General features: G+C 37.3%; 81 protein-coding genes and 1 tRNA gene (2 of these 82 cut by a window edge). 57 read left to right on the plus strand and 25 right to left on the minus strand.

The features are described from left to right. A protein-coding gene (locus AAGF08_RS03150; protein ID WP_343509500.1) for a PQQ-dependent sugar dehydrogenase crosses the window boundary here: on the plus strand, positions 1–319 show its final stretch. 2,333 nt of this gene lie to the left of the window's left edge; only the last 319 of its 2,652 coding nucleotides appear in the window; the start codon falls outside the window, past its left edge; the stop codon is at positions 317–319. A 29-nt stretch (positions 320–348) separates the two neighbouring features. Here the strand turns inward: AAGF08_RS03150 and AAGF08_RS03155 are convergent, their stop codons facing one another. Next, positions 349–870: a hypothetical protein gene (locus tag AAGF08_RS03155; RefSeq protein ID WP_343509501.1), complete on the minus strand. Its 522-nt coding sequence runs from the start codon at positions 868–870 to the stop codon at positions 349–351. Positions 871–1,041: 171 nt separating this feature from the next. Between AAGF08_RS03155 and AAGF08_RS03160 the strand changes: the two genes are divergently transcribed. Next, on the plus strand, positions 1,042–1,584 hold the full coding sequence (locus tag AAGF08_RS03160) for a hypothetical protein (protein ID WP_343509502.1): 543 nt from the start codon (positions 1,042–1,044) through the stop codon (positions 1,582–1,584). Here the strand turns inward: AAGF08_RS03160 and AAGF08_RS03165 are convergent, their stop codons facing one another. Next, positions 1,585–2,937 (minus strand): ATP-binding protein, encoded by a 1,353-nt coding sequence (locus AAGF08_RS03165; protein ID WP_343509503.1) that lies wholly within the window; start codon positions 2,935–2,937, stop codon positions 1,585–1,587. Continuing rightward, positions 2,927–4,315, minus strand: a complete 1,389-nt coding sequence (locus AAGF08_RS03170) for a sigma-54 dependent transcriptional regulator (protein ID WP_343509505.1) — start codon at positions 4,313–4,315, stop codon at positions 2,927–2,929. The genes AAGF08_RS03165 and AAGF08_RS03170 overlap by 11 nt, the downstream gene beginning before the upstream one ends. Before the next feature lie 341 nt (positions 4,316–4,656). On the opposite strand from AAGF08_RS03170, the gene AAGF08_RS03175 reads away from it, so the two are divergent. The 4 genes from AAGF08_RS03175 to AAGF08_RS03190 all read left to right on the plus strand — a co-directional run bounded on the left by AAGF08_RS03175 (position 4,657) and on the right by AAGF08_RS03190 (position 12,197). After that, positions 4,657–5,904, plus strand: coding sequence for an efflux RND transporter periplasmic adaptor subunit (locus AAGF08_RS03175; protein ID WP_343509506.1), 1,248 nt, complete (start codon positions 4,657–4,659; stop codon positions 5,902–5,904). Positions 5,905–6,116: 212 nt separating this feature from the next. Next, complete coding sequence (locus tag AAGF08_RS03180; RefSeq protein WP_343509508.1) at positions 6,117–6,815, plus strand: ABC transporter ATP-binding protein; 699 nt, start codon at positions 6,117–6,119, stop codon at positions 6,813–6,815. A gap of 159 nt (positions 6,816–6,974) precedes the next feature. Then, complete coding sequence (locus AAGF08_RS03185; RefSeq protein ID WP_343509509.1) at positions 6,975–9,335, plus strand: ABC transporter permease; 2,361 nt, start codon at positions 6,975–6,977, stop codon at positions 9,333–9,335. Positions 9,336–9,743: 408 nt separating this feature from the next. Then, positions 9,744–12,197 carry an ABC transporter permease gene (locus AAGF08_RS03190; protein ID WP_343509511.1) on the plus strand — a complete coding sequence of 818 codons (2,454 nt, stop codon included), beginning with the start codon at positions 9,744–9,746 and terminating at the stop codon, positions 12,195–12,197. A gap of 271 nt (positions 12,198–12,468) precedes the next feature. On the opposite strand, the gene AAGF08_RS03195 is transcribed toward AAGF08_RS03190, so the two are convergent. The 9 genes from AAGF08_RS03195 to AAGF08_RS03235 all read right to left on the minus strand — a co-directional run bounded on the left by AAGF08_RS03195 (position 12,469) and on the right by AAGF08_RS03235 (position 19,747). After that, positions 12,469–13,008, minus strand: coding sequence for a dihydrofolate reductase family protein (locus AAGF08_RS03195; RefSeq protein ID WP_343509512.1), 540 nt, complete (start codon positions 13,006–13,008; stop codon positions 12,469–12,471). Positions 13,009–13,312: 304 nt separating this feature from the next. Further along, a complete protein-coding gene (locus AAGF08_RS03200) occupies positions 13,313–14,044 on the minus strand; it encodes a hypothetical protein (RefSeq protein ID WP_343509513.1) in 732 nt (243 codons plus the stop codon). An 890-nt stretch (positions 14,045–14,934) separates the two neighbouring features. Then, entirely contained in the window at positions 14,935–16,107 is a 1,173-nt protein-coding gene (locus AAGF08_RS03205; protein WP_343509514.1) for an FG-GAP-like repeat-containing protein, read from the minus strand. Positions 16,108–16,948: 841 nt separating this feature from the next. Further along, positions 16,949–17,107 carry a hypothetical protein gene (locus AAGF08_RS03210; protein ID WP_343509515.1) on the minus strand — a complete coding sequence of 53 codons (159 nt, stop codon included), beginning with the start codon at positions 17,105–17,107 and terminating at the stop codon, positions 16,949–16,951. A 302-nt stretch (positions 17,108–17,409) separates the two neighbouring features. Next, positions 17,410–17,724 (minus strand): PHB depolymerase family esterase, encoded by a 315-nt coding sequence (locus AAGF08_RS03215; protein WP_343509516.1) that lies wholly within the window; start codon positions 17,722–17,724, stop codon positions 17,410–17,412. An 84-nt stretch (positions 17,725–17,808) separates the two neighbouring features. Next, entirely contained in the window at positions 17,809–18,057 is a 249-nt protein-coding gene (locus AAGF08_RS03220; protein WP_343509517.1) for a hypothetical protein, read from the minus strand. A gap of 39 nt (positions 18,058–18,096) precedes the next feature. Then, positions 18,097–18,723: a DUF2306 domain-containing protein gene (locus AAGF08_RS03225; protein WP_343509518.1), complete on the minus strand. Its 627-nt coding sequence runs from the start codon at positions 18,721–18,723 to the stop codon at positions 18,097–18,099. Between the two features lie 95 nt (positions 18,724–18,818). Beyond that, positions 18,819–19,208 (minus strand): ketosteroid isomerase, encoded by a 390-nt coding sequence (locus tag AAGF08_RS03230; RefSeq protein WP_343509519.1) that lies wholly within the window; start codon positions 19,206–19,208, stop codon positions 18,819–18,821. Between the two features lie 11 nt (positions 19,209–19,219). After that, positions 19,220–19,747 (minus strand): RidA family protein, encoded by a 528-nt coding sequence (locus AAGF08_RS03235; protein WP_343509522.1) that lies wholly within the window; start codon positions 19,745–19,747, stop codon positions 19,220–19,222. Between the two features lie 525 nt (positions 19,748–20,272). Here AAGF08_RS03235 and AAGF08_RS03240 point away from each other — a divergent pair. The 5 genes from AAGF08_RS03240 to AAGF08_RS03260 all read left to right on the plus strand — a co-directional run bounded on the left by AAGF08_RS03240 (position 20,273) and on the right by AAGF08_RS03260 (position 31,771). Beyond that, positions 20,273–22,636 carry an FtsX-like permease family protein gene (locus AAGF08_RS03240; protein ID WP_343509524.1) on the plus strand — a complete coding sequence of 788 codons (2,364 nt, stop codon included), beginning with the start codon at positions 20,273–20,275 and terminating at the stop codon, positions 22,634–22,636. 235 nt (positions 22,637–22,871) lie between these two features. Beyond that, a complete protein-coding gene (locus AAGF08_RS03245; RefSeq protein ID WP_343509526.1) occupies positions 22,872–24,086 on the plus strand; it encodes a DUF1343 domain-containing protein in 1,215 nt (404 codons plus the stop codon). Positions 24,087–24,283: 197 nt separating this feature from the next. After that, entirely contained in the window at positions 24,284–26,689 is a 2,406-nt protein-coding gene (locus AAGF08_RS03250) for an ABC transporter permease (protein ID WP_343509527.1), read from the plus strand. 99 nt (positions 26,690–26,788) lie between these two features. Beyond that, positions 26,789–29,215, plus strand: coding sequence for an ABC transporter permease (locus tag AAGF08_RS03255; protein WP_343509528.1), 2,427 nt, complete (start codon positions 26,789–26,791; stop codon positions 29,213–29,215). A 138-nt stretch (positions 29,216–29,353) separates the two neighbouring features. After that, complete coding sequence (locus tag AAGF08_RS03260; protein WP_343509529.1) at positions 29,354–31,771, plus strand: ABC transporter permease; 2,418 nt, start codon at positions 29,354–29,356, stop codon at positions 31,769–31,771. 57 nt (positions 31,772–31,828) lie between these two features. Here AAGF08_RS03260 and AAGF08_RS03265 read toward each other — a convergent pair whose 3' ends face one another. From AAGF08_RS03265 to AAGF08_RS03275, 3 genes are all read right to left on the minus strand, one after another. Beyond that, the gene (locus tag AAGF08_RS03265) at positions 31,829–31,939 is read right to left on the minus strand and encodes an FG-GAP-like repeat-containing protein (RefSeq protein WP_343509531.1); all 111 of its coding nucleotides are present in this window, start codon (positions 31,937–31,939) and stop codon (positions 31,829–31,831) included. 124 nt (positions 31,940–32,063) lie between these two features. After that, positions 32,064–32,723, minus strand: coding sequence for a hypothetical protein (locus AAGF08_RS03270; RefSeq protein ID WP_343509534.1), 660 nt, complete (start codon positions 32,721–32,723; stop codon positions 32,064–32,066). A 108-nt stretch (positions 32,724–32,831) separates the two neighbouring features. Further along, on the minus strand, positions 32,832–32,993 hold the full coding sequence (locus AAGF08_RS03275; protein WP_343509769.1) for an FG-GAP repeat protein: 162 nt from the start codon (positions 32,991–32,993) through the stop codon (positions 32,832–32,834). A 268-nt stretch (positions 32,994–33,261) separates the two neighbouring features. Between AAGF08_RS03275 and AAGF08_RS03280 the strand changes: the two genes are divergently transcribed. From AAGF08_RS03280 to AAGF08_RS03310, 7 genes are all read left to right on the plus strand, one after another. Beyond that, positions 33,262–33,951: a head GIN domain-containing protein gene (locus tag AAGF08_RS03280; RefSeq protein ID WP_343509537.1), complete on the plus strand. Its 690-nt coding sequence runs from the start codon at positions 33,262–33,264 to the stop codon at positions 33,949–33,951. A gap of 93 nt (positions 33,952–34,044) precedes the next feature. Further along, positions 34,045–36,477, plus strand: a complete 2,433-nt coding sequence (locus AAGF08_RS03285; protein ID WP_343509539.1) for an FtsX-like permease family protein — start codon at positions 34,045–34,047, stop codon at positions 36,475–36,477. A 208-nt stretch (positions 36,478–36,685) separates the two neighbouring features. Next, positions 36,686–37,450: an ABC transporter permease gene (locus AAGF08_RS03290; protein ID WP_343509541.1), complete on the plus strand. Its 765-nt coding sequence runs from the start codon at positions 36,686–36,688 to the stop codon at positions 37,448–37,450. Between the two features lie 3 nt (positions 37,451–37,453). Next, positions 37,454–38,194 carry an ATP-binding cassette domain-containing protein gene (locus AAGF08_RS03295; RefSeq protein ID WP_343509543.1) on the plus strand — a complete coding sequence of 247 codons (741 nt, stop codon included), beginning with the start codon at positions 37,454–37,456 and terminating at the stop codon, positions 38,192–38,194. Position 38,195: 1 nt separating this feature from the next. Then, complete coding sequence (locus AAGF08_RS03300; protein ID WP_343509545.1) at positions 38,196–39,182, plus strand: MlaD family protein; 987 nt, start codon at positions 38,196–38,198, stop codon at positions 39,180–39,182. Positions 39,183–39,616: 434 nt separating this feature from the next. After that, positions 39,617–40,312 carry a head GIN domain-containing protein gene (locus AAGF08_RS03305; protein ID WP_343509547.1) on the plus strand — a complete coding sequence of 232 codons (696 nt, stop codon included), beginning with the start codon at positions 39,617–39,619 and terminating at the stop codon, positions 40,310–40,312. A gap of 200 nt (positions 40,313–40,512) precedes the next feature. Then, a complete protein-coding gene (locus AAGF08_RS03310; protein ID WP_343509550.1) occupies positions 40,513–40,836 on the plus strand; it encodes a hypothetical protein in 324 nt (107 codons plus the stop codon). An 89-nt stretch (positions 40,837–40,925) separates the two neighbouring features. Here AAGF08_RS03310 and AAGF08_RS03315 read toward each other — a convergent pair whose 3' ends face one another. Beyond that, complete coding sequence (locus AAGF08_RS03315) at positions 40,926–41,912, minus strand: bestrophin family ion channel (protein ID WP_343509552.1); 987 nt, start codon at positions 41,910–41,912, stop codon at positions 40,926–40,928. Positions 41,913–42,183: 271 nt separating this feature from the next. Here AAGF08_RS03315 and AAGF08_RS03320 point away from each other — a divergent pair, with 271 nt between their 5' ends. Both AAGF08_RS03320 and AAGF08_RS03325 read left to right on the plus strand, forming a co-directional pair. Continuing rightward, positions 42,184–43,530 carry a cytochrome ubiquinol oxidase subunit I gene (locus AAGF08_RS03320; RefSeq protein WP_343509554.1) on the plus strand — a complete coding sequence of 449 codons (1,347 nt, stop codon included), beginning with the start codon at positions 42,184–42,186 and terminating at the stop codon, positions 43,528–43,530. A 5-nt stretch (positions 43,531–43,535) separates the two neighbouring features. Further along, complete coding sequence (locus AAGF08_RS03325) at positions 43,536–44,549, plus strand: cytochrome d ubiquinol oxidase subunit II (RefSeq protein ID WP_343509556.1); 1,014 nt, start codon at positions 43,536–43,538, stop codon at positions 44,547–44,549. On the opposite strand, the gene AAGF08_RS03330 is transcribed toward AAGF08_RS03325, so the two are convergent. Then, positions 44,507–44,878 (minus strand): hypothetical protein, encoded by a 372-nt coding sequence (locus tag AAGF08_RS03330; RefSeq protein WP_343509558.1) that lies wholly within the window; start codon positions 44,876–44,878, stop codon positions 44,507–44,509. The two genes, AAGF08_RS03325 and AAGF08_RS03330, sit on opposite strands and share 43 nt — an antisense overlap. 35 nt (positions 44,879–44,913) lie before the next feature. On the opposite strand from AAGF08_RS03330, the gene AAGF08_RS03335 reads away from it, so the two are divergent. From AAGF08_RS03335 to AAGF08_RS03435, 21 genes are all read left to right on the plus strand, one after another. Then, a complete protein-coding gene (locus AAGF08_RS03335) occupies positions 44,914–47,337 on the plus strand; it encodes an ABC transporter permease (RefSeq protein WP_343509560.1) in 2,424 nt (807 codons plus the stop codon). Between the two features lie 182 nt (positions 47,338–47,519). Beyond that, a complete protein-coding gene (locus AAGF08_RS03340; protein ID WP_343509562.1) occupies positions 47,520–49,946 on the plus strand; it encodes an ABC transporter permease in 2,427 nt (808 codons plus the stop codon). Positions 49,947–50,126: 180 nt separating this feature from the next. Further along, a complete protein-coding gene (locus AAGF08_RS03345) occupies positions 50,127–52,550 on the plus strand; it encodes an ABC transporter permease (RefSeq protein ID WP_343509564.1) in 2,424 nt (807 codons plus the stop codon). Positions 52,551–52,829: 279 nt separating this feature from the next. Further along, the gene (locus AAGF08_RS03350; RefSeq protein WP_343509566.1) at positions 52,830–53,351 is read left to right on the plus strand and encodes a hypothetical protein; all 522 of its coding nucleotides are present in this window, start codon (positions 52,830–52,832) and stop codon (positions 53,349–53,351) included. After that, positions 53,351–54,184: a hypothetical protein gene (locus AAGF08_RS03355; protein ID WP_343509568.1), complete on the plus strand. Its 834-nt coding sequence runs from the start codon at positions 53,351–53,353 to the stop codon at positions 54,182–54,184. Before AAGF08_RS03350 ends, AAGF08_RS03355 begins: the two co-directional genes overlap by 1 nt. Before the next feature lie 374 nt (positions 54,185–54,558). Next, positions 54,559–54,840: a hypothetical protein gene (locus AAGF08_RS03360; protein WP_343509571.1), complete on the plus strand. Its 282-nt coding sequence runs from the start codon at positions 54,559–54,561 to the stop codon at positions 54,838–54,840. Positions 54,841–54,922: 82 nt separating this feature from the next. After that, a complete protein-coding gene (locus AAGF08_RS03365) occupies positions 54,923–55,498 on the plus strand; it encodes a hypothetical protein (protein WP_343509573.1) in 576 nt (191 codons plus the stop codon). A 235-nt stretch (positions 55,499–55,733) separates the two neighbouring features. Then, the gene (locus AAGF08_RS03370; protein WP_343509575.1) at positions 55,734–58,148 is read left to right on the plus strand and encodes an ABC transporter permease; all 2,415 of its coding nucleotides are present in this window, start codon (positions 55,734–55,736) and stop codon (positions 58,146–58,148) included. Positions 58,149–58,266: 118 nt separating this feature from the next. Beyond that, positions 58,267–60,630, plus strand: a complete 2,364-nt coding sequence (locus tag AAGF08_RS03375) for an ABC transporter permease (RefSeq protein WP_343509577.1) — start codon at positions 58,267–58,269, stop codon at positions 60,628–60,630. A 288-nt stretch (positions 60,631–60,918) separates the two neighbouring features. Beyond that, positions 60,919–63,297, plus strand: a complete 2,379-nt coding sequence (locus AAGF08_RS03380; protein ID WP_343509579.1) for an ABC transporter permease — start codon at positions 60,919–60,921, stop codon at positions 63,295–63,297. Positions 63,298–63,536: 239 nt separating this feature from the next. Beyond that, positions 63,537–64,469, plus strand: coding sequence for a DUF4097 family beta strand repeat-containing protein (locus tag AAGF08_RS03385; RefSeq protein WP_343509581.1), 933 nt, complete (start codon positions 63,537–63,539; stop codon positions 64,467–64,469). Between the two features lie 200 nt (positions 64,470–64,669). Next, positions 64,670–67,141: an ABC transporter permease gene (locus AAGF08_RS03390; protein WP_343509584.1), complete on the plus strand. Its 2,472-nt coding sequence runs from the start codon at positions 64,670–64,672 to the stop codon at positions 67,139–67,141. Positions 67,142–67,186: 45 nt separating this feature from the next. After that, the gene (locus tag AAGF08_RS03395) at positions 67,187–69,631 is read left to right on the plus strand and encodes an ABC transporter permease (RefSeq protein ID WP_343509586.1); all 2,445 of its coding nucleotides are present in this window, start codon (positions 67,187–67,189) and stop codon (positions 69,629–69,631) included. A gap of 56 nt (positions 69,632–69,687) precedes the next feature. Then, positions 69,688–72,099, plus strand: coding sequence for an ABC transporter permease (locus AAGF08_RS03400; RefSeq protein ID WP_343509588.1), 2,412 nt, complete (start codon positions 69,688–69,690; stop codon positions 72,097–72,099). Positions 72,100–72,187: 88 nt separating this feature from the next. Beyond that, positions 72,188–74,599, plus strand: coding sequence for an FtsX-like permease family protein (locus tag AAGF08_RS03405; protein ID WP_343509590.1), 2,412 nt, complete (start codon positions 72,188–72,190; stop codon positions 74,597–74,599). Between the two features lie 146 nt (positions 74,600–74,745). Continuing rightward, a complete protein-coding gene (locus AAGF08_RS03410) occupies positions 74,746–77,163 on the plus strand; it encodes an ABC transporter permease (protein WP_343509593.1) in 2,418 nt (805 codons plus the stop codon). Positions 77,164–77,414: 251 nt separating this feature from the next. After that, a complete protein-coding gene (locus tag AAGF08_RS03415) occupies positions 77,415–78,074 on the plus strand; it encodes a DUF1080 domain-containing protein (RefSeq protein ID WP_343509596.1) in 660 nt (219 codons plus the stop codon). A gap of 26 nt (positions 78,075–78,100) precedes the next feature. Then, complete coding sequence (locus AAGF08_RS03420) at positions 78,101–79,450, plus strand: Gfo/Idh/MocA family oxidoreductase (protein ID WP_343509598.1); 1,350 nt, start codon at positions 78,101–78,103, stop codon at positions 79,448–79,450. A 256-nt stretch (positions 79,451–79,706) separates the two neighbouring features. Next, positions 79,707–82,109: an ABC transporter permease gene (locus tag AAGF08_RS03425; protein WP_343509600.1), complete on the plus strand. Its 2,403-nt coding sequence runs from the start codon at positions 79,707–79,709 to the stop codon at positions 82,107–82,109. Positions 82,110–82,141: 32 nt separating this feature from the next. After that, positions 82,142–82,825: an ABC transporter ATP-binding protein gene (locus AAGF08_RS03430; protein WP_343509603.1), complete on the plus strand. Its 684-nt coding sequence runs from the start codon at positions 82,142–82,144 to the stop codon at positions 82,823–82,825. After that, a complete protein-coding gene (locus AAGF08_RS03435) occupies positions 82,803–84,152 on the plus strand; it encodes a TolC family protein (RefSeq protein WP_343509605.1) in 1,350 nt (449 codons plus the stop codon). The genes AAGF08_RS03430 and AAGF08_RS03435 overlap by 23 nt, the downstream gene beginning before the upstream one ends. 73 nt (positions 84,153–84,225) lie before the next feature. Here the strand turns inward: AAGF08_RS03435 and AAGF08_RS03440 are convergent, their stop codons facing one another. The 4 genes from AAGF08_RS03440 to AAGF08_RS03455 all read right to left on the minus strand — a co-directional run bounded on the left by AAGF08_RS03440 (position 84,226) and on the right by AAGF08_RS03455 (position 88,149). Next, positions 84,226–85,074, minus strand: a complete 849-nt coding sequence (locus tag AAGF08_RS03440; RefSeq protein ID WP_343509608.1) for an OmpA family protein — start codon at positions 85,072–85,074, stop codon at positions 84,226–84,228. A 243-nt stretch (positions 85,075–85,317) separates the two neighbouring features. After that, positions 85,318–85,902: a DUF4136 domain-containing protein gene (locus AAGF08_RS03445; RefSeq protein ID WP_343509610.1), complete on the minus strand. Its 585-nt coding sequence runs from the start codon at positions 85,900–85,902 to the stop codon at positions 85,318–85,320. A 310-nt stretch (positions 85,903–86,212) separates the two neighbouring features. Then, a complete protein-coding gene (locus tag AAGF08_RS03450) occupies positions 86,213–87,112 on the minus strand; it encodes a cation diffusion facilitator family transporter (RefSeq protein WP_343509613.1) in 900 nt (299 codons plus the stop codon). Positions 87,113–87,234: 122 nt separating this feature from the next. Beyond that, positions 87,235–88,149 (minus strand): NAD-dependent epimerase/dehydratase family protein, encoded by a 915-nt coding sequence (locus AAGF08_RS03455; protein WP_343509615.1) that lies wholly within the window; start codon positions 88,147–88,149, stop codon positions 87,235–87,237. Between the two features lie 376 nt (positions 88,150–88,525). Between AAGF08_RS03455 and AAGF08_RS03460 the strand changes: the two genes are divergently transcribed. The 12 genes from AAGF08_RS03460 to AAGF08_RS03515 all read left to right on the plus strand — a co-directional run bounded on the left by AAGF08_RS03460 (position 88,526) and on the right by AAGF08_RS03515 (position 101,855). Beyond that, entirely contained in the window at positions 88,526–90,169 is a 1,644-nt protein-coding gene (locus AAGF08_RS03460) for a TldD/PmbA family protein (RefSeq protein ID WP_343509617.1), read from the plus strand. Between the two features lie 17 nt (positions 90,170–90,186). Next, complete coding sequence (locus AAGF08_RS03465; RefSeq protein ID WP_343509619.1) at positions 90,187–91,503, plus strand: TldD/PmbA family protein; 1,317 nt, start codon at positions 90,187–90,189, stop codon at positions 91,501–91,503. A 127-nt stretch (positions 91,504–91,630) separates the two neighbouring features. Next, entirely contained in the window at positions 91,631–92,245 is a 615-nt protein-coding gene (locus tag AAGF08_RS03470) for a DUF4159 domain-containing protein (RefSeq protein WP_343509621.1), read from the plus strand. A 6-nt stretch (positions 92,246–92,251) separates the two neighbouring features. Beyond that, positions 92,252–93,247, plus strand: a complete 996-nt coding sequence (locus AAGF08_RS03475) for a MoxR family ATPase (protein WP_343509623.1) — start codon at positions 92,252–92,254, stop codon at positions 93,245–93,247. After that, positions 93,237–94,106 carry a DUF58 domain-containing protein gene (locus AAGF08_RS03480; RefSeq protein WP_343509624.1) on the plus strand — a complete coding sequence of 290 codons (870 nt, stop codon included), beginning with the start codon at positions 93,237–93,239 and terminating at the stop codon, positions 94,104–94,106. The genes AAGF08_RS03475 and AAGF08_RS03480 overlap by 11 nt, the downstream gene beginning before the upstream one ends. Beyond that, the gene (locus tag AAGF08_RS03485; RefSeq protein ID WP_343509626.1) at positions 94,106–95,269 is read left to right on the plus strand and encodes a BatA domain-containing protein; all 1,164 of its coding nucleotides are present in this window, start codon (positions 94,106–94,108) and stop codon (positions 95,267–95,269) included. Before AAGF08_RS03480 ends, AAGF08_RS03485 begins: the two co-directional genes overlap by 1 nt. Then, positions 95,266–97,452, plus strand: coding sequence for a hypothetical protein (locus AAGF08_RS03490; RefSeq protein ID WP_343509627.1), 2,187 nt, complete (start codon positions 95,266–95,268; stop codon positions 97,450–97,452). Before AAGF08_RS03485 ends, AAGF08_RS03490 begins: the two co-directional genes overlap by 4 nt. Continuing rightward, a complete protein-coding gene (locus AAGF08_RS03495) occupies positions 97,449–99,074 on the plus strand; it encodes a hypothetical protein (RefSeq protein WP_343509628.1) in 1,626 nt (541 codons plus the stop codon). Before AAGF08_RS03490 ends, AAGF08_RS03495 begins: the two co-directional genes overlap by 4 nt. A gap of 59 nt (positions 99,075–99,133) precedes the next feature. Further along, positions 99,134–99,400 carry a hypothetical protein gene (locus AAGF08_RS03500; RefSeq protein ID WP_343509629.1) on the plus strand — a complete coding sequence of 89 codons (267 nt, stop codon included), beginning with the start codon at positions 99,134–99,136 and terminating at the stop codon, positions 99,398–99,400. A gap of 1 nt (position 99,401) precedes the next feature. After that, positions 99,402–99,950, plus strand: coding sequence for an RNA polymerase sigma factor (locus AAGF08_RS03505; protein WP_343509630.1), 549 nt, complete (start codon positions 99,402–99,404; stop codon positions 99,948–99,950). Then, entirely contained in the window at positions 99,937–101,331 is a 1,395-nt protein-coding gene (locus AAGF08_RS03510) for a hypothetical protein (RefSeq protein WP_343509631.1), read from the plus strand. Before AAGF08_RS03505 ends, AAGF08_RS03510 begins: the two co-directional genes overlap by 14 nt. A 146-nt stretch (positions 101,332–101,477) precedes the next feature. Next, positions 101,478–101,855 (plus strand): VOC family protein, encoded by a 378-nt coding sequence (locus AAGF08_RS03515; protein ID WP_343509632.1) that lies wholly within the window; start codon positions 101,478–101,480, stop codon positions 101,853–101,855. A gap of 59 nt (positions 101,856–101,914) precedes the next feature. Here AAGF08_RS03515 and AAGF08_RS03520 read toward each other — a convergent pair whose 3' ends face one another. Then, on the minus strand, positions 101,915–102,643 hold the full coding sequence (locus tag AAGF08_RS03520; protein WP_343509633.1) for a DUF4397 domain-containing protein: 729 nt from the start codon (positions 102,641–102,643) through the stop codon (positions 101,915–101,917). 218 nt (positions 102,644–102,861) lie between these two features. Here AAGF08_RS03520 and AAGF08_RS03525 point away from each other — a divergent pair, with 218 nt between their 5' ends. From AAGF08_RS03525 to AAGF08_RS03535, 3 genes are all read left to right on the plus strand, one after another. Next, positions 102,862–104,505 (plus strand): sulfatase, encoded by a 1,644-nt coding sequence (locus tag AAGF08_RS03525; RefSeq protein WP_343509634.1) that lies wholly within the window; start codon positions 102,862–102,864, stop codon positions 104,503–104,505. 137 nt (positions 104,506–104,642) lie between these two features. Beyond that, complete coding sequence (locus tag AAGF08_RS03530; protein ID WP_343509635.1) at positions 104,643–106,031, plus strand: MATE family efflux transporter; 1,389 nt, start codon at positions 104,643–104,645, stop codon at positions 106,029–106,031. A 251-nt stretch (positions 106,032–106,282) separates the two neighbouring features. Beyond that, positions 106,283–111,634, plus strand: coding sequence for a CHAT domain-containing protein (locus AAGF08_RS03535; protein ID WP_343509636.1), 5,352 nt, complete (start codon positions 106,283–106,285; stop codon positions 111,632–111,634). 68 nt (positions 111,635–111,702) lie between these two features. On the opposite strand, the gene AAGF08_RS03540 is transcribed toward AAGF08_RS03535, so the two are convergent. Further along, a tRNA-Ser gene (locus tag AAGF08_RS03540) sits at positions 111,703–111,791 on the minus strand. A gap of 850 nt (positions 111,792–112,641) precedes the next feature. Here AAGF08_RS03540 and AAGF08_RS03545 point away from each other — a divergent pair. Then, entirely contained in the window at positions 112,642–113,259 is a 618-nt protein-coding gene (locus AAGF08_RS03545; RefSeq protein WP_343509637.1) for a hypothetical protein, read from the plus strand. On the opposite strand, the gene AAGF08_RS03550 is transcribed toward AAGF08_RS03545, so the two are convergent. Further along, a complete protein-coding gene (locus AAGF08_RS03550; protein WP_343509638.1) occupies positions 113,256–114,782 on the minus strand; it encodes a hypothetical protein in 1,527 nt (508 codons plus the stop codon). The genes AAGF08_RS03545 and AAGF08_RS03550 overlap by 4 nt on opposite strands. A 57-nt stretch (positions 114,783–114,839) precedes the next feature. Beyond that, a protein-coding gene (locus tag AAGF08_RS03555) for an S-adenosylmethionine:tRNA ribosyltransferase-isomerase (protein ID WP_343509639.1) crosses the window boundary here: on the minus strand, positions 114,840–115,343 show its end. It continues 705 nt past the right edge of the window; the window shows 504 of its 1,209 coding nt (coding positions 706–1,209); the start codon falls outside the window, past its right edge; it ends in the stop codon at positions 114,840–114,842.

Here is a 115,343-nt window from a genome sequence, read left to right on the forward strand (position 1 = left end):
CAAATTCACTGAAAAAGAATCCTACTTCAGCTTTAAAAATCTAGATTTATCTGGAATTGAATCGATAGACCTAGAAGTAAATCCTGGGAATATTTCAGGTAAAATTGAAATTAGATCAGGAGGAGTAGATGGTGTTTTAATAGGAGAAAGCAAATTGCTGGATTCTAAACAAATGAAGAAAGGGGAAGATTGGTTTGTAGTTTCAATTCCTATTCAAAAAATAGCGAATCCGTCTGACGTTTATTTTATTCTAAAAACGGAATCCGGAATTTCGATCTGGTCCACCTTTAATATAAATTCAATGGAATTCAATCAATAAAAAAAGGCAGTTTCATTGCTGCCTTTTCTTTATTCTATTTTTAAAAATTCCTTAAAGTATTTTACTAGGTATTGATATTCTTCATGTCCGATTTTTCCTGCATCCATCACCTTCTTTACTACTTGAGTAATTTCATCGAAAGGATATTGATCCTTCAAATGGGAATTATCATCAAGCCATTTTTGAAGAAGATTAAGTTCATATTTGTTTATATCTCCATCTGCCATTATTCCGTAACAGATGCCCTGTAAGTAATGTAGATCAGCTTTTACCTTATCTTTTTCTTTAAATTTTGGAGCATATCGATTTAAAATATCCTTGATCTCATGAATTTCTTCGGATCCCAAAACTCCGGTATTGATTATTTCTATTATTTCATGATGCAAAGATGCAAAAGGCTCCTCATGGCTCAAACTATCATGGGTTTGGCACCATGATTTAATCGCATCAAACTCACTTTTAGTAATTCTTCCATCCATGGAAATCCCATTGATGAGACCATCTAAGTTGTGGAAAGCTATTTGGGTTTGTATGGTGATATTTTCTTCCATAAAATCTTTTTTATATAAGGTACAAAGTCTTTGATTACAATAAAACACCCAAAGCGAAGTATTAGCAAATAGAATTAAAAAAAGATGGATTGGATAATTTGGTTAATGGGGATGAGAAAGTAAACATTAGATTTTTAGTAGCGTAAAAAGAGTATTTAAATGGCCATAATTATGAAAAATTCAATTCTAGGGATCTCATTATTTATTTTGATAATCGGTTCAGGTTTTGCTCAAACTTCTACTTGGGAAACTCCCACATTTGCAGTGCCTTTGGTCTCAGAAGATCAATCATTGGCAAATTTAGAAATTGATAAAAGCCTTGAATATGCAGATTTGATTTTAGGTTCAAAATCATATCGAATTTTGTTGAATAACAGTAATAAAAAATGCAAGATTATAGATTTGGAATCTGATCAGCTTTTTGCAGAAGGAAATAGTTTGAATAGCTTCCAGTCTGGAAATTTAGCTTTCATGGATGGCGAAATATTCAATTTTGAAAAGAGAAAGAAGAAGGAAGGATATGAAATAATTGGTCCCTCAGGTCTTTTATTCAATGTCGAAAATAGGGGCTTGGCTCCATTGAAGGTAAACAGCGAAAAAGAATTGATTGCCCAGTCCGTATTTGTATTTAAAAGAATAAAAGATCTCAACCGCCAACTTCCTGACGTTTATAATTTCTACACGGATTATTATTCTTCTTTGTATAACCGCTAATTACCGAAATGACAAAGTGAAAACAGTTTTTTCATTAGGAATTGAAGTAACCTGAAGCGTTCCTCTATGCAAGTTCATAATCTGTCTGGAGATAGCTAATCCAATTCCTGACCCTGTTTTTTTGGTTGTATAAAAAGGTACAAATATCCTTTCCAATGCTTCAGGAATAATTCCAGGGCCATGATCTTCAACTCGTATCAATGTACCGGCATCTCCCTGACTCAATGCTGATACCCAGATAGTACGATCGGCTTGTTGCTGAAGAGATTCACTCGCATTTTTTATCAGATTGATCAGAATCATGTTTATTTGATCAGGATCACAGTGGATTTCCAAGTCCCCTGGAATAATTTCTGTTTCAATTTTTACCTCGGATAACTTTAAATCCTCCTTCATTAAAATCAAAACGTTCTCAAAAAGAGATTTAACAGGTATAAATTTCTTTTTTGGCAAAGGAATATTGGTGTAATCTCTGTAGGCGTTCACAAAATTAACAAGACCTTTACTTCTATTGGCTATTGTCTCTAGCCCTTCCTGGATATCCTGATAGCCATCTTTCTTGATCAAAAAACCTTCTTTCTGAACGTAAGAATCTTCCTCTAAAATTGTACTCAATGAATCCACCAAACTAGAAATTGGTGTAATGGAATTCATGATTTCATGTCTAAGTACTTTTGTAAGATTCTGCCAAGCTTCCAATTCGTTAGATTGAAGTTCAGCGTTGATATTTTGTAGCGAGAGTAAGGTCCAGCTTTGGCCACCCATTTTCAAAGAAGTAGATTGAATGATCAAATGGAGGTTGGGATTTACTTTATAAGAAATCCTGTGACCGGGTTTCATTTCTAAAACCTGCTCCAAAAGAGAAATAGATAATTTCCCTAAATCAGAGATATCACGAAATTGAGGGATTTGTAATAATTGTTTTGCTGCATTGTTGATGACACCGATTTTACCATCAGCATTGAATGAAATAATCCCTGAATTTATGTGCTGAATAATGACTTGAAGGAAAAGCATTTGTTCTTCCTTCTCGGCTCTGGTCTGCTTAAAAACATTCATGACCTCATTAAAAGCCACATTGACTTCACGGAAGGAACCACCCATTTGGCTGTCTGAAGTGAAAGAACTCGAAAAATCAGTGTATCGAATTGAGTCAAGAAACCTGGCAAGTTTATGGTTGACTGAATTCACATAGTAAATCAATTCACCAATTTGGATCAGTGCAATGATACCCAAAATACCTGGGGCTAACCATAAATCTTGACTGTAAAAAAGCCATAGTCCCAAGTACAAACAAAGGATTATCAGCAAGATCCTCAGGCCTACGCCCATTGAAAACCGCTTATAAACCATATTTTTCTAATCTGCGATATAAAGATGATCTGGTCAGCCCCAACTCCTCTGCGGCTCTGGTAATATGTCCATTGTGTTTTTGTAAAGCTTTCCGGATTAGAATTCTTTCCACATCTTCAATATTCAAGTGTTCTAAACTTACAGATTCATCTTTTTGCTCAGGCTGCTGCATTTTTTGCAAAAACAAATCTTCTGGTTGAAGTACATTATGATTGCTCATAATTACTGCTCTTTCTATACTATGTTGTAATTCCCTAATATTTCCTGGCCAATGGTACTTCATCATTCGCTTGATGAGTGGTTCGGAAGCCTTTCTGATATCTTTATTGTATTTCTTAGAATAGAATTGAATAAAGTGATTTGCCAAGAGCATCACATCATCCTCTCTTTCCCTTAGTGGAGGAAGTTGGATTTCGATGGTATTGATTCGATATAAAAGATCTTGTCTGAAACTATTGTCATACACCATATTGTGAATCGGCATATTGGTAGCTGAAATCAATCTGATATTTACATCTACAGATCTATTCGCCCCAACTCGGGTTACTTGTCTGTTTTGTAAAACAGCCAATAGCTTGGCTTGAAGAGGCAAAGGAAGGTTACCTATTTCATCTAAAAATAATGTTCCCTTATGAGCTTGCTCAAAACGTCCTGCTCGGTCCTCTTTAGCATCAGTAAATGACCCTTTTTTATGTCCAAAGAGCTCTGATTCAAAAAGAGACTGTGTGATTGAACCAAGGTCTACTCCTACAAAAGCTTCTTTATTTCTTCTGCTATGTCTATGGATAGCTCGGGCTACTAATTCCTTTCCTGTTCCGTTTTCTCCAAGTATTAAAACATTGGCGTCCGTTGATGCAACTCTTTCTATTGTTTCATAAACTTTTTGCATGGCAGGACTTTGACCAATTATTTCCGAAAACTTCCGGTCTATATCCTGCTGAAGGGTGTGCTTTTGATCTTTGAGTAGATCCACCTCCAATTTTTTCTGGCGGAGCTGAAGGGCAGAGTTTAAAGTGCCCAACAAACGCTCATTTTCCCAGGGCTTAAGAACAAAATCAGTAGCTCCTTCCTTTATTGCCCTTACAGCAAGGTTAACATCCCCATAAGCTGTTATTAGCACTACTACGGCAGATGGGTCTAATTCAAGAATTCGGTCAAGCCAATAAAAACCTTCTTGCCCTGAACTTACATCTTTTGTAAAATTCATATCGAGCATAATGACATCATATTGCTCATTATGGGTGAGAATGGGTAGTAAATCCGGGTTGGTTTCTGTATCTACTTGGGCAAAATGTCTTTTAAGAAAAATTTTGGCAGCTTTGAGTAGATCTTCATTGTCATCAATAATGAGAATTTTTCCAATTTTTTGCTCACTCATTTATAGATTGGTTAATTAAAGAGTAGAATTTTTTCTTTTTACCATATTTAAATAGGTATCAGTATGTATTCCAAAAGCATACCGAATTAGAAATTCTTAAGAAATTCAAAAGAAATACTCTCCTATTTCAATTAAAAGCCATTTTCAATAATCAGATGATTGTTTCTGGCGATCCATAATTTAAAGAAAGTTGAGCGGGTTTTGTTCGCATGCGAACAAAAATGTTCGGGAGCCTTGCTGGTAAATACCCTCAAACCTTTAAAATAAGCCATAGAAGGCTGTTTTTTTGGTGGCATACCATTTGGCATATCAGTGTCAGCCGAAAATGGCAGATACACACAATGGATAGAAAAATACAAAAGAAGACCTGGACGCCCAGGAGGATTGCATGGATTGTCGGAGGAGCAGTTTTGCTCTTCGGAATTATTTATCAAATCGGGTTTGCTGATCATCGATCTACAATGAATGTTGAAAAGGATCGTCTGAGCATCGCCACTGTTTCTACCGGAGAATTTACTGATTACATATTAGTCTCTGGTCAAATTGAACCGGCACAGACTTTTTTCCTCGATGCGGTTGAAGGTGGGATGGTTGCTGAGATCGTTAGGGAGTCCGGTGCTTTGGTGGATGTAGGTGATACTATTTTGATCATGGCCAACTCTAATTTGCAGCTCGATGTGATGCAGAGGGAAACCATGCTATATGAGCAAATAAATAATTTACGTCAAACACGACTTTTTTTAGATCAAAACGATTTGAGTCAGCAAGGTCAATTGGCAGAAATAGATTATCAGATCAGTCTCCTTGAACCACAATATAAAAGGTTCAAAGAGCTCCATGAGAAAAAATTGGTTTCTGACAGAGAATTTGAAGAGGTCGCTGAGCAGTATGAATATAATTTAAAGCGTAAAGAATTAACCTATGCTTCTTATAGAAGTGATTCTATAGCAAGGGCTTATCAACTTGCCCAGCTTCGGCAGTCAGAAAATAGAATGAATGCTTCCTTGAACGGAGTAGGACAGATTTTGAATAATCTGATAATTAAAGCACCTATTTCAGGTCAACTTGCCATGGAACAAATCGAAGTCGGTCAAGCTATCAATTCAGGCGAGCGATATGGACAAATAGATGTATTGGATGAATTTAAAGTAAGAGTACCTATTGACGAACTGTATTTACCAAGAATCGGTCAAGGACTTCGAGGCAAGTTCACGCTCAGTGGTGTAGATCATGAGTTGGAGATAATGAAAATTTACCCAACGATCACTAATGGTCGGTTTGAAGTAGATATGAAATTTACAGGAGAGAGTCCAAGTGGCATCCGTAGAGGCCAAAGTGTAAGAATCAGGTTGGAGTTGGGAGACAGCGAGCAAAGTCTCTTGTTGCCAACTGGAGGCTTCTTTAAGGATACCGGAGGGAATTGGGTATTTGTTCTGAATGCTGCTGGAAATGCCGAGAAGCGGAATATCAGATTGGGTAGAAAGAATCCTGAATACTACGAAGTGTTAGAAGGTCTAGTTGAAGGAGAAAAAGTCATTGTCTCAGGTTATGAGAACTTCGGGGATAATGAAGTTTTGGAACTGAATTAAAGAAAGAGAAATTCTTATTTGATATCTAAAAAAAGACGATCTCAAAAAAAGAATTTACCAAGATGAAAGAGGTTTATGCAACTATTTTGTGAACCTGATCATCTAATAATAAGAAAGAAATCAATTAAGTCGAAAATAAAATAAATACAAAACCGCTGGATGAACCGGATCTGACCTTTGATACCGGATTTCTGGAAATAAAAAAAACACCTATGACCAACGTAATTAAAACTGTCAATCTAAGAAAAATGTATGCGACCGAAGAGGTAGAAACTACTGCATTGGACAGCATCCAGATAGAAATTAAAAAAGGCGAATTTGTCGCCATCATGGGTCCCTCAGGATGTGGAAAATCTACCTTGCTTAATATCCTGGGCTTATTGGATAATCCCGATGATGGGGAATATTATTTCTTGGATCAGGAAGTAGCAAAGTTCTCAGAAAGACAGCGTTCTTCTTTGAGAAAAGGAAACATTGGATTCGTTTTCCAGAGCTTTAATCTTATCGATGAACTGACTGTGTTTGAGAACGTAGAGCTTCCGCTTTTGTATCTAAAAATTCCTGCCGATGAGCGAAAGACCCGTGTGGAAGAAGTCCTAACTCGTATGAATATCATGCATAGGAGAAACCATTTTCCTCAGCAACTTTCCGGTGGTCAGCAGCAGCGTGTGGCAATTGCCAGAGCGATTGTAGCAAAACCTTCAGTGATTCTTGCCGATGAACCTACAGGTAACTTGGATTCTACGAATGGCGAAGAAGTAATGAGACTTCTGGAAGAACTAAATAACGAAGGAACGACCATTGTGATGGTTACTCACTCTCCTCACGATGCCAACTATGCCCACAGAACGATCAACTTATTTGATGGTAAAGTGGTGACAGAGAATATCAGAGAGCAGTTTCACGTATAAAAAGTTAGAAGCTTGTTCAGTCACTTCAAGGAGTAACGATGAAGCAGTCCCGTTTTAATGAATTGATTTTCCTGATAACCAAGGGAAGATCAAATAAAACGAGATTGCTTCGCTCTACTTGCAATGACGTTTAAAAACCATCACTAAACCAACACCTCCATGTTACGTCATCAGATCTTATTGGCCTTCAGAAGTTTCATGAAGTCCAAGCATATTTTTGCAATTAATCTTTTCGGATTAACAATTGGATTGACCACGGTTATTCTAATCATGCTCTGGGTCAAAGATGAAGTTAGCATCAACCGCTACCACAGCAAGATAGATCAGATTTATCAGGTGATGACCAATCACGATAACTCTACCGGAATTGTTACTATTCCTTATACTCCCGCAGAAATGGCAGAGGCAATGAGTGCTGAGCTTTCGCAAGTGGAGGCTGCCACAGCCATTTCCCCTTTTATTGAAGGGGTTGCTTTTGAGCAGGGAAACACAAAAATGGAAGGCGATGGATACTTCGTCGACCAGGAATATTTCCAGATTTTCGATGTGGATTTCTTGGCAGGAAATCCAGAAAAAGTATTGACTGATATCAATGGAATTACTATTTCTGAAACTTTGGCCAACAAGCTATTCGGAAGTCCTCAACTGGCATTGGGCAAATCTCTGAAATGGCAAGTATTTGATTTTAAAAATGAGGTAGAAGTGACCGGTGTTTATAAAGACTTTGGAAAGCTAGACTTAATCAAGCCAGACTTTTTACTCGCATTTCCCTTTTTCAAAAATATGTTAGGGGATGGAGCACATTGGGATAATTTCAATGCTACCGCAACAGTCTTATTGAAAGAAGGAACAGATATAGCCTCATTCGATGAGCAGATTGCAGATTTTATTAAAAATAAAGAAGCTGAATCCAACGTCTCTGTTTTTGTACAGCCATTTGGAGAAACTTACTTATACGGTACTTATGAAGATGGAAAAGTAGCAGGTGGAAGAATCAGCTATGTAAAAATCTTCTCTATGATTGCAATTTTTATTCTGGTTATCGCCTGCATTAATTTCATGAATTTAACCACAGCCAGATCCATGAGCAGGTTGAAGGAAATTGGAGTTAAAAAATCTATGGGCGCTAGCCGGGGAGGATTGTTTTCCCAATTTATTACCGAATCCTTGGTTCTGACGTTGTTTGCTGTGGTGATTGCTGTTTTTGTAGCCTATGCCCTGCAGCCATTTTTCAATCAGGTCACTTCCAAAACACTTATGCTTTCTTTCCAACCAGATGTCATTTTGATCTTGTTGGGAGTTTGGTTACTTACAGGACTACTGGCAGGTATTTACCCTGCTATTTACCTTTCTAAGTTCAAACCTGTAGAGGTAATGAAGTCTAATGTCAATGGGAGCTTTGGTGAGCTTCTGGCAAGAAAAGGATTGGTTATATTTCAGTTTTCCATTTCCCTTTTATTGATTATCGGGATCTCGGTTTTGAGCAAGCAGATGAACTTCATTCAAAACCAAAATCTAGGATACAATCAAGCTCAATTATTGGAGTTGAATGCTTCTGGAATCGCCCCAAATCAACTAGCCACTTATCTCGAGGAAACTAAAAAAGTACCTGGTGTAAGTAGTGCTTCCAGTCTATCTCATCCTTTAGTGGGATTGGCGAGTTCTACAATCGGATTGACATGGGAGGGGAAAAATGAAGAAGAGCAGGTGAAGTTTGAAAATATTACGGTCAACATGGGATTGATCGAAACTATGGGCTTTGAAATGGCAGCTGGACGTGCTTTCTCCCCTGAATTTGGAGAAGAAGACAAAAAGATCATTTTAAATGAAGCTGCTGTGAAAACCATCGGTTTTCAGGATCCTGTAGGTAAGATTGTCAACCTCTGGGGTGAGGACAAAGAAGTGATCGGAGTGGTAAAAGACTTTCATTTTGAGTCCCTCAAAGAAACTGTAAAGCCTGCATTTCTAAAATACGATCCAACTTTTGCTCAAAAAGTTATGGTGAGAATTGAATCGAATGATCAACAGGCAAGCATTGCTGGAATTTCTGAAGTTTATGAAAAGTTTACTGGTCAACCTTTGAACTATTCATTTATGGATGAGGATTATCAGTCTCTTTATGCTTCCGAACAAAGGGCTTCTGACCTAGCTAAATATTTTGGAACGACAGCGATCTTTCTTTCTTGTTTGGGGCTTTTTGGATTGGCAGCTTTTACTGCCGAGAAGCGAAAGAAGGAGATAGGAGTAAGAAAAGTGATGGGGGCCTCTTTGGTCAGCATCCTGAGTTTAGTTTCAAAAGATTTTATTGTTTTGATTTTGGTGTCAATCATCATTGCAGTTCCAATTGCCTGGTATTTCGCAAATAATTGGCTTCAAACCTATGCCTATCAGACAGATTTGAGTTGGTGGATCTTTGCAGGTTCTGGTATGCTATTAATTCTTATTTCACTGTCCACAGTTGGTTATCAAGCTTTCAAAGCTGCCTCTGCTAACCCTGTTAATTCTCTAAGAAGTGAGTGATAGGTTTTGGGATGTAAGATTTATGAGGTGGATGTTGTAGATAGGTTTACAGATAGGATGGAGCAATCCTTAATTCAATTCGTCATTATGGGCGAATCGAGGTAATATCGATTTAAGTAGGAATTCTTCTTTTGATATGAGAACCTAGATATTCTTCAAACAGAAAGGAATTTCTTCAGGATACTTCTCGGTACCATTTGAGGCAATGATTTATCTTGGAAAAGAAATAATGAGAAGTTATTAAAGTCTTGATTAGAAATGTTTTAAGGGCTAATAATTAATCTTATCAAATAAATAAATCTCTTTAAAAATGAAAATCTGGTGCAACCTTAAGCTACAAGGATGCATCTAATCGATAAAGGGAGCTTGAGTTCCTGAATTTTGGAAACCAACCTAAACCAGCACATCATGTTTGAGAACTACTTCAAAATCGCAATTCGAAACTTAAAAAAGCATAAGTTCTATACCTTTATAAATATACTGGGATTATCTGTTGGAGTAGCAGTTTGTATGATTATCTCACTTTTTGTCATCAACGAGCTCTCCTATGATAAGCATTTTAAGGATGCAGACAATATTTATAGAATACATGCTGAGATCATTTTTGGAGGGAACCATTGGAATATGATCCAAGCTCCGGCTCCTATGGCTGAGGCTCTGCCAGCAGAATTTCCAGAAGTGGAATACGCTGTAAATTTTAGACAGAGAGGCTCTTATCTTGTTAAAAAAACGGATCAAAACATCAAAGAAAATAATGTGATCTGGGCCAGTAAAGACTTTTTTAATGTATTTGGAACCTCACTTTTAGAAGGAAGTCCAGATGGGGTTTTGGCAGAGCCAAATACTATGGCCATTAGCAAAAGTGCCGCTGAAAAATATTTTCCCGGAGAAAGTGCCTTAGGAAAATCATTGATTTTAGATAATGATGAGGATTTTAGAATAACGGGGGTGTTTGAGGATATTCCAAAAAATAGCCATTTTCATTTTGATTTTTTGCTTTCAATGGAGGGTTTAGAAGAGGCGAAATCCACCTCTTGGTTAAGTAATAATTTTCCAACCTACCTGAAATTGAGGGAAGGTTCAGACATAGACGCATTCAATGAAAAGCTGAAATCTCTGGTCAAGAAAAATGTAGAACCCGAATTAAGCAAGGTCTTTGGTGAGGGAGCTTCTTTGGATGCAATGTTAGCAGATGGAGGCAAAATGGAATATGAAGTTCAACCACTTTTGGATATACATCTGAAAAGTGACCTGATGGGGGAGTTTGAGCCTAATTTTAATATCACTTACGTTTACCTTTTTGTGGCAATTGCCTTGTTTATTCTGGTCATTGCCTGTATAAACTTCATGAATCTTTCCACGGCAAGATCTTCAAATCGAGCCAAAGAAGTCGGCATTAGAAAAGTAATGGGATCTTTTAGATCACACCTGATCCGACAGTTTTTGATGGAGTCTATTTTATTAAGTGTGATTTCATTCTTGATTGCGATTCCTATCGTGGCTTTGCTGCTTCCTGTCTTCAATGACTTGGCAGGTAGATCCCTTTCGATTCCATTTTCGCAGGTTACTTTTTATACGATTTTGATTCTTGGTGCCATTGGAACAGGCCTTTTGGCAGGAACATACCCCTCTTTTTTTCTATCTGGATTTAAGCCGGTGAGTATTTTAAAAGGAAAAGTTTCCTCTGGAATGAAAAGTGGTATTATCCGAAGCTCTTTAGTCGTATTTCAATTTTCTATTTCCATCATTTTGATCATTGCAACAGTTGCCGTTTTCAACCAACTGAATTATATCCAAAATAAGAAGATTGGCTTTAATAAGGATCAGATCATTACCGTAGATGATATATATGCACTTGGCGATCAGGCGGAATCATTTAAGCGGGAGATTCTCTCAAATAGTATGATGGAGTCGGGTACGATCACTGGTTTTTTACCGGTGGCAGGAACTTGGCGAAGTGATACTCCTTGGTGGGCAGAGGGAAAGGATCCCAAACAAACTGAAAATATGGTCAGTCTTCAGAACTGGAGTGTGGATTACGATTATGTCAAGACCATGGGAATGGAGATTGCTGAAGGGCGGGATTTTTCTATAGATTTCCCTTCAGATTCCAGTGCTGTCATCCTAAACGAAACTGCCGCAGCTCAATTCAATTTTGAGGGAGATCCCATCGGACAGAAAATCTACACCTTAGCCGGTGACAATGAGACCATGAACTTAGATGAGCTGCAAAGTAAGACCGTTGTAGGGATCGTAAAAAACTTCCATTTTGAGTCTCTGAAAGAGAATATAGGGTCAGTGATGATTTTCTTAAGCGAAAGACCACAGGGAATAGCGTCATTCCGATTTAATGCTGCCAATACCGATCAAGTAATCGAATTTGTAGAAGCTACCTGGAATAAATTCGCGCCCGGTCAGCCTTTTACTTATTCCTTTTTGGATGATCGATTTGGGAATATGTATGCAGCAGAAACACGTTTGGGTAAAGTCTTCGGGATCTTTGCGGGATTTGCCATTGTGATAGCTTGTTTGGGATTATTTGCCCTGACAGCATTTACTGCAGAGCAGCGAACCAAAGAAATCGGTATCCGAAAAGTTTTAGGATCGAGCATCGGAAGTATTATTGTATTGCTTTCAAAGGAGTTTGCCAAGCTAGTATTGATTGCATTTTTAATTGCTTCTCCGATAGCTTGGTGGGCCATGAGAAAATGGCTGGAAGACTATCAGTTCAAGCAGGATTTAGGTTGGCAGGTATTCTTGGGAGCCGGCCTGTTTGCCATTGCGATTGCCCTGCTTACAACAAGCTATCAATCCATCAAAGCTGCTACAGCCAATCCGGTCAATTCACTGAAAAGCGAATGAGGGGATAATTGAAAAATGATTTAGGATGTATGATGTCAGATTTTAATCCACAAAAACTAAACTAATACGTCCAAGAGAAAAGTTCTCACGCAAAAAACCTTTGAGTTTTTTAAAAACTCAAAGGTTTTTTATAATCTAATTTACTTTTAGAAATTAGGAACTGGTTTCTCTAATAAAATTTGATTTAAGGCTTGGAAATCAACTATAAAAAAAAGAAGCGTTTAGGTACCTGAGCGTGTATTAAAGTTTGTTTTCACAGTCCATTTAAAGATTAGGTTCCTTTTCCAATATCGTATGTGAGGATTTTTAATCCATCATCAAAATTTTCGGTGTCTTTCAAACTCCATTTAGCTTTTGTTGTTGAGTTACCAAATAGCCGAATTCCTTCCCCAAGAATAATTGGATTTAATTTCAATTTGAGTTGGTCAATAAGCCCATTGTCCAAAAGCCATCCTGAGAATGTCCCACCACCACATAAGTAAATATCACCTTTTGCTGATTCTTTTATTTCCTTAACTCTTTCGATTGATTTCTTCTCGATATGGACTGTTTCAGCCAATTTCTTTATTCTCAATGAATCGGAAAAAATGAAATGTTCCATATGAGGATAAGCAGGCTGTCCTGGTTCAAGTCCATATTTATATCCAAATTCATAAGTTCTTCTTCCCATGATTACAGTTTTAAAATTTTGTAGGTCGGATAAATACTTTTCAACCCCCGCTCCATCAGGTAAAAAGTCATTGATGTCATCATTTGCTCCTGCAATGAAACCATCAATGGAACTAGCTACGTAATAAATAATTTTTGCCATAATAATATATGTTTTTGTAATAGGGACAACCAATTAATTTTAAATCAATCTTTCTATTTCCATCTAAATTAGTTTAGCTACTATCCTTATTTAACCTATTATTTATAATAACATTACCAACTCTTATTTCTGGAAAGCTTTTAATGATACTTTACCATTTTTGGGTTGCAAGTTTTGTTTGAAATAAACAAAAGCTTTGAATCAGAAAACCAGAACAAATATGGATGTCAAAGAAAGTAGGTTTGAAGTAAGAATTCTAAAATAAGGCTATTATGAATCTTTTAAGTTAAGCCTTAATCTGGGCTTAGGGCCTATATAAAATCATAGATTTTAGTAGAGACTGAACCGCTTCACTTGAACCAATGGACCTATGTAAAAGGGTAGTCAAGTTAATGGCTATGCCAATCCATGTCGCTTGGTGATTTAGTTTTTTGTATTTCCATGCAAATAGTAACAGCATGGAAATTATTACAGCAGTTGCAATATTGTTCGGGACATACAAAGGCACTTCGAATAACCCACCTTTCAATACCGCTATCACGAAAAAGAATCCTCTTCCTACTGCAGGCATCATAATATAAAACAAACCTGCAATAAGCCACCAGGCATGTTCCTCTAAATTTTTACGCTTGACGATGGCCTGAACGATTGAATAAATAAATGCAGTTATGAGTATCAATTCAATCACCACCACTCCATAGAGAAATTCAGGTGTAAGATTGCTGCTTTCGGGATTGTTTTCAATCATGCCTGCATTGTGCATATCACCCATCAACATCACTATTGCAGAAAAAATCACTCCTCCAGCGATAAAGAAACCTATAATTCCATTTGTTCGATGCTTTTCCAATTTTCCATGGGTAGCCAAATAAGGCTGGCTAATTAAGAAAAAGTACCAGGTGGAAGCAAGCCAATAATGAACATGAACGCCCCAATATTCTTGAGAAAAAGTAGGCCAATAAAAAGGGAATATTCCAGCTTGCATGATAATAAAAGGGAAAAGCATCCAAAGATGGAGGTTCTTATATTTGTTCATGATCATTATTTAAGGTGATGGTCGAAACAGGAACATTCTAGATAGTTGCGAATGGACTTTATCTACTTTAATTCCTTGAAAATATTGACTTATATCTCTAGAAAGCTTCTTAAAATACTTCTATCATTTTGGCTTTGCAAGGCTAGTTTGGAAAAACAAAAGCATTAAATGAGAAACCGAAGAGTAACCAGTAATCTAAAAAGTTTGTAATAAGTATGAAAACTAAAATAGGTCTGGAATGAATCTATTAAGTTTTACATTGATATTTAAAGGGTGAGAGAAGGATCTTTAAAGGGTTTCAGGATTATGTTTTTAACCCTTATAAATGAGTTAGAATTATTGATTGGAATTACGTCCGACAGCTATACGGGGCCGACTCAGACTGAAGCACTGATTTGACTAAGGCGAATAGCAATTTCTATTTGGAAGGTTTTTCTTTATTTAACCGCAAAGATCAAAAAGGCTCCCGCGAAGCCACAAAGGCCGAAAAGTACTGTAAATTTCGAATTACAAATTCTAAAAAATAAAAATGTCTTGTTTTTAACTACTCCTATACCCGATATCGAAAAGCAGTTTTTTATTTGAATAGACTCATCATACTCTAAAAATGAACTTCCAAACTATAATAATAAAGATTCATTTTATTTACTTGAAAAATGGCTGAAGCCATTTACGCTAGGTGTTGAATTTAAAATGTAGCCCAGGGTTTAAATCGTGGGCTAGGAAATATTACCTGCTCCGGTAAACCATTTTAATGGTTTTGCTACCTTCACCTCGGCCTGTGTCTTGTAGAGTAAATAAAATGATGAAAGTCCGAGAGACATTGATGAGATTGCCGCCTACCGGTAGGCAAGCCTTTCTACAGGAGAATAGGAAATGATGTACCTGCCTTACTTCCTTTGATTCCAGTAAATTTTTAGGTTGTTGGTGGACCGGCCAGAGGCGATCAGATCGAGTTTTCCGTCCCCGTTGAGATCGGCTACAGTAAGACTCTCAGTTGCCATACCGTTTTGATCGATCCAGTGGGATTTGAATTCGGTGTAGTCCTCGTTTCCTGGCTCATATAGTTTGACTCCTATATCTCCTGCTTCATTTGGCATGCGCCATCCAGCCACGATTTGGATGGTCCCGTTTCCCAAAAAATCCCCTGTCACAATCCCATGTCCTTCTTTAAGACTTTCATCTAATACCAATCGCTTTGGTTCGAGGCTTTGTGATTTAAGAGAAGGGGCAAGATAAACTGTCACCTGATTTCCATGCATGGATTCTATTCCAGCGAGCAGCATGCCTTCATTTGGGATTTCTGCCAAACTCAATTCTCCAAAGGATTGATGCCCTGGAGGGGATTCTTGAGTAGGCCCGGCAAACCAGTTACCGTCCTGAAAAGAAAAGCTTTTTATTCCTTCTTTTCCCCCAATAAAAATCGTCTCGCCTTCACCTACGCCAATGTCTTTGGAAATCATATTATGTGTAAGATGCATGGATTCATCGATAAGGTTGGTTTTCCAAGGATTATTGGGGTCTTCAGCTTTTTCATAGCCAATCACTTTCACTCCTGCTCCTTCGCCTACTTTGTTTCCCCGACCGTGAAGTGGAAGCACGATGAGCTGATAGGTATCGTTCCCTGTTTTCACCCAATACATGCGATGCACCGTTGGCTCGTGCGGAAGTTGCACTGCTGTCCAAAGTTGAGTAGGATCGGCTGGCCTGATTAAGTAATGTACCGAACCGGATTCAGCTTCATTACTAGTTTCTCCCGGATTCCATTGCGCACCTACGGCTATCTCTACCTTTCCATCTCCATCTATATCCCGCGCTGCAATGCAGACATTATCCCGCTCGGTCAAGTTTTCTGCCAATACAAAGCGCTTCCAATCCCCGTTTCGGTACCATACAAATTGTTTCTTATCTGCTAAAATCAAATCCGGTTTTCCGTCTCCATCCACATCACCTACGACCACGCCATAGCCTATGGAAACATTGGAGTCTATAAGTTGGGATTCGAAGGTTGGGCTGTCTTGGGGAAATAAAAGTACGAGCCATGGTAAAATCAGCAGGGTCATAGATCAAAAATTTTGGTGTATTCTAAAGTTAGAAAAATTGAGGGGAATTTTCCTCCGCAAGTTAAAACCCGCCACGCCGTCTCCTTGACTGTACACCTCGGTCTTTGTCCCATAGACCGAAGCAAAATAGACTTAAAGCCGAAAGATTCAACGAAATTCTGAAGCAGGAGTTTGGTTTGGAAAAGCCTATTGACTCCGAGGAAAGAGCCGGATAGGCCAATCCAGTAATACCGAGCAGCCTGTCTAGTTTTTTTAGGATTTGCCATCCCAGTGACAATGAAAAACAGGATTATTTTTAATTAGTTGACAAGCTGATTAACGACTACAAAAAAAGAAGTAAAGTAATTGGAGGATTAATGTAAAAAAGGACAAGAAAATTTAGAATTAGTAAATTAAAAGACAACCGAAAGCAGGATTAGACCCTTTCCTGTCTACTTAAATCAGGATTATAGAAATCTCTGTAAATCACAATCAGGCTTTCTACTGTAAAGCCAATTCAGTTTTATTACAATAACTATCACCTATTTTCAGGACGGGTCAAAGAATCAACGAATAGGTAAAAAGAGTCTCCGTTGATTCAAAAAGGGTCTCTCGATATTCAAAGAGTATCTCCGTTGATACAAAAAGAGTCTCGCTTGATACAAAAAGAGTCTCGCGATATATAAAGAGAATCTCCGTTGATTCTTTTAACCCCCTGGGGGGGATATCCTAGGGGGAGGGGGGTACCTCCGAGGTGGGAGGGGGTACTTCGGAAGTGGGTAGTCAGTTAAAGGATCTGATGTATTTATTTCCGGAACCAATCTAGGTTTTATACACTTGAGACCAATTTTAGTTTATTATTTTAAGCTTCCTCTTCGGACTGTCCGTTGTTGAGCTGTTTTGCAGCTTGTTCCTGGATTTTTTGAACGAGGGTATAAATCTTGTCAAAGGGCATTTGGCCCAATGATTCTAACACCATGTTAGCTTCATCGATAGTGAGTTTAATTGTAATTTCTTTCATCCTATGGGTTATTTCAGGTTAAAATAAAAAAGAATTTGTGGTTGATTCATTGGGTTGAGAGGATTGCAACAATCGGTAAATTGTTTGAGTAGTGGCAGATTAGGTGGTAGGTTTCTGTTAAGATACTCAATTGTTAAGTAGCTTAAATAGAACTAGTTGAAAAAATCTGGATTTTCATTCTCGTTTTTTATGGAGAAGACAACGATAGAACAGATTGGATGAATAAAACTGTTCCGCCGCACCTCCATGTTCATCGCTAGCAAAGGTGGTGAAAATAGAGTTGGAGCTGATCCTACTCTGATCTAAATCCAATTTCGATTTTTTGATAAATGGTCTTTCCAATTCAGCTCCAAATACGTTACAGCAGTTTGCGGGTATTCATAGTCTACTACAGGATCGCAGTCGTTGTGGAAAATCCACATTGGTAAATCAGCCATACCTTCACAGTTGGATTTGCAAGATAAAGCGCCTGCGATCGGTACAATGGCAGAAAATTTTTCGGGATATTTTTTAGCCAACCCCGAGGTGCCATGTCCACCTCTACTCACACCCGTCAGATAGACTCTGTCAGAATCTACCTGATGGTTGCGAATCGTTTGGTTGATGATATGAATCAAACCACTGCCTCTGTTCCATTCGGCCCGTTCTCATATGAGGGTTTACGATGACAAATGAGTCTGGAAGGGTTTCTTGCTGCTTTGTTAGGAAATAAAAAGGCCCCCATTTTTGATTGTGTTCGGGCTTGGGCTAGTTGCTGCATTGCCTCCTTGAAGGTAGATGATCAGCTGCCATTTCTTTTGCACGTCATAGGCTTTGGGAAGACACAACCAGTAGGCATCCAACACTTGGTTGCTAAACCCTTCTTTGATCAGCACTTGCTTGCCGGGTGCAGGTTTTTCTGTGCAACTAAGAAGCAAGACAAAGAACATCAGGAAGCATGAGAGGATCACATGGGAACTCATGTGATTTCATTTTTAAAGAATAGACTTTCAGCTCAATTTTTTATAGCTCAAAATCATCTCCGTAATTAGGAGAGGGATTACCCAAGATACCCAAATCAGAGTTTCTCCATTAATCTCAAGATCCTGAAGGATTTGTAAATCACTCATGAATCGAAAAGAGACAAATGCAAAAGTGACAACATAGCTTTTGATCATCCATTCCCGATGGAGATCAATGTTCTTCCGGAGGATTGATAGATAGGCAAATGCTATTGTCACAAACCAAGCAAGAGCAAGTCCTTGGAGTGCTAAAGCCCAGTTGATATTGATTTTTATCGCTGTATTCCAAGCTAGATAAGTAGAGGAAACTGTTCCCAATAGAATAGCCCCAAGGTAGATTTTGCCTAAAATTCTATGGATTTTATAATTGGATTTTCGGAAGGATTCCCAAAATTGAATTGGTCCAATGAGCAGGGCAATCAAGCCTCCTGATATGTGTCCAATCAAAGAGAACTGAAAATCCTTCCATCTTCCAAAGACTTCAGGGTCAAAACTATAATAGGGTAAAGCATCATGTAGAATGAATTTTCCTGCCAGCAACGTCAAAATCGCTATAGCTATTAGCATAAAAATAAATCTAGGTTGTACCCATGGGGATTGCTGTGTTACTTTCATAGATTTTTTAATTTGTTTTTCTAACATTATGGTTGAATCTCGACTGACAACTGTCTATCGGAACTACATTCGATTCACTGCCCACTGCTTACTGCCTATTGTTTACCTAGCCCTATGTATTGCTGAAAGGCTTTGACTTTTCCATCGCCAATAGTCCACTCATGAACTACATGGGTGATATAGGCTTCCCCAGTGCTTTTTAATTTCCCACTGTAATTAAGTTTAGCTAATACTTTGTCTGAACCCAAAGTAGTCAGTTGGATATTTTCCAAAAGAAAGTACTCATTGTCCCCCATGATTCTGCCAAAAACCCCATTTAAAACAGCCTCTGGGCTAGTATATGGATTGCCATCTGAATAGGTGCTGCTGCTTGCCTCGTTCCAAATAATATTTGGATCCATCATGGCAAGTACTTCAGGAACTTCACCTTTGCCAAAATGAGTGTATAATGTGTCGATAAGTGCTGTGTTTGAAGAGGTGCTCATAGTTTTATTGGTTATTTGTTTAGGTGTACTTCTAGTTCTATTTCAATCATCAATTCTGGCAAGGCTAAATCTTTCACTCCCAGCCAGGAGCCGGTAGGAAATTGCTTGGTATAAATGCTGTTTCTGTAAACTGATGCCTCTAAAAATGTTGGCATATCAGTGGTGAAAACATTCTCTACGATCACGTCGTCAAAGGTGGCCCCGAAGTGTTTTAGGATTTTCCCCAGATCTGCATAGCAGTTTTTCATTTGTTCTTCCATATTGCCAATGGCTGTAGGATTGCCCTCATCGTCCATGCTGACTGCGCCGGAGATTTTGATATCATTCCCGATTTTTACTGCGTGGGTGTATCCATAAGCTTTTTCTACTTCAGGCCTCAAATAAAAATATTCAGGCTTTTCCGCAGCTTCTTTTATTGCTATTTCTGAAGTTTGAGAGGCTTCTTGTACTTTAGGTTGGCAATTCTGGAAGATCACTGCCAAAATGAATAAGGGTAAAATCAAGACGGTTTGATTGCCTGATTTTAAAGGATTTTTCATAGCGATGTTTTTGGTTGAAATAAGCGAATTAGATAAAAATATGATTTAAAAAGTTCCTTATTTTAACATTGAATTTTTCTAATATAAATAAGATTTTTTCTAGATGGACAGTAATCTTTATAAAATTTAAAAACTGGAGAGATTCAATTTTTTAAAGTTGATTGTCAATTTATTGCAATTTATCCCTCCCCTGAGCAAATAGAGTCTCATTTGAGTTCATCTGTACTGATAAGAATTGAATTCACATTTTTTTAATCCAGATAAGGGGATCAGAATCAATGTTTTAAATTTTTCGTCCGAGAGCGCGCAAAATCGATTGAAGTCGGACAAACAGCACCTTGAAAAAATAGCTTTTAGGAAGCGTATGGGGCTTTTTTGCTTCGTTGGCACTTTCTATGCAACTGTTTGGGATCAACATGCATCTTTTAATAGTATCAAGTATCAAGGAAAAAATGGATGAGCTGATTTATCAATCTTCCAATTCGCTGAAACAGACCAACTATTCCACATCCCAACTATAAAGCCATGATCAAAAACTATTTTAAAATTGCTTTGAGAGGTTTTGCAAAGCATAAACTCACATTTTTTATCAATCTCTTTGGTTTGTCCCTAGGCTTATGGGCAGCGATCCTGATCGGACTTTGGGTGAATTCTGAGATGAATGTCAATAAGGAATTACCGGAGGTGGCAAGAGTCTATCAAATGATGGAGCATCAGTCTTATGGGACTAATATTTTTACGACGGCTTCTACCCCCGGTGTGCTGGCGGAAAGTATGAAGGAAAGCCTTGCTGATGTGGAATATGCTGCTACCTATACCTGGCTTGAGAATTATTTATTCGTGATAGGAGACAAACGGATCAAGCTGGAGGGCATGCATGTCATGCCTGATTTGCTTAAAATCTATGATTATGGGGTAGTAGAGGGCGATCTCAATTTTATGCTCACAGAAAATAATCATGTGGTCTTGACTGAAAGTGGAGCGATTTCGCTATTCGGTAGAACAGACGTCGTGGGTGAGGATGTAGAGATTAAAAGTGGCACAGACTCTAAAAATTTCATTATTCAAGGTGTGATAAATGATTATCCAAACAGTTCCACCATGAAGTTTGACTTTGTGCTTCCATATTCCCTGTATTTTGAAGAGAATGACTGGTTGGAAGAATGGGACAATAATGGTCCAAGGACTGTCATTCGATTACGTGAAGGGGTAGATGGAGATAAGTTTTCTGCAAGCATGGAGAACTACATCCAGGATAAAAGTGAGGAATCCAATGTTCGATTGTTTGCCTATCCTTATGGAGATTATTACCTCCATGGGGGTTGGAAAGACGGCCAGAAAATAGAAGGAAGAATCAAAAATGTGAAGCTTTTTGCGATGATCGGACTGTTTGTGCTGATTATTGCCTGCATTAATTTTATGAATCTGAGCACTGCCAAATCCCAAAAAAGGGCGAAGGAAGTGGGCGTAAGAAAAGTCGCCGGAGCGGATAAAAAGTCATTGGTTTTTCAGTTTATGAGCGAATCAATTTTGATTTCATTTTTCTCCGGGATCATCGCTTTAATTTTGGTTCAGGCCACGCTTCCGATTTTCAATAATTTGACCGGAAAAGAAATGTTCGTCCCATATCTATCGAGTCTTTTTTGGATCAGGTTATTGAGCATCATCCTATTCACTGGTTTGGTGGCAGGAAGTTATCCGGCATTTTATCTGTCAGCCACGAAAGTTGTCTCCGTTTTCCGATCATTTACGAAGGCCGGTAAAGGAGTTGTGATGGCTAGAAAAGGGTTGGTGCTTTTTCAGTTTATTTTGGCTACCATCTTAATCGTTTCCACCCTAGTCGTTTATAAGCAGATCAGTTTTGCCATGAATCAGGATTTGGGCTATTCCAAAGATCAACTGATTCAGATTCCCTTGGAAGGAAAACTTCTGGAAAGCTTTGATGTCTTTAAAACCGAACTCGAAAAGAATGAAAATATTGAAGCGGTAAGCAGATCTTCCTTTGGATTTATGGGAAGGAATTCTAATACAGGTGGAGTTTCCTGGGAAGGTAAAGATCCGGAAAATGCTGCTCTTTTTGAGGTGATCAGGGTTGACTATGATTTTATTAAAACTTCAGGAATGGAACTGATCAAAGGAAGAGCTTTTGATCTATTGAACGGTTCGGATTCTACTTCTGGGGCTATTTTGAACCAAACTGCTTATGATTTGATGCAAAAGGATCATGAAGGTTCGGAATTTTTTAGAATGTGGGATGTGGAAAGGTCAATTATTGGCGTGGTAAAAGATTTTCATTTTGAAAGCTTCCGACAAAGCGTTGCTCCTGCAATTTTGTTGTTAGATCCAATAAATACCTGGCAAGGCTATGTGAAAGTCAATACAGAAAATATTCAGGAAACAATTGCCTATCTGGAGAAAACTGCAGCTAATCTAAACCCAGAATTCCCATTTGAATACAGTTTTATGGATGAGAATTATGCACGTCTGTATCAAGAAGATGTGCGCCTCAGAGACTTGGCGGAGTACTTTAGCATTCTGACCATCCTTATTTCCTGCTTGGGTCTGTTAGGATTATCAGCCCATATCGCAGAGCAAAAGACTAAGGAAATTGGAATCCGAAAAGTATTGGGAGCTTCTACCTTCTCTATCCTTCAGGTGATCAACAAGGAGTTTATTCTGATTGTATTTATGTCGATTGTGATAGGCTCGGGGCTGGCCTTCTGGTTGATGCAGGATTGGTTAGATGGATACCAGTATAAAATCAATTTTGAGTGGTGGTTTATCCCTTTGTCAGCTGTTACTATTATGGGAGTAGCATTTTTAACAGTTACACTCCAATCTTTAAAAGCCGCGAATTCTAATCCGGTGAAAGCGATCAAGAGCGAGTAAGGGATGTAGGATTTAGGATTTCAGATTTATGATGTATTGGACCGTCATAGCGAGCGACGAAGGAGCACGGCGATCTCGTAGTAAATTATCGGGATTGCTTCGTTCCTCGTAACGTTGCTAAAACCTGGATTGCCGCGTCAGCAAAATGGCCACCTCGCAATGACGGTATAAATACGATTGCGTCCTTCCTGCCAATGATGTACTTTTAAAAACCTGAAACTTACCCCACCGACACATGAAATCCATTTCATTAGTAGCATTGAGCATTCTCTTTTGTTTTTGCACTACAAAACTTCCTGCAAACCAACCCGAAAGGCAAAGTCAGGAAATCAAAACAGGAGCAGAGCAAACGGATTTGTATTTGCCACTATTTGAAGGAAAACGAGTAGCTGTTCTAGCCAACCAGACCTCTATCATCGGCAAATCCCATTTGGTGGATAGTCTGCAGACCTTGGGTATAAATATTGTCAAGGTATTCGGACCGGAGCATGGGTTTCGGGGTAATGCCAGTGCCGGAGCTAAAGTGGCTGATGATATAGACGAGCAAACTGGAATTCCAATTATCTCGCTTTACGGAAGGAAGAATAAACCCAGCAAGGAAGACCTGGCTGATGTGGATGTTTTGATATATGACTTGCAGGATGTAGGCGTTCGTTTCTACACCAATATCAATGCGCTTGCTCGATTGATGGAAGCCTGCGAGGAAAACCAAAAACCCCTGATTATACTGGATCGACCAAATCCGAATGGCTATCTCATCGATGGTCCTGTACTCGATATGAAGTATAAATCAGGAATTGGGATGTTTCCCCTTCCTATGGCACATGGATTGACGGTTGGGGAGTTTGCCAGGATGGCAAATGGAGAAGGATGGCTGACCAATCAAGTCAAAGCGAATATTATCGTGATCCCGGTTGCCAACTACGCACATGATATGCCCTACGTTTTACCAGTCTCTCCTTCACCAAACCTGAATACCCCACAGTCGGTCTTGTTATATCCCAGCTTATGCATGTTTGAGGGGACTTATATCAATTTGGGACGCGGTACCTTTTTCCCTTTTACAGTTTTGGGTAGTCCTGCCTACAAAGATATTTACGACTTCCATTTTACCCCCACAGGAATCAAAGGAATGGCAGAAACCCCACTTTTTATGGATCAGGTTTGTTATGGAATTGATTTGCGTGATTATGACACAGAAAAATTAAGAGAAAGGGGACAAATCAATTTTGAATGGATCCGGGAACTCTATCAGGCAAGTCCAGAGAAGGAAAAGTTTTTTGATTCGAAGCTCAGCAACCAGATGAATAACATCGAAATCCAGATCGGGAGAGGGGATTTCAGACAGCAAATCATAGACAATGTACCGATGGAAACGATACGGGCTGGTTGGGAACCGGAGCTTTCTGCTTATAAAAAGATGCGATTGAAATATTTACTCTATCCCTAAATGCAAATTCGACCGTAGACGAACAATTTTGTCCGATTATTTTGACGATTTTTAAAAGAACCAATCCTAAAGCACTGATTTGACAGTTTTTGGATGGCATGAAAGTGGATTTCTTTCTATAAATACCCGACTGCTTCATCCCTCAAACTGATGGTAGAATCATTCTTTCATTTTTTAACTTTCAAATCGGATCATGTATGTGGAAAAACTACCTCAAAATTGCATTTCGTAGTCTTCGCAAAAGAAGGCTTTTCAGTTTCGTCAATGTCGTCGGATTGGTTTTTGGACTGGTCACATTCTTGGCCTTATTCGCCTTTGTGGCAACCGAGTGGACCTACAATGACTTCCATTCCAACAAAGACCGACTCTACCGACTGGTAGTAGTAGAAGGAAATGGCGAGGCGGAAATCTTTTTACCTCCAGGATATGCAACTATCCTTCAAGATCAGTTTGTGGACTTGGAGTCGGTTGATCGTTTGGCAGGGTTTATTGGAGGAGGATTGGTGGCAATTCCAGGAACTGATTTAGCATTTAAAGAGAATGAAGTAAGCTATGTGGAAGGTCGATTTTTTGAAGATTTTTCATTTCCGATTCTTCGGGGAACAGCAGATTTAAAAACCTCTCAAACAGCAGTCATTACAGAAGAAATGGCTTCCAAGTTTTTTGGAGAGGAAGATGCCTTGGGAAAATCATTTACTCTCAGCAACCAATTTGGTAAGCTGGATTTTACTGTTACTGGGGTTTTGGAGGGAATTCCTGATCGATCTGACATAGGATCTAATATTTTCTTGTCTATTCATACCTTGGAAAATCCTGATAATCGAAGTGGTAATGGTTGGGCTGATCCAAATGGGCTGGAATCGGGATTTGTAAATCTTTTTGCTTTGATAAAGAAGGATGTTGAAGTCGAAAGCCTGTCTCAGCAGATCACAGATTTTATACGGAAAAACCCTGGTTCGGAGGACTTGTCAGTAATTCTTCAGCCCTTATCTGAAATCCATTTAGGAGCAAGTATCTCTGATCCGCTTCCTTCTTACGGAAATCTTTCTACGATTTTAGTATTTACAGTAATGGCTTTTTTGATCCTAGGTATCGCTTACGTGAATTATTTGAATCTGTCTTCTGCGAGTATTTTAACTCGGATCAAAGAAATAAAAATGCGCAAAGTTCTTGGTGCCAAAAGCTGGCAACTGGCAGAGCAATTTATGGTAGAGACCATCCTACTGATGGGAGTGTCTACTGGAATAGGACTCGTGTTTCTTTACTTAGGCCAAAATTTTGCTGCCTCTGTTTTCGGAAAAGGAATTTGGTTTGGCGCTTTTCAGACACCTGTTTTCTGGTTATTGATTTTGGGTCTGATTGGAATTTGTGCCTTGGTTTCCGGTCTTTATGTGGTGGCTTTGTCCGGAAAGTTTGATCATAAATCTCAAATTAAATTTAAAGCTCCTGAAAGCGAACTTCTGAAAAAGGGATTGGTAGTTTTTCAATTCGTGATTTCTATAGGAATAATTGTTTGTACTCTAGTTATCCGAGACCAACTGAGTTTTATGCAAAACCAGAATTTGGGTATGAATCTGGATCAAAAAATCATTGTGGAAGGCCCCAATGATGTAGGGGAAAACAAAGTGAATAAAATGGCAAACTTCAAGCAGAGTTTGCTTTCTCAGTCTTTTGTCAAAGGTTTGGGTGCTTCTAATGCGCTTCCAGGTGTCAGTTATAATTTCTCAGCTGGTGGTATTACTCCGCTGGTTCCAAGGCCGGAAGACAAAGATAAAAGCTATGCCATGATGATTATGGACGATCAGTTTATTCCTACCTACGAAATTGAATTGGTGGCAGGTAGAAACTTTACTAAAACTGATGCGGAGCAAGGATGGGGTGCTGCCAAAAAATTGATTTTAAACGAGAGCTCTGTTCGGGAACTTGGTTTCGAAAGTCCTGCAGATGCGATCGGCAAAAACATCCTTTGGGGTGATCCATATGAAGTGGTTGGGGTGGTGAAGGATTATCATCACTTGTCTTTACGTGAGAAAATTTCCTCCATGATTTTCCTTCCTTCTCAGGCAGATGGATATTTCTCTTTGGTAGTAAATCCTGATCAGATGGCTTCGAATCTCGCCTCCATTCAAGGTATTTATGAGGAAATATTTCCGGGAAATCCATTTACCTACTTTTTTATGGATGAAAAATTCGCCTCTCAATATCAATCCGAGCAGCAGCTGAGCAAGGCTTTTACCATCGCTGGTATTCTAGCTATTTTGATCTCCTGTTTGGGATTATTTGGTTTGGCAGCCTATACAGTACAACAGCGATCCAAAGAAATAGGGATCAGAAAAGTCCTTGGAGCGAGTAGTGTCAGTTTATTGAGTTTGGTAAGCAAGGATTTCATTATCATCGTAGGAATAGCTATGGTTTTCGCATTTCCGATTGCTTGGTATGCCATGCAAAGTTGGCAAGAAGAGTTTCCATATAAGGCGGGATTATCCGTTCTCTCCTTTTTAGCAGCGGGTGGACTAACCTTGTTGATTGCAATTATAACCGTTGGTTCGCAGGCTTTGAAAGCCGCATGGTCGAATCCAGTCGACTCCATAAAGGACGAGTGATGTTAGATTTATGATTTAAGATATATGATGTTTTGAATTGAATAGGACGAGAGTCTATCTTAAAAATCCCTGATTAAAAGCCCTTAAAACCCCAGCCCCATGTTTAAAAATTATCTCAAAATCGCCTTAAGAAACCTTAAAAAAAACAAGGTGTATTCCTTCATTAATGTGTTGGGACTGACCCTTGGTTTTCTTTGTTGCATTTTAATTTATTTACATGTCAAGGATGAATTGTCCTATGATAAATTCCTGAAGGGTCATGAGAATATTTATCGAATCGCCTTAGAGCGAATTTACCCTGATCATGTTAATTTTTATGCAGTAATTCCAGATAGTTATTCAGAGGTTATAGCGGAAGAAGTAAAAGGAGTAGAGCAATCTACCCGTTTATTTGGTTTGGGAAATGGTAATATAATCGAACTTGGAGATGAAAAAATTGAAGAGAATTATATCGTTGCTGCAGATTCAAATTTTTACAATGTATTTGATTTTAAAATTATAAAAGGATCAAATAAAGAATCAGCTCTGAAAGAGCCAAATACTGTAGTTTTGACAGTAAAAACTGCCACTAGGCTTTTTAAGGAAACTGATCCGATTGGTAAAACATTAAAACTTTTCGGTCAAGATTTTGGGGTTTCAGCTGTCATGGAGGATGTGCCAGAAAACTCTCATCTGAGATTCGACTATTTGTTTGCTTCTGTTTCATTTCCTGGGTTGGCACAAGAGAATTTCACGGGTTTTTCAGCATATACTTACCTGAAATTGAGCCCTGAGGCTTCTCCAGAATCTGTAGAAGCTGCTTTACCGGGGTTGGTAGAAAAGTACGCATCTGGTCAGATTGAAAGAAATCTAGGAGTTTCATTTTCTGATTATACGGCTGCTGGAAATGGTTATAATTATTTTTTACAACCATTGGCAGACATACATCTAAAATCCAATTTGGAGGCCGAATTAAAGCCAAATGGCAATGCCACCTATGTCTATATTTTCATTTCAATTGCAATTTTTATTTTGGTTTTGGCCTGTATCAATTTTGTTAATCTGGCTACTGCAAGATCTGCAGACCGGGCAAAAGAAGTTGGTGTAAGGAAAGCAATGGGGTCAGAAAGAGGTCAGATAATAGCTCAGTTTTTACTGGAATCAATCGTATTGACTTTTATCTCTCTTACCATTGGGTTGGTTTTATCGAGCTTTGCTTTACCATATTTTAATGATTTGGCGGAAAAGTCTTTAAGAATCGATTTGGCAGCCTTGGGCACTGCCGTTCCTTTGATGATAGTTTTTGGCGTATTAATCGGACTTCTGGCAGGATATTATCCAGCCTTTCATTTATCTAAAATCAATACTATCACGATTCTTAAAGGAAAATTTCAAACAAGTGGAGGTGGTAATTGGCTGAGGAATGGTCTGGTAGTTTTCCAGTTTGGAATAGCCATTTTACTTATTTCAGGTACTTTGATTATCAATAGGCAGATTGAATTTATTCAATCCACCAGCCTTGGTTTCCAAAAGGAAAATGTAATGGTCTTGGAAAGTTTCGGCAGGCAGGAGAATAAAGATGTGTTGAAAGATGAAATTAAAAAAATGCCTGAGGTTATTTCTGTCGGTGCTTCCAGCAGTATGCCGGGTAAAGGAACCCTTGGGGTTCAATTTACAAAACCTGGCGGAGGGGATGTACTGACTACTAAATCTATGTCTGGTGATGACAATTTCTTTCAAACTTTAGAAATTAATCCTATCGAGGGTCGAGTTTTTGATGAGCAATTCAATGACTCATTATCCCTTATTTTAAATAGGGAAGCTGTTAAAGTCTTTTTTGGAAGTGAAAACCCTATCGGGCAAAAACTGCAGACGAATGTTAATTTTAACAGAGAAAATGAGATGAGAGAATTGACAGTAATCGGGGTAGTTGATGATTTTAACTTTGAATCTCTTCATGCAAGAGTCACTCCTTTGGCTATATTTCATGTGACTGGGCCAATTGGCTTTGAGAATTTCCTCACAGTTCGTTTTGAAGGAGAAAATCAATCTAGTTTAGTTGAAAAAGTGGAGGAAAAGTGGACTCAATTATCAGATGGAAGTCCTTTTTCCTATTTCTTTTTAGATAATGACCTTGCTCAATTGTATAAAAATGAACAGGTCTCGGGACAAATTCTTGCTGTGTTTTCAATTTTAGCTATTCTGATCGCCTGCATCGGTTTGTTTGGATTAGCAGCGTATACAGCATTTTTGAGAACCAAAGAAATAGGTGTTAGAAAAGTATTGGGAGCATCTGTTCCCAGTATTGTATTCTTGTTGTCAATCAATTTTGCAAAGCTTGTCGGAATTGCGTTTTTGATTTCAGTACCGATCGGATGGTTTGTCATGTCAGGCTGGTTAGACAGTTTTGCATTCAAAATTGACTTAGGGATTACTGTTTTCTTAATAGCTGGTCTAGTGACTTTAACAATAGCTTTGATGACAGTGAGTTATCAGGCAATTTCTGCAGCAATAGTAAATCCGGTAAAAAGTCTGAAAAGCGAATAAGGACTTAAAGCTTAGCGTTTAAGTCCTGCCTTTTTCTTCATAATTAAGTCCTTCAGGTGCAACCTTTTTGTCTTTAGTGGCATCTTGTAAAGTAGGAAGCTTTTTTAATTCCTGTTTTGACTACTAAACCAACCCAACATGCTGAAGAATTATTTGAAAATCGTCTTTCGCACACTGCAGAAAAACAAAGTGTATGCATCTATCAATATCCTGGGCCTTAGTCTTGGGATAGCCGCCAGTGTACTGATCGTTGTATTTGTAGCTGACGAATTGAGTTATGACCAGTTTCATCCACAAAGTGAAAATCTTTATAGAGTCGATTTTACCGGAAAGCTTAACGGTAATGAATTCAACATGGCCATGACTGGTGCACCTATTGGACCTGCTATGGCCGAAGAAATTCCTGAAGTTGAAAGTACCCTTAGGGTAGGACAATGGGAGTCAGTTCCAATTCAATATGAAGAACTCACTTTCACAGAGGGAAGTATGCTGGTGGTTGAGAAAAACTTCTTTGATTTTTTTGGATTTGAGCTGCTTCAGGGAGATCCAGCCACAGTTTTGGATGGTCCAAATAAAATAGTAATTACCGAAGATAATGCGAGAAAATACTTTGGAGATGAAGACCCAATAGGGAAGATTCTTTTACGTGGTTCAGACAAAACTGCTACTGAAATTACAGGAGTGATCAGTAATCCTCCATCAAATTCCCATCTCACTTATGATATGATCATCTCAGGAGATAGCTGGGAGTATTTGAAAAACGAGAATTGGTCCAGCAACAATTTATATACTTATTTCAGGACTTATCCTGAGGTGGATTTGAGTAATGTACAGGCATCTCTGGATGGTTTTATTGAAAAATATTTTGGTCCTGAGATTGAGCAGTATCTTGGCTTTTCCATGGATGAGCTCAGAGCCCAGGGAAATAATGTCGGCTATGGGTTTATGCCTTTAGAGAATATCCATTTGTACTCTGAGCTTTCTGAAGAACCGACTACGCCGGGCAACATCCAATACCTATACATATTTGGGGCCATCTCCATTTTTATCATTCTGATAGCCTGCATCAATTTCATGAATCTTGCCACGGCCAAATCAGCTAATCATGCGAAGGAGGTAGGAGTAAGGAAATCCATCGGTGCAGGTCGAACTTCACTAGTGGGACAGTTTCTTTCTGAGTCCATGATTTACAGTTTTATTTCTGGCTTTCTGGCTTTGATTTTTATTTTGGTAGCATTGCAGCCATTCAATGCCCTTTCAGGTAAAAATTTGAGTTGGATGGTTTTTCTCGATCCAATTTTACTCCTAGGTTTTTTTGCCTTTCTTTTTTTCGTAGGACTCTTGGCTGGTTCTTATCCTGCCTTTTACTTGACATCCTTTTCTCCTTCGGAAGTGTTCAAGGGAAAAGTGAGAAAAGGAGCCAAGCGATCTGGCTTTAGAAATGGCTTGGTTATTTTTCAGTTCATTGTTTCTATTTGCCTAATCATCAGCAGTTTGGTGGTGTATAAGCAGCTGACCTATATGCAGGAAGTCAATTTAGGTTTTGACAAAGAAAATGTGATCAACTTGCTTCATACCCAGGCTTTGGGAAATAATGCTGAAGCTTTCAAGCAGGACCTATTGTCGAATACAGGCTTTGTTGCAGCCTCCTTCGCAAATAATTTGCCTCCGAAAATAGATTGGACCTCTGTGTACCGAGCGGTCGATACCGAGCAAGATTATCTCTTTACGATGAATTGGGTGGACCAGGATCACCTTGATGCCATGGGGTATGAGATGGTGCAAGGAAGATTTTTTTCTGAAGATTTTCCAACCGACAGCTCGGCCTTGATAGTGAATGAAAGTGCATTCAAACAGATAGGTTGGACAGAGATAGACGGAACGCAAAAAATCTCTGGGTATTTTGATGCAGATACCAACGAAGTAAGGGAAGTAATCGGGGTGATTAAGGATTTTAATTATGATAATCTCAAGCTAAAAATAGAACCATTGATTATGGGGATTGCACCAGATTATTATCAAGAAATGGCTATCCGACTAAATCCTGGTGATATTACTGATCGGATTGCTTTAATCGAAGAGCTTTGGTCAAAACATGCAAATGGGGCTGCTTTTGAATATTCTTTTTTGGATTCAAATTTTGATTCCCTTTACCGGTCCGAAAAGAATATGGGTAATATCATTTTGGTATTTACAGTCCTGGCAATCAGTATTGCCTGCTTGGGCCTATTTGGGTTGGCAGCATATACCACCGAGCAGCGATCAAAGGAAATTAGTATCCGTAAGGCAATGGGAGCAACAATGCCTCATTTGGTTACTTTGCTGAGTAAGGATTTTACCGTTTTAGTTTTGATTGCTTTTGTCATTTCGGGGCCCTTGGCCTATTATGTCATGGATCAGTATTGGCTTCAAAATTTCGCTTTTAGAACCTCCATAGGTTGGCCCCTGATTTTTGGTGCAGGAATGCTGTCCATTCTTATCGCTTGGCTTACTGTGAGTTACCAAAGTTTTAAGACTGCCGCTTCAAATCCAGTAGACTATTTAAAAAGTGAGTAGGAGAATTCAGGATTTGGGATTATTCTAAAATAATTCCAAATTCTTACTTATCTACCGCTACCTTAGATTCCAATAAATCTTTAAATTATTGGTAGCTCTTCCAGCTGCAATTAAGTCCAGTTTTCCGTCTCCATCAAGATCAGCAGAAGTCAGACTTTCACAAGCCATCCCGTTTTGATCGATCCAATGGGTTTTAAATTCTGTATAAGAATCATCTGTAGGATCTATAGTTTGATTCCAAATTCTCCATTATCATTTGGTACCCGGGAACCGGCAAGAATCTGTATCGTACCTATCCCCAAAAAATCACCAGTGACGATTCCATGTCTTTCTTTAGGCTTTCATCCAACACTACGCTTGACATGTTAGTTGTTTCTAATTCTCGGTTGGAGTAAATGTATGCCGAAACTAGATTGCCATGCATTGGTTCTATTCCTGTTAATAGTAATTGGTTTTTAGGTAAATCTGTGATGCTTAATTCACCAAAAGAATAATTCTCGATAATTGAGTTTTTGCTATTTGTAGGAAGCCATTTTCCGTTTCGAAAAGAAAAAGATTTGACACCTTCTTTTCCTCCTATAAAAATTGTTTCTCCATCAGCATTACCCAGATCTTTAACCGTCATGTTGTGAGTCAAATGCATGGATTGATCAATTAATTGAGTATTCCAGCTATCCTTGGGATTTTCTGGCATTTCGTAGGCAATTACTTTAACACCATTTCCTTCTCCACCTTTATTTCTTCTCCCATGTAATGGAAGAACTACTAAAAGTGCTTTATCTGAAGAAGTTTTGACCCAATACATTCGATGGACAGTAGGCTCATGCTGTAGATGGACAGGAGTCCAAAGTTGGGTAGGGTCTGAAGGTCGAATCAGAAAATAAACAGATCCAGATTGGGATTCATCGCTAGTTTCTTCAGGATTCCATTGTGCTCCAACAGCGATTTCCACCTTGCCATCTCCATCGATATCACGAACAGCGATACATACATTATCTTTTTCAGTGAGGTTTTCGGTTAGAATAAAACGTTTCCAATTACCATTGTGATACCAGACAAATTAGCTTTTGTCTGCTACTATCAAATCTTGCTTTCCATCACCATCTACGTCACCGATCACCACACCATATCCTATTGAAATAGTTGAATCAATGGTTTGTTCTTCAAAATCAGGAGAATTTGAACTAAAAAAACAAGAAATTGAACCAGAAAAAAAATAGATGGATCATGAGGTTATGGGCTGTTATTCTACTCAATATACAAATCTGTCAACTAGGATTAAAGTCCTCATTATCTCCCTAAAAAAATCCTTTCTCAACTAGGAAAAGCGATTGGAAATATTTTACAGTTTATTTGTTCGCATGCGGTCAAAAACTGAAGTTTGCGGACAAGTTTAATCTTTGAATGACCCTTTCAGGCCTCTGGGAGGGTTTTTTGTTGCTTGGCACAGTCTCTGGATTATAATAAGTAACCAACTAATCTATTTAAAAATGAAACTTTCAACTATTTATGGATTTGTATTCCTTTTATTTTTATTGGGTACAACCGCACAAGCACAAACTGAAGTAAGGACGCCTGGTGATTTTACAAAAGTCAATTCATCCGGATCTTGGGATGTAGTCATCTCTTTAGGAAATAAGGATGAAGTTAAATTAGTTTCCAAGGGCTTTGATTTGGATAAAGTGATTACAGAAGTTAAGGATGGAAAGCTTGAAATCAAAACTGAAAAAGGAAGACATAATAATGTGAATTTTACAGCTTATGTCACATTACGTGAGCTTGAGGCAATTGGCCTTTCCGGGTCAGGAAATATGGATGTGGATTCTGACATTGAGTCTCGTTCATTTTCTATAGGGAACTCGGGTTCAGGAAATATCAAAATGCAAGATGTTGATACCCGAACTTTAAGCGTTGGAATGAGCGGATCAGGAAAAGTTATGATCGAAGGAGGGACTTGCGAATCTGCCAATATTGGTCAATCAGGATCAGGTTCTTTCGATGCCTTGGATTTGATGGCTGAGGATGTCAAAATAGGTAAATCAGGCTCGGGTTCTACTTCAATTGGTGTAGAAGGAGATCTGAAGGTTGCCTCTTCCGGTTCAGGAAATGTATATATCAAAGGTGAACCTACCAACCAATCTGTGGCGAGCTCTGGCTCTGGAAAAGTCATCAGAAAATAAGAATAAACCCAGCACAAAGCTTAGGGATGTGGGGTTTTGGAATTTCAATACCCTGCATTTCAAGCTTAAATAAATCACCAAACCCTATTAGATATGTTTAAAAATTACTTCAAAATAGTTTTTAGAAACGCGAAGAAGAACCCCCTCTACGTTTTTATCAATATTCTGGGTTTGTCTATCGGAATGGCTGTCAGCATTCTGATTTTTTTGTTTGTACAGCATGAGTTGAGCTACGATAATTACCATGAAAATTCTGATCGGATTTATCGTGTTTCAAGAAATTGGTATAATCTTGATGGTGAGGTAAGTTTACATTTAGGCCATGTGGCTCCCCCGTTTGGGCCTTTGATTAAATCTGATTTTGCGGACCAGGTGGAAGAGGCCGTTAGACTTTTTAATACTGATCTTTTGATTAAATCAGGAGAAAATTCATTTATTGAAGAAGGGTTTTTCTTTTCGGATCCTGAAGTATTTAATGTTTTTTCATGGAATATGATCGAGGGGGATCCTATCTCCTCCTTAAATGAATCAGATGGAGTTTTAATCTCAGAGGATATGGCCAAAAAGTATTTTGGAGATGCTCCTGCTGTGGGGAAAGAATTAATCGGAGAAGTACAAGGTTTAACACTGACTTTTCAAGTGCGAGGAGTATTTGAAAATATTCCAGACAATACTCACATGCATCCTGATTTTATTGCTACAATGAATCCTGTGGTTCAATTTTTTGGAGGGTTGGAACCCTTTATGCAGAATTTCGGAAGCAATAGTTTCTCTACCTATGTGCTGCTGAACGAAGGGTATGATTATAAAGCATTGGAATCTCAACTACCTGCCTTGATTGATAGAAATATGGGTGAGGCTCAAGCGGGGGTTCCTATGTCTAAGGTCACAGAACTTCATTTATGGCCTATAAAGGATATACACTTGTATTCAAATCTCGATTCTGAAATTGAAGCTAATGGAAATATCGATTATGTGTACGTCTATTTTGCAGTGGCTCTTTTCATTCTATTGATAGCCTGTATCAATTTCATGAATTTGTCTACAGCAAGATCTTCCTTAAGATCTATGGAGGTAGGATTGAGAAAAGTCATGGGTGCGGATCGAGGAAGATTGGTCAAACAATTTATGGGAGAATCATTTGTTTTGACTTTTATTTCTTTGATTATTTCAGTCCTTATCGTTTACATTTTCTTGCCAATTTTTTCGGATTTCACTCAAAAACAACTGAGCTTAAATTTTATCCAAAACCCCGAATATTTGGCGGTTATGATTGGATTGGCGATAGGAGTTGGGCTTTTAGCGGGAAGTTACCCAGCATTATTTCTTTCTGGATTTTCTCCTTCTAAAGTTTTAAAAGGAGCTTTTAAAGCTGGAAAAGGCCATGAAAACTTTAGGTCTTTTTTAGTCGTGGGTCAGTTTGCAATCTCAGTGGTACTAATAGTTGCAGTCATCGTGGTAGTAAGGCAATTAGACTTTATGCAATCAAAGGATTTGGGGTTTGAAAAAGAAGATATTGTGGTTCTACCGGTAAGTACTGCCATAATTGAAAATTATCAGATTATTAAGGATCGTCTTCTCAATAATCCTGGAATCAAAGGAGTATCGATCTCAAGTAGAGTTCCATCTGGAAGATTGCTCGATTCACAGGGTGGAAGTGCAGAAGTCAATGGTGAAATGTCACAACTTGATGTTAGAATAGCAGATATCCATGTGGGACACGAATTCATTAAAACCTATGGGATTCCGATTGTGGCTGGAAGAGACTTTGATTTCAAGATGGCGAGTGATTCTTCAGAAGCTTTTATTTTGAATGAAGCTGCCATCCGTGACATAGGTTGGTCTAGTCCAGAAGAAGCTGTAGGTAAGAAATTTAATTATGGGGGCAGAAATGGTTTTGTTACTGGTGTGATGAAAGATTTTCATTTTGAATCTCTCCACCAACCCATAGTACCCATTGTCTTTATGATTACAGCTAGTAGAGATCGAGCAAATCAAGTGAGTTTAAAAATTGATGCTTCTAGAAAAGAGGAGACAATGGCATATTTACAAGCTGAATGGGCAGATCTAAATCCAGGGTTTCCTTTTGAACCGATTTTTGTGGATGAAGGATTTAATCAACAATATGAAGCGGAGCAAAGAGTGAAAACCATTTTTATGTTCTTCTCAGCCTTGGCAGTATTGATTTCCGTACTTGGCCTACTTGGCTTAACCACTTTTGCCACGGCACAGCGAACTCGTGAAATTGGAATTAGGAAGGTGATGGGAGCTGAAACAAATAATATTTTGATTCTTTTAGGGAAAGACTTTATGAAGTTGGTATTGATCGGATTTGTCATTGCAGTTCCAATCTCCTGGTTTGGAATGAATAGCTGGCTAGAAGATTTTTCTTATAAAATTGGAATAGGCTGGACCGTTTTCCTTTGGGCCGGTCTTATCGCAGGAATAATAGCTGGTATCACAGTTATGTCCCAATCGCTCAAAGCAGCTTGGGCTGATCCGGTGAAAAGTATAAAAAGCGAATAGATATATTAAACTTTTCTTTTAATGAAATTTGGCCCTTTTGAAAAATCAAGAGGGCTATTTTTTTCCCTTTTGATTACCTGAAATTCGACCCATAGTCACAGATTTTTTAGGAGTGAAACTGATATATATCAGTAATTTAAATGATTTTGCTTTTCAATATTGATGAATGCTATTTGCAACTTAAAGGTTATAATTAAAGACTCTGATTTTGAAAGTAATCGATACGCCATTTTTCAAGGAAGTAGGTGATATAGCCAGGTTTACGGGGAGATTCTTCAAAGAAATCACGAAGCCTAAACAGGAATACGAAGAATTTATTAATCAATGTTTTTGGATAGGCTATAAGACATTTACACTTGTGAGTATTACCGCATTCATCATGGGGTTAGTTCTCACTATTCAGTCGCGTCCTACATTAGTTGAATTTGGAGCAGCATCACTTTTACCTTCTATGGTTTCAGTATCGTTGGTTCGTGAAATTTCGCCAGTGATAACTGCATTAATTTGTGCAGGAAAAATCGGATCAGGAATTGGTGCTGAACTGGGCTCTATGCGAGTGACCGAGCAGATTGATGCGATGGAAGTATCAGGGACAAATCCTTTTAAATACCTAGTGGTCACAAGAGTAATGGCATCCACTTTAATGGTTCCCATTCTGTCTATTTTAGCGATTGCTATTTCTCTGTATGGAGGTTTTTTGGGAGTTAATATAAAAGGTTCTGTAAGCTGGTCACTCTATTGGTTTCAGGCATTTGATGCTTTGAATTTTGGGGATTTTATTCCTTCATTGATCAAGACTTTTTTCTTTGGATTTGCCATAGGAATAGTAGGTTGCTATAAAGGATATAATTCTCAAAAAGGAACTGAAGGAGTAGGAAGATCAGCTACCACAGCAGTAATAGTTGCTTCACTATTGGTTTTTATATTGGATTTGATAGCAGTTCAGATCACAGATTTATTAGGCTTGACTTGATTTATGGAGGCTAACAATTTTATAATTGAAATATCGAAACTTAACAAGTCCTTTGGCGAAAATCATGTGTTAAGGGACTTTTCGATGAAATTAGAAAGGGGCGAAAATCTAGTAATTCTTGGAAAGTCAGGTTCGGGAAAGTCTGTCTTAATTAAATGTATTATCAAGCTGATAGAACCGGATTTGGGGAAAATAATGGTTTTAGATCACGATATCAGTGAATTAGATCAGGATGAGATGGATTTGCTTAGAAAAGATGTCGGGTTTCTTTTTCAGAGCAACGCATTGTATGACTCGATGACAGTTAGAGAAAATCTTGAGTTTCCACTTAGGCGACATTGGACGGTAGAGCAGCGTGAAAGCCAAGCCGAAGAAGCGGTGATGGAGGCGCTTGAGGATGTAGGACTTTCTCACACAGTCAATATGATGCCATCGGAATTGTCTGGAGGAATGAGGAAACGAATAGCTTTGGCAAGAACTCTTATTTTAAAACCACAGGTGATCTTATATGATGAACCGACAACAGGTTTGGACCCGATTACTGCGAGGGAGATAAGTGAACTTATGATTTCTATCCAAAAAAAATACAAGGCTTCTTCAGTGATAATTTCTCATGATATGAATTGTATTCGAATGACATCTAATCGTGTAATAACGTTGATCGAGGGAAGGAATTATGTCGCAGATACTTATGATAATTTAATGAAAAACACTGATCCAAAAGTCAGTGAATTCTTCCGTTAATATGAAAAAAGAACGAAAAATAGAGAATGCCAAACTTGGAGCTTTAGTATTAGCCAGTCTTATTTTTCTGGTTTTTTCGCTCTATTTAATTGGTAAAAATCAAAATATTTTTGGATCCTCTATAAAGATAATTGCTGAAATGGAGAACGTGAATGGGTTATTGCCCGGCAATAATGTCCGCTACAAAGGTATGGATGTAGGTACTGTAAGTGCCATCGAAATGAAGAATGATTCTATCATCCATGTGGAGCTTTTGATTCATAAATCCATGCAGTCTTTTATCAAGAGCAACTCAAAAACTACGATCAATACAGATGGGTTAATGGGAAATAAGATAATTCATATCAATCCGATGGAAGGGGATGCAGCTACGCTTGTTCCAGGGGATGTTTTATATGCTTTACCCCAGATTGATACCGATGAAATGCTCGAAACTCTAAATACAACGGGTAATTATTTAGAAAAAACTTTGATCAATTTGACCCAAATCACTGACAAATTGAATAATAGCGAAGCGCTTTGGACATTATTAAGCGAACCTGAATTAGTGAATGATATTAATGTCGCAGTTCGTGAATTCAAGAATGCTGGCGAAAATGCAGCTGAAATAACTAAGTCGGGGAAAAACATTATTTCTTCTTTTGAGAAGGGAGATGGAATTGTGAATAGTTTATTCACCGATAGTATTATGAATTCAAATTTTGAGGGAACATTGATCCAGCTTCAAAATACCAGTGCTGAGGCAGAAGAAGTGATGCACAGTATGAATTTGTTGATGGACAATATTCAAAAAGGAGAAGGAACGGCAGGTCTGATTCTACAAGATTCTGTTTTCCGCCAACAAGTAGATCAAACTCTTGAGAATCTCGAATCGAGCACCGAAAAGCTAAATGAGAATATGGAAGCCATGCGCTCAAATTTCCTTTTTAGACGCTACTTTAAAAAGCAGGAAAAAGCCGAAAGAAAAGCAGAGAAAAACAATAATTAGGAGGTAATTTACCTTGAAAAAGGCAATTTCTTACTGATATTAAAACTGTTCTTTATCCAAAAAAATGGGCTCTTTTCAATGATTTTACTTTTACTAGGCTAAGCTCTTGATAGTTTTTTTGACCGTATACGAACGACTATGTCCGAGAAATATGGGTTAATTCATTTGAAATCATCGTTTTTGGACTGTTTGAGCTGATTTTTTGGATGGCACAAATGTAGTATAAAGAATGAATGTGATATGGATTAATCAATCTAAGTTGACTGGTAGGCTTCTAGAATTTGTCGTCAACGGAGAAGAATTATAAATAACACAGGCAGATGCAACCTTCCAAAAAAGAAATGCATCTTATAGAAGTAGACCAAGCTCAATCAGAATGTTTTTTGGTCCAAAGATAAAAGCAAAAAATTCAAATCAACTAATTGTTTTATACCATGAAAATCTTTTCAAAAATTGCAGCATTTGCTGTAGCAGCATTCGTTATGGTCTCTTGCGCTCAGGCTCAACAGACAGAGACAAGAACACCGGGACATTTCACAAAAGTACATTCTGGTGGAAGCTGGGAAGTGATACTCACGGAGGGAAACACCGAAGAAATCAGAATCGAAGCAAAGGGAGTGGAACTCAGCAAAGTAAAAACTGAAATTGATGGAGATGTATTAAAACTAGGCTTAGTCAATGGAAATTACAGAAATGTTGATTTGACTTTTTATGTAACTTATACGAGCCTTGAAGGAGTGAGATGTTCCGGATCAGGTAAAATGGAGGTAGAATCGGATGTGATAGCAGAGGATTTTTATATTGGTTTATCTGGTTCAGGAGATATCTACATGAAAGATCTAAGGGCAGATGATTTGGAAGCATCCATTTCTGGTTCAGCAAAAATCAAAATTCAAAGTGGATCAATTGGAGATGCACAAATCAAACAATCCGGTTCAGGAGATTTTGTTGCAGATGACCTTTCCATTGAGGACTTGGAAGTTTCTAAATCAGGCTCAGGTGATACTAATGTAGGAGATTTGGGAATGATTTCAGTAAGGTCTTCAGGTTCGGGAGATATAGTTTATTCCGGATCGCCTAGAATGGGAGATATTAAAGTTTCAGGGTCTAGTAGCATCCGAAAGAGATAAATATCATTATTTGAGATTCGTGAATTAATAGAATTTATCCTCCAGCCAGTTGGCATGATTGTTTCGGATATATTGAGAGATTCTATGAAAAGAATTCTCATTACGAATGATATGATCATGGAATCGAGATTGCCAGCCCATTGGTAATTCCAACAGATTACAATATTTGGTTACCGCAGATTTATAGGATCCGATAATGGATGAATCGGTATTTTTCCCCTGATTTTGGAATCGGTTTAACGATGGTAGTAGGGACAACGCATGCGTTGTCCGTACGTCGTTTCATCGCCCTTCAATATCAAAATCCCATGGATATGGTTGGGCATAACCACAAATTCGCCCAATTCGATGTTTTTTGCATGGGTTTTTATTTCATGCCAAAAGACCGAAGCAATCGCTCCCGCTGGTGTCAATTGTGTTTTATTTTTGATGATTTCTCCGAAAAAATGTTATCTGTTTTTACAGCATATTGTGATAAAATAGGAAGCCTTAGTTCCATAATCCCAACTTGCCAAACGGGGTAACCTTCTATTTTTTGAATTCATCTCTCTTTAAAAATATATCCTAAATCTCTTAGTTAACCTTTCAACTCAGCGTCAATCAGAAAATATGATTACATCAAAAATCCATTTTCAGTTTTATAAGGAGCAGGGATGTTTTCATCTCCGATCATTTCTAGAAGATCAATCTCGATAGCTCTTGTTACTGATGAAATCGGTACATCGTTATATCCACCTTCGAAAGGATTTTCTGAATAATCTCCGATTCGATCTACCAAGAAGAAAATCCAGATGATAATGGCTGAAAAAGGAATCGTCAACCAATAATGAAGTGCGCGGGACTGCTCAAAAATATCTAACAGACCAAATGGGATTAAAGCACAAAAGATATAGGTAATCCAAAGTCCTGTCGAAGCATATTGTCGGGGGAATGGGAAGTTTTTAATTCGTTCCGACATACCCTGATGGGTGTAAAGATTACCGATCAATTGATGAAGCCAAACCTGTTTGTAATCACTCAGAAATCCCTGTTCTTTTAATTCTGAGAGCTCAGTGCTTTGATTCTTTAGGATTTGAGAAGGAATGTTGGAGTAGGTTTTTAGTTGAGTCAATTCTTCTACTGAGAGATATTTTTCTATTTCCGCATAGATGCCGTCATAATATTCCTTGATAAATCCTGGGATGAAATTCAATTTGTTAACCGGTAAATTATGTTCCCAGGTTTTCTCCTGCCTCATAATATGCTTTAAGGCTATCAACCAAGCGAGATGCCTGTAAATCATCTTCTTTTTACGATTAAATGGCAAGTCAGAATTAGGTAAATTTAAGATTGCCGTGGCAAAGGTCCTGCTTTCATTGACGATGGCTCCCCAGATTTTTCTTGCTTCCCAAGTACGATCATACGAGCTGTTATTTTTGAATCCCAAGAAAAATGCAACAGCCACACCTATGACAGATATTGGTTGCCAGGGAAGGGAGAAAGGGATAGATGTGATTTCGTAAAGAACAATGATGATAAAGGAGTAAATTATGCCATAAATCAAAGAGAATTTGGACCATCTTACTGTCATCCAAAAACTGTAGTATCGTTTGATGTACATGAAAATATTTTTTTGTAATTAAACTACAGAAAAATGATTGAAATCCATTGCTTTAAATTTTGATTATGTGAGAATAGTTACCAATATCTCAATATTGGTCTTTTACTTTTATCTCAAAAAAATGGGATTGAATCACTTTTGCTTTCTATTATAAAAGCTTGAAATAAGTTAAGTTAAACCTGAACTAATCTTGCAGAATCAGCGTCATTTGAGTAAATAATTTAACCTAATCTTCTTCCAGTGTGAAGCGGATTCAACGTATTTAAATTCCATGGAGGATCTTTTAGCTGCCCGTTCCCAAATGGCGCTTTCGCTGGGATTTCATATTATTTTTGCTTGTATCGGAATGGTGATGCCTTTTTTTATGGCGACCTCACATTACCAATATCTCAAAACCAAAAACCCCCTTTATAAAGACCTGACCAAAGCTTGGAGTAAAGGCGTGGCCATTTTCTTTGTGACGGGTGCTGTTTCGGGTACCATGCTTTCTTTTGAGCTAGGTTTACTTTGGCCAAAATTTATGCTACATGCAGGGCCAATTTTTGGAATGCCATTTTCTCTGGAAGGAACGGCCTTTTTTATTGAAGCGATTGCCTTGGGATTCTTTTTATATGGTTGGGGAAAATTCAAACCCTGGTTTCATTGGTTTACTGGTGTGGTAGTAGGAATTAGTGGTTTGGCTTCCGGGATTTTGGTGGTAGCGGCGAATGGTTGGATGAACAGTCCCTCTGGGTTTGATTATGTCAATGGAGAGTATCTGAATATAGATCCGATAAAAGCTTTGTTTAACGATGCCTGGTTTTCGCAATCTTTACACATGACTTTAGCTGCCTTTGCAGCAACTGGATTTGCAGTGGCTGGGATTCATGCTTATATGATTATTCGGAGGAAAAACATCGCGTTTCATCAAAAAGCTTTTCGAATCGCGCTGGTTTTTGGTGGGGTCGCAGCCTTTTTACAACCTATTTCCGGAGACATCTCTGCTAAGGATATTGCTGTTCGCCAGCCTGCAAAATTTGCAGCGATGGAAGCTCATTTTAAAACTGAAAAAGGTGCTTCTTTGATCATAGGTGGAATTCCTGATGTAGAAAATAAAACTGTCAATTATGCAATCAAAATACCTGGAGCTTTGAGTTTTCTAGCTCACGGAGATTTTGAAGAAGAAGTAATTGGTTTGGATCAGTTTCCAGAAGAAAATCATCCCCCCGTTATGGTTACCCATTTTGCTTTCCAGATTATGGTAGGAATAGGAATGGTTCTAATGGCTTTGAGTCTTTTATATTTTTTATCTATCTGGAAAAAGAAGGATTGGCTTCGGGCAACTTGGTTTCTTTGGCTTTTTGTAGTGGCGACGCCACTCGGTTTTATTGCTGTGGAGGCCGGCTGGACAGTGACGGAGGTGGGGCGACAACCATGGATAATTTATGAAGTATTGAAAACCAAAGATGCGGTCAGTCCGATTCCAGGGATTGCTTACTCATTTTATCTTTTTTCGGCAATTTATCTCTCGCTGTCTGTTGCAGTTATTTTCCTGTTGATCCGGCAGATCAAAGCTGTTCCGGAATCTTTAAAAGTGGATGAGAAACCTGTTGAAAATCAAATTTCTACTAATCCTTAATCAGAATGATGCTATACGTAGTCATAATTTTTCTTGGTTTATCGGTCCTTCTGTATGTGTTATTGGGAGGTGCCGATTTTGGGGCAGGAATTGTGGAAATCTTTACCCCTGCAAAAATGCGGGATCAGGTTCGTGCTATTACTTATCAAACCATTGGACCGGTCTGGGAGGCTAATCATATGTGGTTGATTATTACAATAGTGATTTTGTTTGTCGGTTTTCCTCCTATTTATACGCTGTTGTCTGTCCATTTACATATACCACTTGTGTTGATGCTGATCGGTATTATCGGAAGAGGTACGGCCTTCGTGTTCAGGCATTATGATGCGGTCAAGGATGAGATGCAGCGGGTTTACAATCTGATTTTCACCTATTCCAGTTTTGTAACGCCTCTTTTTTTGGGCTTGATATTTGGTGCTACTGTCAGTGGAAGAATTGACCCGGAGGCTACCGACTTTTATCAGTCATTTATTTATCCTTGGTTCAACTTTTTTAGTCTTTCTCTCGGGGTTTTCACCATAATGATCTGTGGCTTTTTAGCGGCAGTTTATTTGGTAGGAGAGGCTGAAGAAACGGAGTTAAAAAAGCTAATTATAAAGAAAGCAAGAATGTTTCTGCTTTTAACTGTTTTAGCAGGAGGGTTGGTGTTTTTAGCTGCAGAAATCCATGGAATTGAGTTGATTCGCTTATTGATTCTGGAACCGATCACTTTTTCTATTCTTGCTCTAGCGACCTTGGCAATTTTACTCCTTTGGTTTCAATTGGAAAAAGGGAAAAGAAAAGTCAGTCGTTTTCTAAGTGGGTTTGTGGTATCGGCAATTCTTATTGCTTTTGGATTTCATTATTTCCCGGATGTTGTAATAATAGAAAGCGGTGCAAATCTATCGGTTTTGAATTCTGCCGCCTTGGGAAAATCAATAGATTCACTTGCTTGGGCATTATTAATTGGAAGTCTTTTTATCCTTCCCTCTCTTTTCTACTTGCTGTTTAGTTTCCAAAGACCAAAAGTGACTGAGTAGGAGGGCAGGAAGTTTGAAGTTTGAGATTGCCACGCTCCGCTCGCAATGACGAGCAAAAAAGCGATCTGCCCTTGTTTGACAAATCGTTCCCTGCCTTCGATTTCGAGACTCTCGTCTCTCAAGCTGACAAGTTGAGGATACTGCTCACTGCCACTTTCCTCCGATGGGTAAACTGCCAACTGTTCACTGTAAACTGCAATCTGACATTGCCCATTAACGAACAAAAATGTCCGATTGATTTTAGTATTCATGACTAAAAACCTCTTTGCTAGCAGGAAAAAGGGTTTTTTGTATGGCATAAAACTGGAATAGTTGGTAGGGATTTTCAATCTCTAGATTTAGAACTACCGAAACTATTGCCAATATGTTTACAAATTATTTGAAAGTTGCCTGGAGAAATCTGGTCCGGAGCAAATGGGCTGGTGCCATCAATATCTTTGGATTAGCCATTGGGATCACCGCCTCTCTCTTACTTTTTGTCATCATACAATATGAAATGAGCTTTGATAAATTTCAAAGCCATTACGATAAGATTTATAGGATCGTTTCCAAAGACAAATATCCGGATGGATTCGATTACAATCCCGGAGTCAACAATCCTGTTCCTGATGCTATTGCCGCAGAAAACTTGCCTTTTGAGGAAGTTGTGCCTGTCAAATCTGCCTATAACACTCAGGTTAATATATACAAGGATGCCACAAAAGCAGGGATTCCAGACAAGTATGAAATCGACTATACTTTTTATACCACACCTGATTTTGCAGATCTTTTTGATTTGGAATTTGTTACCGGTGATATCCAAAGCCTTTCAGAACCCAATAAAATTATCCTGACTAAGACCACTGCAGCCAAGTTTTTTGGCAGCTGGGAAATGGCTGAAAATAAGACTTTAGATTTCTCCAGTGGATTAAATTTAACAATAGGAGGAGTCGTGGAAGATATCCCAGATAACAGCAATATGTTTTTTGATATACTGGTTTCTTATCAAACGATACGATCTAATCCAGAGATTTATGACCATGATTTAGAGTCTTGGGGAAGCTTGGGAAGTGACAATCAGCTCTATGTGAGCTTGGCAGAAAATGCCGATTTAGCTAATACGCAGGCAGCTTTAGATGGCTTTACCAAAAAGAATTTCGAAGGGAGAGGAAATTCAGAGAAGGCTTTGATCCTACAACCTTACAAAGACATTCACTTTGATCAGGTATATGGAAGCATCAGTGGTAGTGTGACTCGCTTGTCTACCGTTAATACCTTGGTGATTATTGGATTGTTTATTCTAGTTATAGCTTCCATTAATTTTGTGAATTTGGCCACCTCTAGAGCCATTGGAAAAGGGAAAGAAATTGGAGTTCGTAAAGTGATGGGAAGTTCAAAATCCCAGATCATTTTACAGTCTTTCGGGGAAACTTTTCTTTCAGTTTTCATTGCGACTGTGATTGGAGTTCTAGCTGCTAGCATTTTGTCTCCATTATTAAGTTCGATTGCAGATGTTCCGGATAAAATCAATTTGTTCCAGCCAGTTATTGTGAGCTTTGCTGGAGGGTTAATTTTGGTAATTACATTACTTTCTGGTTTTTACCCAGCATTGGTTATTTCGAAATTTAAGCCTATTCATGCCCTGAAAAGTAAATCTCAGAAAAATAAAATCGGAGGAATTTCAGTCCGGAAAGCTTTGGTTGTTGTTCAATTTGTCATCGCGCAAATACTAATGATCAGTACCATTATTGCAATTCGCCAGATGAATATGGTTCAGGAAGCTGACCTGGGATTTGCAAAAGACCATGTTTATTTTGTAGAAGTGCCTTTTGACTCTGAAAATGAAAGAAGAATTGATTTTTTTAAGCAGGAGCTGTTAAAGAATCCAAGCGTCATTTCTGCAAGTTTGGCATCTGACGTTCCTGCCTCTGATAATAACAGCTTGTTTAATTTCTATTTTGATGGGGTAAATGAAGATGTCCCTTTTCCTGCTTATACAAAATTCGGAGATGAAAAATACTTCGAAACCTATGGGATTGAGTTTTTGGCCGGTGGCCCTTATCAAGCGAGCGATACGATTCGCGAAGTAGTGATCAATGAAACCATGGCAAAGCGTCTGTTGATTGAAGACCCAAATGATGCTATTGGAAGACAATTTAGATTGGGTATGATGAATGAGTGGGCAACTATTACTGGAGTAATTAAAGATTTTACAGTCAACTCACTTCGGGATGAAATTAAGCAGTTGGTGGTCGCTCCGAAGAAAGATTATTACCATGTAGTAGGTTTGAAATTTGATGAAAACACATCTTTGGAAAGTATCTCGGAAATTGAAGAGAGTTTTAATAAAATTTATCCTGAGCAGATTTATCATGGTAGTTTCTTAGATGAATCCATCCAGCAATTCTATGAAAGCGAACAAAAACTTGCTTTGATATTTAAGATTTTTGCAGCTATCTCAATTTTGATTTCTTGCATTGGACTATATGGTCTGGTTTCCTTTATGATCAGCCAGAAAGTGAAGGAAATAGGAATTAGAAAAGTACTTGGTGCTTCTGTCTCTCAGATCACTTTGATGCTAACAAAAGAATACTTTCTGATGGTTTTGCTGGCGTTTTTTATGGCAGTTCCAATTGCCTACTGGATGATGGAAAAGTGGCTTGAAAGCTTCGCTTATAAAATCCCATTTTCCTCTGGTCTGTTTATTTTTGTTATGATTTGTTCCTTACTTATCACAGGCTTAACTGTAGGTTCTAAAGCAGTAAAATCTGCCTTGGCAAATCCTGTGGATAGTTTGTCGGATGAATAAAATAAAAGTCAGAAGTCAGAAGGGAGAAGTCTGAAATAAGAAATACGGGCTTTTCGATAAGGAAGAAAGATGTGAAAATTAATCGCTTTTTGGAGAATTTAATAAGTATAAAAGAAATAAGATTATCGATTGATGAATAAAGGTTTTGGTGAAATAATCCAACCTTTTACACCTAGAAAACAATGCTAAAGAACTATCTGAAAATTGCCTGGAGAGTACTAAAGAAAAACAGACTGTATACAGGTCTGAATATCTTTGGTCTGACTCTGGGTATCAGCGGTTTTTTGATGATCTCACTTTTTATTCAGGATGAACTAAGTTATGATCAATATCTACCTGAATATTCTTCCATTTATAGAGTAAATGCACGGTGGGGCGAATTTAAAACGGCAAGTTATGCTACCGCACCTCCTGCATTAGGACCGAGGATTGCTTCTGATATTCCTGAGGTCAATGCAGTGACTAGAATTTTGAAATGGAATGATTTTACCATTCAGCCAGGGTCAGGTCCAAATAAAGATCAGGTATTTAGAGAGGAAAAAGTATTCTATGCTGAACCAAATTTCTTTCAGGTTTTTGACATGCCTTTGATTGCGGGAAGTAAAGAAAAAGCACTTTCCCAGCCGAATTACATTGTAATTACAGAATCTCTCGCTAAGAAGTATTTTGGAGAGGTATTTCCCCAAGAAGTTTTGGGAAAGGTTTTATTGATTGGAAGTAATGATCCAACACCTCGGGAAATCGCTGCGGTGATTCAAGATATCCCCTCTCAATCCCATGTTCATTTTGATATGTTGGTGTATGAACCAGGGATACATCAGGAGATTTTCTTAATGGATTCTTGGACTTGGCCAATTCTAAACACTTACGTTAAAATCGAGGATGGAAGTAGTGGAGCCGTCAAAGAAAAATTAAATCAGATTGTTTCAAACTACGCAATTCCCGCCTTCGATAGCGAGGGTGAAGGTTCTGATTATAATCTTCAGATGATGCCGATTGAGGATATCCATTTGAAATCACATTTGCTGAGAGAATTGGAAGCGAATGGGTATGAAAGTTATGTGTATATTTTTTCTTTGGTGGCCATATTCGTCTTGCTTTTGGCCTGTATCAATTTTATGAATTTGGCTACGGCTAAAGCAGGACTTCGATCTATGGAGGTAGGAGTAAGGAAAGTAATGGGCTCAGCAAAATCTCAACTGATTTACCAATTTTTGACTGAGGCCTTTCTTATGGTTCTGATTTCAATCATTCTTTCACTAGTGGTAGTTCAATTATCAAATGGACTATTTAATCAACTTTCCGGAAAAGATCTTCAGTTTAATTTATTTACCAATCCTTTAGCGTTGGGAATGATACCTGTTTTGCTGTTGGTTTTAACGCTATTATCTGGAGCCTATCCAGCATTTTACCTGTCTTCTTTTAAGCCATTGTTGATTTTGAAAAAGCAATTGGCTGTTGGGAAAAATGCGCATTCCTTCAGGAATTCCTTGGTGGTTTTTCAGTTCGTAACTTCTTTGACCCTTATTATTTGTACGCTGCTGGTTCAACGACAAATGAGTTTTATTCAGAATTCCAATCCTGGCTATAGTAAGGAACAACTGGTCATTATTCATAATGATGGGGAAATTCAAAATGAACAACGAGAGGATTTCAAAGGTCGATTTGCATCCAGCAGCCAAATCGAAATGATGAGCTTCTCCACTGGAATCCCTATGACAGGGCAGTATCAGATGCGTTCTTTTAACTCTACTTATTCCAAAGAAAATCAAGGGATGAATTGGTATGAAGCAGATGCTGATTATTTGGATACATATCAATTCGAATTATTGGAAGGTAGAAACTTTGCCTCAACGCCCGGTGCGGATGCTGGAAAAGTTATCATCAATGAAAAAGCTGCTGAATATTTGGGGATAGCAGAAGATCCGATCGGTCAAGTTCTTGTGAAAAACCAAGGTGATGATGACGAGGCTTCTTTGGAAGTAGTAGGCCTAGTGAAGGATTTTAATTTTGAAACCTATAGAAATGAAATCAAACCTTTGGTCATTGAATACCTACATGATTATTACTTGAGGGATTATATCACCGTAAAAGTTCTGGGGAATAAGGTCGAGTCTGCTGTTGAAGAATTGATGGCAGGATGGAAAGTATACGAACCTCGAGTTCCTATGATTTATTCCTTTTTGGATCAGGATTTTGAAAGGGTCTATCATTCTGAAATGAAAATAGCAGATTTATTAAAAGTGTTGACGTTCATTTCCATTTTGATTGCTTGTTTGGGCCTATTTGGATTGACTGCCTATACTACTCATCTGAGAACAAAAGAAATTGGTATTAGAAAAGTGTTTGGAGCATCAATAGCAGAAATCTTTTTTATGTTATCTGCATCTTATCTTCGATTGGTTTTGATTTCGGTGGTATTGGCAATTCCCATATCCGTGTACTTCATGGATCAATGGCTAGAGGAATTTGCCTATAAAACCGGAATCAGCATAGGAGTTATTGCCTTGGCAATTTTGTCCTGCTTAGCAATGGCAGTTTTAACCATTTTCTTCCAAACCTATAAAAGTATCCAGGCTAATCCCGTGAAGAGTTTAAAGGACGAATGACAAGTAAGAAATAAGGAGTAAGAATTGAGAAATAGGAAGTTTGGGTTTTCGAAAAGTGGAGAATGATCTCTAACCTTCCGGTTACTTGAAAATAGAGGAAAGAGTAATAAAGAATGAGGTTTGTCGAATGTTGAAAAAAAGAGTTGGAGGATACCTTCCCACCTTTAAACCAAGAATATTATGCTGAAAAATTATTTTAAAATCGCCTATAGAAATCTTCTTAAAAAGAAGGTGTATTCCTTTATCAATATTGTTGGATTGGGGATTGGAATGGCCTGCTGCGTCCTGATTTTTATGTTTGTTCAGGACGAACTTTCCTATGATCAATTCAATGAAAAGGGCGATCGGATTTTTAGAGTTGTTCATGGGTATTTTGGAGAGGATGAACAGGCCAGTAATTCAAGAGAAGACTATTGGGTTTGGGGAAATGCTCCAGTAGGACCTGCTTTGGAATTGGATTTTCCTGAAGTGGAGAAGGTTGTTCGGTTTTCTGGAAAAGGAGATATCTTGTTTACCGTGGGGGAGCAGACTCAACAAGAAGACGGAATTGTCTTTATGGATTCCACCTTTTTTGAGGTTTTTTCATATGAATTGGTGGAAGGAGATCCCAAAAATGCCCTGGTTGCACCCTACAGTGTCGTGCTTTCAGAGTCTACCGCAAGGAAATATTTTGGAGATGAACAAGCCTTAGGAAAAACGTTGAAAGGAAGTGAGGTTGCAGGAAGGGCCGATGCTGGAGATTACACCGTAACTGGGGTGATGAAGGATTTTCCATCCAATTCACATCTTCAGTTCAATACACTACTATCCTTAAGTACTTTTTATCAATCTAGACCAGATGTCTTTGATTCTTGGGGATATGTCGATACCTATACTTATTTTTTGGTCAATGATCAATTTGACCAGCAGGCTTTTGAAGCAAAATTACCGGAATTCATTGCCCGTAGAGCAAGCGAGGAAAACGGTCCCAATTATACCATAGGAATTGAACCGCTGAAAGATGTATACCTCAGATCAGAGGTTCAGCGTCAACCCGGAGAAACGGCTTCTCTTTCTAATATTTATCTGTTTTCAATCATTGGCTTGTTTATCCTTGGGATCGCGATCATCAATTTCATGAATTTATCTACTGCCAGGTCTATGGAACGAGCTAAAGAAGTTGGAATCCGTAAATCTATAGGTGCCGATAAGAATAGCTTAATTTTTCAGTTTTTGGGTGAGTCCTTGGTGATTGTGCTTTTCTCTGCCATTGTCGCAATCTTATTTGTATCTCTAGCTTTGCCTTGGATGAATGACTTGACAGGAAAAGAATTGTTGGTCGGTCGAATCTTAAACTGGCAAACCATTCCTTTCTTTTTCGGAATAGTGCTGTTTGTTGGATTACTGGCAGGTTCTTATCCTGCATTGGTTCTATCTAGTTTCAGACCAGTTTCTATTCTTAAAGGGATCAATAAATCGGACGCCAAAGGAGCAAATCTTCGAAAAGGGTTGGTGGTTTTTCAATTCAGTCTTTCGATCGCTTTGATTGCAGGTACCATCATCGTCTACAATCAGATGAGTCACTTACTAGAAGAGGACATGGGCTTTGACAAGGAACAAATGCTGGTGGTGGATTATAACTATGACGAGCAAGTCAATAATGTCTCCTCTTCTTTGGAAAATGAGTTGGAGAAAAACCAACAAATAGCATCCGTCGCCTTTTCTAGAAGTGTCCCAGGAAGTCATTTCCCAAATGCTTATACGACGATTGAAAATCCAGCTGGAGAGATGGTGGGTGAGGGACAGGCAATATTCCAGGTTGGATTGGATTTTATTGACCATTTTAATCTGGAGTTAATCGCAGGAAGATCTTATAGCCGTGATTATCCATCAGATTCCACTTCTGCTTTAGTAATCAATGAAGCAGCAGCAAGACAATATGGTTATGCCAATCCAGCAGATGCAGTGGGAAAGAAATTCGATCAGTGGGGAAGAGCTGGGGAAGTAATTGGGGTGGTCAAAGACTTCAATTACATTTCTCTTCATAACAAGGTTGAACCCTTGACTTTGCCATTTGAGGCTTATGCAAGCAGGTATATGAGTCTAAAATTGAAAACCGAAGATCTCCCCGGTACCTTGGCTCAAATTGAAAGTGTCTGGAATCAATTGGCACCTCATCGGCCTTTTATTTACAGCTTTTTGGATGAGGACTTTAATCGCCAATATGAATCCGACTTTCGGTTCAGACAGATTTTTACCACATTTTCTATATTGGCGATATTCATTGCCTGTTTGGGATTATTAGGATTAGCCACTTACACTGCAGAACAGCGGACCAAAGAAATCGGGATTAGAAAAGTACTAGGTGCCGACACTGGAAGTATTGTGGGTTTGTTGTCCAAAGATTTTGTCAAACTGGTATTGATTGCGATTCTTGTCGCTACTCCTGTAACCTGGTATGGAATGAATCAGTGGTTGGAAGGTTTTGCGTATCATGTTCCGGTTCACTGGTGGGTATTCCTGGTTTCAGGGGTATTAGCGGTTATTGTAGCATTGATAACTATAAGTTTTCAGGCCATTAAAGCAGCGATGATGAATCCAGTGAATAGTTTGAAGAGTGAATAGTGAAATATAAAGTATGGAGTAAGAAGTATGAAAAAATGAGAATTCTGAAGTGATACTGAATTTTGAAATCTTATTTTTTAGGCCTTAGTGAATGCGTTCTATATAATCATTAAGGTTCTTGATCAAAATCTTCTCAGCCTTCTGGGGTGGTTAAACGAAATCCCTAATTTGGTTACCACAACATCAAAAAATCTGTAGATAAATGCGGTATTAACCAAATAGCCAGGAAGGAATAGGGTTTAAACTAAGTTTGCAAGCCATTTGAATAAATTAAACTAAATGAACAAATCATTTTTTACGATAATAGTACTACTCTCATTTTTTTTGAGTTGTCAATCCGAAAAGAAAGTTGACGATAAAGAAAAATATTTACGTTGGGTTGGGGACATTGAACCAAATGACCAACTAGACAAAACAGAGTTTATAGTTTGTAACGGAGAAGATAATATTTTTCAATATTTCAATTTGGGAGAAGGACCTGTTTATAAGGGAGAAAAATCGAAAATTTTAAACACGTTCAAATCAAAGTATCGACCAATACCAGACAAAAATCAAAATGGACTAATCAGAATACGATTTATTATAAACTGTGAGGGAAAAGCAGGGAGATTTAGAATTTTGCAATCTGATTACGATTATCAAGAAAAAGAGTTTGAAAAAGAAATCGTTTCTCAACTGCTAGACATAACTAAAGGAATTGAAAATTGGGAAGTTTTAAAACGAGATAATGTACCAGTTGACTATTATATGTATCTAATAATCAAAATTACAGACGGACAATTAGCAGAAATCTTACCATAATGAGATATTTTAACTTTTTAATCGTACTGTTTTCATTTTCAAGTACGTTCGCCCAACGGAATTGCGAAGCTTACAAGTATAATAGAGATACTTTAAAATACGAAGCTTGTAAAAAAGCAATGGAAATTAAAGGTTACTATCAATTCAGTAGGGAATACCAATCTGTATTGGATGAATCAATTGAAATTGACCCAACATTCGACTACGCTTATTGGGCAAAATCCATTGCTTATCTAAAAAGTGGAGATTTTGTGACTTGGAAAAAACTCATTGATAAAGCTGTTGAATTAAATCCTAAAGAATATTTAGGATATAGAGGTTGGTGTCGTTACCAATTTTTCAGGGACTATAAAGGAGCCATCAAAGACATTGAAAAGTTGGATAGTTTGGTGGATTATGATATTGGACAATCTCAAAACGGAACATACCATTTGAATATTGCTAAAGGCTTGTGCTTTAAAGCCATTGGCGAAAAAGGAAAGGCAATAGCTATTTTAGAAAAGCAAATTAACCAAAACGAAGAGGAAAATATCGTAGGAGCATATGATTACCTACATCTTGGAGTTCTTTATTTGGAAACTGAAAATTACGAAAAGGCAGTTGAGATATTTATTAAGCAATCGGAAATCAATGAATTAGCAGAAAATCAATATTATTTGGCCATGACTTATCTAAAAATAGATAATCCTGTTGGATATAAATCCTGTTTGCAAAAAGCAAAAGAACTTTACATTGAAGGAAGAAAAATGTCCGACCCATATTCAAATCCATTGGACAAAATATTTTTAGAAGATATAGAAAACGAAATAAAAATGGCCTACAACAACTCCTGAAATAATGCACTTGTGGAAGCCTAAAAGTCTAGATCGTTTTCTTCAATCACCTATACAAAACCTTCGCTGTGGCATTTCCCATTAATTCATGGTCTTGCCCCACATTTGGTACGGTTTCGAGTTGTAAAGGATAGCCTGGCTCCAATTGCGCTACCCGATTTATTGATTTGGCCTCAGGCGGACAAAATCGTCCGAAGAATTTTGAAAAAAGTTAGTAGAAATATGTTTTTGAGCAATTTAGAGGGTTTATTAATGGCATGGAAGTGGATTATAGATTTTGGAGATTATTGAATTTGAAAATAATCTCCAGCGAATTATTTAAAGCCAAACCACAATTGATGCATCAAAAATTTTACACTTAAACCTTTTTAGTCATGAGTCACATTGCGATTCCTATTCCGACTTTTCCTGGTAAACAGGATATAGAAATCCAGGTCATTATTAATAACGAAGTGAAGTCTCTTCATTACAAAGTGGAGTTGTTTTATTGGGATGATTGCGCCAATCCTAAAGGTCACCGCGCTGATTGCATTTCAGACATGCTTGCTCATCATGACCCCAACTGGACGGTATATTATATTGGAGCTCCTACAGATAAATTTGTTCCAATTACATTCGTCAGTAAGGAGAGCAAAAAATGGATGCAGGTCCATTAATGTTTTTGAAATAGAAGGATTTTAAGCAGTTTCTGAACTTTTGAAGGGGTTTTTACTTTAGAATGGAAACCTTTCCAAAAGGATGCACACACTTGAACCTTACTACAACTGGAGAAACATATACACCGCGGCTGAAGATCAGAGATCTCCATTTTTTGGCTATGAAAACAGTGAAGTTTACTTTACTGATCAGATTTACAATTACCTCATTCATCCTCAGTGGGACAATTTTGGGAGCGAAACGCTTTATTTAAAAGTGCTCTTTGCAGATTATAACCAAGGGTTTGCTATCATCGAATTGCTTGGAGAATGGAACGATCTTTTAAACAATGATATCATGACTTTGAAGAGAGATGTCATTGAGCTGATGATCAGTGAGGGGATCAATAAATTCATTCTTATCTGTGAGAATGTATTTAATTTTCATGCGGATATGGAATCTGGAGATTACTACGAAGAATGGCAGGATGAGCTTGAAGAAGGTTGGATAGCCGTCTTAAATATGCGGGAGCATGTTCTAGAGGAAATGAGCAAATTTGGAATTGATCATTATTTGGTAATGGGAGGGAAGTTGAATGATGTTTCCTGGAGAACCAAGCATCCAAAACAATTATTTAGCCTTATTGACGAACAGGTTACAAGAAGATTGGGGTGGTAATAGGATGATTATCAATCAAGTTGATTTTTGACCGAATACGAACGAAATCGTCCGAGGAACTAGAGACTAATTACAGTAAAAACGCTCCTTATGCATACTGAAGGCTGTTTTTCTTGGCATAATTGTAGGAATAGGTATTATGTACTTTGCTACGAATGTCTTTGGAAAGATTCATAAATGAGTGAATAAAATCCAATAATTTCCGAAACTGCAATTATTAAATATCAACTCGTACATGTGGCGAAACAATTTTAAACTCTCTTTTAGAAACCTGATAAAATACAAATCGCTAACAGTCATTAATGTATTTGGGATGGCCGTGGGCCTGGCTGCTTGTATGCTAATTGGACTCTTTGTATTTGATGAGTTGGCTTATGATCAAGAGATCAAGGATTCGGAGCGAATCTACAGGATCGCTTTAGAAACCAGCGAAAGTAAATGGGCTGGAACTCCTGGACCACTTGCTGAGGCGATAAAAAATGACCTTGAGGAAGTAGAAAACTCCACTCGAATCATGAAGTTTCCTGAGCTAGATCAAATGCTATTGAAAAGTGAGAAAAATGGGGAAATAACCCAATTTTACGAATCAAATGGCTACTATGTAGACTCCACATTTTTTGAGGTGATCGATTACCCTTTGCTAAGTGGCAGCAAGGAAAATGCGCTAAAAACACCAAATTCTATCGTGCTTTCAGCTTCTTTGGCCAATAAATTCTTTGGAGATTCAGATCCAATCAACCAACCCATTTCCGTTGGCTTGCCTTTTGGAGATTTTGATTATACTGTGACGGGGGTTTTTGAAGACAAAGGACGAAGATCTCATATCGATGCGAATTTCTTCCTTTCGATGGAGAATAATGACATCGGCAATGCAGTCAAGCGAATGAACAATTGGGCTGCAAATAACATATTTTACACCTATGTGAAATTACAACCTTCGGTAGATCCGGATACTTTTGAAGCCAAACTTCCTGCCTTTTTTGATAAACATGGAGCAGCAGATCTGAAGGCAATGGGGGTAGAAAAAAGTTTGTTTCTGCAGCCTTTGGAGGATATTTATCTTCACTCAAGGATAGAATATGAACTCGGCACGACCGGTAATATCACGACCTTGTATGTTTTTAGTTTGATCGCTTTTTTCATTCTTTTAATCGCATGCATCAATTTTATGAATCTGGCTACTGCGAGATCAGAAAAGCGATCTAAAGAAGTAGGAATAAGAAAATTGCTTGGAGCACAAAAGGGTGCTTTAGTCCAGCAGTTTCTGGGAGAGTCCATTATGGTTTCCTTATTTGGATTGATTATGGCTTTTCTGATTGCCTCGCTTTGCATGCCATTTTTCAACCAGTTGACTGGGAAAGAATTAGATCTATTCCAGCGTACACTTCCTTTGGTTTCTATTTTCGGATTGGCACTAATTGCTGGGTTATTGGCAGGAACCTATCCGGCATTTTTTCTATCTGGATTTACTCCAAGTTCTGTTTTGAAAGGGAAATTTAAAGGGAAAGTTTCTGGAGTTTCCTTACGACAAATATTGGTTGTTTTTCAATTTGCAATTTCTTCCTGTTTGATTTTGATGGTTCTGGTGATGAAGAACCAATTGGATTTTGTTCAAAAACAAGACTTGGGCTTTGCTAAAGATCAACAATTAATTTTGCCACTTCAAAGTGAAGAAGCTGTTGGGAAATATGAAGTTTTAAAAGCGGGCTTGCTTCAGGATTCCAAAGTGAAGTCTGTAACTATTGCTACCACTTACCCGGGAGTAGAAAGTATCGAAAGCATGCTGTACTATGCAGAGGGGCAGCCAAAGGATAACTTGGTAAATATCACCAATGCCTTTGTGGGAGATGATTTTGTAGAGACTTTGGGCTTTACCTTATTGGAGGGAAGAAGCTTTACGGAGGAATATACAGCAGACTTAAGCCAGATCATTTTGAATGAATCTGCTGTGAAATCTTTAGGATATGAAACCTCAGATGCGGTTGGTAAGAAGGTGTTTTTTGACTGGGGTGGGGAGCAAGTGAGCTACGAAATTGCTGGAGTTGTTAAGGATTTTCATTTCCAAAGTCTGCATAAACAAATTCAACCGTATGCCTTCATCAATCAGGATAATGGTGGATATCTCATCGCAAATTTCGCTGGAAGTGATGCTTCTCAGATTTTGGCAAACGCCGAGTCCATTTGGAAAGAATCCAGTATTAATGAGCCCTTTGTGTATTCATTTTTGGATCAGGATTTCCAACGTAATTATGAAAAAGAAGAGCTTTCCGGTAAAATGATTATTGGTTTTGCTTTATTGGCGATTTTTATTGCCTGCTTGGGATTATTTGGTTTGACGGCATTTATGACTGAGCAGCGAACCAAGGAGATTGGTATAAGAAAGACCATGGGCGCGACTGATTGGAGCATCATGACTTTGCTTTCAAAGGATTTTGCCAAGACAGTGCTTCTAGCTATTTTGATTTCTATCCCTTTAAGTGTCTATCTAGCAGATACATGGCTAGAGAATTTCGCATTTAAAATCGAATTGAAGTGGTGGTATTTTGGTGTGACAGGATTGATAGCCTTGATGATTGCAATGATCACGGTGAGTTTTCAGTCGGTTAGGACCGCATTGATGAACCCAGTGGAAAGTCTGAAAAGTGAGTGAAAAAGTTTGAAGTACGAAGTAAAAAGTACCAAGTTTCAAGGGCAAAGAATCGAGAGATCAGAGAATAAAGATTGAATTACAATTAATGCCAATTTTTCAATTTTAAACTAAATCAATCATGTGGAGAAACTACCTAAAAATCGCTTGGAGAAATATCAGTAGAAGCAAAGGATATTCTTTTATCAATATTGGTGGATTGGGAATTGGGATGGCAGCATCCATCTTGATTCTTATTTGGGTACAGTTTGAAGTTTCTATTGATAGATTCCATGAAAATTCTGATCGGATCTATGCTGTTTGGAGGACTTCCGAATTTGAAGGTGAGCTAATGAGTTGGGATTATACTCCAGCGCCTTACGCTCCAACGCTAAAAGAAGAATTTCCTGAAGTGGAGGAGATCGCCAGAATTACAGAATGGGATCCAATGATTTTTTCTGTTGGTGAAAAAAGGTTTTCTGAACAGCCTACATTTACAGATCCCGGATTTTTTAAAATCTTCAGTTTTGAGGTGTTAGAGGGCGATCCGGTGGAAGCTCTTTCCGCTCCAGACAACATTGTGTTGACGGAGTCAGTAGCCAACAAACTTTTTGGAGAAACATCTGCTCTTGGTAAATCTGTTAGAGTTGAGGATCAGTTGGATTTTGAAGTCAAAGCAGTTATCAAAGACTTGCCTGAAAATACCTCCTTTTCTTTTACAGCATTTATTCCTTTCAAAAAACTGGAAGCTATGGGTTGGGTGGATGATTTTTGGGGAAATAACTCCATGAGAACCTTTGCTATGCTAACTGAGGGTACTGATATCAATCTTTTTAATGAAAAGTATAGCGACTTTTCAAGGAAATATGGAGGCCTAGAAGATGAGATTTCTGACTTTCTTTTTCCGGTCAAAGACCTTCACCTTTATTCAAAATTTGAAAATGGTCAGTCTGTTGGTGGAAAGATTGAATTGATCCGAATGTTCGGAATTGTTTCAATTCTAGTGTTGGTGATTGCTGGGATCAATTTTGTGAATTTGAGTACGGCTCAAAGTGAGAAACGATCCAAAGAGGTGGGAATTCGCAAAATTTCCGGAGCAGGTAAAAATATGCTAGTTGGACAGTTTCTGGCGGAATCCATTTTGATTGCCCTTTGTGCTTATCTTGTGGCATTGATCATATTGTCCATTTCATTTCCATGGTTTACCAATTTGATCGGTCAGCAACTGGCAAACCCTCTTTACCAACCCTATTTCTGGATTTTATCTTTTGTTTACATCCTGTTTGTCGGGGTTTTAGCAGGAAGCTACCCGGCATTCTTGATGAGCTCCTTTAACCCAACGGTTATTTTTAAACCAAAAATGGGAGCTAGAAAAAGCTTCGGAGTTAAACCGAGGGAAGTATTGGTGGTGTTCCAATTTGCTGTAGTTGTAGCATTGATTTCCAGTGTTTGGATCATTCGTGATCAGGTGGAATATGTCCAGAATAGGGATATGGGAATGAATGAGGAGAATTTGATTTTTCATCAAGTGACTGCATCCATTAGGAAAAATAAATTGGCGATGAGGAATGAACTTTTGGCCCTACCCGAAGTGGAAAGTGTGACCTACACCTTCTCACCATTGACTGAAATTTACAGTGATACTAATATGATGGATTGGCAAGGTAAAGATCCAGACTATAGGCCATCGATCTACAGAATGGGAGAAGATGCAAACTTGGTCGAAACCGCCGGAATGGAATTGATTTCAGGTCGTGACATTGACATTTTTACCTTTGCCAGTGATAGTATGGCAGCTATAATCAACGAAAAAACCGCAGAGATCATGGGGTTTGAAGACCCAATTGGACAAATCATTAAAGACGATGAGTTGGAGTTTACAGTAGTGGGAGTGGTCAGGGATTTTATCATGGAATCTCCATTTGAAGAGGTAAAACCTATCGTTGTGATGGGTCCCAAAAAGAACCTGAATTTTATTCACATTCGCTTAAAGGACAATCAGAATATGGCAAGTTCTCTAGCTAGTGTGGAACAAGTATTTGCAAAGTTCAACTCTGGTTCTCCTTTTGAATACAAGTTTGTAGACCAGGAAAATGAACAAAAATTTCAATCCCAAAAAAGGACTGCTTCTCTAACTTCTTTATTTTCTGGATTAGCTGTTGTGATTTCCTGTATGGGCTTGTTTGGTTTGGCGACATTCATTGCTGAAAGTAGGAAAAAAGAGATTTCTGTTCGAAAGGTATTGGGAGCTTCCGTTTCCAATCTGGTAGGCTTACTCTCCACAGAATTTGGGAAATTGGTAACGATATCCGTAATCATTGGGATTCCACTTTCCTGGTATTTTATGAAAAACTGGTTGGATACTTTTGAATACCGAACTACGATTGATTGGAAAATATTTTTACTTACAGGTATTATTACCTTGTTTATTGCCTTGATTACCGTGAGTTCCCAGGCTATCAAAGCAGCTTTGGTCAATCCAGCTAAGACCTTTAAAAGCGATTAAGAAATTATTTGTTTATAAATTGGTTTCTTTTTCAATTCCAAAAAAGATGAAAAAGCTGGTCAAATAAGGTGCTAAGTTTCTTCATTTAATTTTAAGAAAGATAAAGACTTTTTTAATTTATAATTACTTGTATTACAGATTCTTAACTTAATTCACAGCGATAATAAACTTAATAAAAGGGTGTTATTTTTTTGTAACCTATTTCATTAGATCTGCATCTAACAGGTTATGCTAAGAAACTACATAATCCTCGCCTGGAGAAATCTTAAAAGGAACAAATCCTTTAGCTTGATCAATATCCTTGGACTTGCTGTCAGCATGTCCGTTTGTCTCCTCATTATTATGATCCTGATGGATCAATATAGCTACGATACCTATCATAGTAAAAAAGACAGAATCTATCGGGTACATACCACAAGGTATCAACAAAATAATGGGGAATCGGCAAGTTCAGCGTTGCCTTTAGCTGAGAAGCTGAAAAGTGAATACCCAATTATTGAGGAAGCCGCCGCAATCAATAAAGAAATAGGTGGAGATATCATCTATGAGGAAAAATTTGCTACTGGAGGTGGATATTTTGCTGATGGGAATCTCTTTAAAATCCTTGATTTTTCTTTTAAAGAAGGAGACCATAATACGGCTTTAAATGAGCCTTATTCCCTAGTCATTACTTCAGATATGGCGGAAATCCTTTTTGGAAATGAATCTGCATTAGGGAAGACAGTAGCTTTTCATGACAAGGATATCAAGGCTACCGATATCGAGGAAGGAAATATAGAAACTGATTTCGGCTATTTTACCATAACGGGAGTTTTAAATCCTAACCCAGGCAAAACACATCTGCCTTTCAAACTATTGGCGTCATTGAGTACAATGAAGTCATTACCTGAGGGTTCTTTATTTTTAGCACAGGATAACTGGGATAATGTCTGGACAAATTATACATATGTTCTTTTAAAAGAAGGTCAAAAGAAAAAGGATTTACAGGCGAATCTAGATAAGGTGTCAGAAGAAATTTATGGGGATAAGTATGAAAATAAGCACTCTTTTAAGGCAGTAGGTCTGAGAGAAATTACCCCGATAGGTATTATTGGTAATACGACTCATGTATCTATTCCCAAAATAGTATTGTTGATATTGTCGGTTTTGTGTCTGATCGTCATGTTTTCAGCTTGTTTGAATTATACCAACATGTCTGTAGCACGATCCCTTACCAGAGTAAAAGAAGTTGGAATTAGAAAGGTTTCAGGAGCGAATAAAAGACAGATTTTTGCCCAGTTTATCACAGAAGCGGTGGTTATTTCTCTCTGTTCCTTATTCTTTGCATTTCTAATGCTTCAGATTCTGGAAAGTGGAGTTGATGGCCTGACTTTTAATCAGTATCTCAAAATTTCTTTCAAACAAAGCATTTGGGGTATCCTGATTTTTATTGGTTTCAGTATTTTGGTTGGTGTTGTCGCTGGTTTATTGCCGGCAACTTACGTAGCAAAACTAAATCCCGTCAACCTATTCAATAAACTCAGTGGGGTTCGACTATTCAAAAGAATGGGTTTGAGGAATGTGTTACTTGTGACCCAATTTTCAATCTCACTCATTTTTATTATTTCAGTGGTTTTGATTCAGTCTCAGGCTAAACATATACTGAATTTTGATTATGGATTTGAGAAGGAAAATATCGTTACTGTTAAGCTTTTCAATGCAGAAAACTACCCTCGATTTGCGCAGGCGCTGAATTCCAATCCAGCTGTTTCCTCGGTTGGAGGAACCTCTTTAATTCCTGCTGGAGGATGGAATTTTGGAACAGAAGTGATCAATCCAGATTACCCCCTTGACAGTTTGCAAACCAACTATTTTGATATCAACAGCGGGATAATAGATGTCTTGGATTTAGATTTGGTTGCTGGCAAAAACATTCCTGAAGAGGGAAGTGATAACCTCATTTTAATCAATGAATTTGCCGTAAAGAATTTTAATTTGGGAAGCAGTGAAGAAGCTGTAGGTAAGCAACTTGCTGTCGAAGACGAGGGGGATTTTAAAAATGTGCAAATTGCTGGTGTGGTCAAAGATTTTCAGTTCCTATCTCCAGATAGATCCATGGAAAGTCTGGTTTTGCGAAATAGAAATGATGCGTTGGGATTTGCTTTGGTGAAAGTTTCCGGAGCAAATCAAGCTCAGACTTTAGCTTCTTTGGAAGCAACCTGGAAAGAAGTGAATCCTGATTCAAAATTTTCATACAAATACCTAGATGAAGAATTGCTCTTTATACATCAGGTATTGGGAGATGTGATAGCTGTAATTGGACTCATTTCATTTTTGGCCATCTTCGTTTCTTGTTTGGGATTATTGGGAATGGCTACCTATACCGCACAAACTCGAATCAAAGAGATTGGAATTCGGAAGACTTTGGGTTCAAGTATTTCCCAGATTATATTCTTGCTTTCCAAGGGCTTTTTGAAATTGCTTGGTATAGCCATTCTTTTGGCAGTTCCTGCAGCCTATTTCATCAATAATGCTTGGTTGGAATTCTTTGCCTCCAGAATCAGCATTGGAGTGGTACCTGTAGGAATTGGCGTTGGGGTAATTCTCTTGATCAGTATTGGGATTATATTTTCCCAGGCCTTCCGGGCAGCTGTAATCAATCCTATAGAAAGTTTGAAAAATGAATAATCAGAAGCTGCTTTGGTGATTTAAAAAATTTTATATCTAGACAGCTTAAAGTTGACTCAACACAGACAAATTATATTGCCCAAAAACGGACAATGCTGTACGAATAAAACGCTGTAGATTATGTGAAAAATGGCTTAGAAGCTTAGATTAAGGGATTTTGATTGGCATCAATTTGGAAATAAAAAGATTAGGAACAATCTTTTGAAAACGTATCAATCAACTAATTTAATTTACTAATCATGGAAACAGGAATGAATCTGAAAGCAGTGTTTTTAATGATCCTAATGATTTTTTCATTAGACTCTTTTGCTGCAGAACCTTATTTGAAGAAGCAGTTTCAGGTCTCAGGAAATGCTATGTTGGATGTAGAGACTTCTGGAGCAAGTGTTTCTGTCACCGGTGGAAATGGCAATAAAATAGTGGTAGAGATGTTTGTGAAAAGGAATGGGCAAGAAATGAGTCCAGGAAATGCTGAAGTGGACAGATTATTGGAGAATTATTCTATCACCATCGATCAAAGTGGAAACACAGTTTCTGTCAAAGTGAAGGGCAAAAACAATATGAATTGGAAACGTGGGGAGCGACTTAACCTTTCTTTTAAGATCATGGCACCTACAGAGGTCTCTTCCGAATTTCAGTCCAGTGGAGGTTCTATCTCAATTTATGGGGTTCAGGGAAACCAAAATGCATCCACCTCTGGTGGTAGTATCCGAGTGGCCGAATCGGGAGGGAAAGTGAATACCCGAAGCTCAGGTGGGTCTTTTTCTTTGGAAGAATTTATAGGAGATGTAGATGTTGAAACCAGTGGTGGGGCAGTAAAAATTGATGGAATGACGGGGATGCTAAGTGTGAGAACTTCTGGAGGAAGTGTAAGCATTGAAAATATTTCCGGAGGGATCAATGCTAGTACTAGTGGAGGCTCTATCCGCGCGAGCTTGTTGAGGATTGATGAAGATTTGAATTTCAGAACCTCAGGTGGGAGTGTTACCGCCATGATTCCTGAAGGACTTGGATTGAATCTTAACCTAAGAGGAGGAAGAGTAAACACCAAACTTCCCAACTTCGATGGTGAAATCAAACGTGATTTGATTGTAGGAAAATTAAATGGAGGAGGCCCCGAACTGAATATGGAAAGCTCCGGTGGAAGTATCAACCTTGAGTTTATCAATTAAGTATCTCAAATTAAAGTCTACAAATAGATAGTCTGCAGGCGAACAAATTTGTCCGCATAATTTTAATTTTTTTCATGGCATAAAAGTAGAATTAGAAGGATTGGTCTGAAATGGGATTTGGCAGGCAACTGGTCAATTTCAATTGAAATAGCTCTTCCAAATAGAAAATATGAAAGACTTTAGGCTAAAGGTTTAATTATATGTTAAAAAATTACATTAAAATTGCTTGGAGAAATCTGATTCGGCAGAAATCCTTTTCCTTGATCAATATCATGGGCTTGTCTATTGGACTTGCCTGCTGTTTGATTCTACTAGCTTATGTGAAACATGAAGAATCTTATGATTCTTTTCATCCTGATTCAGAGCAAGTTTATAGAGTAGTTCAAAATGTCCAAAACAATAGTTCTTGGGCTTGGACTGGAGGTGCAGTAGCTCCAATGCTGCGCAAAGAGTTTGAAAATGAATTGGATGAGGTAGTAAGTGTTACCCAAATCAGTACATACTTGTATGCTCCTGAGGGCCAGTCCCCAGATGAGCGATTTAGGGAGGATCGGTTTATTTTTTCAGATGAAGGGTTTGATCAAATTTTTGGTTTTGAATTGAGTAAGGGAAGTTGGGATGGAGTGCTTGATAACACCTACCAAGTGGTGATTACAAAAGAAATGGCCCAAAAATATTTTGGAGACCTAGACCCGATAGGAAAGACTTTGATTTCTACTGGCGACTTACCTTTTGAGGTTAAAGGGGTTTTGAAAGAATTCCCAAAGAATTCCCATATGGCTTTTGATTTTGTAGCCAGCATGAACACGTTTAAATCGTTCAATGAATTCCCAGTGACTGCAAATTTTGGTAGTTTCTGGTGGCCTCAGACTTATACTTATGTAAAGATAAATCCAAATCAAAATCCCTCTTTAATCAGTGATAGAATTCCTGAAATCACTCCCAATTATAGAAACGCCGAGGAGGCAAAATCCTACGTTCACTTTCTTCAGCCCATCACAGACATCCATACCAATGCAGGTTTTTCAGGAGAATGGACACCACCTGTTTCGAAGCAGACTTTATGGATTTTCCTTTCAATAGGAATTTTTGTATTGGTTCTAGCATGTATCAATTTTATTAATTTAGCTACTGCCCGGGCTATAAAAAGGATGAAAGAAATCGGGATCAGAAAAGTGAATGGAGCACAACGAGGGCAATTGATCTCCCAGTTTTTGGCGGAATCATTCTTGATCAATGCGATCTCAATGTTTATCGGGCTGATCTTGGTTTATCTGAGCATTCCTCTGATCGAATCGAGTATTTCCTTGAGGATTCCGATAGACATTCTTAGGGACAGTGATTTACAAGTTTTACTAATAGGGATTTGGGTGATTTCCTCAGTTTTGGCTGGTATTTTTCCGGCCTTTTACCTTTCTGGACTGAAACCAGAAATGATCTTAAAACAATCTCCATTAAGTAGTGGGAAGGCAGTTTTAAGGAAATCGCTGGTTGTTTTCCAATTTGTTTTATCAACCCTGTTGGTTTTCTGTGCATCCGTAGCTTTTTACCAGCATCAATTCATGACCAATTCCTCCATGGGATTTAATTCAGAAGGTTTGATTTCTGTAAAAATGGGAAATCTAGCCAAAGAAAAAGGGGATGTTTTAAAACAGGAGCTGATACAGGTGGCTGGTGTTTCTTCAGTAAAATTCTCCAGTGACAGACCGGGAATTGACACCGGCTGGAATCCGACCGCTGATTTTCCTGGAATTAAAGAAGGAGATACCAAAAACATTAATGTTCAATACGTGGATGCAGGTTACTTTGAAAGTCTTGGGATCGCTATGATCACAGGCAGAGAGTTTAGAGAGGACGGTTCGGACAGAGGTGTTTCCCAATTGATGCGGGATAGATTTCCAGATCTCAATAATGTGGCAATGATTGTCAATGAAGCAACTTTAGAGTGGTTAGGAAGAGATTCTGAGTCAGCAATTGGAGCTGATTTGAGAGTTTTTACCGAGGAAAATGGAGAGCTTTTTTCCAATTACAAAGGGAATATCGTTGGGGTGGTAAAGGATTATCATACCCGGGATCTAAGGTATTCTATTTCACCTACAATTTATCTACCTGCAAAAAATGCAGCATTTGATGGGACGAATTATGTCTTAATCAAAGCCAATAATGGGATTAATTCGACCATGATGACAGAACTTCAGGCTACCTGGAAAGAGGTTAATGAAGGCCTTCCGTTTGATTACAATTTTCTGGATGATGACATTGCCATGCAATACGAGCAACAAGCTCAGACCAGTTCACTTTTGGGGTCATTTGCCTTCCTCACCTTGATGATATCCTGTTTGGGACTATTGGGATTGTCAATTTTCACCGCAGAATCCAGAAGAAAAGAGATTGGAATCCGCCGGGTACTTGGAGCTTCAGCAATGACAATAGTAAACAAGCTGACTTCCGAGTTTTTGATACTGGTTGGTTTTTCATTGCTGATTGCTTTGCCACTGGGATATTATCTGATGCAGGAATGGCTGGATCAGTTTGCTTTTAAAGTCCCGATTTCTATTTGGTTTTTCTTAGCCTCCGCAACAATATCCGTTTTACTGGCATATTCAACAGTTTCTATCCAATCATTAAAAACTGCTTTTGCCAATCCTGTTGAATCGATTAAAAACGAATAAAAAACACAATTTCTGAAATCAGAAAAAGAATAAATATTACAAAAAATGTTCAAAAATTACTTCAAAATCGCTCTTCGGAATTTATCGAAAAACAAACTCCACACAGGGATCAATTTGATTGGGCTTTCATTAGGCTTGGGAGTCAGTATTTTGATTTTCTTTTTTGTCCAGTTCGAAATAAACTTCGATACATTCCATTCTAATTCAGAAAATACGTTTAGAATTAAAAGATATGAAATGTTTGAAGGGGAGTTGGGAAGTTCATTTTCAACACCCATCGTTTCAGCCCCTACTTTCAAGGAGGAGTTTCCTCAAATACAAAAAGTAACTAGATTCATTGGAGGAGTGGCTCAGGCCTACCTTGATGAAGAGAATACTCAAAGTCAAGAATTTTTAACAGTGAGCCCTGACTTTTTAGAAATCTTTGATTTCAATTTATTACAAGGTGATAAAGCAAGCGCTCTAAGCGATAAGTACGGAATTGTAATCACAGAAGAAACTTCTAAAAGGTATTTTGGAGATACTAACCCGATTGGTCAAAGCATTAGAATCCGAGTAGCTGAATCTTATGAAGAGTATCAAGTAACTGGGCTATTGGAAGATATTCCTACCAACTCAAGTATTCAGTTTGATATGTTATTGAATGATCAGAACTTGGATTTAATGGTAGAGGAGAGAAGCCGAAATTCTTGGTACAATGTGTTTGGTGAAACTTATGTTACTCTGGCTAGTGCTAGTCAAGAACAGGATGTAGAAGCGGGAATGGAAGCCATGATGAAAAAGGTCTTGGGAGAGGATTATGCAGAAGGAGAATACTATTTCACTTTGGAGCCTATATCAGAAATGCATCTTTCGGATGATCCCAATGCAGGCATGATCGAAACTACCCGTCCCAAATTACTTTGGATTTTATCGACAATAGCTATTTTAATTCTACTAATTGCCAGCATCAATTTTACTACCATGGCCATTGGGAGAGCGATGACAAGGGCAAAAGAAGTAGGGGTCAGAAAGACGATGGGCGCTGATTTTGGGCAATTAGTATTTCAATTTTTGACGGAAGCCTTCTTGACGACGGTAGCAGCATTAGTTGTGGGGGCTATTTTAGCAGAAATATTATTGCCAACATTTAATGAGCTTTTTGAGAAGAATCTGAGCTTAGTTTATGGATTAAATCAAATTTTGATTTTAATCGGTTTAGTAATTTCTATTACCCTTTTAGCTGGTGCTTACCCGGCATTTTTCCTTTCAGGATTGAAACCAATTAAAGTTTTGAAAGGAACTCTTTCGCTACATTTTGGTAAGCAAGGACTAAGAAAAGGCTTAGTAGCTTTTCAATTTTTCATTTCCTTCCTTTTAGTGGCATCAACTGTAATTATGGTTCATCAAATGAATACGATTCGAAACTATGATTTAGGTTTTGATCAAAATATGGTGGTAATGGTAGATGTGCCAGAAATTCCTTCAACCAGTTTTGTGAAAACTATAAATGAAAGTTTCAAACAAGCCGAATTATATAGACAATCCTTAAGCGCAAGGTCTGAAATACAATCTGCAGGGATCACCATCGCTACCTATGGCGATGATGCATTTTGGAATGCTGGCTTTCCTTTAGAGGATGGAAAGCAATTTCAATTTAAAGTAAATTTCGTTGGAGGTGATTATGTTAAAACCTTAGGGTTAGAGGTTTTGCAAGGCCGTGATTTTAACCCAGACCAAGGAGCGGATAGTAGCGCTTTTGTAATCAACCAAAAGTTTGCCGAAGCGATGGGTTGGGAGGACCCTACTGCGGAAATGATGCCTAGTACTAGATTCGATAGTCATGAAATTGTGGGGGTTGTAAAGAATTTTAACCATGCTTCTTTGTATAAGGATATTGAACCAGTTCTATTTGCAAAAAGTCCTGAAGCCGTTTTCAGTGGGATTAATTCTTTGAGTATAAATTCTGCAACCAACCCTAAAGTAATTGTAAAAGGTAATGGCTCTGATTTTGAATCATTTATAACTTTATTGGAAGATGAATGGGCAAAGGTGTTTCCTTCAGAAGCTTTTAGTTTCAGTTTCTTGGATGAAACTGTCGAAGCTCAATATAGAGCAGATGAAAGGCTGGGAAAAATGGTCTTTTTGGCGGCAGGTATTGCGATTCTAATTGCTGCTATGGGCTTATTTGCTTTGGCTGCCTTGAGTATTTCGGGACGTACCAAAGAAATTGGAATCAGAAAAGTCCTGGGAGCTTCCTCATGGAGTATTTCATGGATGTTTAATAAGGAATTCTTGGTAATCACGCTTATCGGAATTTTTATTGCCTTGCCCCTAAGCTTCTATGTCATGCAAAGTTGGATTGAGCAATTTGCAGTGAAAGAATGGCCTTCTTGGTTGAATTTCACTCTTTTGGCTATCTCAGGAATAGGGTTTACGCTGCTGATAGTCTCGGCTCAGTCTTATTATGCATCCCAGATGAATCCAGTAAAAACACTGAAAGATGAATAAGAGCAAAGAATAAAAGAAGAGAGGGTTGCCAATATCTCAATTAAACTTTACAGGTTATGTTTCAGAACTATTTGAAAATACTTTTTAGACAGCTTTACGCCCAAGGTTTGAACTCCATGGTCCACATTGGAGGTCTTGCGATAGGAATCAGTACTGTGCTTATCATTATTATTTATGTGAAGTTTGAGAAAAGTTTTGATTCCGATTTAAAATACACAGATCAACTTTATAGAGTTAATCTAACTTCTTATTCCAATGGAAAGCTTTTGGAAAAAGCCTCCCGAACATCTCCTGCTATGGGAGAAACCTTTTCTAAGGAAGTAGCTTCTGTAGAAGATTTTAGCCGGGTCGTAATTCTAGGTGAAGTCATAGCTGGATTTGAAGAGCAGTTTGTAAGAGAAGAGAATATATTTCTTGTTGATCAAAACTACTTTGAGTTTTTCGATACAGAAACCTTGAAAGGGGACGTCACAACTATGGCAGAGCCCCTAAAAGTGATGCTCTCTCAAACTATCAGCGAAAAGATTTTTGCTGATAAAAACCCTTTGGGAAAAACCCTCGAAATAAACAGTACCAATTTTGATGGAACGGTGGAATTTGAAGTAGTTGGGGTTTTTGATTCCCCTCCTGCAAATAGGCATATCAAGCCAGAGATTTTGATTTCATATGCCACGTTACATCACTTCATAGGGAAGGAGATTGATCAATCTTACGATTGGCTAAACATGTACTCCTTCCTAAAATTAACCCCTGATGCCTCAATTGCTGAAACTGAACAAGCAATCAATGAAAGTTTACAGGGACACTATGGGGAAAACTTAAAAGCCAGCAATTCAGAATGGAATCTATCTCTACAACCTGTAAATAGTATTCACACGACGCTCGACTATTCTGGAGAATATGAAAAAGGAGTTGATGGCAAGAAATTGGGATATTTTATATGGATCGGAGTATTTGTTTTATTGATGATTTATCTCAATTCCATTAATATTTCTAATGCGAAAGCGCTAAGTAGGGCAAAAGAAATTGGCGTAAGGAAGGTTTCAGGTGGAAATAGATTTCAAATCTTTATTCAATTTCTATTTGAGAGTTTTCTAATTAATTTTCTGGCGGTAGCTCTAGCAGCAATTCTAGTGTTTTCTGCAGGTCAACTTTTGAATAATATTTTGGGTTTAGGTCTGCCTGAAGGAGCTTTTCAGTTTAATTCCATTTTTGCTTATCTAATTGGTTTTTGGGTCTTTGGAACTATATTATCAGGAATTTATCCTGCTCTAGTTTTGACTTCTTTTTCTGCTGCAGGTGCTTTAAAGGGTACGCTTAAATTTAAGTTAAAATCAGCTTTTGCCAGACCGCTTTTGGTCAGTCAATTGGTCTTTTGCCTTATCATTATTACAGGAGTCTTGACGGTATATAAGCAGTTGGAATTTATGCGTCAGCAGAAGTTGGGGATTAACCTGGAAGATAAATTAGTATTTCGTTCTCCCATGCTATTTATAGAGGGAAGTGGAAACTACCAAGAACAAATTCAAAACTCGGTTGGGGCGCTAAATTCCGTTAGGAGTATTGGTGCAACAAATGAAATTCCGGGAAATGAGGTGTATTGGAGATCTGAAGGTTTTCATGTAGAAGGAAAAGAGAATAACGGGGTTATGTACACCATGCTGAATGTGGGTGTGGATTATTTTGATGTTTTTGGAATTCAGTTTCTAGTAGGAAAGCCTTTTAATACGGCTTTAGAAGAAGGAAATGAAGCCATTATCAATAAAAAAGCGATGTATGCTTTAGGTTTTGAAAATGCAGAGGATGCCATAGGACAACAACTTGAACATGGTAACTCTAGCGTTCCAATTATTGCTGTAGTGGATGATTATCGACAGCAAGGAGTAAATGTGGAGATAGATCCTATGATTTTAAATTTCTCGCCTGGGGATTTGAATTATTATATAGTAGATATTGAAGGTTCAAATCCAGAACAGACTCTTCGGGAGATTGAAGGGATTTTTAAAAAATCGTATGCAAGTTCTCCCTTTGAGTATTATTTCTTGGATCAGCATTTTGATAAGCAGTACAAGAGCGAGCAACAATTTGTTCAAATTTTTGGATTGGCCTCCGTAATAGCAATCATCATTGCGATTATGGGAATTCTTGGGGTTACCAACCAACTGGTTCTACAAAAAAACAAAGAGTTGAGTATTCGCAAAATTCTTGGCGCCACCCCAATTCAGATTCTGAACTTGATTTCAGGGGAATACTTGATTTGGTTGGCGATTTGTTTTGTAATGGGGATCCCCATTTCCTATTTTATTTTATCCGGTTGGCTCGAAAACTTTCAAGTTCAAATCTCTTTGGGGCTTTGGTTTTTTATGTTGCCGGCTTTTAGCATCCTGATGATTTTTATGGTAACTACTTTCTTCCAGACCATAAAAGCAGTATTTGTTAACCCTTCGGAAATCCTAAAAGATGAATAATTGGACCTTTGATTTTGGATTTCAAAGTTTGTTTAGTCTTAGCAATACAAGAAAACTGAATGAATTGCAATGTTGAAAATTTGAGTTTATGTTAAAAAATTACTTTAAAATAGCATGGAGAAATATCCTCCGAAATAAGCTTCGAACAGCTATCCATGTATTGGGCTTATCAATTGGGATCTCTATTTGTTTTTTGATTTTTAATGTCGTTTTGGAAGCGCATAGCTATGATAATTTCCATCCGGAAGGAGATAGGATCTATCGAATTACAACAAAGTCCAGCTATAGTGGGATGATATTTTCAAATCCTGGAGTGCCATTCCCAATGGCTGAAGTGATTGATCAGGATATCTCTGGAATTGAGGAAAAAGCCCACGTTTATATCTATAAAAAGCCCCTGGTTAGTATTCCGGAATCCAATACTAATTTTGGGAGAAGAAATGAGGCTTTGTTGGCGTCCAAATCATTCTTCAAAGTTTTTCCGAGAGAATGGATCGTTGGAAATAAGGACCTGGCATTAGGTGACCCTAATTCCGTAGTGTTATTAGAGGAGACGGCTAAGGTTTACTTTCCTAATTTGTCCATGGATGAAATATTGGGCAAAGAGATCGTTTACTTTAATCAGGATACTATTACGGCTAGAGTGACGGGTATTGTGAAATCCTATTCTGAAAATTCAGACTTGGATTTTACTGATTTTATTTCCTTGAATAGTATTGATCTTCTTCAAGATAATAGCAGGTTTAATATGGATCGTTGGGATGCCTTCACCTCTAATTCCCAACTATTTGTCAAGTTGTCGGAGGATGTCGGTCCAGAGCATCTGGAAGCAGGATTTCCTGATTTAATTAATAAGTATCTTGGCGATCAAGAAGAAGAAGTTAGACAACATTTTGTTCAGCCTTTATCAGAAATTCATTTTTCAGATGCATTAGGAAATGAGCCGGCAAATAAATTAATATTGAATGGCTTAGTTATTTTAGGGTTGATCATTTTGGTAATAGCATGTCTTAATTTCATTAATTTAGAAACAGCCCAAGCTACCAATAGATCGAAGGAGGTGGGTATCCGGAAAACATTGGGTGGAAGTAGGTTGCAACTTACCCATCAATTTTTAGCGGAGACGTTGGTTATCGTACTTATCGCTACGTGTATATCTGGTGTTTTTACGGAGATTTTGAGAGTTTTTTCAAAATCTTATTTACCAGAAAACTTTGAAATGAAATTCATTTCCTTGTCAAATCTTACGTTCCTGTTGGGATTTTCTTTTCTCTTGACTTTTGTAGCTGGTCTATATCCAGCATTAGTTCTTGGAAAATATGACCCTCAACGAGCTTTAAAAGGAGAACAGCAAGGTGTGAGAGGTAAATTTTCTTTTGGAGTTTTTCTTCGGAAAAATCTGACTATAGTACAATTTACCTTTTCCATTGCATTTGTGATTATGGTGTTAGTTGTGAACAGCCAATTACGTTATTTGAGTAGGCAGGAAATGGGTTTTGACAAAGAAGCAGTGCTCTACATTGCCACTCCATTTATGGAATCCTCCGGTAGGATTGATGTATTAAAAGAGAAGTTAAATCAGAAATCTTATGTGGCTGGTGTTTCTCAAAGTGATGCCTTAGTTTCTTCCAATAGTTATAATACATCAGGAATTAACTTGGTAGTAGACACGACCAAAGTGGAGATCGATATACAAACTAAAAATATTGATTCTTCCTTTGTGGGAGTCAATGCGTTAAAATTGATTGCTGGAGAAAATATTATTAACCAAAAAGATCAGGTTTTGGTAAATGAGGCCTTTGTAAAGGGGCTTGGCATTAGAAACTCAAACGAGGCGATAGGTTTGTCATTTAACTATGAAAGTCAAAACAGGATTATTAAGGGGGTAGTTAAAGATTTTCACGCCTTGAATTTAAGGTCTGAAATTAGCCCATTGGTAATGTTTTATTCTCCAGAATATTCTCCACTTATCAATGTGAAATTAGAAAAAGGTGTGGATATCAGTTTGGCAAAAACCGAAATGGATCAACTATTTAAAGAAGTTTATCCCTTGGAATCGGCTGAATTTAATTTTCTAGACGAGACAGTAGAGGCATTTTATGAAGATGATCAAATGCTTAGAAATGTCATGGGCTTCGCATCAGGACTTGCCATTTTGATTTCTTGTCTTGGCCTGTTTGGGTTATCCTCTTTTACCATTGCTCAACGGACCAAAGAAATTGGTATCCGTAAGGTCTTAGGTGCTACTATTATACAAGTGCTGGTAATGATCAGCAAGGAATATGTATGGTTGATTGGGGTTTCATTTGTGATAGCCTCAGGAATTGCTTGGTTTTTTTCCAGTGAATTTTTAAACACGTATGCCTTTAAGATCGGAATGCCATATGAGCTGTTTATCCTTTCAGGATTCCTCATTTTGATAGTATGTTTGACCATCGTTGGATTACATGCTTTTAATGCTTCCCAGACGAATCCTGCAAAAGTTTTGAAAGATGAATAGAAAAAAGTATCCAGTACAAAGCTTGCCTGCCGAAGCTAGGTACCATTTTCAAAGTAACAGGTGTGGTGTGCTAAAATCGTAGATTTTAGGTATTGAAATGATTAGAGCTAATTTTCAAATTTTCAAATTTTTCAATTATTAGAACCATGTTTAAAAACTACTTCAAAATTGCCTTCAGAAACATTTTTAGAAATAAAATGCGTTCTTTAATTCATGTTCTCGGCTTGTCTATTGGGGTGGCAATATGCTTTTTGATTTTCAATGTTGTTATGCATTCCTACAGCTTTGATAAATTTCACCCGGATGCCGATAGAATCTATCGAGTGAATACTTTGACGGATTGGGGAGATGGAGAGAGTTTTCCCAACTCTGGAACTCCAGGACCCTTATATGAGGTAATTAAAGATGAAATCTCTGGGATCGAAGAAAAAGGTAAACTTTATACCCTATACAATACCTTGGTGACCTTTCCCACTACTAATAAAGTATTTGGCAGGACGAATGATGTGACTTTTGCGGATCCTGGGTTTTTCAAAATTTTCCCAAGAGAATGGCTTGCAGGAAATCCTGAAACAGCTTTGCTTCAACCTGAATCTTTGGTGATTTCAGAAACGAGTTTACATAAGTATTTTCCAGGCTCAGATGCTTCGGATGTATTGGGACAGGAATTGATGTTTGTGGATTCAGACTCTATCTATGCAAAAATCACGGGAGTAATAGCGGGGTATAAAGAGAATACAGATTTTATTTTCAATGACTTTATATCTTTAAGTACAATCAGAACGGAAGAGCAAATAAGTTGGTATGGACTTCATGAATGGAATTCAGTGAATTCAAATAGTCAGCTTTTTATCAAACTTGATAAAGGAGTTTCACCTGAATCTGTGGATGAAGCTTTTAATCCATTGATAGCAAAAAATATGGAGGCTGAAGAAAACGGTGAATACAATACCAGCTTTTCTGTCGAGCCACTTGCTGAAATGCACTTTGGACAAACTTATAGAAATAATAGTGTTTCCAAAACTTTCTTAAACGGGTTGGTATTTATTGGCTTGATAATCTTAGTGCTTGCGACCTTGAATTTTGTGAATCTTGAAACTGCCCAGGCTATTGGACGATCTAAGGAAGTTGGCATTAGAAAGACAATTGGCGGCACTCAGTTTCAATTGATTTTTCAGTTTTTAGCTGAGACTTTTCTGATAATTTTGATTAGCTCACTATTGGCATTAGGCCTCATGGAAGCACTGAAAATATTGTTTAAAACGTATTTGCCTCAGAATTTCGCAATAGATTATTTTTCATATTTCAATCTATTATTTTATGTAGGTTTTCCACTTCTATTGACATTTATTACGGGGATTTATCCAGCTTTGATACTATCTAACTACGACCCTCAGCGAGCTTTAAAAGGGGAAATGGTAAGAAATGGAAAATTCTCTTTAGGGGTATTTCTGCGGAAGAATCTCACCATTATTCAATTATCATGTTCCATCGCTTTTATCATTCTTGTTTTGGTACTGAACTACCAGCTGAAATATGTCACCAGTCAGCCACTGGGATTCGAAAAAGAAGCAGTGGTGTATGCCAACTTGCCATTTATGTCCGATCCGGATAAAATGCTACAGCTTCAAGACCGTATTAATCAGGAGGGAATGGTACAAAGCGCAAGTCTAAGTGGAAGTCTGGTGTCTTCTTCGGGTCTTTGGACCTCTATTGCACGCGTACCAGTGGATACTGCATTTGAAGAGCTTTCGATTCAGGTAATGAATGTTGACTCGGCTTTTATAGGTGTGAACGGTATTCCTCTGCTAGCAGGAACTGCGAGCATAGACCAAGAAGATGAGATTATGGTGAATGCCAAATTTGTCAAAGAGGCCGGTTTTTCAAGTCCTGAGGAAGCTTTGGGTGCTGAAATAGGATATAGTCAAAAGCAAGTAAAAATCATCGGGGTTATTGCTGATTTTCATTCCCGAACACTTCGTGAGGAAATCCGACCTCTCCTCTTTACCTATAATCCAGAGTATTTTCAGTCTATTAATCTAAAGCTTAATCCGGATCAAAATTTGGCTGCGGCAAAGGAGAGGTTAGACCAAATCTATGGCGCAATTTATCCATACGAATCCACTCAATTCAATTTTTTGGATACGCAAATTGACCGATTTTACCAGGAGGATGTAAAAATCAGAAACGTGTTGGGTTTTGCTTGCGGATTGGCGATTTTGATTTCTTGTATGGGATTATTTGGTCTTTCCTCCTTTACAATAGCACAACGTACTAAAGAGATTAGTATTCGTAAGATCTTAGGGGCAAGCTTGCAACAAATACTTCTTTTGATTTCTAAAGAATACATGATTTTGGTTGGGATTTCATTTTTGCTAGCTATCTATCCTGCTTATTTCTTCCTCAATAATTGGCTTAGCGGCTTTAATACCAGGGTTGATATGCCATACCTCATATTTATTGCTGCAGGATTAGGAGTACTCTTAATTTGTCTTCTTATCGTGGGGACTCATTCCTATGTAGCTTCCCAAACTAATCCTTCCAAAGTGCTTAAAGATGAATAAGGTATTTGTGATTAATATTAAGTTTAAAGGATAATTTTATTGGCTTTCCCTTTGGTAAGTTTGATAGCTTTGTATAGTTGTTTATCTAAGTTCAAGTATATTTTATTGGGACCTTTCTCAAAAAAATCATTAAATCACCAATATTGTAATTAAAATTTTTAATGAAGTTCTTTAGGGAGAAATTCCCCATAAAAGTTAAATTGTGCCATGGTTTTATTAAGCCTAGATCCATATGACTTAACAGACATCCCATGAAAAACCTAAAACACCTCTTTTTTATAGCCCTTTTTGCCTCTGTAGCAGCAACTAGCAATGCACAGAATAAAAGTTTGGAACCTGGTTTTACCAGACTTTTTAATGGTGAAAATTTAGAGGGTTGGGTTGGAAACAAAGAGTCTTATCGGGCAGAGAATGGAATGATTATCATAGACCCTCAAGGAGGAGGTGGAGGAAATCTTTATACAGAAAAGGAGTATGGGAACTTCATTCTACATTTTGAATTTCAATTAACTCCAGGAGCAAACAATGGTCTTGGAATTCATGCCCCGTTAGAAGGCGATGCAGCTTATGTAGGGAAGGAACTTCAGATTTTAGATAATAGAGCTAAGAAATATGCTGAATTAGAAACCTATCAATATCATGGATCTGTCTATGGTGTCATCCCTGCCAGACGTGGTTTTTTAAAACCGGTTGGTGAGTGGAATCAGCAAACAGTCATTGTCAATCATCCGAAAATCAAAGTAATTCTAAACGGTACCACCATTTTGGATGGAGACTATTTGGAAGCTAGTAAAGATGGAACTTTGGACCATAAAGAGCATCTGGGATTGCAAAGAAGCAGTGGGCATATTGGCTTTTTGGGACATGGAGATGTGGTACATTTCAGAAACATAAGAATCAAAGAATTATAAATCATCAAAGTAACTAAATCATAAAAATGAGTAAGAAAATTTCAGTAATGGATCGCCGGGATTTCGTCAAGAAAAGTGGTATTGGTATTCTGGGTGCAGCTTTGGCACCTTCGTTTTTAAAGAATTTGAATGCAGACGGTAGATTAAGAACCGCGCATATTGGGCTTGGAGGAATGGGTATGGCTGATTTAGATGCTATCTCTTCCCATGAGTTGGTAGATGTTGTGGCACTTTGTGACGTGGATAGCGCAGCCCTAGCAAAGGCGAAAGCATTACACCCGAACGCAAAAATCTATGAAGACTACAGGGTATTATTGAAAGAGCTTGAGAATGAAATCGATGCGGTAGTCGTCTCAACTCCTGATCATACGCATGCTCCGGCGTCCTTGATGGCCATGAAAATGGATAAGCCTGTTTATTGTCAAAAGCCTTTGACCCACCATGTGTCGGAGGCGAGAGAAATGAGGAAAATGGCTGAAAAGAAAAATCTGGTAACCCAAATGGGGATACAGGTTCATTCTTTTTATGATTATAAATTAGCGACACTTTTGATTCAATCCGGAATCATTGGTAAAGTACACACCGTACGTGCTTGGTCTCCTAAAAACTGGGGTTTTGATGGTCCTGAGCCAACTGGATCTGATCCAGTTCCTGCGACATTAAATTGGAATCTATGGCAGGGAACTGCTCCAGAAAGACCTTACAAGGATGGGTACTACCATCCAGGCAACTGGAGAAAAATAATGGATTATGGTTGTGGTACTTTAGGAGACATGGGAGTACATATTTTTGATACGCCATATAATGCGCTTCAACTGGATGTTCCTGAAACAATTATTAATGAATGTCGACAGCCAACAGGATTTGGATTCCCAGAACATAATACTGTGACTTATGAATTCCCAGGAACTCCTCAAACAGCTGAGAAATTAAAGTGGGTTTGGTACGATGGTTCAGGAGCTCCTTCAGATCATGAAGATTTGATTCTTCCAAATGGTGATGAATTACCAGATCAGGGAGCTATGTTTATCGGAGAAGAGGGAAGGTTATTACTCCCTCACTTTCAGCAACTTCCAAGAAAAATAGTTGATGGGAAATATGTAGAAATGGATATTGAGTCGTTTAATTTGGGTAAACCTGTAAAGGATTATGATGCAGAAAGCAAAAAGCACTATCATCAGTTTGTGGATGCTTGCTTAGGAAAAGATGAGTGTAGCGCTCCATTCTCTTATGCAGCTAGATTAACTGAGACAATTTTGCTGGGAGTTATTGCCGGAAGATTACCTAATCAAACTCTTCATTGGGATAACAAAAAAGCGAGATTCTCTGAGAAAGAAGCAAATGAATTTTTGGATGGAAAGTATCGGAAGTTTTAATAGAAGTAATGAAAGCTTGATTCATAAGCTATCTGAGACAAGGCTAATGTTCTAGAATCAAGACTTAAAACTTGAAATCCTATGATGAAGAAAGGATAATTGATAATTTATTTCGTCCGCAAGCGAACAAAAATGTTCGAGAAAACCATAGGGTGAGATGTTAAATAATGCCTCTGAAGCTATTTCAGGGGCTTTTTTTTGTGGCACAAAACTGGGGATTAGATAGAGATCATAAACTATTTGACCTGGAGAGATTATGTGGAAAAATTATTTAAAAGTTTCCTTTAGGAATCTACAAAAGAGAAAACTCTATACAGGGATCAATTTACTTGGATTGACCATAGCTATCGTAAGTTTTTTGGCGATTTGTCTTTATATCAATCATGAGTGGAGTTATGATAGAATGTATAGTGATTATAACAGGATCTACAGACTAAATCAGGAATTTCGATCTGAAGGTGAAGCTCAATTGGTATCATCCACTCCATCCAGTCTAATTCCAACGCTGATTGATGAAGTCCCTGAAGTAGAAAACGGTACACTAATTTTTGATTTAAGTATTTTCTCATCAGTTATGATTGATGCTGGTGATGGAAATCAAGAAGAAAAGTCTTTTGCATATGCAGATGAAAACTTTTTTGAGCTGTTTGATTTTGATCTTATTTCAGGTAATTCAACTCAGGTCCTTTCCGAACCAAATCAGATAGTACTAACAAAAAGTACAGCCGAGAGGTATTTTGGAAACGCCGTTTCTTCAGTAGGAAGAGTTTTAAAAGTAGATACGAAAGATTATGTGGTATCAGGAGTAATGGAAGATTTTCCATCTAACAGTCATATTGATTTTGATTTTATAGCTTCTTTCAAAACGCATCGACATGGAACAGCACCTGAATGGTCCCCAAGTAATTATTATACTTATGTGAAATTGAAAGAGAGTGCAGAACCCCAAGCTTTTGAGGGTAAACTAGAGCAAATAGTAGATAAGTATCTTGGAAAAGACCTTGCAGAATATGGTTACCAAACCTCGTTTTTTGTTCAACCTGTTACTCAAATTCACCTAGGAGATCAAACGCTAGGTTCAATTAAGCCAGGATCTGATATCCGTTATATATATATTTTTGGAGTGGTAGCATTGTTATTGATTGCTATTGGGATTATTAACTATGTCAATTTGGCAACTGCAGAAGCTACTGAAAGAAACAAAGAAGTGGGACTTCGTAAAGCCATGGGGGCAGGAAGAGGTCAGCTGTTTGGTCAATTTGTTTCGGAGTCTATGCTTCTGACTTTTGCTTCTACCGTATTAAGTTTGATTGCCTTGTATTTGATTTCCCAAAAATTTGCCTCCTTAAGTGGAGTTCCCTTGGATTTAAATTTGGTGGTCTCTCCATTTGGAATTGCCCTTTTAGTTTCTTTCGTAGTGTTGATTGGGATTTTAGCTGGATTATATCCTTCTCTTATTCTTTCAGGAATGGAGCCAATCAAAGCTTTGGCAAATAAAACAAAAGTAGGGGGAGGTGCCTGGGTAAGAAAATCTCTGGTAGTCTTCCAGTTCTTTGTTTCTATCGGCTTGTTGATTTCTACTTTTGTTGTAAAGAGTCAGCTTGACTACATGAAAGAGGTCAATTTAGGGTACGACAAAGAGCACTTGGTTTCTCTCAATTATCATTACAATATGAGAGATGGTGTAGAAACCATTAAAAATGAAATTCTTAGATCTGGAGCAGCAACTTCAATTTCCAGAGCTGCAGACATGCCTATTCATATCAAAGCGGGGTATAAAGTTTTTCCTGGTGGAGATAACCAGCGTGAATTTATGATCACAGGTTATTCTGTAGATAAGGATATCATACAAACTATTGACCTTGAATTGATTGCAGGAAATAAATTTTCTGAATCGGATATAAAAAGAGCTGATCTAGAAGATACAAATGAGCATTTTACAGTGATACTCAATGAATCCGCTGTCAAAGAAATGGGTTGGAGTGTGGAAGAAGCTATCGGTAAAACAATCAATCTTGGATTTAATAGCAACACAGAGATTAAAGGGGTAGTAAAGGATTTTTACTTTAATTCTTTACACCATCAAGTGGGGCCATTATTTATTTTCAATGATCCGGATCAAGCCAACGTATTACTGATCAAATTGCCTGAAGGAGATCCTGCTAAACTTTTATCTACAATAGAAGGTATTTGGGAAGATTTAGTGCCTGAAAGACCATTTAATCCAGTTTTTGTGGATCAAGCTTACAATCAATTGTATAGCGCTGAGCAAAAATCAGGATGGATATTTGGCTTGTTTTCCGGGATTGCCATTTTCATTGCCTGTATGGGTCTCTTTGGTCTTGTTAGCTACGTTGCCTTAAGAAGAACTCGTGAAATCAGTATTCGTAAGGTTTTGGGTGCTACACAGGGAAATGTGGTTACTGTTTTAGCTTCTGATTTCTTAAAATTATTGGCCTTTGCTGCAGTCCTTGCCATAGGCTTTGGGATTTGGTTTTCAAAAAACTGGCTTCAGGATTTCGCTAATAAAACTGATCCAAGTATATGGCCTTACATTATTGCAATTGGGATAGTATTTAGTTTAGCTATTGCAACCATAGCTTACCGAAGCTGGAAAGTATTCACTCTCAATCCGGCAAAAACATTAAAAAGCGATTAATCAACACATAAATTTCATTTCATTATTTTCAAATGATTCAACTTAAAGAAATTGATAAATTCATAGAATCTCGCTTTCAGCGGATTTTCATTCTCAAAGGCATCCACCTAACCATAAATGAAGGAGAGTTTGTAACGCTCATGGGACCGAGTGGAGCCGGTAAATCTACCTTATTAAATATTCTAGGACTTCTTGATGAAGATTATTCAGGAGAATATTGGTTTGGGGATAATAATATCACCAAAATGAGAGACAGAGATCGTTCTGCACTTCATAAGTCAGAGTTTGGCTATATATTTCAAGCATACCATCTGATAGACGAATTGACTGTTTATGAAAACATTGAAACACCTCTTCTTTATCGAAAAGTATCTTCAAATGAGCGTAAAAGCATTATTGCGAATCTTTTGGATAGATTCAATATGGTCGCTAAGAAGGACCTTTTTCCAGCACAGCTTTCCGGTGGACAGCAGCAATTAGTAGGAATCGCCAGAGCAATAGCAGGTAGACCAAGAATTCTCTTGGCTGACGAACCGACTGGAAACTTGCATTCGGGCCAAGCTAAAGAGATAATGGAGGTTTTTCAAGAGCTTCATAAAGAAGGTACCACAATTATTCAGGCTACACATGCGAGAGAAAATGCTGATTATGGAACCAGATTAATACAAATGCTGGATGGAAAAATTGATCAAGATGAAGTTATTAACAATGTATAAATTACTGTTACTGTTAGGAATCACATTGATTTCTGTTGGAAATTCCTTTGCTCAGGATACCTTAAAACTCAATTTTCAGGAAGCTGTTGATATTGCTTTATCCAAGAATCTTGACTTCCAGATTCAATCAAATAATATGGAAGTATTAAAAAAGCAAAAACAATCTGCTTTGGCTTCGCATTTCCCAAATGCCAATATCAGAACTTCTTTTCAGCAACAATCTGGACAACAATTTCAGCAGATTGAGGGAGAAATTGTTGTGACCAATGTAACCAATGAGATTGTATCTTCAGGTTTAAACTTGAATATGCCGATTTTCAATTCAGGTAGGAGGATTTTGGATACACAATCTTCAAGACTAAACTATTTGGCAGGTGAAAAAGGTCTAGAAAGAGCGGCTCAGCAAGTGATTTTTGATGTTTCCAGACGCTATTTGCAAGTCCTTTTGGATGGAGAATTACTTCGAATTGCTCAAGAAAATCTTGAAAATCAAAAAAAGCAATTGGAACAGATTACTGGTTTTGTAGATGCTGGGTTAAGAACTACTTCAGATCAATTTAATCAGCAGTCAGAGGTAGCGAGATTGGAATCTGTGTCCATTAATGCTCAGCTCACTTTAGAGAATGATCTTTGGGATTTATCTGAATTTTTGCAATTAGAGCCAACTGTTATTCCAGATCTGGCACCTGTGGATCCATTAAATACACTTGTTTCATTTGAAGGTCTGACTGTTGGAGAACTATACGAACTTGCTCTGGTAAATCGGTCCGATTTGGAGCAACAAAAAATGCTTGTAACAGCAGCCAAAAAAAGTGTACAATCAATGAAAGCAATGTATTATCCAAGCATCAATGCTTTCTATAATTACAATACATTTTTCACGTCTTTGGATGATCGTACTATTCAGGAGCAGTTGTTGAAAATCTATCCTCAGAATATCCTTGGTTTAAATCTTTCTATACCAGTTTTCAATAATTTACAAACTAGATTAGATGTAGGTAGAAGGAAAGTTGCTTACCAAAATCAAATCCTCCAAAAAGAATCTGTAGATAGAAAGGTCTATCAGGAGGTGAAATTAGCCTACCAAAACTATAGAGCTGCAGTTATGAAAGAGCAGAATACTCAAATTCAGGTATTGGCAGCAGAGGAGGCTAGAAATGCAGTAAGGGAAAGATTTAGATTAGGCCTTTCCAATTTTGTGGATTTATCAACAGCTAATCAGCAGTTAGTAGCTGCACAAGCTGACCAGGCACAGGCCGTTTTTACATTATATTTTCAGGAAATTCTCATGAAACATGCACTTGGAACCTTAGACGTTGAATTTTGATAAACTTGAATTTAAAAAAAGAAGGCTGATCCTTAAAAGATCAGCCTTTTTTGGCTGGTAGTTAGTTAGATGATTACAACATTGCAAAGAACATGTCCAAATCTGGGATTAAAACAATTCTTGTTCTTCGATTTATTGCCATGTTTTCAGGAGAGTCATTTTCAACAATTGGCATATAACTAGCTCTTCCAGCAGCAATCATTTTTTCTGGAGCTACGTTATAATCCTGTTGTAATTTTCTCACAATACTTGTCGCTCTTTTTACGGAAAGATCCCAATTGTCTTGAATGACTCCGGTTGAAATCGATCTTGGATCAGTATGGCCCTCAATCATCACTTGAAGACTAGGTTCAGCATTAATTACTTCCGCTAATTTTTCTAAAAGAGGATTTGCTTTACTGTTGATTCTGTAGCTTCCAGTATTGAATAATAATTTATCGGAAACGGAAATCATCACGACAGTTTGATCAATATCAATTTGGATATCATCTTCTTCACCATCAACAGTAGTTTCTGTGATGTTTTTCTTTAAGTTGTACTCAACAGCTAAGTTTACTGAGTCTTCCAGAGTTTTTGCCTGAGCCAGTTTTCCTTGATCGACCATAGTCAACGTTTCATTCATTTTTGATTTTGAATTCTTTGACATGATGGTAGATCCTTTTATATCATAAAGGCTCGCGTTGGTACTATTCAATTCATCATTGACTGATCTTAAAGAATTGATTCTGTTATTATATTCAGTAACTCTCGCCTCTATGATAGCCATTTTCTCTTCCAACTCAGCTTTTTCTTGTTCAGTAGTGGCAAGTTCAGACTGAGTTTTATAAAGGTTACTTTCTAATTCAGTGTATTTCTTTTTGGAAACACATGAAACCAATAATGTAGCTCCTAATATTCCGGTGATAATAAATGATTTTTTCATTTTTGATTTTCTTGATTTTGATAAGTCAGTTCCAAACCAACTGCCATTCCTTAATACCAAGAATATCACCTTTCAAAAAATCTCAACTAATAAGGCTTAATCTATTTTAAATCAGTGTTTTGCTGGTTGTTTTGGGCTTTGTAAGCACAAAAAAAAGATATCTCGATTTATCGAGATATCTAAAACTTTTGGGGAAAGGTTCTACACTGTGGATAGAAGAATTCCCAATAGATTACATATAATTTATTGCATATATCGATTTACTACTTTGAATTCATTCATTACGCGATAGGCTGCCCGAGTAATGTCAGATTGAAAATCTGGGGAATCCATGTCAAAATTAGCTGCAGTATAACCTTGCCATATAGTACTGCCTTTTTTACTGTCAATCACATAAATAACTAACATACCTTGATTTTCCTGGTATTTTACTTGATTGTATGTTTCGTCTTTCTCTTGCTCTTTTTCTTCTTCCCCTTCTTCGTTGATAGTAGTAACACCACGTCTATTTAGCCAATAATCAAATTCTGGCTGGTTATAACCTCTATATCTAATAGAATCCATGAAAATCTTATAGCTGACCAACATATCCGGTTTTTGCTCATATTCACGGAAACCTTGAGAACCCAATCTTGCACCGATAGTCGCGTTTAAAACTGTGGAAATGCTTGCGGTGTCTATTTCATTAGGTACAACGAATGCAAATGTTTTATATCTTTTGAACGAACCCTGATAGTTGTAATCGTATTCTGTTACGTAGTCTTTTTGCGTAAAGCAAGAAACGCATAAAATCAATAATAGAGCTAGGATGAGGTAAGAGTTTTTCATGATTGCTTTAATTCAAATTTGGATAAAAAGTATATCATAAATACAAAGCATTAGATTACAAGAAAATAACTTGTTTTAGATAAAGTTGTTTTCAAATACTTGTGATTCAAGATTGTTTCTTTTTAAGGTATTGAAAAAAAATTAAATTTTCACCTTTTAACTTTCCAAAAAATAATATTGTTAGTAAGAAGACTTAAATCTTAAATAGTGGAATAAGAATAATATTAAAAAGAGACAATTTCTCCATGATTAATCCAAAAGTCAATTTTTTTGATCTGATAAAGAAACTTTAATTTTTCTGAAAATAAACTCAATGCTGGTGAGGTTCTTCGGTCAGCTCACAAGTTTCTTCATGCATTTCGACCTCAATTGTATAATGGCTAAAAGGATATTTTCTTAAGACATCTTTAATTGCAGCTTTTGCTTCTATCACTTCCTCAATGCTATTGATTGGCTTTATTTTCACGTGAGTTGTAAAAACGTGGTGTGCACCCTCCAATGACCAGAGGTGGGTATGATGAATTGATTCTACTTGAGGGATTTCTTTGATTTTATTTTTGATTTCCTCCAATGAAAGTTCATTTGGAACAGCCTGCAAGAATATATAAAGTGTTTCTTTCAGGTTTTTGAACACATTCCAAAGAATAAAAGCGGAAATCGCCAGAGATAGAGCAGGGTCAAGCCAAGTGATATTCTTGAAGTACATGATGATGCCAGCAATCAAAACTGCCACCCATCCCAATACATCTTCTATCAAATGCCAACTGACTACTTTCTCGTTTTGTGTAGAACCTGAACTCACTTTCCATGCCGCATATCCATTGACCGCAACACCGATTAAAGCAAAAACGATCATGCCTTTGGCATCTGAGACTTCCGGGTTAATGATTCTTTTAATAGCCTCTGAAATTACAAAAAAGGAACCCGTAATCAATATCACTGCATTGATTAAGGCACCTAAGAGTGAAAACCTGATGTACCCAAAAGAGAACTGATGGTTTGCTGATTTTTTTGATTTTTTGTCCAAGTACCAAGCGATTCCCAAAGAAACTGTATCTCCCAAGTCATGGATCGCATCCGAAATGATGGCCACGGAATTAATCCAGATTCCTCCAAAAATCTCCAAAATGGTGAAAGCCAAATTGAGGAAAAAGGCCAGTTTCAGGTTGGAGCCAGTTTGATGATGGTGATGATTGTGGGAATGAGCCATAGATTAGATCTCTTGTCACAAAATTAGCAAAAGAAGAGTGCAAGGGTATTGCAATTTGCTTTGGGTTGAAATTGATTTAAATCGTAAGTATTCAATCAAATAGCATAATAGCCGGATAAATATTATAAACTTTCCTTTATTCCAGTTTTAAAAGGGGTGTATTTAAGGTCATAGGCTTTTTCTATTTTGGTTGAATAAAAACAATAGTCTTCAGCCGTTTGATATTTTAATTCTTTAATTTCCTTCATAATAGACATAAAAAGTCCCAAAATGCTAACCACCCATGAAGGCATCACTTGTAGTTTGAAGTTGGTTCCAAGTTCTTTATTCAATAAATCAGTGACTTCTTTTCCGCTAGGGAAAGATGGATCCGTTGGTAAATGCCAGCTTTGATTCCAGGAATCTTCTTGCAACGCCAAAAATGCGGTAGCTTTTCCTGCGTCTGGGATATAGGTGAAAGAATGTTTTTTATCTCCTGAATAGAGCCATTGCGGGGCTTTACCATTCTTCATCCGCTTTATTACAAGTTCATTCAAAAAACTATTAGAGGCACCTGGACCATAAAAATCGGCTGCTCTAGCCACTAGTGCAGTTAATTTTTTCGACTTTACAGCTTCCCAAAGCATATCTAGGATCTCCTTTCTTACTTTTCCTTTTCTGCTTTTCGGATTCAAAGCAGTCTTTTCAGTGAGATGTCCTACCTCATTGGGATCGTAAGCATACATATTGTCGAAAAATACCAATTTGGCTTTATTGGTAATGCAGGCTTCAATGGTATTTCTCATGATGATTGGCCACTCTTCTTCCCAGATCTTGCCACTATATTTTATCCCAGCCAAAAGATAAACAACTTTAGCACCGGAAACGGCATTAGCGACCGCAAGACTATCCAATAAATCTCCGGGGGCCAATTCGTCTGATTCATTCACTTTTTTCGGATTTCGGCTAAACTGACGAACCTTTATATCCTTCTTGTTCAATTCATTGGAAACAACTTGTGCAATGTTACCATTGGCACCTAAAATAGTGTGTAGCATGTAGGTATTCGATTAAAAATTTATAAGAAAATCTAAGAATTCTTTTAAAAAATATATCAGAACACTCTAATTATTTTTAGAAATCAAGATTTAAAAAGAAATGCTATCTTCAGAATACAGGGTTGAAAAAAAGGTGAAAACAAATATTATTAAACTTTTTTGAAAAAATCAGGTGCTTTTAAAGTAATCTTATTAGCTGATTTTAGTTAAAATTTAATAATTGTGGTAGTTAAATAATGAAATAGGGGGGATATATAGCGATTTTACCGCGACTGTATAATTCTATTGGCTTGAGAATCATAAAAGGTATTTTTATAGCTAATACCCTATCAAACCAAAAAATCACTAACAAACCATCATTTAAACAGAAGGTAAATTGAAAAGAAGAGATTTTATTCACCTTTCCGGTATGGGCCTTGGAGCTCTGATGACGCCGGGAATGCTGGCAATGGGAAAACCCGTTTCAGCAGAAAGATTAATGGAACCGGGAATTGATGTTGCTGCTAAAAAATTGCTTGCAGATACTGCATTGAATGCTGCGAAGGCGAAAGGTGCAACATACACGGATGTAAGAATTGGAAGATACCTCAACCAATTTGTCATTACCCGAGAAAAAAATGTTCAAAACATTACTAACGCAGAGTCCTTTGGAGTAGGCATTAGGGTTATTGCCGAAGGCACCTGGGGCTTTTCAGCCACTTCGGATGTCACTCCCGATGGAATTAAAAAATGTGCGGAAACGGCAGTAGCTATTGCTAAGGCAAATTCAAAGCTTCAGAACGAACCTGTTGAACTCGCGCCAGTACAAGGGGCAGGTGAGGTCTCATGGCAAACTCCCATAAAAAAGAATGCATTTGAAGTGCCCGTTAAAGATAAAATTGACTTGCTTTTAAGTGCAAATGATGCTGCAATTCAAAATGGAGCTGCTTTTGTCAATTCGGCTTTATTTATGGTAAACGAGCAAAAATATTTTGCATCTACAGATGGATCCTATATTGATCAGGATGTACACAGAATTTGGCCAAATTTTACAGTTACTGCCCTGAATAAGTCAGAGGGTAATTTCCGCTCTAGACAGGCGCTTAGTGCTCCAATGGGTATGGGATATGAATATCTGGATGGATTAGAATCAGAGAAAATCCCTGGTCCTGTAGGGTTAGTAAGCTATAGAAATTCTTATGATATAGTAGAAGATGCAACTGCTGCGGCAAAACAGGCGGTTGAAAAACTTTCAGCAAAATCTGTAATGCCAGGCAAATATGATTTGGTATTGGACCCAGATCACTTAGGATTAACAATTCATGAATCTGTTGGTCACCCATTAGAACTTGATAGAGTCTTGGGTTATGAGGCAAATTATGCAGGAACAAGCTTTGCGACGTTGGACAAATGGAAGTCTGGTGACTTTAAATATGGTTCTGATAAAGTGAATATTTTCGCTGATAAAATCCAGCCAAATTCATTGGGTTATGTTGCCTATGATGACGAAGGTGTGAAGACCAAAGAATGGGATTTGATTAAAGATGGTGTCCTTGTTAACTATCAGGCAATCCGTGATCAAGTGAGTATTCTAGGAGAGAAGGAATCCCACGGCTGTTGCTATGCAGATAGTTGGGAGTCTGTTCAGTTTCAACGAATGGCAAACATTTCACTGAGACCAGGGAAAGAGAAGTTAAGTGTGAATGATATGGTAAAAGGTGTGGAGAAAGGAGTATATATCGTTGGAAGAGGATCCTATTCTATCGATCAGCAGCGATATAATTTCCAGTTTGGCGGACAGCTATTTTATGAAATCAAAAATGGTGAGATTGTCGGTATGCTGGAAGATGTAGCTTACCAATCAAATACACAGGAGTTTTGGAATTCTTGTTCACAGATTTGTGACAAGGATGATTATAAGCTCTTTGGCTCTTTCTTTGACGGAAAAGGGCAGCCATCTCAGGTTTCTGCTGTTTCTCACGGTAGTTCTACTACCCGATTTGACGGCGTCAATGTAATTAACACTGGAAGAAAGATTTAACTTTTAAAATCATCGAAATGGCTATTTTAACAAAAGAAGAAGCAAAACAAATTATAGATAAAGTTCTTTCCTACGCAAAAGCAGATGAAACTGAGGTCAACCTTTCAGGAGGGAGAACCGGCAATATCCGTTATGCGAGGAATACAGTGAATACCAGTGGAGAGACAAATAGTATCAGTCTCCAGATCACTTCTGTATTTGGGAAAAAATCGGGTTCTACCAGTATCAATGAACTTGATGATGAATCCTTAAAAAAGGCAGTTGCCAGAGCTGAGGAAATTGCGATGTTGGCTCCGGAGAATCCCGAATACATGCCGATGCTTGGACCTCAAAATTATCAGGAGACCAAAACTTTTATTGAGAGCACAGATAATATTGATCCTGATTACAGAGCTCAAGTTGCAATCGATAGTATCAAACCATGTGCAGAAAATAACTTAACAGCAGCGGGGTATTTAGAAGATTTTTCAGGATTTAATGCATCTGGTAACAGTAAGGGCTTGTTTGGCTATAATAAGAGAACTTCTGTTGATTTTACTGTAACCGTGAGAACAGCAGACGGTACTGGATCAGGTTATTCTGGATCAGATTACAATGATGTGAACCTGTTGAAATCAGGTGCTGTCACGAACCTTGCAGTTCAAAAGGCAATGGCTTCTGTGAATGCACAAGCCATTGAACCTGGAAAATATACGGTAATTCTTGAGCCAAGAGCGGCTTCTGATTTACTTGGAAGACTAACCTTTGGTCTTGATGCAAGAAGTGCAGATGAAGGAAGAAGCTTCATGAGTAAGAAGGGTGGAGGTACCAGAATCGGAGAAAAGATATTTGACGAAAGAGTAAATATCTATTCAGACCCCTCTCATCCTGATATCCCGGTAGCTCCATGGAGTGGAGATGGCTTACCATTAGAGAAAACAGTATGGGTAGAAAATGGAGTCGTGAAGAACTTGTTTTATTCTCGCTATTGGGCCGAAAAACAAGGCGTTGAACCAATGCCAAGACCAAGAGGAGTGATTTTCGAAGGAGGGGATCAATCTCTTGCTGATATGATCAAAAGTACGGAAAGAGGTGTATTGGTAACAAGATTCTGGTATATCAGAGGAGTAGATCCACAAACATTATTGTTTACTGGTCTTACCCGTGATGGTACTTTCTATATTGAGAACGGCCAAATCAAATTCCCTGTGAAAAACTTCCGATTCAATGAAAGTCCAATTATCATGTTGAACAACATTGAAGCAATGGGCAAGCCACAACGAGTGGATGGAAGTATGATGCCTCCGATGAAAATTAGAGACTTTACTTTCACTAGTTTGTCTGACGCCGTTTAAAATCTGTATGAAGTTTATTGTAGGCAGTGAGTGGATTTCTTTTGATTTAGTATAAGAATAATTCTAAAACAAAATTGATTTCTGTTCACTGCTTACTTCTTACTGAATATTGAAAACTAACCAACAAATGCGGCCTTTCTTTTTTACAAGAATTAAGTATAATTCAGGAAATTGGGATACAGATCAAAGAATGCCTTCTAATCTGATCAATTCCCTAGTTGAGTACACTACGATACCTGTGGATGAGACTGAGAAAGTGGTAGAGTTGAGTAGTCCTGAAATCTTCAAAAGCCCTTTTTGTTACATCAGTGGCCATAAATTGGTTGATTTTTCCTCTCAGGAAAGATCCAATTTTAAGACATATGTAGAGAATGGAGGTTTTGTCTTTGCCGATGATTGCAACCATGATATTGACGGATTATTTGCAAAGTCCTTCGAAGCGGAAATGTCGGAGATTTTTGGCCCGGATGCTTTACAAAAAATCCCAAATGACCATTGGATTTATAACTGCTTCTTCGAGTTTGAAGATGGCCCTCCAGCAACCTCTTTTGAGTTGAATGGATGGGGCGATGATTTAGTTCATGACTACCTCAAAGCCATCATCATTAAAGGTAGAATAGCGGTTCTTTATAGTAATAAAGATTATGGGTGCGAATGGGACTATGATTTTAGAAACAAACGTTTCCTGAAAATTGATAACACCAAATTCGGTGTCAACATTGTGGTCTATGCCTTAACCTAAAACGTATTGGAAAATAAAGAATTAGCAGAGTATAAAGACTTAGTAGCAAAAATCCCTCTGCTTAAAAAAGAAATTGCAAAAGTAATTGTAGGTCAGGAAGAGGTCTTAGACGAGATCATCATAACCTTACTTGCTGGAGGTCATTGCCTTTTGGAGGGTGTTCCGGGTCTTGCAAAAACTTTAATGGTAAAAACCATTTCCGAAGTCATGGAACTTCAATTCAAAAGAATCCAGTTTACTCCTGATTTAATGCCAGGAGATATTTTGGGGACTGAAATTCTTGAGGAAGACCATGAAACAGGTAAGAAGTTTTTCCAATTTAATAGGGGACCAATTTTCGCCAATATGGTTTTGGCAGATGAAATCAACCGTACTCCTCCAAAGACGCAAGCTGCCTTACTGGAAGCTATGCAAGAAAAAATGGTTACCTATGGTGGCCAAATCCATCCACTACCAGATCCTTTTTTGATTATTGCTACTCAAAACCCAATCGAACAATCAGGGACTTACCCTTTGCCTGAAGCACAATTAGATCGGTTTTTACTTTATATAAAACTTGCCTATCCATCCGAGAGAGAGGAATTGGAGGTGCTTGAAAAGACGACTGGAACTTATGCAGGAAAACCAGAAAAGGTCTTATCCGGACTGGAAGTGAAAAAACTTCAAAAGATTACTCGTCAAGTTCATATAGACTCCAAATTATTAGATCACATAAACAAGTTAATTCGTTCCACCAGACCTGATATCACTCAGGTGGAGGCAGTAAGAGAATATGTAGAATGGGGAGCCGGAACCAGAGCTGGACAGGCTTTGATTTTATGTTCAAAAGCTAGAGCTATTATAAAAGGAAGGTTTGCCGTAACTCCTGAAGATATTCGGACTTTAGCCTTTCCGGTTTTAAGACATCGATTATCTCTTCATTTTAGGGCTGAAGCCGAAAATGTGGAGGCTGATTCAGTGATAACCAAAATTGTAGATTCTCTCCCTCTTCATGCAAGCTAGCAATCTGGAAATAGTCAAACTCAACAATCTAAAGCTTTCTGCTAAAATAATCAGTGAGCAACTTAAGCAAGGAATCCATCTTGGAAAACGGGTTGGCACTGGAAGTGAGTTTGAGCAATACAGATATTATGAACCAGGAGATGACCCAAAAAGAATTGACTGGAAGTATTTTTCCAGGTCTGGCAAGTATATGATAAAAGAATCCCAAGCAGAAAGTCACTTAAATATCACTTTAATGCTGGATTTGTCAGGGTCTATGAATTATGAGGAAAATGGAATTAAAAGAATTGATTATGCTAAAAACCTTCTAGCGACCTTAGCATATTTAGCCCACCTTCAAGGGGATTCTTTGACATTTTTCACTTTTCATGATGGGAAACTCACGAAAAAAGTAGCACCATCTCCAAAAAGTTTTCAACGTATTTTATATTATCTCGAAGCTGAAGAAGCTTCTGGTTCTTGGCCCGTTTCCAAACATTCGTTTCCAGCTTTAAAGAGTAGGCAAAAGGAATTGATTATTCTTGTTTCTGATTTTTTGCAAAAGGATAATGAATGGATAGAAATAGTCGAAGAGATGAGACATCCACAGAAGGAAATTGTCTTATTTCAACTTTTGGGTAGGCAAGAAGTGGAATTTGATATGAAAGGAAGTTTTATTTTCAAAGACCTGGAAAGTGATAAGGAGATTACTTTGGATGGCGCTACCGCAAAAAAAGAGTACATCGAATCAATTAGAACCTATCTAAAATCTTTGAAAGAGGCTTTTCATCAGCCTACTATTCATTTAATGCAGGAGACGATTGACGAACCTATCGCCTCGGTAGTTTCCAAGTTTCTTTCCAAAAGATCATTTGTCTAATGGAATTTCTCCAACCGATATTGCTTTGGGGACTTTTAGGATTATCTATTCCTATTGCCATCCATTTATGGAATGGAAAAAAAGGAAATAAAGTCTCTTGGGCAGCTATGGCTTGGTTATCTGAGCAAGAAAATCAGTCCTCAAAATCCATTCGGTTAGATCAATTATTCGTTTTGATTTTGAGAATGTTGATGATCATTTTACTCGTTTTTTTGCTTTCAAAACTGATTTTAAATTCTTGGACTTTAGAAGAAGAGTTGAAAATAATACACTTGGTTGCATCAGATAAACAGGTTTATGAAGAGTATAGATTTGAGTTGGAACAGGCAATTGAAAGGGGAGAGGATGTATTTTGGTTAGAACCTGATTTGACAGATATATCAAATGAAATAAACCCTAGAGAGCATTCTTCACAACAAATTCAAAAGACATTAAACAAATTACCCTCAACTATTTCAGAATTGAATTTATACTTTCCAAATTCTGAAAATTACTTGGGAGATAATTTATTCATCAGTCCAATCAAACCAAAAATTCACCTAGCAAAAACAGCGTTCAAAAAAGCTAATAACTCTGTCATAGCAATTGACTCTTCCCGCGTTCTTGAAATGAATGAATTTGGAATTCTAGCAGTTTCATCGTTTGAATCTAGCAAACAAGCTACTGCTGTGTTAAAAAATCTAGGGTATTATTTTGGAGAAATAGAAGACGAGACGAAATTAATTGTTCAAGCAGCATTAAATTCGATTTCAACTGTTATGAAAATCAAGTTTGATGAAGTGCAAGAAATGGAACAGGCAAAGTTAATTTTCGACCGAAACTTTCCTGAGAAAATTGACGGTGATAAACTTTACTTTCTATTCAATAAATCTGGATTTCCACATCATCAAAACGTTCTCTTTTTACCCGAGACACTAAGCTTTGAAAGCACTGAAATGGTACAAGAAGGTGAATTCCCTGAGTATCTTTTGAGAGAATTGGTAAACTTTTCAGGCCTCAAAAATCTTGATACAGAAGTAACTCAAAAACAAATCGAGTCTCGGTTTATGATCAAAGAAGAGGATAAACAAAATAAAAAATCAGGATTGGAGATTCTCCTGAGTGGATTGTTCATTCTTACTTTTGGAATGGAACGCTATTTCTCAAATCAAAGAGGGATATGAGTAAGATAGAAAAACATATTTCCAATATTGAAATCCAAATTAGGATTAATACCATACTGAAGGCATTATTCATAGGCTTTGGTTCAGGTTTATTGTTTTTCACTTTTCAGGATTCTTGGCTAGTCACCATTTTCGTGTTTTTGATTTCTTTTTTGATCGGAGCTTATTTTCTTGGATTGTTCAAGAATCAAAAAAATACTGCGATTCAAATCCTCCATAAAAGATTTCCTTCTATGGAATTCAGCCTTGAGTTGTTGGAAAAGAAGGATAGAAATATTGCTGAATCTTTGCAATGGGAAAGAATTAATCTTCAAATTCCAAATGAAAAGCCTTCAATTTATCATGAGAATCTAAAAGTGTTTCTTGTGTTTTTTCTGCTTTCTTTAGCTGTTTTTGGATTGGGGTTTATTAACTGGTCAATAGAGTCAAATGTAGAAACGCAAGTACTTGGTATAAGCAATGAATTAGCACCTGAGGAGGCTGTTCTTCCTATTGAGATTTCAAGCTTGAATGTTTTTATTAATCCCCCAGCCTATACAGAATTACCAAGGATAGAACAGCAAAATCTTGAGATTAAAACCATAAAAGGTTCCCGGATTCAATGGGAAGCAGGATTCACAAATTCTGAAAATCTTGAAGTGAAGCTAGTTAATTCCCAAGGGGATGAATTGGGGTTTAAAAAGGAAGGTCAGCAATATACTTTAATCGACGAAGCTTCAGGTTCTGGAATTTATGCCTTGAGAGGATATCAAGAGGAAGAAAAGGTTTTTGAGTCTTCCTATTTTACAATGGAAGTCTACGAAGACAAGAAGCCTGTTATTCAACCTACTGAAAAGGAAATTTATAAATTTCACTTTCAAAAGGATTCTCAAAAAATGGAAATTGAGGCGAAAGTTTCAGACGATTTTAAGGTGAAAGAGGTTTATCTGGTTGCCACTTTAGCTCGAGGTTCTGGTGAGAATGTCAAATTCCGTGAAAGTAGAATTGACTTAAATCAGCGCAATTTTCAATCATCCACCTTACGAACCCAATTGGATTTTGAAGCATTGGAATCCCGACAGGGTGACGAGTTGTACTATTATTGGGCAGCAATAGATAATAAATCACCGGAATCGAATTTTTCAAGATCTGACACCTACTTTATCAAATATGTAGATTCAACAGGAATAGGAGAGGAGGAATTGGCTGGAATGGCAATTACTGTATTGCCAGAATATTTCAGAAGTCAGCGGCAAATAATAATAGACACTGAAAAATTAATTGCTCAACGAGGTAAAATAAAGAAACAAACCTTCAATGAAACTTCCAATGAAATCGGATACGATCAGAAATTGCTCCGGTTAAGATATGGACAGTATTTAGGAGAAGAGTTTGAAAATTCTGCTGGAGGTGGTTCTATGGAAGAGGACGATGGAGATATTTTGGCAGGATATCGACATGCACATGATGAAGAAGGGGAACATGAGATAGCAGTCATATCGGGAGAGGCAAATGAATCGATTAGTGAGAATGTTACTGAGTCAGAATATAACAGTGAGGATGAATCGGGATTGGGAAATCTCCTGAGTGCCTTCATGCATGATCATGGGGCAGAGGATGAGAATACCTTTTATGAAGAATCTACCAAAAGTGCTTTAAAAATGGCCTTGCAACAGATGTGGGAGTCTGAGTTATATTTAAGACTTTATGAGCCTGAAAAAGCTTTGCCATTTGAAAAGAAGGCATTGGAATACTTAAAATCAGTTCAGCAGAAATCCAGAGTTTATGTGAAAAGAACAGGATTCGATCCTGCACCCATAAAAGAAGAGGAGAAAAGATTAAGTGGAGAATTGGAGGATATAAATCAACGAATTGATAAAGAACAAGCTGTAACAAGGAATAAGATAAAACCTCTTGCTTCACAAGTTTTGGGTATGTTGTCTAAAAATCAACTTTCCTCTGAAGATCAGCTGATAATTTCTGAATTGGGTAAATTATGGACTTCCAGAATGCAATATTCCGGAATGGATGAATGGTCAGTATTGTTAGCCCTTCAGCAACTCTCTTCTGGTGAAATCACTATGGAGAATAAGATTAAATTAGTTGAGTCGCTTTACCCGCTTTCAAATTCAGAAGAAAAACTGGCAGCATCATACTTTCAGCAAAAAGAATTGAAAGAGGCATTTTTGAAAAACATAAAATGATGCAGTTAAATCCTTCTATGCCCAATACTTGGGTGATCATTTTTATTGTTTTGATTCTGTTGATTTTAGGAGTCCAGTTTTACCAAATTTTTAATTCTAAAAACCCTGGGGAAAAGAAAGTAATCAAGGCAATTTTAAATTTACTCTTAGGTTTTAGTTTTATCTTATTCTTAATCCAGCCCAACTGGAATGTGAATTCAGGATCTGAACCTGTTCTGGTATACTCTAATGATGTTTTTCCCGATCAAATAAAGTTTCTAAAAGATAGTCTTGGTTTAAAGCGAGTTGAAAAAATTGAAGAATACAAAGGTAGAGGAAATCCAGTTTATTTGTTTGGTCAAAATTACTCTGAATTAGCATTAAATAAACTTACAGAAAAATCCATCATATGGATTGAAAATTCTTCCATAAATGAACTAGATAATCTCAAATGGAAAGGAGTATTGAGGACAGGAGAAGTTCAAAATATCCTTGGGGAATTGAACGTGGATAAGGCCTCAACACTAGAATTGAAATTTGAAAATCGGGTCCTACGGCTGGATTCTTTAACAATAGGGCAAAATCAATTTGAGTTTAATTTCCCTGTTAATATATCCGGAAGAAACGAATTGGGGCTTTATTTAAATGATTCATTATTAGAGGAGATTCGCTTTTTTTCCATCCCCTCAAAACCAAAAAGTTACAGTCTTAGAATTTCTTTTCCAGACCCTGAAGTAAGAGCTCTAACTCAATATTTACTAAAAAGGGGTGAAAAAGTTGAGGAGAAAATCCAGATTTCAAGATCCAGCGAAATTCGGTCTGATCTTATTGAATTAGATTCATTAAAGGTGCTGATCGGAGATTTGAACCAACTAAAAACTAAAAGTGTAAAAGAAGAACTAAGCCAAGGGGCTGCTTCTGTTTTATTAATTAATTCTCAAAACCCTGAAATTGAAATCAAAGAATTGAATGGCCTATTTGGTACAAATTTTCAACTGACAAGAAGTACCTCGGATGAATTTAGATTGTTGGAATCAGGAGTTGAAGCCCTACCATATGAGTTTGTTCCAAGTGCAGGTCAAAAATTGATGTTAGAGAATTCAATTGCCATAGAAAATCTTGGGAATTTAAAAGTTGGGATGAGCTTAATCAGTCAAACATTCCCGAAATACTTGAGCGGTGATACCATAACTTATGAACGGATTTGGGATGAAATTCTGGGTGAAATTTCTCCCAATGAATTGGAGAATTGGAAATATGATGCGCCTTTTTTTACAAATCAAGTCAATAAGGTCATTTATAACGGAATTAAAACAGAGTTAAAGTCAATAGTATTGGATAGTGATTCTATTTTTCTTCAACAAGACCTCATTAATCCACAAACAAAATTTGCGAATTTTTTAGCTCAAAATTCAGGCTGGAGGACTCTTGCAGACACTGTGGAAGTCTTTGTCTATGGGGAAAATGAATTGAAACCTATTCATTCCGAGCTAATTCTTTCTAACTTTTTAAAGAGTCAAAATATGAATCAATCTGATGCAGAAGTTGAAACGGAAAATATCGGTATTCAGGATTGGGTCTGGCTTTCGATATTTTTGCTTCTATTTGGATTATTGTGGTTGGAACCTAGAATAAATTATTGATTTTTTTAAGTTTTTTGTAGCACTAACTGGTGCAAACTCGTCATGGTTCAAAAACCATTATGAAAGCTCTTCTTAAACTTTCTTTAGTACTTTTCTTCTTTGGCCTAACAGGAGAGGAAGAGAACAGTACACGTACTATTGAGGAGAAGTGTCAGCTTGGGAATAATGAATTATTGGTATATGAAGATTCGGGGATGTATCATCTCATGAATTTTCATCGTATAGATTATTCAGATTTAGAAAAGACTGAATTATTCTCAGTCAGACAGAAAGTTAATTGGAAATTAAATCAGCCATTTGTCATTGGTAAAGTAATAACGTATTGAATTGAACTATACGGAAGAGGAGTTGATAGCCGGTTGCAAACGGCGTTCAGCAAAACATGAGGAAATCTTCTATAAAAAATACTATGGCTATGTCATGGGGATAAGTCTGTCCTATTCAAAGGAGAGGGATTTGGCTTTGGAAATTACAAATGATTCCTTTTTAAAATTTTTTGCTTCCATTAGAAAGGTTGAAAGTTTTCTTACTGTCAAAGCATGGCTCAGAAGAATAACTGTCAATACTGCAATAGATTACTATAGAAAAAACAAGAAATATCAGAATCATTCTGATCTGGCAATAGATTTACCAAATGAGGTGGAAATAAATGCGCTATCAAGTTTGGGCTTTGAAGATATTATCAAATTAATAAACCAATTACCTCAAGATCATAAGCTAGTATTTAATCTCTACGAAGTTGAAGGGTATAGTCACAAAGAAATTGCTGATAAAATGGGGATCACGGAAGGTTCTTCGCGGGTTTATCTCACTCGGGCGAAAGTAAAGCTCCGTCAATTGGTACAAATACATTTAAAAGAATATGAAGGAAGATAAGTCGGATAAATGGATCGCCTCTTCCCTGAAAAAATATTTGGAAGAGGGTCAAACTCCTTATGAAATAGGAGCTTGGGAAAACTTTCAGAAAATAAGGAAGGCAAGGAGGCGTAAGGTTATTACCTATTGGATTGGTGCTGTAGCAGCATCATTGTTATTACTATTTGGGATTTCTCAAGTTTTTCTTGAACAAAATGATCTTTTAAATGGGGACAGTGATGTTTTGGTTTTGGGGAATTCAGAAAAACTTGACAATCCTTTAAATTCCCTTGAAAATATTCAGGAAGATAGGGGGAGTGAAAATAAAAATATTGAAGTGATTGAGGGGGGTACTCCAACGAATCCAAGTGATGAACTGAATTCAAGAGAGCCTGTTCCAGGAACTCTTGAGAAAGAAACAAAATCTAAAAACTTTGCTTTTTCAAAAGAGCAAAATGCAGTAGAGTCAATTAGTAAAGAAAACAATTCCATTGCAATGGAGTCTGACTCCAAAAGCCAAGAGAAGGAGAAGAGTGATAATCTATCCAATGAGAAATCCTTGGCAGCAATAAATCCTGAAAAGGAAAAAGTGAACACGGAAAATTCTACTAATTCTTCAGAGCAAAACGTCAATAAAGAAAGCTTCAATAGCTCGCTAATTAATCCTGAGGAATCAATTGGGAAAACCAACCTGATAGCTGATAAAGAGGATGTGATGACTAAAGAAGAAGACTTTCCGGAAATACCTAAAGAGCATACTAAAGTTTACCTTGGAATGGGACTTACACCAGGATTTGGTTCATTTCAGGAAAACAATACTACCACTACTGCTTCAAGTTTCGGAGTCGGGATGTCATTAAATGTTGATCTTCCTGGAAAATTGACATTAGGATCTGGATTTGGAGTTAACTATCTGAACCAGCAAAATGAATCTCAAATGCCAATAACCATTGCTGGATACCGGACTTCTCAAGTGGAAACGCAAGATATTCAGCAGGTTCAATTGGAACTTCCACTTTATTTAAGATACCCCATTACCAGAAATAATTCTATATCCATTCAGGCAGGTTTTTCAAATCTATATGCAATTAACCGAAATGCAGAACAAGTTACGACAGTGAATGAACAAGTTGCAGTTAATAATTCCTCCGATAATAGTTCCTTTGCATTGGCAAGTAATTCGATTTCGCAAACACAGGTTTTGACCAATGATGATTCAAGATTTTATCCTTTTGCAACTTTAAATTTCGGTTTAAATTTCCGGGTTTTAGAATCTAAAAAGGTGAATTATATGATCATGCCTTTTTATAACCATCAGCTTAGGACTATTTCAGGTTTTGGAGATAATTTCGGCATGTTTGGAGCGAGCTTAAAATTTAATTTTGGTGGAGTAGAAAAGTAATTAAAGAGTAAAATAGTAGAAGCTATCAAAAGGGTTTGAGGAATTTTACATCTTCAAATCCTTTTTTTTATTTTATTTTTTAGAAATTAAGCGATACCAATAGACCCGGATTCCTTTTAAGTTTAACATTTTAATTAGTTCAATTTATGTTTACCAATACGAAGGCTTTCGGGGGTTTCTCTGTAGATGATCTGCACGATGCTAAAATTTTTTATCGTGAGATTTTAGGAATAGAAGTAGAGAAATTATCAATGGGGATACTATGCCTTAAATTTCCTGATGAAAATCAAATTATGATTTACCCAAAAATAAATCATAAACCGGCTTCTTTTACGGTTTTAAATTTCCCAGTGAAAAATGTCGAGGAGGCAGTTGATAAATTAATTGAAAAGGGAGTTGTTTTTGAGCAATATCAAGATCCTATTAAAACAGATGAAAAAGGGATTTGTAGAAATTCAGGCCCATTGATCGCATGGTTTAAGGACCCAGCAGGTAATATTCTTTCTATTCTTGAAGACGTTTAAATTGAACCAAAAAAAAATCCCAAAGTAGAACTTCGGGATTTTCTCGATTCATCTAGGATTTAATAGTTGGTATAATTAGTAATAAGCTGCAGATCTAATTTCTTGTTTGTGTCTGCAGTAGATTCCAAACCTCTCAAAATAAGCGAATAGATGTGATTGCCATTTAGTTCGATATCATTAGCGGTCACTAAAACTTCACCACTATTTTTTGATTTTATGGTGAAATCGTAGGTGCCTATTGAAATTCCTTCAAAATCACTTGCCGAACCGAATTCCAAATCATCTGTGAAAGTTGACATTTGACCCGAGACCTCCAGTGAAACGTTTCCAGCGTCTGGAGACAAATTCACTAAACGTATTTGAGCTTCTTCCGCAATTGGATTCTCCCACTCATCTTGGATCATTACCGCATCAATCTGATCGACATTATCTAAAACAAAAATTGAATAAACACTGTCAGCTTTGACTATGAAATTCTTTTCTAAAAGTACACTTGAAGAATATGCAGAAGTGAACCTAAAAGTTCTCTCTCCTATGTAAAATGGCCCATAACTTATCCCTTCTGTATATTTGATAGGGAAGTTGTTAATCTTGTTTTGGTTTGCATAAATGTCCATTTCCGGAGCATTGGGAGACCCCTGGTAGACTAATACATAGCCTGCTGGTGGTAATGGCATGGTGTTTTCATTATCAAGGCAACTAGTTAAAAAGACTGTAGCGCCGATGAATAAAAGGGTGATTAAATTTTTCAGATTTCTTAAAGACCAGTTTTTCACTCTGTAAATCATAGTATTTGGTAAATTATTTTTTCACAACTGTGACGGACCCAAAAAGTAAAACGCTTCAACAAGCATAAAATTTTCTCTAAATTTTAAAGATTGGTTCCAATCTGGAATTCTCCAGTTTATAATGGAAATGATTTTGCCGATTTTTATAGTAGCTTGGATTAAATACTTATGGTGGGTAATTTAAAAGAGTTCACGGTAAGTGTCATTTATTTAGTCAAATGAGGAAAATAACTTCTAATTCGTTCCCGTTCTTGTTGCTTTTTTTCATCTATTCTTGTGTTCAGAAACAGGAGGAAGTCCAACGGCCCAACATTCTTTTTGCTATTATGGATGATGTCACCTACCTCCATATGGGAGCATATGGATGTGATTGGATTAAGACTCCGAATTTTGATCGAGTTGCTGCTCAAGGAATTCTATTCCAAAATGCATATACGCCAAATGCCAAATGTGGACCTTCGAGATCAAATATTTTGACAGGCAGAAATTCCTGGCAACTTGAGGAGGCAGTTAATCACTGGGCCTATTTTCCTACTAAATTCAAATCCGTGGCAGAATCACTGTCTGAAAACGGGTATCACGTTGGCTATACAGGTAAGGGTTGGGCTCCTGGAGTAGCTGTAAATGAAGATGGAAGTCCCAGAAATTTACTGGTTAATAACTACAGTGAAATAAAACTTACGCCTCCTACATCACAAATCAGCAATGTGGATTATGCTTCTAATTTTGAGGTTTTCTTAAAAGATAGAAAAGATGGAGAACCCTTCTTTTTTTGGTATGGAGGATTGGAACCTCATCGTGCTTATGAATATGGATCAGGAATTTCCAAAGGAGGAAAGAAAATTAGTGATATAAATGAAGATGATATTTTTGACTTTTGGCCAAAGGGTGATTCTGTAAGAACAGATCTTTTAGATTATGCTTTCGAAATAGAATATTTTGATACACAATTGGGGAAAATGTTGGATCAGTTAGAAGCTTCAGGTGAAATAGATAACACGTTGATTATCGTAACATCTGATAACGGAATGCCATTCCCTAGGATAAAAGGGCAGGAATATGAATATTCAAATCATCTTCCTCTTGCAGTCATGTGGCCTAAAGCCATCAAATCCATCGGTAGAAAAATTGAGGATTTAGTAAGCTTTATCGACTTTGCACCAACGTTTTTAGAAATAGCTGGAATTTCCCAGGAATCCTCAGGCATGGCAGAAATAACAGGTAAAAGTCTTACTAGGTATTTGTTTTCTGATCAAGAAGGGCTAATTTCTAAAGAGGGTAGTAGTGTTTTAATTGGAAAAGAAAGACATGATATTGGACGTCCTGATGATGTAGGATATCCTATTCGAGGGATGATTAAAGATGGATTGTTGTATCTAAGAAATTTTAAGACTGAAAGATGGCCTGCAGGAAACCCTGAGACTGGCTACCTCAACACAGATGGAGGAGCCACAAAAACAGTTGTCTTAAATAGTATTTACAACCCTGAAACTTTCAAATATTGGTACTGGTCTTTTGGGAAAAGAGAGGAAGAAGAACTTTATGATATTAAAAATGATCCAGATTGTATGAGGAATTTGGCTCAGGAAATTGAATATCAAGACAAAGTTGGCGAGATGAGAGTTGAGTTAATTTCTAAGCTTACCTCACAAGGAGATCCAAGGATGTTAGGAAAAGGGGATCTTCTAGAAAGTTATCCATACGCAGATAAAAGTGGGATTGATTTTTATAACCGCTATTTAAAAGGGGAGGAAGTGAGATTTGGATGGGTTAATAAATCTGATTTTCAGGATCTCTCTAAAATTGAAACCTATCTGCAAATGAAAAATCAAAGTGGAGATATTCAAATTGAAAAAAGGTAGGGTTTGAATTGAAGTATGATTTCAATTGAAAAATTTAGAAATAGAATAGTTTTTCTTTTGAAATTGGAGAAGATTGGAATTCTTTTTCTACTTAAATGATTCCTAATTGATAACTACGAAAAAGCTCTCCTTTTTATATGCAGAAAAACCAAATTTTACTGGAAGGTAAAATTCTTAATTCTTTGACTTCTCTGGCCTGGCCTATAATCATGGCTAATATCTTGCAGACAGCTTACCAATTGATTGATACCTTTTGGCTGGGAAGATTAGGGGCTAATGCAGTCGCAGCTGTAAGTATCAGTTTTCCGATTTTATTTTTCATCTTATCTCTGGGGGCAGGATTAACTCTCGCAGGAACTGTTTTTGTTTCTCAATATAAGGGAGCAGGAGATCAAAAAATGATCAATTTTTCTGCCTCCCAAACATTTATTGTCGTTTTTTTAGTATCTATTTTATTAGCGATTATCGGTTTTTTGGGAGCAAATCCTTTAATGAATCTAATTGGAGCAGGGCCTGAAATTCTAACTGATTCGGTAACCTATTTTCAAGTTTCTTCTTGGGGCTTTGTATTCTTATTCATGTTTTTCTTGTTTCAGTCCTTAATGCGAGGAATAGGAGATGTGATGCTTCCAATGTACATCGTGCTTGGGACAGTATTTCTTAATCTTGTGTTAGACCCACTTTTTATTTTTGGATATGGATCCATTCCCGGATATGGTGTAGCAGGTGCTGCAATTGCCAGTGTTATTACTCAGGGACTTTCTGCTGTTGTTGGGATTACCATTTTGTTTGTAGGAAAAAGAGGAATTCAAATAAGTTTACCTGAAATGATACCTCAATGGGGGTGGGTTAAACGCCTGTTTTCGTTGGGAATACCTTCGAGTTTGGAGCAATCTTCCCGTGCGGCTGCCATGACTCTCATGGTGATGTTGGTGACAAGTTTTGGAAGTGAAGTAGTAGCTGCTTATGGAATCGGAGCACGAATTTTAAGTTTGGTTATTGTTCCTGCATTGGGTTTTGCGATAGCTACTACGACTCTAGTGGGGCAAAATATAGGAGCAGCAAAGATAAAAAGAGCTGAGAAAATCGGTGATTTGAGTAGTAAAATCGCATTCTTTGGTTTAAGTGCGATTGGACTTGTTTTATTTGCCTTTGCTGAAACCCTTACCCGGTTTTTCGTTCCAAATGACCCTCAAGTAATCCAAGATGGTGCAAAGTTTATTCGTATCATGGCCCCCAGTTTCGGCTTATTGGGAGTCCAGCAGGTTTTAAATGGACTATTCAACGGTGCAAGGTTTACGAAAGCTTCTATGCTGATCTCTGTTTTTAGCATGTGGGTGATTCGGTTTCCTGTAGCTTTTATACTTTCATCTAATACGGAATTAGGTTTTGAAGGGATTTGGTGGGCATTTCCAATATCCAATTTTGTAGCGGCAACTGTTGCATTTATTTATTATAAAACTGGTCATTGGAAACTTAGAACCATTCGGAATCGGAAGATTTGGTTTGAACAAGGATTAGGCTAAAGGAATAGTTATATTATTTCTGAATGTTTTCGAGTTGATAGTTTTCAGATTATTTTGAGTTCATGATTTTTTTCCAAACAATTAATTATAATTTGTAGGTAGTTTTTGGATTGAATTTTAATCAATCGGTTTTTGACCAAATGGATGATTTTTTCTCATCCCTTTCGAATATCTGGCATAAACCCAGTTTTACTGCATAAACAGAATCTTTAAAAAGAAAGGTTTTAGAATTTAAAAGACTAATTTTTATCATGGCTAATTTAAAAATCAAACTAAAAGGGAACGATCATTTACCATACTTAAAAGGAGAAGATAGTGGTTTTGAATTATATGGATTGGATCAGGCCTTTACTGTTTTTAGTCCAACTCGAGGAGATGTGGAAGAACAAACCATCGATTTAGGCGAGGATAAGATTATTGAGTTTGAATTTGATGATGATAGTATTTGGATAGGTGATAAGGAAAACCTAAATGAGATTTTTCCAGAAGATTTTAAGAGATCAGGGGAAGAAGAAGAACTTCTCTTACCAAATGAAATTAGTTCGGATGAATTAGAGAGAGGAATATTAAAAAAGGTCGGAATAAAATTGATAAAGATTTTTGTCAAGAAAAAGGTAATCCGGCCAAAAATGAGAGAAATGGCTTTTAAGCTTGAAAATAAGCAGCTTGCATTTCTTGGGAATGATTTTGAAGCAGTAAAATTTGGAATTCTTTGTCGTTGTTTACCGGATTTTGAATTGGAGGAAGCGAAAGATCTGGATGCCTCAAAGAGACACCTATTATTTTTGCACGGTACGGGATCTTCTACAAAAAGTTCATTTGGGGAATTTAAAGATTCAGACGAATGGAATTCTTTGCTTAATGGCTATGGATCCACTCAAATTTTAGCTTTTCAACATAGAACTTTAACAACGAGTCCCCTAGAAAATGTTCTGGAGTTGGTGAGTCAACTCCCCAATGGGATTGAATTAGATGTTATAAGTCATTCTAGAGGTGGATTGGTGGCAGATGTGTTTGCAAGATTTTGCTCCAAAACGAAAGGTTCTGATCCTCAGGAAAAAAGAATATTGTTTGACCCTGCTGAGAAAGGAGTTTTACTCGATAATGAGCGAGATAGAGATTTAGAGGTTATAGAAAAATTGGAGGATTTGATGGAATCCAAAAATATCAAGATCCGAACTATGGTACGGGTCGCATGTCCAGCCAATGGAACAACTCTGGCCTCAAAACGACTTAATATTTATTTAAATGTCACTTTCAATTTAGTAGGATTAGCTACTGGTCAGGCCGGAAACCCAATTTATGTGGCCTTCAAAGAAACCATCATGGAGGCAGTGGCATGCAAAGATGATGTGGACGTTTTGCCCGGATTGGAAGCAATGAATCCCAAATCTCCATTTATCAAAGCTTTGAATTATCAAGGATCTGAAATTGAAATAGAATCTTCCTTGTTTGTGGTTGGGGGAAGCAGTGAATTAAGCTTAAAATTTAAGAGTTTAGTGGTTTTGGTTGGGAAGTTTTTCTTTCTCGACAAAAATGACCTCGTTGTTGATACCGAGAGTATGAAATGGGGTGCTATAAGAAAGCCAGGCAATGTTTCAATATTGATTGAAAAAAGTGGGCAAATAGACCATTTTAAATATTTTTCTACCCCAAGAACTTCAAAAGCAATCATTGATGCTTTGGAATCGGAGTTGGGACAAGTACCAGAAGGATTTATCACCCAAGTTAAAACAAGCAGCGCTGAAAGAGGAGTTCTAGGTCTAGAGGGAGGAAAATATAAACGCGATAAAGTTTCGGGAGACCGTCCGATTGTTATCATTCTTCCAGGTATAATGGGCTCTAATCTTAGGGATGATAATATGCTTTGGATTAATTATTTCAGATTCTTGAAAGGTGATTTATCACAATTGAAATATCAGGGCGGTGGCTCAGAGCATGTTTCAGCTGATTCATTAATAGCAACTTCCTACGAAGATCTAGGAAAAAACTTGGAGAGATCTTATGATGTAGTAACTTTTCAATTTGACTGGAGACTTCCTTTAAAGCATAGTGCGGAATTATTAAATAAAAAGATAACAAGCCTTTTAGATAACAAGCAACCTATTAAAATAGTTGCTCACAGTATGGGAGGTGTTCTGGTCAGAGACTTTATACTTTACCACCCAGAGACTTGGAATGAATTAAATTCCTCTATCGGATTTCGAGCGGTATTTCTAGGCTCTCCATTAGGTGGGTCTTATAGAATTCCATATGTTTTATTTGGAAGGGATAGTATCATCCGACTTTTGGGGAAAATTGATATTAGACATTCTACCAAAGACTTATTGAATGTATTCTGCGATTTTCCAGGGATTTTGAATCTTCTTCCTATTGGGAAAAATAGCAGACATGACTTTTCTGATAGAAATTTGTGGGAGAAACTAAGAGCAGCTTCAGGTGATGAATCATGGCCAATTCCATCCAAGAAAGTATTGGAGGAATTTGGAGAACATCAAGAAGTTGTAATCCAAAAATCAGACAAAATTGACTTTAGAAATATTTGCTATATAGCTGGTCAGAGTAGTAAAAAGAATTTTACTGTTTCCAACCTTGATATTAAAGATGGGGAATTGGTTTTTTATGGGACCAATGCAGGGGATGAAAGTGTGACTTGGGAATCAGGGATCCCTGAAAGTATTAAGAAATCAGGTCAATATTATTATTGTAATGTAACCCATGGAGGTCTTTCAAAAGACAGTAAACTATTTGCCGCAATTGAGGACCTATTGATTTATGGGAGTACCACAAAATTGCAAAATAGTCTTCCTAGCGTCAGGGGTGATGAAAAAGACTTTGTAGCTACTGAAACTGAAGTCTTTGATATCAGTCAAGAGAATGTTCTGAACACTTTGATTGGTGTAGATAAAGGAGAAGAGAAATGGACGGTAGAGAAGCCCATACGTGTAAGTGTTAGCCATGGAGATTTGAAATATGCAAAATTCCCTGTGCTGGCTGGCCATTTTGAGTATGATTCTATCTTGACCACTGAGAAAGCTATTGATGATGAACTGAATGGAGAGTTGAGTAGATTACTCCGAATGGGGCTATATCCCGGTCCTATTGGAACTAATCAAATTGTTATGGCCGATAAAAACTTGAGAAGAGATTTTCAAGGAGCAATAATTGTTGGTTTAGGGGTTCCCGGTGAGCTTTCTGCTTATCAACTCATGATCTCAATTGAGAAGGGAGTTTCAAGATATTTAACGATAAGAAATCAGGCAGAATCTAGTTCCAACCAAGAAACCATAGGTATTTCTGTTATCGCAATTGCTAATTCTTACGGTGGCTTATCCACAGACAGCTCTATCCGGGCTGTATTTCTTGGAGTTCAACGTGCAAATAGAAATATTCGAGATTTCTACCAAGGTAAAATACAAGGTATTGAAGAGATAGAGATAATTGAGCTTTACAATGATAAGGCACTTTCTATTCTAAAGACAATACAGAAATTACAATCTACTGATAGAAGAGAATTTAATATTGTATTTGGCGGGAAAGGTCTCATTTCGAAAATTGGAAGGAGATGGAGAATCCCCTATGATAACTCTTCTGACTGGTGGACAAGAATTACTGTTTGTGAAGAAATAAAAGATGGATCGGAAAAATTTAGAATGTCCGTTGCGACAAGTGGAGCAAGTGAAAAAGTTGAAGAAGTAGAGTCAAACAATAAGACATTAGCAATCTTGCTAAAGGATATGACCATGAAGAACCGCTATTCTCCCGAGATTGCAAAAACCATGTTTGAGCTGCTAATCCCCCTAAGCTTTAAAGAGGAATTAAAACGTCAAAATAATATTTCTTGGGTTTTGGATATTGCCTCAGCAGAATATCCTTGGGAGATGATTCAAGAGGATATTAATTCAGTACCCTTATGTATTCACTCCGGAATGGTACGTCAACTTGCCACAGGAAACTTCAGGGATAAGACTTCAAGGGTAAATGAGAATACTGCTCTTATAGTAGGCGACCCTCAGCTTGATAATTTCTTTTCACAGCTTCCTGGAGCAAGAAAAGAGGCTGAATTAGTTGCGAGTATTTTAAAAGAAGAGGGCTTTATAACCCAGAGTTTAATAAATAGTACTGCCTCTGAAATTTTCTTAAAACTCTTTTCAAGAAACCATAAAATCATCCACCTCGCAGGACATGGAGTATTTAATTATGGGCCAAAAAAATCTACTGGAATGATCATAGGAAATGATTCTTTTTTAACACCAGGTCAGATAGCTGGAATGAGTGAAACGGCGGAATTGGTATTTGTTAATTGTTGCTATTTGGGTCAGATGGATAAAGATGCAGAACTGAACAGTCAGCAAAAAAATAAATTTGCGGCAAATATTGGAACTCAATTGATTAACAATGGTGCCAGATCTGTAATCGTGGCCGGATGGGCAGTAGATGATACTGCTGCACTGGAATTTGCCAGAAATTTTTATAAAAACATGTTTGCTGGAGATGGTTTTGGGGAAGCAGTTAAGAAATCCAGAAAGAAGATATATGAAGAATATGGAAGAAGAACCAATACCTGGGGAGCATTCCAATGTTATGGTGACCCTTTTTATAAATTGATCAATTACAAGCAGGGTAATTCCAATGATTCGGGGATTTTGGTGATTGAAGAAGTTGAGATAAAATTGAAGAATCTGAGTCAGCAAATGGAAGCGAATAATTATAATCCAGAATCTGTACTAAAACACATGATTCAATTGGAAGCTTCCCTTGAAAAGTTAGGAATTGAAAATGATAGAACCTTGGAATTAGCTGCCTCCATTTATAATGGACTAAATGAATATTCAAGGTCTTGTAATTGCTATAAAAAATTGATTGGAAGAGGTCAATCTAATTTTTCAATTAAATCCATAGAACAATACTGCAATGTCAGATCCAAACTAGCTGTCAAAAATTATTTAGAAGAAGAAGAAAATGGGCCTAATACGGTAGATGTGTTAGAAGAGGTTATTTCTGATCTTAAGGAATTAACTGATCTTAAGGCATTAATTCGATTAGGAGAAAATTCGGAAAGGCTAAGCTTACTGGGTAGCGCTTACAAACGAAAAATGTTTGTTCTTCTTAAAATGTCTTCGAAAGACTATCAAACCGCCCTTTCGGAAGCAATATCTTATTATGAAAAAGCTTCCAAAGCAAGTGAGTTAAGAAATCCGTATCCCTTGACCAATTGGCTTATTCTTTTGAAATTAAAACTATTAAGTGTAGGAAAAACAGGTGTTAGCGGCTTACCAATTAAGGCAAGAAAAGCGATAGTTGAACTTCTTGAAAAATATTCAAAAGACCCTACTAGTCTTAAGAATTATTGGACGATGACGAATAACACTACACTAAAATTAACTCAATTCTTGATAGGAGTTCCTAATGTAGAGATTTCTGAAGTTCAGAGTCTATATGAAATGCTTTGGAAAAAAGCTGGAAACAAAGGTCATAAAGTGGCGGAAATCGAAAATCTAGAGATAATTTGCTCTGTTCTATCAAAAATGGATTCTAAACATGCAGTGATGCTTGGTGATAGTATAACTGGTCTGATGAAAAATCTTAAAGTTAAGATGTAATTAGAAAGTTAATTTTCTTTAAAGTCTAATAAAAAAGCCCTGAAATTATTAATTCCAGGGCTTTTGAGCAGAGAGTGGGGGATTCGAACCCCCGGTACGGTTTGACCCGTACGACAGTTTAGCAAACTGCTGGTTTAAGCCACTCACCCAACTCTCTATTTTGGGTATTTCTAAGTAGAATTGAAACTCTTCTCAATTTTCCTGATCGGAGATTCTCTTTTCCTTTAGGCGTTGCAAATATAAATCAATTGCTAAGATTATTACAAGATAAATAGCTTTAGAAATCATTTCTGGACTATTATTTCTTTAAAATACTGGTAATCAAAAGAAATAATTTTTATGTTCACATTCTGTAATTTGAAAAAACAGTAATTTCAATGAATTTTTTTTGGGATATAATTTTTTAATAAGTAGATAACTTACTGCCTTTATGTTAATTCAAACGATAAATGGGGATTTTTTGATTGAAAGAAATCTTAAAAAAGCTGATTGTTTAACGATAAAAACTAACTCCAAAGAAGAGATGCAAAGATTTTTTGGTTCTTGCGAAATAATTAGCACTTCAGATTCTGAATTTCCTTTTCAAGTTTGTACTTGTAAGCAAGAATTTGCTAATGCCTTGATATTGATGGTAAAAGAGATAGAATATCAGGATTTCAAACATCTGAATAGTTTTAATTAAAATATTTTAAAAATTTCTCTAAATGTTTTTCAGCAATGAAAAGCATTTTTTAGTTATGAATCGACTTTTTAATGCTTTCAAAGAATAATTGTTCGAATAATTCGATTTTTAAGTATTAAATTTTAAAAATATGTCTTTTTTTAATTAAAAATTTTTTACAATATTTCGATATTAAGTTCTAAGAAGTTATCACCCAACACTTCTTATTTAGTGACTATATCTGAAAATGACCAACAATTCGGAAATCGAGATTGATTTCATTCAACTGATCTTGTCTTTTGTTACAGGATGATGGCGATCAGAATCAATTCATCTAATTAAGAAAATGAAAGAAACAACAACTATTTCAACTTCAAAACCCTTTAGTTTGACTCAGCTATCGGCATTGTCGGGAGCAGTTTGGTTGATCGACCAAAAAATGAAGGTTATACAGTTAAACTTAGAGGGAAGAATGCTATCCAAAGCTTGGCGAGGGAAATCTTTCTCAGAAGGGGATAGTTTTAAATTTAAAGTAGATTCCTCTAACTTTTCTATTTTAGTTGAGAAGGTGAAAAACTGTCTTCTAAAAAAAGAATCCGCTGATTTCGACTTTAGACATGATACTCCAGACGGAGATTATGGACTCTGGAAAGTTAATGTTAAGCAAGTAAATAGTTTGTACCCTGAGAATATCACGGCACTAGTTCAAATTATTGATATTTCTTCGATTGAAAAGAAAATGATCCAAATTCAAGAAGAAAATGAAAGGTTGAGAGAACTTGCCATTAGACCTTCTCATATATTAAGGTCGCCACTATCATCTATCTTGGGTTTATTAGAACTGATGGATGAGGATCAGTTGGATGAAGATAATCAGAAATACTTTTCTTATTTGAAACCACTGGCCAAGGAGCTTGATGATGTTATTAAATCCAATGCTAAAAAAATAAGTATTTTTGATTAAAATAGCCCTGTAAGGTTTAATTCTGATAATTTAGCAGGAATTTCTAATCCTGAAAAATTAATTTTTTCTCCTGAAATAAAGATTTCAGATTCATTTCTAAAAACAACTCCTTCGGTTTGGGAGAGAATTGAGGGACTTCCAAGGTTTATTTTTCGTTTAGTGCCACCAAAGAATTCATTTCCAGAATAACCAGATAATATCCAAACAAAGGATTTGGATGTTATTCCTTTGTTTTCATAGCCCAAAAGCACAATATCATTACCATCATTACTGATATCAGCGCCTGTGATCAGTCCTTCAGTATTAAATTCTTCAATGGGTAAAATTTCCTGGTAAGGCTTATCAATTTGAATGAGATAGTGTCTAGTATGATTATTACCCCAGTTTTTTGTGAAAACATGAAGTTGTTTATTAAAGTAGAAAAAACCCTCGCAATCAAAGTTGCTACCTTCAACAGAACCAGTAAAATCAATTTGGTCAGCGAAAGCAAATTCGATTTTTTCTGCCTCCACACTGTTTGAATTTAATAGTTCTGAAATGGGTATTTTTAGGATGTTTAAATCTTTTCTGCTACCTCTATTGTTTCCAAAATCTCCAATAAATAAATGAGTCTCACTTTGTGCCAAATCTTCCCAATCTGTGTTATTGGCATTTCCTATTATGACCTCCCTGATGAACTGACCGTTCAATGGATCGATTTCTTGTATTGAAGCACTATTATCTTCATCGTTAATGGAAAAAAGTCGGTTTTGAATAAAGGCGAGACCGGAACTTTCATTTAAAGAAACATCAAGTTCACTAGTAATGAATGGCATTAAATTTAGAGGTTTATTCTCAAGATCCAGAAGAATTGTTTCTTCAATTATCGTAAAATCAACTGGTTCAAATTTATAGTTTACAGATTCCTCTTTTTTAACTATATTTTTTTCAAGGTGTTGATATTCAGAAAATTGACTAATAATTCTAAATTTATTATTTGGATTATCTTCACTTATTTCAACTGAAGTCTTTATACCATCTTTACCATAAGCGTAAAACACATTTTCTTTTTCAGAAAAAATAAATGAAGGGTCTGAAATAAAAATTGGTTTTTGTGAAACTTGACTTTGGGCTATAGTTATCAGACCGTATTCTGTACCGGCGAGTAAAACATGTGTTTGTTTATCCTTACTTAATTTCAGAGAGCCACTTATTTTTATTGGTAAGAATTCAGAAATATCATCTGAAATTTGCTGGCCCGAATAGGTGTAATCCCCAAAAGGTAATTCAATACTATAGGGCTTTTCAAATTCATTTGGGTTAAGGCTTAATTGAAAAGATTGACCTTCCTCATTTATGAAATTTAGGTTCAGAGAATTACCGAATAGATGATCCCAGCTTTTATCTTTTTCATTTGAAGTGTTTCTTTCTATTAGTTGAATTCCTGTAATTGAAAGCTCAGTAAAACCTGATCTGGGTTTTTCATCTTCTTTACATGAAGAAAAAGTAAGAATCAAAAAGCTGAAAAATATAATTTTTCTCATTTTAAATTGACGAGTATAAGCGATTATTCTGCTCTTGATGATTCAAAATTTTAGCTCTTATATCCATAATAAACTGCTATCACCATAACTTAGAAAGCGATAATCATTTTGAAGTGCCTCAAGGTATACTTCTTTCCATTTCTCACCAAGAATAGATGCTATTAAAAGAATTAAAGTGGAGCCAGGCTGATGAAAATTAGTGATTAATCCTTTCACGACCTTGAATTCATAGCTGGGAAAAATGAAAATTTCAGTGGATCCAATCAAGCTAGTGATTCCTTTTTCTTCCATTTTATTGGCTATTGCCTTGAATGATGATTTGTATTCAGGTAATTCTCCAAAATTCCCATAAGGATATAATTTTGGCACGAGAAATTCTTCTCCATCATTTCTCAATAACATAACGCCATACCAATATAAGCTTTCTAAGGTCCTTATAGAGGTAGTTCCCACGGCCACAATTTCCCCGGTATGTTCAATCAAGTTTTTAATTGTTCCAATTTCTATGTGAATCTGCTCACTGTGCATTGGGTGTTCAGTAATCTTTTCTGATTTTATAGG

It is taken from the genome of Algoriphagus sp. SE2 (assembly GCF_039563885.1).
Classification (GTDB): Bacteria; Bacteroidota; Bacteroidia; order Cytophagales; family Cyclobacteriaceae; genus Algoriphagus.

Excerpts from the sequence above, each read along its gene's own strand:
- AAGF08_RS03295 (WP_343509543.1), top strand. The coding sequence starts at position 37,454 with ATGGAGGCTAACAATTTTATAATTGAAATATCGAAACTTAACAAGTCC.
- AAGF08_RS03285 (WP_343509539.1), top strand. The coding sequence starts at position 34,045 with ATGTTTAAAAATTACTTCAAAATAGTTTTTAGAAACGCGAAGAAGAAC.
- AAGF08_RS03190 (WP_343509511.1), top strand. The coding sequence starts at position 9,744 with ATGTTTGAGAACTACTTCAAAATCGCAATTCGAAACTTAAAAAAGCAT.
- AAGF08_RS03335 (WP_343509560.1), top strand. The coding sequence starts at position 44,914 with ATGTTTACAAATTATTTGAAAGTTGCCTGGAGAAATCTGGTCCGGAGC.
- AAGF08_RS03355 (WP_343509568.1), top strand. The coding sequence starts at position 53,351 with ATGAGATATTTTAACTTTTTAATCGTACTGTTTTCATTTTCAAGTACG.
- AAGF08_RS03405 (WP_343509590.1), top strand. The coding sequence starts at position 72,188 with ATGTTAAAAAATTACTTTAAAATAGCATGGAGAAATATCCTCCGAAAT.
- AAGF08_RS03315 (WP_343509552.1), bottom strand. The coding sequence starts at position 41,912 with ATGTACATCAAACGATACTACAGTTTTTGGATGACAGTAAGATGGTCC.
- AAGF08_RS03370 (WP_343509575.1), top strand. The coding sequence starts at position 55,734 with ATGTGGCGAAACAATTTTAAACTCTCTTTTAGAAACCTGATAAAATAC.
- AAGF08_RS03445 (WP_343509610.1), bottom strand. The coding sequence starts at position 85,902 with ATGAAAAACTCTTACCTCATCCTAGCTCTATTATTGATTTTATGCGTT.
- AAGF08_RS03495 (WP_343509628.1), top strand. The coding sequence starts at position 97,449 with ATGATGCAGTTAAATCCTTCTATGCCCAATACTTGGGTGATCATTTTT.
- AAGF08_RS03410 (WP_343509593.1), top strand. The coding sequence starts at position 74,746 with ATGTTTAAAAACTACTTCAAAATTGCCTTCAGAAACATTTTTAGAAAT.
- AAGF08_RS03195 (WP_343509512.1), bottom strand. The coding sequence starts at position 13,008 with ATGGCAAAAATTATTTATTACGTAGCTAGTTCCATTGATGGTTTCATT.
- AAGF08_RS03485 (WP_343509626.1), top strand. The coding sequence starts at position 94,106 with ATGGAATTTCTCCAACCGATATTGCTTTGGGGACTTTTAGGATTATCT.
- AAGF08_RS03205 (WP_343509514.1), bottom strand. The coding sequence starts at position 16,107 with ATGACCCTGCTGATTTTACCATGGCTCGTACTTTTATTTCCCCAAGAC.
- AAGF08_RS03185 (WP_343509509.1), top strand. The coding sequence starts at position 6,975 with ATGTTACGTCATCAGATCTTATTGGCCTTCAGAAGTTTCATGAAGTCC.
- AAGF08_RS03550 (WP_343509638.1), bottom strand. The coding sequence starts at position 114,782 with ATGAGAAAAATTATATTTTTCAGCTTTTTGATTCTTACTTTTTCTTCA.
- AAGF08_RS03300 (WP_343509545.1), top strand. The coding sequence starts at position 38,196 with ATGAAAAAAGAACGAAAAATAGAGAATGCCAAACTTGGAGCTTTAGTA.
- AAGF08_RS03385 (WP_343509581.1), top strand. The coding sequence starts at position 63,537 with ATGGAAACAGGAATGAATCTGAAAGCAGTGTTTTTAATGATCCTAATG.
- AAGF08_RS03490 (WP_343509627.1), top strand. The coding sequence starts at position 95,266 with ATGAGTAAGATAGAAAAACATATTTCCAATATTGAAATCCAAATTAGG.
- AAGF08_RS03390 (WP_343509584.1), top strand. The coding sequence starts at position 64,670 with ATGTTAAAAAATTACATTAAAATTGCTTGGAGAAATCTGATTCGGCAG.
- AAGF08_RS03365 (WP_343509573.1), top strand. The coding sequence starts at position 54,923 with ATGCACACACTTGAACCTTACTACAACTGGAGAAACATATACACCGCG.
- AAGF08_RS03415 (WP_343509596.1), top strand. The coding sequence starts at position 77,415 with ATGAAAAACCTAAAACACCTCTTTTTTATAGCCCTTTTTGCCTCTGTA.
- AAGF08_RS03305 (WP_343509547.1), top strand. The coding sequence starts at position 39,617 with ATGAAAATCTTTTCAAAAATTGCAGCATTTGCTGTAGCAGCATTCGTT.
- AAGF08_RS03235 (WP_343509522.1), bottom strand. The coding sequence starts at position 19,747 with ATGAAAAATCCTTTAAAATCAGGCAATCAAACCGTCTTGATTTTACCC.
- AAGF08_RS03350 (WP_343509566.1), top strand. The coding sequence starts at position 52,830 with ATGAACAAATCATTTTTTACGATAATAGTACTACTCTCATTTTTTTTG.
- AAGF08_RS03395 (WP_343509586.1), top strand. The coding sequence starts at position 67,187 with ATGTTCAAAAATTACTTCAAAATCGCTCTTCGGAATTTATCGAAAAAC.
- AAGF08_RS03515 (WP_343509632.1), top strand. The coding sequence starts at position 101,478 with ATGTTTACCAATACGAAGGCTTTCGGGGGTTTCTCTGTAGATGATCTG.
- AAGF08_RS03420 (WP_343509598.1), top strand. The coding sequence starts at position 78,101 with ATGAGTAAGAAAATTTCAGTAATGGATCGCCGGGATTTCGTCAAGAAA.
- AAGF08_RS03265 (WP_343509531.1), bottom strand. The coding sequence starts at position 31,939 with ATGGCTTGTGAAAGTCTGACTTCTGCTGATCTTGATGGAGACGGAAAA.
- AAGF08_RS03340 (WP_343509562.1), top strand. The coding sequence starts at position 47,520 with ATGCTAAAGAACTATCTGAAAATTGCCTGGAGAGTACTAAAGAAAAAC.
- AAGF08_RS03525 (WP_343509634.1), top strand. The coding sequence starts at position 102,862 with ATGAGGAAAATAACTTCTAATTCGTTCCCGTTCTTGTTGCTTTTTTTC.
- AAGF08_RS03260 (WP_343509529.1), top strand. The coding sequence starts at position 29,354 with ATGCTGAAGAATTATTTGAAAATCGTCTTTCGCACACTGCAGAAAAAC.
- AAGF08_RS03155 (WP_343509501.1), bottom strand. The coding sequence starts at position 870 with ATGGAAGAAAATATCACCATACAAACCCAAATAGCTTTCCACAACTTA.
- AAGF08_RS03175 (WP_343509506.1), top strand. The coding sequence starts at position 4,657 with ATGGATAGAAAAATACAAAAGAAGACCTGGACGCCCAGGAGGATTGCA.
- AAGF08_RS03310 (WP_343509550.1), top strand. The coding sequence starts at position 40,513 with ATGAATCGGTATTTTTCCCCTGATTTTGGAATCGGTTTAACGATGGTA.
- AAGF08_RS03400 (WP_343509588.1), top strand. The coding sequence starts at position 69,688 with ATGTTTCAGAACTATTTGAAAATACTTTTTAGACAGCTTTACGCCCAA.
- AAGF08_RS03440 (WP_343509608.1), bottom strand. The coding sequence starts at position 85,074 with ATGAAAAAATCATTTATTATCACCGGAATATTAGGAGCTACATTATTG.
- AAGF08_RS03430 (WP_343509603.1), top strand. The coding sequence starts at position 82,142 with ATGATTCAACTTAAAGAAATTGATAAATTCATAGAATCTCGCTTTCAG.
- AAGF08_RS03160 (WP_343509502.1), top strand. The coding sequence starts at position 1,042 with ATGAAAAATTCAATTCTAGGGATCTCATTATTTATTTTGATAATCGGT.
- AAGF08_RS03450 (WP_343509613.1), bottom strand. The coding sequence starts at position 87,112 with ATGGCTCATTCCCACAATCATCACCATCATCAAACTGGCTCCAACCTG.
- AAGF08_RS03435 (WP_343509605.1), top strand. The coding sequence starts at position 82,803 with ATGAAGTTATTAACAATGTATAAATTACTGTTACTGTTAGGAATCACA.
- AAGF08_RS03530 (WP_343509635.1), top strand. The coding sequence starts at position 104,643 with ATGCAGAAAAACCAAATTTTACTGGAAGGTAAAATTCTTAATTCTTTG.
- AAGF08_RS03545 (WP_343509637.1), top strand. The coding sequence starts at position 112,642 with ATGAAAGAAACAACAACTATTTCAACTTCAAAACCCTTTAGTTTGACT.
- AAGF08_RS03520 (WP_343509633.1), bottom strand. The coding sequence starts at position 102,643 with ATGATTTACAGAGTGAAAAACTGGTCTTTAAGAAATCTGAAAAATTTA.
- AAGF08_RS03510 (WP_343509631.1), top strand. The coding sequence starts at position 99,937 with ATGAAGGAAGATAAGTCGGATAAATGGATCGCCTCTTCCCTGAAAAAA.
- AAGF08_RS03170 (WP_343509505.1), bottom strand. The coding sequence starts at position 4,315 with ATGAGTGAGCAAAAAATTGGAAAAATTCTCATTATTGATGACAATGAA.
- AAGF08_RS03480 (WP_343509624.1), top strand. The coding sequence starts at position 93,237 with ATGCAAGCTAGCAATCTGGAAATAGTCAAACTCAACAATCTAAAGCTT.
- AAGF08_RS03230 (WP_343509519.1), bottom strand. The coding sequence starts at position 19,208 with ATGAGCACCTCTTCAAACACAGCACTTATCGACACATTATACACTCAT.
- AAGF08_RS03250 (WP_343509527.1), top strand. The coding sequence starts at position 24,284 with ATGTGGAAAAACTACCTCAAAATTGCATTTCGTAGTCTTCGCAAAAGA.
- AAGF08_RS03280 (WP_343509537.1), top strand. The coding sequence starts at position 33,262 with ATGAAACTTTCAACTATTTATGGATTTGTATTCCTTTTATTTTTATTG.
- AAGF08_RS03180 (WP_343509508.1), top strand. The coding sequence starts at position 6,117 with ATGACCAACGTAATTAAAACTGTCAATCTAAGAAAAATGTATGCGACC.
- AAGF08_RS03500 (WP_343509629.1), top strand. The coding sequence starts at position 99,134 with ATGAAAGCTCTTCTTAAACTTTCTTTAGTACTTTTCTTCTTTGGCCTA.
- AAGF08_RS03320 (WP_343509554.1), top strand. The coding sequence starts at position 42,184 with ATGGAGGATCTTTTAGCTGCCCGTTCCCAAATGGCGCTTTCGCTGGGA.
- AAGF08_RS03535 (WP_343509636.1), top strand. The coding sequence starts at position 106,283 with ATGGCTAATTTAAAAATCAAACTAAAAGGGAACGATCATTTACCATAC.
- AAGF08_RS03375 (WP_343509577.1), top strand. The coding sequence starts at position 58,267 with ATGTGGAGAAACTACCTAAAAATCGCTTGGAGAAATATCAGTAGAAGC.
- AAGF08_RS03210 (WP_343509515.1), bottom strand. The coding sequence starts at position 17,107 with ATGAAAGAAATTACAATTAAACTCACTATCGATGAAGCTAACATGGTG.
- AAGF08_RS03225 (WP_343509518.1), bottom strand. The coding sequence starts at position 18,723 with ATGAAAGTAACACAGCAATCCCCATGGGTACAACCTAGATTTATTTTT.
- AAGF08_RS03470 (WP_343509621.1), top strand. The coding sequence starts at position 91,631 with ATGCGGCCTTTCTTTTTTACAAGAATTAAGTATAATTCAGGAAATTGG.
- AAGF08_RS03425 (WP_343509600.1), top strand. The coding sequence starts at position 79,707 with ATGTGGAAAAATTATTTAAAAGTTTCCTTTAGGAATCTACAAAAGAGA.
- AAGF08_RS03455 (WP_343509615.1), bottom strand. The coding sequence starts at position 88,149 with ATGCTACACACTATTTTAGGTGCCAATGGTAACATTGCACAAGTTGTT.
- AAGF08_RS03255 (WP_343509528.1), top strand. The coding sequence starts at position 26,789 with ATGTTTAAAAATTATCTCAAAATCGCCTTAAGAAACCTTAAAAAAAAC.
- AAGF08_RS03240 (WP_343509524.1), top strand. The coding sequence starts at position 20,273 with ATGATCAAAAACTATTTTAAAATTGCTTTGAGAGGTTTTGCAAAGCAT.
- AAGF08_RS03325 (WP_343509556.1), top strand. The coding sequence starts at position 43,536 with ATGATGCTATACGTAGTCATAATTTTTCTTGGTTTATCGGTCCTTCTG.
- AAGF08_RS03465 (WP_343509619.1), top strand. The coding sequence starts at position 90,187 with ATGGCTATTTTAACAAAAGAAGAAGCAAAACAAATTATAGATAAAGTT.
- AAGF08_RS03345 (WP_343509564.1), top strand. The coding sequence starts at position 50,127 with ATGCTGAAAAATTATTTTAAAATCGCCTATAGAAATCTTCTTAAAAAG.
- AAGF08_RS03165 (WP_343509503.1), bottom strand. The coding sequence starts at position 2,937 with ATGGTTTATAAGCGGTTTTCAATGGGCGTAGGCCTGAGGATCTTGCTG.
- AAGF08_RS03200 (WP_343509513.1), bottom strand. The coding sequence starts at position 14,044 with ATGAACAAATATAAGAACCTCCATCTTTGGATGCTTTTCCCTTTTATT.
- AAGF08_RS03360 (WP_343509571.1), top strand. The coding sequence starts at position 54,559 with ATGAGTCACATTGCGATTCCTATTCCGACTTTTCCTGGTAAACAGGAT.
- AAGF08_RS03245 (WP_343509526.1), top strand. The coding sequence starts at position 22,872 with ATGAAATCCATTTCATTAGTAGCATTGAGCATTCTCTTTTGTTTTTGC.